The sequence below is a fragment of the Dyadobacter sp. 22481 genome (genome assembly GCF_052044875.1).
Lineage (GTDB): Bacteria > Bacteroidota > Bacteroidia > Cytophagales > Spirosomataceae > Dyadobacter > Dyadobacter endophyticus.
Window position 1 is genome coordinate 346029 of sequence record NZ_JBQENV010000001.1, and the last position, 115343, is coordinate 461371.

The window sequence follows — 115343 nt, forward strand, 5'->3', positions numbered from 1 at the left end:
TCCGTACACAGGCCCCGGATGTATTGGGCGGTGGTTTGCAAAAGCAGATCAGTGGCCGGCAAGCCGAACACCTTGAAGGATTCGTTCGTAACCGATGCCCTGTGCAGGATAAATATGCTTTGCAATGCAATTTCCGGCAGAATGTCGCTGCGGAAAGCGCCCTGCTGTATGCCCCGGTGAATAATAGACAGAAAGTGCTGTTCGAACCGCGGGCCAATGGATGCCTCCACTTTTTTGGCCAGTTCGGGATAGTAATAATGCAGATCCTCGTAAAAAGATTTGTTGACCTGATATTCCATTTCAACGGCAATCTGCCATACCTCGAGAAAATGACACGCCGCATCTTGCTCCTCCGATAAGTTCAATAGCCTATCGTACTGCGTGTTATGGTATAGGTATAGCGCTTCTTCCAGCAAGCCTTCCTTGTTTTGGAAGTATTTGTAAATGGTTTTGGTTGAAATGCCCAGCCAGTCGACCAGCTTCTGATTGGACATTTCCCGGATACCATGCTTCAAAAACAGGCTGAGCGACTTTTGCAGGATTTCTTCTTTCATACCAACTTTTTACTGCGAAGTTAAACGGATTGAATGGTTGCGGGTTACTTCAATCGCTTGGCGGTTGCCTCGAAAGTATAAAGCGTGCCTTTCAGGTTGTCGTTATCCACTTTTGCCAGTTCCAGGCTCATTTCCCCGCCTTGCGACGATTCGAAAACGAGCACCAGTTTGTCGGCGCTATCCTCTGCTTTCAAAATTTTGCGGGTATTATTGGCAGCATCGCCCTTCTCGACGAGGTCGCCGGTGAGTAATCCGTCCTTCCGAACCAGGTCAGTCAGAAAAACAACGTCACCTTTGGGCGAGTTCAGGACGGTGATTTCCCACTTCCCGGCGAAGAAATCAGCGGGAGCGGAAGCTTGTGAAAAACAGGCGGCAGTGGCGCCCAAAAATAGCAGGAACAGAAAAATACCGGCTTTTCTCATGAGATCCGATGATTTGAAGTGAAACAAAGTACAGACTGACTGACAAGCGGAACGGCCTGGCACCCGGCTTGATTGGAAATTTTTTTGTTGAAATTAATTTCCAGCAAAGGAAATGGAAATTATTATAATAAAAAAAATTTCCGATTGAAAATTTACATCTCGGGACTACATCCGGCCAATGCCTTTCGCAAAAGCGAACGAATGTGTTCACTTTTGGACATTAAATTTGCGTAATCAACAATGTAAATTATTGATAATTAATAATTTAAGAAGAGTTTTGTGCCCGGGCGCGACTTTTGCGTAGCATACGCTGTATCCCCGTTATCCAACCTTAAACTTGCGCTGATATGCTCGGTAATTACTTCAAAATTGCGCGGCGGAATTTGTGGAGAAACAAGGCTTTCTCCGCGATCAACATTTTTGGCCTGGCATTGGGGATAGCTGCCTGTTTTTTTGTATTTCAATATGTCTACTTCGAAAACAGCTACGACCGCTTCAATGTGAATGCGGCCAATATTTACCGCGTCCCGATCTCCTATTCGGGTAGTATGGCGGATGTGCCCACCACGGCGACCAACCACCCGGCGCTGGGTCCGGCGATGAAGGCGGATTTTCCCGAGGTGCTAGATTATGTTCGTATCGTGAGTGTTTCGCTGTTTATGAATGCCTCGACTATGTCGTATACAGACGGAGGTGCGGCGCCAAAGACTTTTAACGAGGGCAATATTTTTATCGCCGACCAATCCTTCTTCAAAATCTTCAGCTACCCACTGATTTCCGGCGACCCGGCGACCTGCCTTGCAGGCGAGAGGGCCATCGCGATATCGGAACGCACAGCCGCAAGGTATTTTGGCAAAACCAATCCACTTGGAAAGATACTGAAACTAAACAGCGACCTGCCGCTGAAGGTGACGGCTGTTTACAAGGAAATGCCTGAAAATTCGCATTTCAAGTTCGATATGCTGATCTCCTTTGAAACGGTAGGGCATGAGTGGGGCTTCCAGGAATGGACGTACCCGGAATTTTACAACTATGTGCTCCTCGCGCCGGGCACGGATCCCAAAAGAGTCGAGGCCAAATTTCCGGCATTCATTAATAAGTACCTGGCCGCCAAAATGAAAGAGCTGAACTTCGGATGCAGCTTCGAATTGCAGCCACTGACCGATATTCATCTCACTTCCAACTACCTGCATGAAACAGAGGCAAACGGCAGTCAGAAAGAAGTGTATTTCCTGGGTATTATCGGCGTATTTATTTTGCTGATTGCCTGGATAAACTACATTAATCTTTCGACGGCCAAATCGATGGAACGGGCCAAGGAGGTCGGTTTGAGAAAAGTAGTGGGTGCATTTAAAAAACAGCTGATCGGTCAATTTTTGTTTGAATCACTGATTATCAATCTGCTATCCCTTCTTTTGGCGGTTGTGTTTATCGTTTTGTTCGGTCCGTTTTTCGATGGTTTTGTGGGTAAACAAATTAGTCAGGATTTCTTTTCTACCGGCTTGGGCAGCGAACCACGGTTCTGGGCGACGGCGTTGCTGGTTTTTATGGCAGGGGCTTTGCTTGTGGGTGCTTATCCCGCATTCGTACTCTCGTCGTTTCTTCCGGTAAAAGTACTAAAAGGCCTGATGGTCCAATCGCGGTCGGGCATCTCGATGCGAAGGGTGCTGGTATCGTTTCAGTTCACGCTTTCCATTATATTGATCGCCTGCACGTTCGTGGTGCTGAAACAATTCAACTACATGCGGAATGGCAGCCTGGGTTATGACAAAGACCAGCTATTGATCGTGAAGGCGCCGGTAGTCAACGACACGACTGTTTTCAGAAAGTACCGGTTCTTCAAATCCGAGATGCGCAATGTACCGTCGATCGGCCCCGCTACGGCCACATCCGATATTCCCGGAAATACGATCAGGTACCGCAACGCCGTGCGACGGGCAAGCCAGGGTGTCGACAAGAATTTTACGAGCTACCTCATGGAAATCGATGAGCAGTTTCTCCCATCGTACAAAATCCAGCTGGTGGCGGGCCGGAATTTTGAGAATGCGGATTCGTCGGACATGCAAATGACCACCAATAATAAAGTACTCGTTAATGAGGAGGTCGTTAAAGCGTTGGGATATCCCGACGCCGCAGCCGCCGTGAATCAGGATATCAAATTTAAATTAGGGCAGAATGAGCTACCGTGCAGGGTAATAGGCGTCGTCAAAAACTTTCATCAGCGATCGATGAAAGAAAAATACGACCCGATCCTGTTTTATTATCCCACCCGCACCGAATGGAAATATATTTCGGTGAATGTCCGACGGGGAGATTTCGCCAGAAGCCTTGCCGACATCGGGAATCTCTACAAAAAGACTTTTACCGGAAACCCGTTCGAATACTTTTTCCTGGACGAGTATTTCAACAAGCAATATCAGGCCGACCAGCGGCTGGGCAATGTCTTCGGCCTTTTTGCGGTGCTTGCCATCCTCGTGGCGTGTATGGGGCTGCTGGGCTTGTCGAGCTTTGTAATCAGGCTGCGTACCAAGGAAATCGGGATTAGAAAAGTACTGGGTGCGACGATCGGCGGCTTGCTGGTCCTTATTTCAAAAGACTTCGTGAAACTGGTCATGCTGGCCTCGCTGATCGCCGTGCCCATCGTGTACTTCATAGCCAAAGCCTGGCTAGACAACTATGCCTTCCACATTGGCCTGGGCGCCTCTATTTTCCTGGTTCCGCCATTGCTGCTGCTGGGCCTGACGCTCCTGACAATCAGTTTGCAAAGTATGAAAGCAGCATTGAGTAACCCGGTCAAGAGTTTGAAGAGCGAATAGGGGACAGAGATTTTTCACCGCTCCATCCCGTATTTCGCAGAAATTGTTCCCAGCTTAGCGTGTCCGGGTCGATGCGCCGGCTCCATAGCAGGTCGCGATCCTGACCGAAATAGCCATAATCAACGGCATACGCCACCATTCCCGAAATCTCCCGCACCAGTGTCTCATTGGAGCCGAATTCCGGGAAATGAAGAAGAAGTTCCTCGCGGGTAAATGCGGAGCTGTATTCGGCCTTTTTGCCTGTGACCCGCGTGAAAGTATCGACCATTTCCTGCGGAGAAATGAAGTCGCCGATTACCGGCAACGATTTACCCGCATATTCATCCGGATTCGAGAAAATCTCCAGAACGGCAGGCCCGGTCGCGGTGAGCGAATCAACAAATGGTGCCCGAAAATCCCTCGGTAAATAGATCGGGAACACGAGCGAGTCGCCTTTGATGGTGGGAGTATAAAATTCAATCAGGTTGGTGTAAAAGAAAGCCATGTATATAAACGAGCTTACGACCGGTAAATTCCGGATATATTCTTCGATCCTGGCCTTGTCGGTAAAATGAGGGGCAAACATTTTTCCGCCGCTGATTTTGTCGACATTTTCCAGGCTGCTAAAGATAATGTGTCCTACGCCTGCGTCAACGGCCGCATTCGCCAGTTCTTTACCCAGCTCGAACTCGTGACTTGCCGGCGGGGCGATGTTGGGCGTCAGCAGGAACACGCCATCCGAACCACGGAATGCGTTTTCGAATTCTTTTTTGTGTCCCGGGGCTAGTGGAAGACTCACGAGTTCCATTCCCTGCGCTGCCAGGCCAAGCGCTTCGGGCGAATCAATCCTGCGGGTAATGCCGCGGACACGATAACGCCCGCTTGCCAACAGGGTGTGCGCAACACTGCGCCCCTGCTTGCCCAAAACGCCGACGATAGTAATGAGTGGTTTATCCTGATATTTCATGCTATCTGGTGAAGTTTTTTGACTATAAAAATTATAGTTGCAAAACTATTTATAGTCTAATAGCTTTGCAATAACTATCCATTTGGATAGGTGCTTCAAAACGACATATGATGGGAATAGAATGTGAAGGTGATTTTGTAAAGGTCAATAACAAGCTATACCCTTGCACAGTGAGTGTAGCAATGGATCTGGTGGGTGGAAAGTGGAAAGTGGTTATTCTCTACCATTTGAAGGACGCCTCCAAGCGGTACAGCGCGCTGAGGAAGGAGCTGCCTGGTGTTACGGAAAGGACGTTGAGCCTCCAGTTGAAGCAATTGGAGGAGGATGGCCTGATTTTACGGCAAGTGTTCGGGGAAAAGCCGCCTATTAAAGTTGTTTACAGCCTGACGGACTTCGGGAGGTCTTTCACGCCCGTGCTGGATGCCATTCTTGGATGGGGGAATCAGATCGCCGCGGAAAAAGGTGAATTTGTTACCGCAAAGAATCCAGGTAATTTCTGAGCTCCTTTAAAAACGGGAAATATACTTTCTTGCTGTTTTCGAGCTTCCCGAAGTTGCGTATCCCCCAATATCCTGACATGACAAACATGGTCGCCTGCAAGGGGTCTACATTTGGGCGTACATGTCCGTTCCTCTTCCCGTTTTCAATGGAACCTGCCATTGTCTTTATCCATTGTTGGGTGAGGTCGTTTAATGCATGGTGGAAGTCGGCATTCCACGGCGTCATTTCGTGGGTCAGGTTGGAAGCGGGGCACCCATATTCTACTTTAAGAAACTCGTTGTCGATCAAAAGGTTATGTATCAGATTGTAGATGGCGTCCAGGGGGTCGCTATCATTCTGCAGGGGGTCGATGAAGCTGGTCGTCAATGAAGGCTTCAACAGCTCATTGATAATGGCTACGCCCATTTCATCTTTGTTTTTGAAATGATAATAAAAGGCACCTTTGGTCACTTCGGTAGTGGCAATAATGTCGTCGACACTGGTGGTCTGGTAGCCTTTGACGTAGATCAGCTCAAATGCCTTTTCCAGAATGTTCAGTCGCGTAGCTTCCGCTTTTTTCATAGATCAATGTGCTTAATGGCATTTGTCATCGACATCGGCCGGCTCCTTCAATATAGCCTCCTGCGGTTTCAGAATCGTTCTATCAATGTAAAATGTACCAAAAGGAACGATGCAGGCCAAGAGTACTTTCCACGAGGTTTCCGAAAATTTCCAGCGATAAGCCACGCCTACGCTTAATGTAGTAAAGACAAACAGCGTAAAAAGTAGTCCGTGAACGGGCCCGATCAATTTTACGAGCATTGGCTGGCCGCCGAGGTATTTGAATGGCATGGCCACAAATACCAGCAGGATCAGGGAGATACCCTCTAAGAATCCGATGATTCTCAGACGGCCGATGGGCGTTTTGAACAAATTCAGCATGGGTAATGAATTTAAAATGATCTGAAATAGGGTCTTTGGGCGAGCGGCGAAAAGGGCCAGGGAATGGCGATCAGAATGATCAGCAAGGCAATCGAAAACCACACAAGCATGGTCCTGTATTTCGACTTGTCGGTACCTGTTCGCCTGGCACGCGCAGAGCCGATTGTGATAATGACAATGGCGACCACCATTAGAGCGATGTGTACGAGGCGGAAAAATAGGGGCTCGCCTCCAAGACCCGTGCCTTCCACCGGTGCAAGTTTCACAATCGGACTAATCATGTACAGATACAGGCCAAGTAATAGCTGAATGTGGGCTATCGTCGCTGTAACGTGCCTGGCGGTGTTGTCCGGGCCCGAAAATGCCCGGTTTGTCTGGTATCCCTTCCAACTGATGATAATCGTGTAGACGAGGCTTGCCAGTACCAGCCATCTGGTGAGGGAATGTAAAATAAGAAGTGTTTGATACATTGCTGATGAGGTTATGGGGCAAAGGTAAATCAAAAACATACTAGTTAGTATGTTTTTGTTCAAAAAAAGACCAGCAGGCCGAATACTAAGTATCGGCCACCGTTAATTTGTTTATTCAAAGATTAATTTGTAACATTTGTATGCACTTACCCTAAACTTTGAATCGCTATGACCAGACGTTTATCCGTTTTCGGGATGGTCTTTTTGTCCCTTTTCCTTTTTAGCTACTCCTGTCAGGATCATCAGATTCCAGAAGTACCGCCTTCGCTTGTTACACTTCAGGTGTCCCCGGGCGCAGTAAGATGTGAGGTTGCTTTTAACTTCAATTTGGTCGATACGGGCAACATCCCCATAACAGAGTTCGGCATGGTGGTGGCAGGCACCGGTTTCGGCGGAAATTCTTCGGAAACACCATCCGTAGGAACCCATACCAAATTGGTCTTTGATCCGCCTTTTACTACGGGTGTGAAAAATAAGAACTCCAAAGTTTGCACTAATAACGTATCCTTCCGGGCTTATGCCATTCTGAGTAACGGAACGATCGTTTACGGCGAAAGACTGATTTATCAGGACGTCTGATCTGACTTCGGCAATAAAACTCATCGCCCCGCTATTGTCATAAAGCAACAGCGGGGCGATTTCGTTGGCAGCAACCACGCCGGTCCTGAAACACGCGGATACCGTATTTAGTAATAAACCAGTTTTTATTTAAAATATTTTTGTATTTGTGCTATATGTACATACATTTGTACATATTCAGTTGAATGGCCGGGAACGACCAGTATTGCCCGTAAATGTAGGCCTCCGAGGTGCCACGTTTATAGTCTGGCGTTCAGTACTGCGGGCCGGACTCATTAGACTTGGGGTAGCATTCGTCTTTGACGTTAAACTAACAACGCTTTGCAAACAAAACAGGTAAAACACTTTATCTCCCTTATCACGCTCATCGCCGCATTGGGAGGCTTTCTATTTGGGTTCGATATGGCTGTGGTAAGCGGCATTATCGAGCCTGTCAGGGCGCAATATGGCTTATCAGCCGCTGAGGAAGGGTTGTTTGTTTCGTTTGCGCTGCTGGGGTGCATTGTCGGGGTCGCATTCTCTGGCTACCTGGCCGATAAGATAGGGAGGAAAAAGGTCCTCTTTGTAGCTGCTTCCCTGTTCCTGGTCAGCGCTGTTGGTTTTTCTTTATCCGGCACTTATGCAATTTTGATTGTATTCAGGATACTCGCCGGGGTGGGCGTGGGGGTAGCTTCCAATGTGTCGCCCCTCTATATTTCCGAAATCGCTCCGGCGGACAAGCGGGGTGGATTGGTGACTTTCTATCAGCTGGCCATCACCATTGGCGTACTGGCTGCTTACACGAGTAATATGCTTTTGCAGCGCCACGCAGTAGCACATCAGGAAGTCGGCGACGGTTTGTTCCATTGGCTTTTCGAACAGCAGGTATGGCGTGGGATGTTTTTTGTGAGTGTGATCCCCGCGTCGCTATTTTGTGTGCTGCTCACGATCGTGCCCGAAAGCCCGCGGTGGCTGGCAGGTAACGGCCGAAACCAGGAGGCATTGGAAATCCTGGAAAAGATAAGCGGTGAGGAAACGGCGCGTTCCGAATTGGAGGCAATAAAACAGGTCGCTTCGCAGAAGTCGGGCGGCTTAAAGGAACTGACGCGTTTTCCTTTCAGAGGCTTACTGGTGATGACGATGACTTTGACGGCGCTATCGCAGTTCAGCGGGATTAACGGGGTGATTTTTTACGGGCCAACCATTTTGAAATCTGCGGGAATAGTTACCAGCGATGCATTGCTGTACCAGGTGATCCTGGGAACAGCGAGTATGCTGTTCACCCTCATCGCCATCTGGAAGGTCGATACGTGGGGCAGGCGGTCGCTTTATCTGGTCGGGTCATTCTGGGCCGCAATAGCGTTGGCATTGACCGGCCTCTGTTTTATGTATGGGGTCAATGGTTGGGGAATGCTGTTGTGTATCATATTGTTCCTGCTCTTTTTCGCATTCTCGCTCGGTCCTTTGAAGTTTGTGATCGCTACGGAAGTCTTTCCGATGCACATACGGGGAAGGGCGTTATCGATTTGCATCATGACGATGTGGGTATCCGACTGGATCGTGAACCTGCTTTTTCCAATCATGCGCGACGATTTAGGAATTGCCAACACATTCTTCGTGTTCTCTTTCTTTTGCATCTGCTCGTACCTGTACGCGAGGAAGAATTTGTTTGAAACCAAAGGAAAAAGGTTGGAGGAAATAGAACAACTTTTGACAATCAGTAAAGCCCATAATCATGTCGAGAGCTAGTTGAGCAGCTACCTATACGGAGCGAACCTGTTTTTTGAAAGAATATCCGCTTGAATGTTTATACATATATACATATTGAATATATTTATAAAATAATCGTAAACCGGGATGAAATACTACGCTCTGTTGTTCTTGTTCGCCAGTTTCTCATGCGGCACACGGTCGTCCGACCGTAACGAGCCGACGGGTGGGCTGGATGTGGATGAGCATGAATTTACGGCAGCGCCTGCCCCGGAATGGTCCGACTTATTCGTCAGGAAATCGGGGTGGTTTGGCGGCGACGGAATTTTTGCGATCCCATTTTCCGGCAGTGATTACGAGCAGCAAGACAGCGTGCTCTTTCTGTTCAGCGATACCATGATTGGCCAAATTGAAGGAAACAAACTGAAACCGGGTTTCTCGCTGGTCAACAATTCGGTAGCAGTACTGAAAGGCAAAAAGCCCGATTCCACCGGGCTGACATTCAGAATGGCAGGAGAAGTAGGGCATTACCGGGCGCTATTCACACCCAACGCACACAAGCCGGATAAGGACACATACTTCTGGCTCGGCGACGGTTTTGTGAATCGCGATGCAGGCAAAGACCTGTTTATTTTTAGTTATCAAATCACCAATACACATGATAATTCGGCGCTCCCGTTCAAAGAGACCGGCAATTCGTTGATACGCATTCCCGCGGGAAGCCATTTTCCCTACACGGACCAGCAGCAATTTGACCTGCCTTTCAATGACTATAAAAGCGGAGGAGAGACGATCTCATTCGGTTCGGCGGTGTTCAACAATAGCAGCTCGGCGGAGCAGGCCGGTCCTGACGGCTTCGTATATGTGTATGGGACCAAAGGAGCCGATAAAAAGCTCGTGTCGGCTCGGGTAACGCCGGCTAGGGTGACAGCGTTTAATGAATGGGAGTTCTGGAATGGTACAGGATGGACCAAAGACGTGAAATCGGTAGCTACATTGGCTGATTCTGTCTCCAATGAATTGAGTGTTAGTTTGCTGGCTCCCGGTAAGTATGCATTGGTTTACCAGTTGGGAGGGTTATTCCCGGATATCTGCATGCAGGTAGGGCCTACGCCCGTGGGACCTTTCGGCCCGCGGATCGTTCTTTACAAGACTTCGGCCGACATAAAGGATCCCGACTTGTTTACCTACAATGCCAAAGCGCATCCCGCATTGTCGGCGCCGGGAGAATTGCTGATCTCCTATAACGTAAACACTTTCAAGTTTTTTGAAATATTGGAAAAGCAACCTAATATGTATCGTCCGCGGTTTGTACGTCTGAAATTCAAGTCACGTTCAGACAGCCAGCCAGGAAGGACGGAATAGGAAGAAGCTTGAAGTATTAAAACATTTTCTAATGAAAGAAGTCTTTGTCGGTATAGATTTTGGTGGCACCCGGATTAAGATCGGACTGGTCGGTGATGGCGAAATTCTGGAAGACCTTAATATGGAGGCGGCAGCCGAGCAGGATTTTGAATACAGGCTGAATGAGGTAGGTGCGGAGATCCATCGGTTGCTGGCCCGCCGCGACTACCGGGTTATGGGTATGGGCTTTGCGTTCCCCGGTATTGTCAATTTTTACCAGGGGACCATTTTATCCCGGTATGTGAAATATCCCGGGGCCGAAAACACAGACCTTCGTGCGTGGGCAAACAGGCATTTCGGAGTACCGGCTGTGGTGGAGAACGATGCGAGGGCGGCGCTGATCGGGGAGTGGAAGCATGGCGCGGGTGTGGGTAGCACCGATCTCGTGCTGGTCACGCTCGGTACGGGCGTGGGCACAGGCGCACTCGTGAATGGCGCGCCGCTGCGCGGGAAGAACTTTCTCGGCGGCAACCTCGGGGGGCACATGACGATCAATGTCGATGGAGCGGTTTGCAACTGCGGGAATATCGGCTGTGTGGAAAGCGAGGGCTCGACCTGGGCACTGAAACGGATCGCAGAGGCATCTCCCGATTTTTCGGCAAGCAAGCTGGCAGGGTTGGATCTGATTGATTTTAAAGCCCTTTTTGAATTGGCGGAAGAAGGTGACCCGCTTGCCGCAAAGCTAAGAGACCGCTGCCTGAAAGTATGGTCGTTATGTGTGATCAATCTGATCCACGCCTACGACCCCGCGAAAGTAATAGTGGGAGGCGGGATCATGAAAAGCAGCCATATTATTTTACCATACATCAGGCAAATGATCGATAAACACGCCTGGATCACTCCGGCCGACGTAGCGCTCGTCGCCGCCGTGCGCCCGGAGCATGCGGGAATATTGGGGGTATATGAATTGTTAAAACAAACTAATAGCTGATAATGCGTTCCAATTACGACAAGTTTCCATTTGTTGAAGTCAGCAAATCGTCAGAGCTGTGCATGGCCGGCTGGGAAAATATCTTTACGGAGGTGAAGCGTCTTGTCGTGTCCAAAAACAAAACTAAGACGGTGATTTGCATAGAGCTGTATCATGGCGTTGATACAGCCGAAATACTGGACGCGATCAGAATGAACCTTGAAACCGTAGCCTTGCTGAACACCGGTGACTTCCTGAAAGGCACCGAAGAAATCAGGGAAATGGTGTACCCGTTTGTGACGGACGATCCTGTTTTCGGGAAAATGAATAGCCTGGAAATGAAGGACTTTTTTGAAATGGACTTGGTGGCGCAGGCGCAGGCCGAGCTGCGGGCGATCACAGCGGGTACAGTGGTGGTTTTGGGAGAAGGCGCCGCCCTTTTTGCTGACGCGGATATTCTGATCTATGCCGATCTGGCGCGTTGGGAGATCCAGAAACGTATGAAACGGAAAGAGGTCGGGAATTTTGGACTGAATAACCTCGACGAAGCATTTGCACTGAAATACAAGCAAGGATATTTCGTCGACTGGCGTGTTCTGGATAGGCATAAGGAGGCGCTTTTCGACCTTATTGATTATTTCCTGGACACTCACCTCGCCGGTGAACCTAAAATGGTGGGTGCGGAGATATACAAAAAGGGCCTGGATAAGGCCGTAAACCAGCCTTTTCGCGTCGTTCCCTTTTTTGATCCCGGCCCATGGGGAGGACAATGGCTTAAAGAAGTGGCAGACCTGGATCGCGACGAAGTGAATTATGCCTGGGGCTTTGACTGCGTTCCGGAAGAGAATAGCCTTCTTTTCAAATTGGGGGAGTATATTTTCGAACTCCCCTCGATTAACCTGGTATTAACCCGCCCCAAACAGCTGCTCGGGGAGTCGGTCTACAAGCAATTTGGTGCCGAGTTCCCGATCCGGTTCGACTTCCTGGATACCATGGAGGGCGGGAACCTGAGCTTGCAGGTGCATCCTACCAGGGCTTACATCCAGGAGCAGTTTGGCATGGATTATACCCAGGACGAAAGCTATTATTTTCTTGAAGCTGGCGATGACGCCTGCGTATACCTGGGTACGTGTAAAGATGTGAATGCGGCCCAGATGATCACGGATCTGGAAGATGCCCAGAACGGTTCGACCGACTTTGATGCCGAAAAATACGTCAACAAGCTGGCGGTCAAGAAGCATGACCATATCCTGATACCGGCCGGAACGGTCCATTGTTCGGGAAAGAACGCGGTAGTACTCGAAATTTCGGCCACACCATACATTTTTACCTTCAAATTGTGGGATTGGGGCAGGCTGGGACTGGACGGAAAGCCAAGGCCGATCAATATAGAGCACGGTAAAAAGGTGATCGACTGGAACCGCGATGAAGATTGGGTCAAAGAAAACCTGTTTAACAACATTACCGAAATCTCTGTAAACGGGCATTCGAGAGAGGAATCTACCGGGCTGTATGCGACGCAGTTTATTGAAACCAGAAGGCACTGGTTTGATGCCAGGGTAACGCATTACACCCGCGGTAACCTGAACGTAGTCAACCTGGTGGAAGGTGAGGAGGCCGTTGTGGAGAGCCCCGACGGACTTTTTGAACCCTATGTGATCCATTACGCGGAAACATTCATAGTACCCGCCAATGTGCCGGCTTACACGGTTACGCCGTTCGGGAAATCGGCAGGGAAACAATGTGCGACCCTGAAAGCATACATCAGGATATAGACAACCAGTTATTTTATCACCGGAAAGCATGAGCGTATTGAGATTGTCTTTATTAATGTTCTTCGCCCTGACCACCGCGGCACACGGGCAAGCGCAGCAGGAACCGTCCAAAGTAACCGATGTATGGCTGGTTTTCAAGACGCATTTCGATCTTGGTTTTACCGATCTGCCCGCCAACGTATTTGCCAGGTACAGAGAGGAAATGATGGATAATGCATTGAAAATAATAGACGAGAATGCCAGGCTCCCTAAGGAAAAACGTTTTTCGTGGACCGTCCCCGGATGGCCGCTGAGTGCCCAGATACTGGGCCCGCTGCAAACGCCCGAGCGCAGGCTGCGCGTAGAAAAAGCGGTCCGCGAAGGCGCCATTGTCGCCCATGCATTTCCATTCAGTACCCATACCGAGTCGCTTGATTACGAAGATCTTGTAAGGGGGTTGGGGTTTTCCTCAAAAGTTGCCCGCACGTATGGCCTGCCGCTCCCGATCAGCGCGAAAATGACCGATGTTCCGAGCCATTCGTGGGTGCTACCGGTATTGCTCAACCACGCGGGTGTTAAATTTCTCCAATTGGGTTGCAATCCCGCCAGTCAGTATCCCCGGGTTCCGCCGCTGTTTTGGTGGGAGGGAGCTGATGGTTCCCGAATTTTATGCCAGTACACGGCGCTGTATGGGTCGGAAATAAAGCCGCCGACGGATTGGCCTTGCCGCAACTACCTGGGCATGATTATGACCAACGATAATGAGGGGCCGCCGACCCAAAAGCAGCTGGACGAAATTTTGGCAAGAACCACCAGGGACCTGCCGGGCGTACGCATACATTTGGGAACGCTGGACGATTTCGCCCGGGCGGTACTGGCCGAAAACCCGAAGTTGCCTGTTGTGAAGGGGGATACGCCCGATACCTGGATTCAAGGGTTGCTGTCGAATCCGGAAGAAGCAAAAATTGCCAGAAATATCCGTCCGCTGGAGTCGGCACTGGATGGCTTGCATACGCAAATGAAATTATGGAATATCCCGATAGAACCGGTCTCGGAGAAATTGGCAAAAGCCTACGAGCAGAGCCTGTTGTACGCCGAGCATACCTGGGGAATGAATGCAGAATATGGCCCGCGGTACAGCTATGGCGATGATTGGAAAAAATGGATGAAAGAAGCGGAGGCTGAGCCGGTTGCCGCCGATGGCGACTATTCGAAACTACCGAACAGCTACGCCAAAAATACCGAGAAAGGAAGCAAAAGAAAGTGGCTGAATTCTTACGACGAAAAGCGCCGGTATATTCATAATGCTGGCAATATCGTGAATGAGGAGCTGTCGAATCACCTCAATCTCCTTGCCCGCTCAGTAGGTATCGGTGGGAGGCGCATGGTCGTATATAATGCGCTGCCGTGGCCGCGCTCCGGACTAGTGGAAATCCCCTGGGAAAAAGGCAAGTACTTTTATGCGAAGGATGTGCCGGCTTCGGGATTTGTGGCATTCACCGAAAGCCAGGTACAGGATTATACTCCGACCGTCGACACGCAACCATCGTTTGATACACCTCATTTTAAAATCGTTTTTGATTTGAATAAAGGCGGTATTTCATCGCTCATCGAAAAATCGACAGGCCGGGAATTGGCCGATAAGTCTTCGGGATATGTGCTGGGACAGTTCCTGCATGAGCGGTTCAGCAGTAATGAAGTCGACTCCTGGTTCAACGCATACAGCCGGATCAAAGAAGGCTGGGGATTGAACGACCTGGGTAAACCCGGCATGCCGACGGCTGATAAGGTGCCCTACAAGGCCATCACGCCTGCAAACTGGCATATTAAGGTGTCACATTCGGCCGTTGCCGATATTGCCACGCTCATTTCGGAGGATACCGAAGGCCTGGCAAAAAAATACACCATGGTATTTACATTTCCGCGTAAAGCTGCCTATGTCGACGTGGAATGGTTTGTGGACTCCAAAACCGCGGATAAACATCCCGAAGGAGGCTGGCTTTGCTTTCCTTTTGCGGTGAAGAGTCCCGCGTTTACGATAGGCCGTCTGGGCGGACCCGTTGATCCGGCCAAGGACATCATAACCGGCACAAGCAAGTATCTGATGGCGGTCAATTCGGGCGTATCGGTAACACAGGCAGATCGGTCGGGCGTAGCGTTGTCGCCTGTGGATTCACCCTTGATCAGCCTCGGCGAGCCCGGTTTGTGGAAGTTTTCAATGGACCATGTTCCCAGTAAGCCAGCTGTGTTTGTGAATATTTACAATAATATGTGGAACACCAATTTCCCGTTATGGCAGGCAGGAACTTGGAGTGAAAAAGTGCGTGTATGGGGCGTCGGCACACATTCTGCTACGATGTCCAACCTCGTAGAAGGTGCCTGGGATGCCAGGTTACCGTTGCTGACCGGCTTTGCTGACGGCCAGGGCGGAAAGCTCCCATCTCAAAAAACGGGGGTGACAACATCCCGGAGCGGCGCGTTGGTGACGGCATTCGGAGAGAACCCGGACGGCCCCGGAGTGATTTTCAGATTGTGGGAGCAGGCAGGAGAATCGGGCGAGATTACCGTATCACTTCCGGCGAAGTCAGCATTCAAGTCTGCGACGCCGGTGAACCTTCGTGGCGAACCCACAGGTTCCCGAATCGCCCTTTCAGGCGGGAAGTTCAGTTTTCCTCTCGGGGCTTATGCGCCTGCAAGTTTTGTTCTGGAGTAGCCCGACGGCCGCGAGCCTATTTGTTTGCATTGGCCGCGCAGGTATTTCGCAAGCAGGCTATTTAGCTATTTTTGTGATTGTATACTTTAACTCCGATTATGAAATTTAGCATCGACCATAAAAGCCCGGTTCCATTGCATGTTCAGGCCGAAAACCTGCTTCGCAACATCATTAACGATCCCGAGCACATGAATGGAAAGTTCCTGCCCAATGAAGTCGAACTGGCCAAGCAGCTTGCGATATCGAGATCGACTTTGCGGCAGGCGCTCAACAAATTGGTCTACGAGGGGCTCCTCATACGGAAAAAAGGTATCGGGACGAAGGTTGCTGAGTCGGTAATAAGTTCAAAATCAAAGAACTGGCAGAGTTTTACGCAAGAGATGAATGCGCGTGGAATAGTCGTCAAAAATTTCGAACTACACGTAAGTTGGGTTACGCCCGAGGAAAAGGTTGCCAATTTTTTCGACATTACCCGGGACAAAAAAGTCCTGAAACTGGAACGTCTCAGAGGAAAGGTGGAGGGGCCATTTGTCTATTTCATTTCCTATTTTCATCCCAGGGTAGGCCTCACGGGCGAGGAAGATTTTAAGCGCCCGCTTTACGATATTCTGGAAAGGGACCATCTGGTGGTTGCGACACTCTCCAAAGAGGAAGTAGGGGCGATTGCCGCCGATAAATTCATTGCGGCTAAACTGGAGGTCGAACCGGGAAGTCCTATCCTGTTCAGGAAACGTTTCGTATTCGATCAGGGCGAGCGGCCCATCGAGTATAACTTGGGTTATTACCGGGCCGACAGCTTTGTGTATACAGTAGAAAGCGTAAGAGAATAGCTCCCGGGCGTTGTGGGCGGATACCTTCTGTCTGGGTCTTTGTGCAAACATAGTGTCGGAGTATGTTAATACAAAACAAGATATTGGATTAATTTCTGATATCTTGGTATTTTAATGCAAATAAATGGCCCGAAAACGCATTTTTGCTGTTTATTAAGAATATCCGCGAGAGATGTGAAATACGGTTACTTGCAATATTCATATCCTTTCATCGAATTATTATTTACGATAATTCTTGTTTGTTCGGTTTTATGTCGATATGTTTGTACATATAAATGATTTTTTAGTGCTGATTTTGAATACGGTATTACCCGGGCCTTTTAAGGCGTTTAAGCGCAGCGTATGCTGAGCGACGCTTCCGGTTATTCAAAATCAAACGACGGAACCCCGGCTTAACCGGGTTGGTAGGCAGTAGTAAAAATACAGCGACTTTTCAGGCGGTGCTTTTGAGCACACCGCCGTACTGTGGCAGCTTTCCAGGTGTAGCGTATATTGCTTACCGGTTGGTGGCGTGCGGGTAGCGCTTATGCCGGTATCGGACCGTATTCCCGCCTTAATGGCTTTTGCATTTTTGAATATATTGGTCTGCGGGCTTTCGTATGTGCTTTTTGTGAAAATATGAATTGTAAGAGATTTAAGTTCTTAACCCTGGACTGAACGATAGCGCCATTGCCGATTTTACTAACCAATAATTTTTTATGAAACCTAAACTACTTACAGACAATGCGCACAAGTCGTTGGGCGCTTTCTGGGGGATTGCCCTTGTGAGTCTTCTGGCGCCGACGCCGAGGGCGAGCAGCAGCCCGTTAAGCCGCGGACTGACTGCGGTTGCCCATCATGAACCCGGAACCCGTATTAAGGCCGACCAAGCTGTTTCCGGAAAGGTGACCGACGAAAACAACGCGGGGATACCCGGCGTGAATATCTTGGAGAAAGGCACTAACAACGGCGTCGTTTCGGACCAGGACGGGAATTATTCTATCAGGGTGAAAGACGAGAACAGCATGCTGGTTTTCTCTTATATCGGCTATACGAGTAAGGAAGTGAAGGTCGGTTCGCAGTCGACAATACAGGTTAAGCTCGACGTGTCGCCGCAGGAATTGAACGACGTGGTGGTGGTAGGTTATGGTACGCAGAAAAGGTCGGAGCTGACCAATGCCGTTGTGCAGACAACCGGCGCGGAGATCAAGAAATCCTCGGCTGCGTCGCTTTCCAACTCGCTTGCGGGCCGCATGGCTGGGGTATACGTGACGCAAAGGAGCGCCGCGCCGGGTTTTGACGACGCGCAGATCCTGGTTAGGGGTGCTAGCACTTACCGCAATACCTCTGCGCTGATCGTAATCGACGGGGTGGCCAATGCCGATCCCGATGGATTGAACCGATTGGATCCCAATGATATAGAGTCTATTTCGGTCTTGAAAGATGCCTCCGCAGCCATTTATGGAGCGCAGTCGGCGGGAGGGGTTATTCTGGTGACTACCAAAAGGGGTACTACCGGTAAGCCAACATTCGATTTCTCTACCACGCAGGCATGGCAGTCTCCGACGATGAAAGTAAAATCGGCGGATGCATTCCAGTATATGAAGGTGCTCAACGACAGAAGGGCACTGGAAGGAACGCCTCCCGACTTTCCCGACGCTTTGGTGGATGCCTTCAAAACAGGGAAAAGAAGACCGGAAAACTGGTGGAATGCCCTGATCGGCCCGCCGGTGCATCAAACACGTTATTCGCTGACAATGCGCGGTGGTACCGAAAGGGTCAGATATTTTCTATCGCTTGGTACGGCTTCGCAAGGTGGGATTCTCCGTGGCGACAACAAGTCGAAGCTGAGACAATATAATGTGAGAAGTAATATCGATGTGTCGGTAACCAAGGATTTTGAAGTAGGTCTTGACCTTTCGGTCCGCGAGAAATACACGCAAACACCTCAGGGCGGTCCCGGCGGTGAAGTAGGATCACTTGCGAGCACCAGCCCGTTGCAGGAAGCTTATATCGGCGGCGATTACCGCTACCCAGGCGAAGGTTGGTCGCACCTTAACCCGGCTGCACGCTTGCTCAGCCCCGGTTATCGCAGGTACCGGGCCGATGTTGCCAGCGGAACGCTGCGGGCGAAATACAGCATTCCGTTTGTGAAGGGCCTGGCGCTGGATGGTTACCTGTCGCTGGTGAAAACGATCGACTACAATAAGCAGTTTAACTACGTGTGGCCATACTACGAGCGGGCTCCGGACGGATCGATCGTGAAGAAGCAATCCAGAACAGTGGAAGACATCGGTCTGAGGGAGGATTTCAAACAGAGTTTCCGTACCACTGGAAACGTGAAGCTTTCGTATGCCACGACATTTGCAAGAGACCATAAAGTGAACGCTTTCGTGGCTTACGAGCAGATGAGCTATAACGACAACCTGTTCTGGGCACAACGCCTTGGCTACGATTCACCGCTGATAGACCAGTTATTTGCAGGAAGTACCAACAGATCGAACTGGAATAACGATGGTACTGCGACGGAATCGGGCCGCCAGAACTTTTTCGGACGTGTCAGCTACGACTTTAAGGAAAAATACCTGTTCGGTTTCAGTGCGCGGTACGACGGCTCGCCGATTTTCCCGAAAGAAACCCGTTTCGGCTTTTTCCCGCAGGTTTCGGCCGGCTGGGTGATCAGCAACGAAGCATTCATTCCAAAGAATGTGATCAGCAATTTGAAACTGAGAGCCTCGTGGGGACGCCTGGGGAACGACCGGGTTAACCCATTCCAATACATCGCCGCTTATGGATACGACGCCGGATGGGTGGTGAACGGGGTAGATGCACGCGGTATTGCTGTGAAGTCGACACCGAACCCGAACATCACCTGGGAGGTGAGCGAAAAGACCGATTTGGGACTTGAAGCGGCATTTCTGGATAACAGGCTGACTTTCGAAATGGATCTTTTCAAAAATAAAACCTCCAATATCCTCGGTAGAAGACAGGCGTCGATTCCGAGCTACACGGGATTGATCCTGCCGGATGAGAACATCGGTAAGATGAACAGCCAAGGGATCGAATTCCAGGCAGGTTACCGGCACAACTTCTCGAATCTGACATTGCGCATCAACGGAAACATTTCCTATAACAAAAACGAAATCGTTTATTTCGACGAAACACCTCAGGCTGAGCTCTATCAAAAGCTGGAAGGGCAACCGTTCGGATCCAGGCTGGTGTACAAGGCAACCGGTATTTACCGCACGCAGCAAGACCTCGACAATAGCGTGAAATATCCGGGAGCGATGTTGGGAGGATTGATTTTTGCGGACCTGAACAACGATGGTAAAATCGACAGCAACGACCGTTATATGTTCAATACCACCAATAATACCGATGCAAGTGGTGTCACCACGATTTTCCCAAGTACGCAATACGGTTTAAGCATAGGGTTGAATTACAAAGATTTCGATCTGACGATGTTGCTGCAAGGACAAAGCGGTGCTAAGTTCCGCCTGAGTACAGGATTCAACTCGGGTGCAGGTGGTAACGGGCTGGAATATGTGGCCCTGAACAGCTACTCCAAGGATAATGTAAATTCGGTGCTTCCGATGATCGCACCAACGGGCGTAGCCGGTTCCGACAGCGATTTCTATTACCACACCGCCACATGGATGCGCATGAAAAACATGCAGCTGGGTTATACGCTTCCCAAAAGCCTGCTTTCAAAAGCAAAGGTTACCGCTTTGCGGATTTACGTTTCCGGCGACAATGCATTCATGCTATTTAATTCGCTTAAAAAGTTTGGCAACGGCGACCCGGAATTCCTGAGCGGAAACGGCGGGGCGTATCCCAACATGAAGACGTTGAGCTTCGGAGTCAATCTTACTTTCTAATCAGAAAAACCTATGAAATATTCAGTTATAAAAAATCACGTAATGAAGCGGGCGTTCACGATGTCGGTCATCGGCATCATCGCTACCGCCACTTCATGTAACGTGCTCGACAAAAAGCCGCTGGACGCGATATCGGACGATGCGGTATTCAATGATGCGGTTTTTCTCCAAAACTATGTCTATAACGTCTACAATGGCATCAAACCCCCTTGGGCACCCGGAACCGGCGGTTACGACGCATTGACGGACATCGCGGTGAACCAACCCGAAACGCATGAGCGTTCGGCGGGTATCCGCAACTACATCGAAGGCAACCTGACAGCCGACAACGTTGCAGACCTGGCTGCCATGCAGAATGGCGCGTCGCTCTGGGATTTTGAATATGGTTTTATCAGAAAGGCGAACGTATTTTTCGAGAATATCGAAAAATCGAGCATTGCTGCCGATAAACTGGACCCAATGAGGGGAGAGGTGCATTTCCTGCGGGCGTGGATGTATTTCGAGTTGATGCGCACGTTTGGTGGTGTGCCCATCATTACAAGCAGCTTCCAGCTGAACTCGGAGAGTTTCGATGTACCCAGAAATACTTTTGACGAATGCGCTCAGTTTGTATTGGCCGAGCTGGATAAATCGATCGGGTTTTTAAATGGGGTGCCGGTCAATACGGGCAAGATCAGCAAAGCGGCTGCACAGGCATTGAAGGCGAGGGTATTGCTCTACCTGGCCAGTCCGTTGAATAACCCGTCTAACGACATAGCTAAATGGAAAGCGGCCGAAGCAGCAACCAAGGTGGTGCTCGACGCCGGATTTACGCTGCACCCGCAATACGCTGCATTGTTTAAAAAACCGCTGAAAACTGACGAAACCATTTTCGGAAAGTCGTTCACGCCGGCTACCCGCATACCCGGCTGGGGTTACAATTACGACTATTGGCCGAGCGGTTTCGATGCGCAGCAGCGGATCGTGCCGACGCAGAATTTTGTGAACATGTTCCAGATGACAAACGGAGAATATCCGTACATGCCGGATGGTGTCACGGTGAACCCCGCTTCGGGTTACGATCCTCAGAAACCTGAGAAAAACAGGGACCCGAGGTTCTACGACGCGGTGATCTATCCGGGAGCAGGCCCGATCAACATCATCGATGGTTCGAAAAGTACCGAGCGCCTCTACGAATACTGGGAGGATGCCAATCCGAATCCGGACAATGCGCCGCCTTATACCAATCCTAATAAAGTGGACCCTAAAAACGGCCAGAACCTGTTCGACTTCGGCCGCGATTCGAAAACCTACTGGGTAAAAGGGCTTACGCCTTTCCACTGGCGGGTGCAAACGGGCTATACATTCAAAAAGACCGACGACTTTTCCGGCCCGCGTGCAAGCTTTGACTACGATTATAACCAGGTGGTTGTATTCATGAGATTGACGGAGTTTTACCTGAACTACGCTGAAATACAAATGGCATTGGGCAACGACGCCGTGGCCCGGGAGTATATCAACAAGGTTAGAAAGCGCGGATCGGTGAATATGCCCGACATTAAAAGCAGCGGTGCGGCCCTGGTAAGGGATTATCGCAACGAAAGGGCGATCGAGCTGCATTTGGAAGATACGCGTTTCTTTGACCTCATGCGTTGGAAAGCCGCGCCGGGGAATGTGGATATCGCCGTGAGAGGGCTTACGAAAGTGACCATGGACTGGTCGGCTGCCAAGCCGGGCGATGCTTTGGGCAAACTGAGCTATACTTATGGTGTAATACCTGAGGCAGAGGTGAGAAAGCCGTGGAAAGGTGACCACTACTACCTTTTCCCGATCCCGAACACAGAGATCAGAAAGAGTAATGGTGCTTTGAAACAGAACCCTGGATATTAAAAATAGTGAATTAGAATAGGTTAATAATTAGCAGTATTTTAAACCCGTGGCGGGATTCCCCGTCACAGGTTTTTTTTAATTGGGAGTCCCATCATTAAGCAGCTATTTATGAGGTTTATTTCTACTGCTCTTCTGTCAGGGGCGATCGTTTTAATGTCTTTTTCCTGCAAAAGGAATGGTAAACTGTTTCAGTTGGTATCTCCGGAGCATTCGGGTATCGATTTCAATAATAAAATCGTAGAGAATGATTCGATCAACCCGATCAATCTCATCAATATCTACAATGGGGGTGGCGTCGGGATAGGGGATTTTAACAACGATGGCTTGCAGGATATCTATTTTACAGGGAATATGGTATCCAATAAACTATACCTGAATAAAGGCGAAATGCAGTTTGAGGATGTGACCGACCGTGCCGGTGTAGGCGGAAACGGTAAATGGTGCAGAGGGGTGGCGGTTGTGGATATCAACAACGATGGCTGGCTCGACATGTACGTATGCGCGTCCATTCATGGAGATCCGGAGAAAAGGAAGAATTTACTCTATATTAATCAGGGCAAGGATAGCACCGGAGGGGTGACATTCCGGGAATCCGCGGCGGCCTATGGCCTGGACGATACCACGCATTCCACCATGGCCAGTTTTTTTGACTACGATAATGACGGCGACCTGGATGTATACCTGGTGGTGAACGAGATAGTTCCCAGGGTAGACCCTTCTACTTTCAAGCCTAAAATCATTGATGGCTCGTTCCCGAGTACGGGCCGGCTTTACCGCAACGACCCCGATCCTGCGTTGAAACATCCGGTATTTACCAACGTCACCACGCAAGCAGGGTTGACGATCGAAGGTTACGGCCACGGGGTGACCGTCACCGACATTAACCGTGATGGCTGGAAGGATATATTCGTCACGAACGATTTCATCGCTAACGACCTCTTGTATATCAATAATCACGACGGGACTTTTACTGATAAGGCCTCGTCCTATTTCAAGCATACTTCCGCCAATGGAATGGGGCAGGACGTGATCGATATTAATAATGACGGGCTGTCGGATATTGTGGAGCTGGACATGAACCCGGAGGATAATTATCGTAAAAAAATGATGATGGGGCCGGGCAGCTATCAGACATTTCAGCTGAACGATTTTTATAAATACCAGTACCAATATGTCAGGAATACCATTCAGCTCAATCAGGGACCGAGGGTGAATGCCAACGACTCGATCGGCGATCCGGTTTTCAGCGAGGTGGGTTACATTGCCGGTGTTTCAGCAACCGATTGGAGCTGGACCCCGCTCGTGGCCGATTTCGATAACGATGGTTGGCGCGACCTGGTCGTCACCAACGGTTTTCCGAAGGATGTGAGTGACCGGGATTTTATGACTTACCGCCTCGAAGCGTCGCCGGTTACACCGCAATCCGAAACCTTACGGCAGATTCCGGAGGTGAAGCTCCATAATTATGCCTACAAAAATGGCGGTAACTGCTCCTTCACCGACGTCTCCGAAGACTGGGGACTGACCGACATTTCGTTTTCGAACGGCGCCGCCTATGCCGATCTCGATAATGACGGCGATCTGGATATGGTGGTGAACAATATCAACGATGCAGCTTCTTTATATGAGAACACGAAGGCCGATGCCGGATCTTCCGGGGAACACTACCTGTCTGTTCAGTTACAGGGCGATGCCTTGAATCGTAATGGACTGGGTGCCTGGGTTGAGGTTTACCACGCAGGCACACACCAGGCGTACGAGCAGACGCCCTACCGCGGGTATCTTTCTTCGGTACAACTTAATCCTTATTTTGGCCTCGGAGCTGTTTCCGTGGTGGATTCCCTGGTTGTCCAATGGCCCGATGGCGACAGGCAAACGCTGCTGAATGTGAAGGCCGACCAGACCATCAAGGTCAACAAGGCCGCTTCAAAAGGCAAACACGTTCAATCTCATCCGGTATTTGCCCAAAACACGCTGTTTCGTGATGTTACGGGTATGCTGGGCGTACATTATGTACACGCACAAATGGATCAGATTGATTTCAGTATTCAAAAACTGCTTCCGCACAAACTTTCCGAGTATGGCCCCTCCCTCGCTGCGGGCGACGTGAATGGCGACGGGCTGGATGATATCGTAGTCGGCGGCAGTGCTACATCCGGGACCACGCTGCTCGTGCAGCAAAACAATGGTTTGTTTGCTCAAAAGACGATAGTGCCGCCATCGGCTATTGCCGACGCGCATTATCAGGATATGGGGACCCTGCTCTTCGACGCCGATGGCGACGACGACCCGGACCTTTACATTGCCCGGGGTGGTTATACGGCGAAATCCAATTCCAATGTCTATCAGGATCAATTCTATGTCAACGACGGTAAGGGTAACTTCGCAGCCGATAGTACTGTATTCCCCCGTAATTTCACGAGTAAGTCGTGTGTCAGGGCGGTGGATTACGACCGGGATGGCGACCTTGACCTGTTCGTTGGCGGCCGGGTAGATCCCTGGCATTACCCCAGGCCGGTGTCCAGCGTTATTTACCGGAATGATTCGAAGGGCGGCAAAGTTCGTTTCACGGATGTTACTGCACAGGTGGCAGGTGAGCTCGGTGGGATCGGTCTTGTGTGCGATGCCGTTTTTACTGATTTTGATAACGATGGCTGGCCCGACCTGTTATTGGCCGGTGAATGGATGCCGGTTACTTTTTTCAAAAATAATAACGGGGTTTTCAAAAACGTGTCAGCCGCCACTGGGATTTCCAATCAGAAAGGTTGGTGGAACAGCATTGTGCCAGGCGATTTCGATAACGACGGCGACATGGATTATGTGGTCGGGAACCTGGGACGGAATTCGTTTTTCCAGGCTTCGGAGCAATATCCTGTATCGGTTTATGCCAAAGATTTCGATAACAATGGCAGTTATGATGCCTTTCCGTCGCTGTACCTGCCCACCAGCCAGGCCGACCTCACCCGGAAAGAATATCCTGCACACATGCGGGACGATGCTGTGAAGCAGGTGATCGGAATGCGTGCGAAATTTCAAAACTATAAATCGTATGCCAATGCCGGCATGGACCAGCTATTCACCAGCGAGCAACTCGAAGGCGCATTGGTATTGAAGGCGGGCAATCTCAGTTCGGGCTACTGCCGCAACGATGGCGGCGGTAAGTTTACATTGGCCCCCCTGCCGTTTATGGCGCAGCTGTCTGTATTGAACGGCATGATAGCCGATGACTTCGACGGCGACGGCAATCTCGATCTGGCCATCAATACCAACGATTACGGAACCGACGTGACTGTCGGCCGTTACGATGCGCTGAATGGCCTGATGCTGAAAGGAAATGGCAAAGGGGATTTTGTGCCGATGTCCATCCTCCAAAGCGGGATTTTTATTCCTGGCAATGGAAAAGCGATGGTGAAGCTAAGGGGCGCCGCGGGGAGCTATCTGCTTGCCGCGGGACAGAACCGGGGCCCGCTGAAAATATTCGAACTCAAACAGGCCATCAACGCCATTCCTTTGAAACGCGCCGACGTCAGCGTCGGGATCACCTTCGCCGATGGCAGAAAACAAAAAGCGGAGGTGCATTACGGTTCGTCGTTTCTTTCGCAATCAGCCAGTTTTTTCAGTGCCGGAAAAGGTGTAAAATCGGTAGCTGTCACTGAAAAAACGGGCAGAATAAGGAGAATCGATTTTTGAACCGCCCGTAGTCTACTAACCCGCCACAACAACCGCAAATGAAAATATTATTGAAAGCGATCTGCGCGTCAGTCATTCTTTTGAACGTGATCACGGGCTGCACCAGGGAAAGGGCAGTACGCCGGGATGAAGCCGAAGTACTTCACCAAAACCAGGATATTCTCACCCAAGTCATCATTTACGACGTATTCTCGCCGCCCGTAGCAAGCCGTATTTACGCGTACTCGTCCCTCGCATCCTATGAAGCCATACGATTCGCGAAGGAAGGGAGCCCTTCTATCACAGAAAAACTGAATGGATTCGGGAAAATGCCTGAGCCGGTACCAGGCAAGGAATACAACTATACGCTGGCAGCTACCAAGGCATTTTTTACGGTGGTAAGGATGGTAAAAGTGTTTTCAGTCGATTCGCTGAGCGCTTACGAGGCTTCGGTATACGATAATTTTAAAGAAACGCTGGATGATTCAACCTACCAGCGATCGGTCGCATTGGGCGATACGGTTGCGAAAACCATCCTGGCGAGAGCGAAAGCGGATGGTTACGTGAAATCAAGAGGCAAGCCGAAATACCTCGGTACCAGCGAGCCCGGAAAATGGAGGCCCACACCGCCCGATTACCTGGACGGCGTAGAATGGTGCTGGAACACCATGATGCCCATGGCGCTCGATTCCGCGGCGCAATTTATGCCGCCCAGGCCGCCCAAATACAGTAAAGATACCAACAGTGCTTTCTATAAAGGCGCAAAAGAGGTTTTTGAAACGGGGATACATTTGACCGAAGCGCAAAGGGAAATTGCGCGTTTCTGGGACGACAATCCTTTTACTATCGAACATTCGGGGCATTTGATAATGGGTAAAAAGAAAATTACCCCGGGAGGCCACTGGATGGGTATCGCCGCCATCGCCGCAAAACAAACCCACGCCGATCCGGTAAAAACCGCGAGGGGGTATGCGCTCACCGCCATCGCATTATACGATGCGTTTATCGCTTGCTGGGACGAAAAGTACCGCAGCAGTGTAGTAAGGCCCGTAACGGTCATCAATGAAATGATCGACAGGAACTTTGTCCCCTTTTTGCAAACACCGCCTTTCCCCGAATACCCCAGCGGGCACAGTAGCATCACAGCGTCGGCGTCGACCGTGCTGACCCATTTGTATGGGGCCAATTTTGCGTTTCAGGACACGAGTGATCTCCGGTACATCGGCATGCAGCGGCATTTTAACTCATTTCAGGAAGCTGCCTCCGAGGCATCGGTGAGCCGTTTGTATGGCGGTATCCATTACAGGCTCAGTGTCGACGAGGGCGCCAGGCAGGGCAAGAAAGTAGGGGCTCATATCATCCAAAGATTACGCTAGTCTCTGCCTGTCAGGCGCGGATAATGCACAAGCCACAGGCTACCGCTTCGGGAAGGTCTATTTGCGGGCTTGATTAGTATGTATGTACATTAAATACATACTATCCATGAAAGAGGGTAAGATTGCGTCATCTGCTGTAACTGTCGAAATTTGCATTAAAAAATGACTGATATGTAAAGTACTGAATATTAAAGTATTATGTATTTTAATGCAAATGTAAAATGGATTTTTAGCTTTCTTTTTTGTGTGCTGTTAATATGTTGGTATATTTGAACATATATAAAATAACCAGACATAGCAGCTCTTGTAATCGCGTTTGTCGCCCCGAAAAGGGAGGTGGTAATGAGAAGAACAAGCAGGTTGAGGCAAGAAACGAGGTAAATGCAAACATGGTATTGAAAGGTGTCAATATGAAACTGAACCCTTGGACTAAATTGCTATAAATTTGCAATTTGTCGGTGTGTGGCTGTGGCAGATAAGGTTGTTTCGGTGTCCCCGGGTGGAGAAATAGCAGGAGGTGAGGAGCAGATATCACTGATAGTATATTAGCATTTACCTGGGTGCGGAGTTTGCATGGCTTGGAGCGGATAATCGGATGAGTTTTTTCCAGTTTTAGTGATCGATAAATGAAGAAGCAGTCTTTATTTTTAGTGTTGGCAATTGGCGCCTTTGCCTTGCTGGTGGTTTCCTGCTTTCAAAAGAACGGGACCTTGCAGAAAAAATCAGGCACCGGGCCTGTCAGTTATAATTTTGATATCAGGCCTATCCTTTCTGATAAATGTTTTGCCTGCCATGGTCCCGACGCCAAGAAACGAGAGGCGGGCTTACGGCTCGATGTTGCCGAAAGTGCCTATGCCAAATTGAAAGATGGCAAAGGTTTCGCGATTTTCCCGGGCAAACCTGAACAGTCGGAGGTGTACAAGCGGATCACTTCGGTAGATCCCTCTTATCAGATGCCTACGCCCGAATCGCACCTGGGTTTGTTGAATGAATCGGAAATCGGGCTGGTACGCGATTGGATCAAGCAAGGTGCCAAATATGAAAAGCACTGGGCGTTTGCCGCCCCGGTATTGCCTGCCGTGCCGGAAGTGTCGGATGAAGCCTGGCCTAAAAACGAGATCGATCATTTTGTCCTTCAAAAAATGGAGGGCGCAGGGCTTGCGCCTAACGAGGAGGCCGGGAAGAGTCATCTGCTGAAAAGGGCCGCGCTGGATCTGACCGGCCTGCCACCCACTTTGGAAATGCAGCAAAAATTTGCCGCCGATAAAAGCGACAAAGCTTACGAAAAGATAGTAGATGAGCTGCTCGCTCAAAAGACATTTGGAGAGAAAATGGCTGTTTACTGGCTCGATGTGGCCCGCTATGCCGATTCCTATGGTTACCAGGACGATGAGTACCGGACCCAGTGGCCCTGGCGCGATTGGGTGATCAATGCATTCAACAAAAACATGCCTTATGACCGTTTCCTGTCGTGGCAGATCGCGGGCGATATGCTGCCCAATGCCAATAAGGAGCAAATACTGGCGACCGCCTTTTTCCGGAACCATAAATACACCGAAGAAGGCGGAGTGATCCCGGAGGAATATCGGATCGAGTACAATATCGATAAGACGAAGACTTTCAGTACCGGGATATTGGGATTGACCGTAGAATGTGCGCAATGCCATGACCACAAGTACGACCCCATTTCCCAGGAAGACTACTACCGGCTTTTCGCGTTTTTCAACAACTCGAAAGAGCTCGGTTTCGAGGGCGCGATTGATAATACCAGACCGGCCAAAATACCGGTGATGACGATTTCCGACGCCGAAGCGAAGACGTTGCTATCGTTCATCAACAGGCCCGATACCAGCAGGCTCATGGTGTCCGTATTGGGCGACCTGGACACGCTCCGGCCTACGCACATTCTCAACCGCGGCGTGTACGACGCTCCCGGGCGCGTGGTGACCGCGGTCGCATTGCCGGCAGTAATGAAATTCGACACCACCAAAATGCCACAGAACAGGTTGGGACTGGCCAAATGGACAACCAGCAAAAGCAACCCGCTCACGGCCAGGGTATTCGTGAATCAGATCTGGCAGGAGTTCTTCGGCCGAGGTATTGTCAAAAGTACAGGTGATTTCGGGATGCAGGGCGACCTGCCTACAAACCCGGCGTTGCTGGATTGGCTTGCCGTTGATTTCATGAACCATGGCTGGGACATTAAGAGGTTGGTGAAGCAGATCGTAACATCGGCCACCTACCGGCAATCGGCTAAGATCAGCGAAGAAAAGCTCAAAGCCGATCCCGATAATATTTACCTGTCGCACGGCCCGCGTTACAGGCTGCCTGCGGAGCTGGTAAGGGATATGGTATTGTCGACGAGCGGGCTCCTCAACCCGAAAATCGGCGGGCCTAGCGTAAAGCCTTACCAGCCGAAAGGACTCTGGGAGGCTGCAACTTCGGGGCGCGGCACGCTGCGGACGTATCAGCAGGACAAAGGTGACGCATTGTACCGGCGTGGGATGTATACATTCATTAAGCTGACTGTACCGCCGCCGTCGATGATCATTTTCGATGCCAGTAACCGCGACCATTGCGAGGTCAAACGTTCCAAAACGAACACGCCATTGCAGGCCCTGGTGATGCTCAACGACCCCACGGTCCTGGAAGCGTCACGGGTACTCGCCGAACGGACTGTTGTGAAATCTACCGACGTAGATCACAATATCAGGATGTTGTTTCAGCGGATTGTCTGCCGCCAGCCCACCGACAAGGAGGTGAAGCTGCTGACAGATTACTACAATGGCGAAGCCTCTATGTTCTCCAAAGACAAGAAGCACGCTTTCAAAGTGCTGAATGTGGGTGAATATCCGCACGAAGCCAAAGCGGATGAGGTACGGGCAGCGGCGCTCATGCGGGTGATCAACGCGCTGTACAACATGGAAGAGACGATTACAAAAAGCTAAAACTAGTGACAATGGAAAAGCCAATATTTGATTTCGGGATGAATACCACCCGCAGGCACTTTTTATCCAAACTGAGTCTGGGAATTGGCAGTGCTGCCCTGGGCTCGCTACTCATTCCGGATCTGTTTAAAGGCGGAGGCGGGGAAGCGGACGTGGAAGGACTCATGGCCGGCCTGCCTCACTTTGCGCCCAAAGCGAAACGCGTGATCTACCTTTTTCAAAACGGTGCACCGTCGCAGCTTGACCTGTTCGACTACAAGCCCATGCTGAACAAAATGCATGGGCAGGACCTGCCGGAATCGATCCGCGGTACCCAGCGCCTGACCGGTATGACGGCCAATCAGGCCAAGTTTCCGTTGGCCGGTTCGGTATTTAATTTTAAACAGCACGGGAAAAGCGGCGCGTGGATGAGCGAGTTACTGCCCCATATGGCAAGTATCGCCGACGATCTTTGTATTATCAAAACCCTGAATACCGAGGCAATCAACCATGACCCTGCCCTTACCTTTTTCCAGACCGGTGCGCAGGTAGGTAACCGGCCCAGTTTCGGGTCGTGGCTGAGCTACGGCCTGGGAAGCGAGAACCAGAACCTGCCCGGCTTTTGCGTTTTGTTGTCGCGCGGGAAAGGAAACGGACAGGGCGTTTATTCCAAATTGTGGACCAATGGCTTCCTGGATTCGGTACACCAGGGCGTACAGTTCAGCAGTGGGGAAAATCCGGTTTTATACCTCAATGACCCCGACGGCATGGATAGGGCGCAGCGTCGTAAAATGCTTGATAATCTGACCGAGCTGAACCAGGGAACATATAATGAGTTTGGTGACCCGGAAATTACCGCCAAGGTGCAGCAATACGAAATGGCTTTTCGTATGCAGACTGCCGTTCCGGAAATCACCGACATGACCAAAGAGCCGGAATCCATCGTGAAAATGTATGGGCCGGAGTGCCTTGTGCCCGGTACTTACGCGGCGAACTGCCTTTTGGCACGGAAGCTCTCCGAGCAGGGCGTCCGCTTCGTGCAGCTGTACCATCAGGGCTGGGACAGCCATGGCGGGCTCCCGAACGAGATCAAGGGGCAATGTATGGATGTCGACCAGGCGTCGGCGGCTTTGATCACCGATCTCAAACAGCGTGGATTGCTGGATGAGACGCTGGTGATCTGGGGCGGAGAGTTCGGCCGTACCAACTATTGCCAGGGAACACTCACCAAAGACAACTACGGTCGTGACCATCACCCGAGGGCCTTTACCGTATGGATGGCCGGCGGTGGTGTGAAGCCGGGCATTGTTTACGGGGAGACCGATGAGTTCGGATATAACATCGTGAAGGATCCGGTGCATGTGCATGATTTTCATGCGACCATACTTAATCAGTTGGGCTTGGATCACGAAAAACTGGTTTTCAAACACCAGGGACGCCGTTATCGACTTACCGATGTAGCCGGCAAGCTGGTGAAAGGGATCATTGCATAATCAAACTCAAACCTCGAAACAGTGCGCAGATATTTGTCGGATTGGAAAGGGCTGGTCTATAACCTGGCCTTCTTCCTGAATGGTTTACTCGTATTCCTTATGCTTTTCGAAGGCCGTTTTGTCGTCCCGTTCTGGATGCAGGCCATCGGAAGGATGCACCCATTGGTTTTACACTTTCCTTTGGTGGTGCTGATATTGTACAGTTTATGGGTGATCATCGTCGAAAAGCCGGAGTCGGCCCGATGGAATACCGGATTGGCGGATAGTTTGCTGATCATCGGGACGCTGACGGCCGTAGTGGCGGCATTTTCAGGTTTTATTCTCTCCAAAGAAGAGGGGTATGAATCGGGAACATTGCTATGGCATAAATGGCTGGGTGTCGCGATCTCGCTTGCGAGCATTATCTGGTATGGGTTCCGGAAGTCGCTGATGCCTTGGAAAATACCTTCCAAAATGGTGGCGGGTTCGTTTCTGGTGCTGCTTTTTGTAGGCGGGCACCTGGGGGGGAATCTTACCCACGGCGAGGATTTCCTGATCTCGCCCCTGGGGCCAGCGGTAGAGGAAAGCCCGAAAGTGGCCTTTGAAGAGGCGAAAGTTTATGCCGATCTCGTAAAACCTGTATTGGATCAGAAATGCCTCTCGTGCCATAATGCAGAGAAATCGAAAGGGGATTTGCAGATGCAGACCCAGGCATTGCTTACCAAAGGAGGGAAGGGAGGCATTTTGTGGGATACTACCAAAGCGGACCTCGGCCTGCTCATCGGCCGGCTGCATTTGCCGCTCGACGACAAAAAACACATGCCACCACGCGGCAAGGTCCAGCTCACGGACGACGAAATTATGTTGCTCGCGGCATGGGTGAAGGGTGGTTCGCGGTTCGATCAGTTGGTTAGTTCCCTGTCGCCTCAGAACCCGGTTTATGCTTACGGGCAGAATGTATTGGGTGGCGGCCGGACCGAAGAGGCATATGATTTTAGTGCAGCGGACCCCGACGAAGTGATTAAGCTCAATACAAGCTACCGGTTGATCAAACCACTTTCAGCGGAATCCCCGGCATTGTTTGTTAATTTTTATAGTCGTGCCAATTTTAAAATAACAGAGATTGAAGGATTGCAGCCGTTGAAGGCTCAGATCGTCTCCATGGATTTGAGCAAGATGCCGGTGCGTGATGAGGACCTTAAAGTGATAGCCGGTTTTCCCGAACTCCGCAAGCTGATCCTGAACTTCACCGATGTGACGGGTAATTCGCTCGGGGAGCTGAAAAAACTCGGAAAGCTTCGTGAACTGTCGCTGAGTGGTACTGCCGTGAAAATGGAGCAGGTGAAAGCGCTGGAAGCCATCCCATCCCTGAAAAAGGTTTATTTGTGGAGTACGGGCATGAAGAAAGACGAGCTGGCAAGACTGAAAAAAGGCTCTAAAATCGCATTTGAAACGGGTTTTAGCGGCGATACTGTGGTGCTGGCCCTCAACCCGCCGATTATTGTTACCGAAAATCAGCTCGTGGGCGCGGACGGTACATTATCCCTTAAACATCAGATAGCCGGTACGGTTATCCGGTATACTTTGGACGGCAGCGAGCCCGATAGCACAAAATCGCCAGTGTACGAAAAGCCGATTTCCATTACCAGGAACACGATGCTGAAAGCCCGCGCATTCAGAGCGGGGTGGTATGGCAGCAAGCAGGTTGGAAAGGTGTTTTTCAAAGCCGGCTACCCCGTCGACAGCGCGCAGCTGCTCACGCCGGCAGACCAGGGTTACAAGGGAAAGGGAGCTTTATCACTGTTCGACGGCAAGGTAGGGGATACCGAACGGGTCAGCGGGACCTGGCTGGGTTATAACCAGAGTGATTTCCAGGGCTATCTGTATTTCAAAAAACCGGTAAAAGCGGCTAATGTGACCGTCAGCATGCTTAGAAACCTGGGAAGTTATATTTTCCCGCCAACCCGGATCGAGGTGTGGGGTGGCGCCAATGAAAAATCGCTCAAATTACTGAAAGTGATCACCCCGGAAGTGCCCGCAAAGGACATCCCGGGAGCGGAGAACCTTGTTTACGAAGCGGCGTTCGAACCCCAGTTGCTTAGTTGCGTTAAAGTCGTGGCTAAACCACTCGGGAAATTGCCGGCCTGGCATCAGGGCAAGGGAGGAAAAGGCTGGATGTTTGTGGACGAGATCATAGTGAATTAGAGCAGAATACCCATTAGATAGGTTAATCGGTGGTACGCAAGAGACTGGCTTTTTAAGTCAGTCTTTCTTCATATCCGGCGGTAGGATAGAAGAAAAAAACTATTTTTAGGCATTGTCAAACACTCCCTTGGTCAATGTCTGAATCGCTGCCGACAAGAAATCTCGTAAAGCTCAACATCGTGCTTTCTGTATTGTTGTCGGTCGTGTTTTGCGTATTTCTCCTGGCCATCACCAAGAATCCGGCCGACACCCTTGTACGGTTTGTCCAGATCTCGTTATTTATCGGCCTGGCAGGCTTTCTCAATCTTTGTTTACACATCCTTTTTGCCCGAAGATCTTCGCGGTATCTCACTCACGACCAGTTTCTATTTTATAGTCTGAGCTACTGCGTGGCCATTTTGGTCTGGCTTTTGGTCAGATACTTCCATATGGCTGTAACGGGACGGCCCTGGGAGGGCGAGGGTGAAAACATGCTGGAATCTTACAGCCTGGCGATACTGGCGGTATCTGCATTCAACACACTGATCCTGATGCTGCAAAATCTGGTGATCCTGCAACACCGCAAAGCCAGAAGCGAGATCGAAAACCTCCAATTGAAAGCATATGCCGGAGAAACGAGGAATCTTCTGCTTAGTCAGCAAATCCATCCCCATTTTTTGTTCAATGCTCTGAACACCGTCAAATCGCTTTACAAAAGAGATGTTAACGAAGGCGAACGTTACCTGGTGCATCTGGCCAATTTTCTCCGGGTCGCCGTCTCGAACCATGGTACCACTACCACATTGATAAAAAACGAGCTCGACTTTTGCCTGAACTACCTGCAAATGCAGCAGGTCCGGTTTGGAAGCGCGTTGACCTATTCGGTAGCGCTTTCCGACCACACGGTGAATAGTGGCTTCCTGCCGTTCTTTTCCTTGCAGCCGCTCGTAGAGAATGCGTTGAAGCACAACCTGCTGACCGAAGAAAAACCGATTAAAATCCTGATCGACGAGCACGAAGGCTACATTCGTGTAAGCAACAACCTGCAAGTACGGGCCTACAAGGAGCCGTCGACAGGTCAGGGGCTGTCGAACCTGACCGAGCGGTACCGACTCCTGGGAGCAGGGCAGATCGGGATCGAATCGGGCCCGGAGGTATTCAGGGTGAGCATTAAAATTCTCAACAAATGAACATCGTAATCATCGAAGACGAATGGCTGACGGCGGATGACCTGATGCAGACGATACAGGAAGCGGATCCGTCCCTTGCAATCACTGCAATCATCAAATCGGTGGACGAAGGCGTTCGCTGGTTCGGGAGCAACCCGGCCCCCGACCTGATATTCAGCGACATCCAGCTGGGCGACGGATTGAGCTTTGAAATACTTGCGGGACAGCAGGTTCCGGTGATTTTTTGTACTGCTTACGACGAATATGCGCTCCATGCATTTAATGCGAACGGTATCGACTATATCCTCAAACCTTTTACCAAAGAATCCGTTTCCCGGGCACTGGCTAAATACAAAAACCTGACCCGCGGCAAGGTCGGGGACATTTCAACGCAATACGAATCGGTCAGGCGGCTGTTTTCCGATGTGAGAGCGGCCAGGCCCTCGTCATTGCTGATCCATTTTAAGGATACGATATTCCCGCTTAAAATAGCGGATATCGCGCTGTTCCGTCTGGAGCACGGAATTGTCCACCTGACTACTTTTGAGAAAAAGATCTATTATCCGGGTAAAAGTCTGGATGAATTGGAAGGAGTTGTGGGAGACGATTTTTTTCGTGTAAACCGGCAATATCTGGTCAACCGGAGCGCGATCGTGAATGCGTCGAGTATCTTGTCACGGAAGCTTTCCATCAGTGTGAATGTGCCTGTAAGTGAAACGGTGACAATCAGTAAAGAGAAGGCGCCAGCCTTTCTCAAATGGCTTACCGGAGCGGTATGAGGGAACTCCGGGCGGCTGTCGGCTACCCGGAGTTGTGCAATTGGAGTGCGCGGTAAGCCGCTAGAAAGTATAAAAGATGCTTGCCTGCGCGGTCGACGTCGTAAAGTCCGGTTTGATGATCGGATTACCTGTGTCGCCGATTTTAGTAAAACCATAAATGTAGCGCACCCCCATACCAAGGCCCATTTTGGATTGGAAACCGATACCGCCTACTGCGCCGGCGTCGACTTTTTTTGCAAACTTTTGGTCACCGGCAAGACCCGGCACTTCCTCTTTAATAAGCATAGCCGCTTGCGCACCGCCTTCAAGATAGAATCCCGACCTTGTTTTATAGCGAAGCAGGATCGGGACGGTCATGTAGTGGAGTTTGATATCCTCTTTGCCCAAAATATCGGACTTGGCTCCCTGCAGAGAATACAAAATATCTTCCTGGATAGAAAACCGGTCGTTGAGCTTAAAGCCGATGGTGCCTCCGAAGTGATAGCCAACGAGCGGATCGGTAGCGAAGTTTGCATTAACGAAATCGCTGTAACCCACGCCGGCTTTGATTCCGAATTCCAGTCTTTTCGTCAGGCCGGGCACCAAACCCTGGCTGAATGCACCTGTTGACATTAGCACTAAGGCCGCCAATAATAACTTTTTCATAATTTGAATTGTAAGGATGAACATTACTGTCTGTTGACAAGGATTAATGTCCAAAATTGGCGTGCTGGCGGAAGTTACGTAAGCGGAATCATTGCGAAACGGACACATTGGGCAATAAGGCGGCCCGGTGCGGGGCGGTACCGCTCGCCCGATACACACGTACGGATAAGGTCGCAGCCGATTTTTCAGGGTCGGCAGGATGCTACATTTAAAAGCAGGGAAAAATTCGATTACATTGTAAAGCCGAAAGGCGTCCACCAACATTAGCCAGCATGAACCCGAACATCATTCTCCAATCGGTTTTTCTATTTCTCACTATCGGCGTTTTTACTTCCTATGCCCAAAAACCGACCATTGCCGGATCAATTACCGGGATAGGGAAGTCGCCGATCCAATTCCGGTATGTGAAGGACGGAAAGCGCCAGGTTGATACAGTTTTCGCTGTAAATGATCATTTTAAGTATAGTCCGAAAGGCTCCGACGATAGCACATTGACAATGCTCTTCGCAACGTCGGGATATTTACGGCTATGGGTTGAACCGGGCGAAGTAACTGTCTCCGGCTCTTTTGATCACCCATTCAGGCTACGTTTAAAGGGTGGGAAGGAAAACGCGCTGGTGGATCAGTACAATGCAGCAATCGACTGGAAATATGACGAGCTGGCAAATGGTAAACCCGACTCGGTGAAGAGCAAACTGGAAAAGGAGAAGGAGCTAAAAACACGGGCATTCATCCAATCGCATCCGTCCAGCCACATGGCCGCTGAGCTTCTTTATTGGCAATCCATGTACAACGATGCCGAGCTCGCGACACACGAAACGTTGTGGCAGGCATTCACGCCGGCTGTCCGTGCCTCTAAGCAGGGAATAAAGCTTTCGCAGAGATTAAATGCCGTCCGAAATCAACCTGTTCCCGGCAAATCAGCGCCCGACTTCACAATCCCGGATGTTTCCGGCAACCCTGTTTCGTTGGCAGATTTCAAAGGTAAATACGTCCTTCTCGACTTTTGGGGCCATTGGTGCGGCCCGTGTGTCCGGGCATTTCCGGCGTTGAAAGCCCTTCATGACCGCTTCGCAAACAAAATGACGATTGTCGGGATTGCGGCAGAATCCAAAAATGACCGCGACAAATGGGTGAATATGATTAAGGAAAATAACCTGAACTGGGTCCAGCTCTCCGAGCTTGAAGCAGACAATGGAAAAGTGAACCAGACCTATAATATCGTCGCCTTTCCAACCTATTTTCTGGTTGATAAGGCCGGAAAGGTTGTCAGTAAGTCAAATGCTATCAGGGACATCGAATCGGCTATTGATTCTATTGAAGATTTGAAATGAGGAATAAAATGACAGGTACTGATCATAATTTCTTTTTGAAAACCACGCTGACCTGCCTGGCAGCGTTGTCGTTTTTGACGGGCCAGGCCCAACCGCAGGAGAAACATAACCTCCATTTTGACAAGCTTGCCAAAGTTTGGGACGAGGCTTTGCCGCTGGGTAATGGCACGGTAGGAGCGCTGATCTGGGAACGCGAAGGTAAACTACGCCTCTCGCTGGATCGCGCCGATATCTGGGACATGCGCCCGATGGCTGGCCTGCATCGCGAAGAATTCAGCTACAAATGGGTACAGGACCAGGTTCGAAAAAAGGATTATAAGCCTGTACAGCAGTATTTTGATGCACCGTACGACCGGGAGCCGGCGCCGTCCAAGATTCCGGCCGGCGCACTGGAATTCGCCCTTCCCGCAGGGCTTGAAGTAACGAAGGCGGACGTGCTGCTGGCTTCGGCCACGGCAGTGGTGGAATGGTCTAACGGGATGGTGCTTAAGACCTTTGTACACGCCACTAAACCAGCGGGCTGGTTCCGGTTTGAGCATGTTTCGGAGAATGTGATGCCAGAGCTCATTGCGCCCAAATACAGTGGGGCGGTCAAGGAAGGAGGCGAGGTCAACTCGCTGGTAGGTGATGATCTCGCCCGCCTCGGGTACAAACAGGGCATCATTACGCGGGAAGCCAATAGCATTACTTATCGTCAGGAGGGCTGGGGCGGTTTCAGTTACGAGATCGCCGTGAAGTGGAAGCCGCTTCGTAACGGCGTTATAGAAGGGGTATGGAGCGTTTCTTCGCATTATCCGAAGGCGGCTGCCAATCCAAATGCTACCGCCATTACAGGTGATGCATTAAAAGGGACCTACTCCTCTGCTTATACGTCGCACGTTGCCTGGTGGCAGAAATTCTGGAATATGTCGTCCATTCGTGTGCCGGACGCGCTGATCGAAAAACAATGGTACCTCGAACAATACAAGTTCGGTTCGGCGGCCCGGCGTGGCGCCCCGCCCATTTCATTGCAGGCGGTATGGACGGCGGATAATGGCCGTATCCCGCCATGGAAAGGTGATTACCACCATGACCTCAACACCCAGCTCAGCTACTGGCCTGCTTACAGCGGTAACCACCTGGAAGAAGCATTGGGATACCTCGATCATTTGGACGAAAACAAGGAGAATTACCAACGCTATACCAAACAATATTTCGGTGTAGAAGGTCTCGCTGTTCCGGGCGTAACCACCCTCGATGGTACCGAAATGGGCGGCTGGATCCAGTATTCGCTTTCCCCGACCGTATCGGGCTGGCTTGCGCATCATTACTATCTGCAATGGCGCTACGGTATGGATAGCGATTTTCTGAAAGATCGTGCCTATCCCTGGTTCAAACAGGTTTGTACATTCTTTGAAAATATTACTATTAAAAATGAAAAGGGGATCCGGCAATTGCCCATCAGTTCGAGTCCCGAAATCCGCGACAACAAGCTGGAAGCCTGGTTTCCCCAGACAACGAATTATGACCTGGCGTTGATCAAGTTTGCATTCGGGGCGGGTGCGGAACTCGCGCTCGCGACGGGCGACCGGCTACAGGCGCAAAAGTGGCGTGAGCTTCTGGCCGAATTCCCGCCGTTTGCCTTTACTGAAAACAGCGAGCTGATGTTTGGCCCAACGCTTCCGTACAACGAATCGCACCGGCATTTTTCGCATCTGATGGCCATTCATCCATTGGGCCTCATCAAATGGGAGGATGGCCCGGAGGCGCAGAAAATGATCGGGAACACCATCGCATTGCTGGATAAAATCGGTCCCGATTATTGGTGCGGCTATTCCTATTCCTGGCTGGCAAACCTGAAAGCGCGGGCGAAAGACGGAGCGGGTGCCCAAAAGGCCCTTGAAATTTTCGCGAAGGCATTCTGCCTGCCCAATAGCTTCCACGCCAACGGCGACCAGACGAAATCGGGGCTTTCAAAATTTACCTACCGGCCGTTTACCCTGGAAGGTAATTTCGCATTCGCCTCGGGTTTGCAGGAAATGATGCTACAAAGTTATGCCGGTTTTATTGAGATCATGCCGGCGGTGCCCGAAGTATGGAAAGACGCTGATTTTAAGGATTTACGCGCCGAAGGGGCCGTTCTCGTAAGTGCTGCCAAACGTGGCGGTAAGGTTACGTCGATCGGAATGACCGCCGAAAAGGAGGGTGAAATTGTTTTGAAAAAACCTTTTGAAAAATACCGGATAGCGTCAGCCAAAGGAATTGAGATCGTCAAAGATGAAGGTGGGTTTCTGCGGCTTAAATGCCGTGCGAGCGGCAGCATTGTATTGACAAGGGCTGAGTAGTTGCATGAGGATTGTTTTCATGGCTTTTTCGGTCTGAATCATACCAGTTTTCGATGCCAGTCGACCTGGTAGCCGTACACCCATTCCATTTTTCGGGCTTCCAGCCTGACGAACAACGGCAGGAGCAAGTCCCGGAAAAATTGTTGAAAACGGTTCGGGACGGTTTTGCTATCCCCAACCTTGCGGGCTTGTTGGATAATGGCCTGAACCCGTGCCTGACGTAGGAATTGAAAGTGCGTAAAGGCTGTTGACAGATCGGCAAAATCCCGGATGCATTGGGCCAGAACCAGTGTATCTTCCAGCGCCAGGGAGGCGCCCTGGCCAATGTGCGGGGCCGTAGCATGGGCAGCGTCGCCGATCAGGCAAATGCGTCCCTGATGCCACTCCGGCAAAAACGGGATGTCGTAAATTGCGTAAATTTCAATCGAATGTGCGGCCCGAATGGTAGCTGCAATGGGTTCCGGGTCATTCTGGTGCAATGCGAGCAACCGCTCTCTCATATCGGCCTTCTCCGAGCGGTTCAGCGCTTGCCGGGACGGTTCGGTTGTTTGGGCGATGTTGTTAAACCACCAGACTTCGCCATGATTGGAGACCGCATATGCGAAGAACCCGCGTTCGCCAAATGTCATGTGAATAGCGTCTGTCGGAAGCGACAAATTGGCCAAATTGCTGGTCCCCGCGGTGGACAGCAAGCCGGTGTACTCCGGTTTGGGCGCATTCGGGAAAAGTTTCTGGCGGACGACCGAATGAATGCCGTCGCAGCCAATCAACAAATCGCCTTCGGCCGTGGAACCGTCCGCAAAATGGGCCGTTACGATGCCATTCTCCTCATTTTGAACGACAGATACCAGGTATTTACCAAACTCGACGCGAATATCGGCCCGCTGAGCGGCCTTGCGCAGGGAGCTATTAAGCAAACTACGTTTAACCTGAACCGTCTGACTGCCGTAGCGGGAAATTTGATCCGCATTATCGATCACGCCGATGGCCTTGTTACGGGAATTGAAAAACCGGATCTTTCCGGGCGTGTATTCCGTCAGGACTTCATCTAATGCGACATATTGCTTCAAAATGTTAAGTCCGTTCGGGGAAATACCAAGGAAAGCGCCTTTTTCGTCGTCAGTATCCGGTTTTGCTTCGTAGATCACGGACTGGATGTCAATTTTCTTCAAGGCAAGTGCCATGGCAGGGCCGGCGATCCCGCAGCCAATAATGATTGCTTTCATATAAATGATATGTTCAAGGAATTCAGAACTCTTTCTGCTATTGTCGGAAGTGTTAAATGGAAGTCTCGTTTCCGGCTGCGTGCCGTAAAGATTTTTGTAAAACGCGTATGGTTATTACATCGATTTCGTTTTATAAATACAAAACTAGATCGAAAAAGATACAAAAACAACGAAACCGATTTTTTTATTTATATTTGCAACAAAATCGATTTATTATGAAACCTGTCGTTGAACTGATCAGTGAATGGGATAATTACCAGGAAACCCATCCTGACGCGACCGTGTCGGACTTTTGCAGGCATTACCTGGCCATGGTGGAGATTAACAGCGTGTCCGAAGGCCTCTTTGCAGGGGTGGAGCCACCAGATCAGACATCGACCGTTGCCAAATTGATTGGAAGACTAGGCAGTATGCTAGCCGCTTATTCCAAGTTGGCATTGAAAGAGGGCGACGAAGTGGAGCTGGATGCATTCTATTGTCTGAACACAATTTTCCACCAGGGCGAGGCCCGAAAAATTGACGTGATCAGCTATAACTTTTTCGAGCAAACCACGGGTATCGACTTACTGAACCGCTTAAAAAAAGCGGCTTACATCTCCGAAAGAACTGATCCATCGGACAAACGCGCCAAGCTGGTTCAGCTCACCGGTAGCGGGAAACAGCTGTTGTTTTCGCTTTATCAACGACTTTATTTTCCCGCTTACCTATTGTTTGGCGAAATGTCGAAAGTGGATATTCATTTGATTATAAGCTTGCTGGGGCCTGTTGAGATGAAGCATGGAAGGATACTGGGCGATAACCGCACCCGGAGCTTTGCCGACATGCTGGTCGAAACATTAGGTGCTGAAAAACTGGATGAGGTGATCAAATATCAGCAAAACCAGGTTGCGCGGTTCGCGGCCGGGAAGCAATGAGCTGAATTTAAAAAAGCGTTTCTCCTTCTTTTATCCGACTTTCCGCCGGTTCCAAAAAGGCATTCCCGCCCATCGCTGCTCGGCTGAATACTGTTGGCTATGCATTTGAAGATAAATATCGAATGCCTGGCTGATGATCACATCGTAAGCGAGCAGGGCGTCCGTGTGACCCGCAAGCGTGTCCGCGATCGCGTGGCCCGCATAATAACCCCCTTCCAATGCCGACATGATCCCGTATGAAGAGATAGGGTCGAAAGAATAGGCAGCATCGCCGACGGCCAGCCACCGGTTACCAGTTCGCTCATCGAGCATGGAGGTGGAGGCGGGTCTTAGCGTTATTTCTTCGGCATTACAGGCAATGGGTTTCTTTAATAGGTTGGATATTAACTTGTTGGTGCTTGACTGGGCAAATGCCATAAAATGATTGGTATTCATTAATTCCTTGTCGACCAGGTCGTTGTCGGTCATGTAGGCAATTGACAGCTTGTGATTGGAAAGCGGCGCAGCATACCACCAGCCGTTTGCGACAGCTTCGATAAAAGTATTTTGCCGCAGCATCGTGTCGCCGACGGTCAGTTGCGCGGAGATGCCCACCAGCGCATCCAGCCGCTTTCGCTTCCGGCCCAGAATGCGGGCGATCCGGGCCTGGCGGCCGGTGGCATCCACGACGAAGCTGCATGAAACTGTGGCATTTTGCTCCCCATCCAGGGAAACCTGCCAACGGTCGGGAAGTTGTTCGATGTGTGTCACGCGATGGCCCGCCAGCCATCCAATGCCACGGGAAATGCAGTGCGTCCGCAGCTGTTTTTCAAAAAAAGGCCGGTCCAGATGCCACCCATGCGGATTGATCTGTGTGAAAAAACTCTTTTCGTACGGAACATCGCTGCCCCATACGAAATGGTTGCCATAACACGGCAGGTGAGCCGGATCGACCATCAAATGATCGATCCCGGCCCTTGCCAATATGGAAGCCGCATTGGGTGGAATCGTTTCGCCGATTTTAGCCGTCAATGCAATTTCAGGCTCGACAATCAGGCAACCAACTCCACGGTTAATCAGACTCAATGCAGTAGCCATCCCGGCAATGCCTCCTCCGGCGATTACGACGGGCGTTGTGTGCTCCATCTAGCGTTCGTCGCGTCTGAATGCACGCCGTTCGCGCCGTGGCCGCGCGGGGCTTTCCTCGTCTCCCGCCACGGTTTTCAAAAGCACCGTAGCTTCCCGAAGTATCTGCGGCGTTGCATGTTCCGCTTCCAGGACCTGCTGGTAGGTTGGGTCGCTCTCAGTAAACTGCGCGCGGTCCGACTCTACCCATAGCTGTTCGGGGAGCCACTTGGTTTCACCGGTTTTCGGCAGCGGATGTTGCACGATAATGCCCAGCTCATGCCAGCGGGCCACCATATTATTGATTTTGGATTGATACTGTGTACCCAGGTCGCGCAGCCAGTCCTGGCGGTAATCCAGGTGCTTCAACCGCTGGGCGTCATTCATGCCGCTGTCTGACAGCCTGGTAAAACTGTCGCTCGAAAGCACCTGATTAGGAACGCGCGCGGCCCAAAAGGAGGGAAGCGCCAGGTACAATGAGGCCACATATCCGGAGAGGCAGCTTGCTTCGTCGGTTTGCCAGGGCACGCCAAGCCAGCGGGTGAGCGAGCCCGGCCCGCTGCCATCGAGCGGCCCTCCTGGTTGCAGCGCGATGGCGGGGGACAACAGGGGACCATAATCGTCTTTGGGCGAAACACCTTCCGGAAGTATTTTAATACGGAAAGGCTTTTTCTCCTGCCAGAAAATCAGGTTGCGGAAAGGCCAGGTGATTTCGATGCCGGGGTGGAATGGCCCGCCGAGGCATTCTTCCAGGGGGGCCTTGTTAAGGGCGGCAACCTGTTCTTCCGGATTCAGATGGTCAAACAACGGTGGTGCTTGTAGCGAACCCGTAGTAAAATCTCCATTCGCCCAACGCTCCATGCATTCATACTGGGTTGCGGTGAGAGGCAAATCCACGCTCGGTAGCGCTTCATAATCGCCGAAGGTATCTCCGTAAAACGGCGGGATCTTTTCCGGCTCATATTGGTCGCCATTCGGCTTGCGGTACCAATTGAATACCCGTTCCCTATCTGCCCGGCTGCTTTCGGAAGGGTCGGAGAGTTTGGCAAGAATGTCTTTTTCGGTAAAATCGCTGGGCGAATTCTGGCCAAACAGCATGTAGAAACCGTGGTTTACCCACTGCGTGTCGACGGTCCGTTTGAGGATCGGATAGATGTGTTCATAGAAAACGATCGCTTCCGGTTTTTCCAGCCAGCCGCTGCGTACATACAGGTCATACACGACGTCGTACATGGTCACGACGGCAAACAATCCTTGTCCGAAGTTGGGAGGCGTTACCGCTACCATCGCCGGCGCAGCCTCGAACGTCTGGCCATCCAGCACGACAGTCGCGCGGACCGTGCCGTCGGAGACATCGTCGTGCCAGCCGTCGTTGTTGGCAAAAGTGATGGCTGGCAAACTGTTATGCGAGGCCGACTTTCCTTCCCCGCCCAACACGATCAGACGTCCTGCGTGATCTGTACGGACTTCTCCAAGCGGAACCTCGGTATCGTAAAACTTGCCGCCGTCAAATTGGTAAGCGGGGCCGCTCACGTTTTGGCCGTTGATCGCCCTTGGCCCAGGGTCGATGATTAACTGGGAACGGTCATCACCTTTGACGCCCGCATTACGAAATGCCGCCGGTATTCCGTAACCGGGAATATCCAAGGCATTCATAAACTGGTACCAGCCGGCCTTCCTGTTGGCAACATGCACCCGCCAGCTAATGCTTACATTGTCGGAGGCTGTCAGTTCCCTGATCACCTCGCCGTTTTCGCCGATGCCGTAAATCCGGAAGAGAACGGCCTGTTTCTTTACGCGCCCGAGCGCATCCTTGTACCCGCTCTCGGGCACAGGAGGTTGTCCCGGTATCTCCGAGGCCAGGAAAAATTCATCCGAGTTCCCGACACGCGCAATGCCGAGCGGTGGATAAATCGCAACTGATTTGATGGTAGAGGGCATCTGTTTTCAGTTTAAATGGTTGATGTGATTGAATGGAAATCCGGACTGCCCTTAATTGCAATCGAATGCAACCGGTATTGGCCGATGATCTTAGGACAAAGGAGTATGTAGCTATTTTTACTTTTGGCAGCACTTTTTTCTAATAAAGTATTGAGTTATCGGTAGAATTAGTTTGTAATGTCTGGCTGTAACCCGGCACGTAGTCGTCGTTTCAGCGCTCGTAAAGCAGCCAGATTTCGATCTGTTTTACTTCTTATTTTATTTATAGTTTTTCTATAAATAAATCTGTAAATTAAAGCGAAGATCACCCTCAAATTCAGTATGTTATGGAAACGAAACCCGCTCATCAGGGAGCCCCGGGGCATGCTGCCGCCGGCGCGCTCCTGGTCTGGTTACTACTGTTCGGTGCCGCGGAGGTTTTGGCACAAACGATCGTACCTTACCAGTCCAATTGGAAATACCTGCAAGATGGAGTAGTGCAAAATGGCAGCACCTGGGCCACTGCCGGGTATAATGACGCCAGCTGGCAAAGCGGAAATGCGCCATTCGGGTTCGGAAGCAATGCGGGCTATACCTATGCCACCACACTTCAGCGTGGGCCCAACAATACGACGCCGAACCACCCGGTGTTTTATTTTCGAAAAAGCTTTCAGGTCAGTAATACCTCGACGTATGCTAGTTTACGGTTGCGCGCTACGCTCGACGACGGCATTGTCATCTATATCGGAGGGGTGGAGGTTGCCCGAAAGAATATGACACCCTCCCAGGGAGGCTACGCCGGTACGCCCGTAGGTACCCCACTGCTGACGATCGATACTGTGTTATCGGTAAACCGGATCCAAAACGGGACCAATATCATAGCGGTTGAATTGCACCAGACAGGCCAAACCAGCTCCGATATTTACTTCGACTTGCAACTGGATGGGCAGCCGGCAGGGGCACCGCCGTCGTTGTTCCGCCATCCGTACCTGCAACTGGCTTCGCACAATCAGATGACGGTTTACTGGTACACCAATGTAAAGACCAATGCGAGCGTCCGGTATAGTACCAATCCCGATCTGGAAATATACCAGGAGGTCAGGTCGTCAGTCAGTGATACCTTGCACACCGTTACGCTTAAAAACCTGGCTCCCGATACCCAATATTATTATAGCGTAGGCTATTACAGCGGTTACGACTACGTGCAGCTGCAATACAACCCATCGGTGAATTACTTCCGAACGCTGCATGACCCGGCCGATACTACCAAATCGCTGCGCTTCTGGTTGCTGGGTGACTCCGGAGCAGGGCAAAGCACCAATCCGCGGCCCTACAACGTGCGGGATGCCTACCTGGCCTATTTGGCCTCTAAAAACAACCCGAAGGTCGACGGTATGCTTTTCCTGGGTGACAATTCCAATACATTCCCTTATGAGGGTCTTCAGACCGCATTGGACCTGACGCTGTTCAAATTTTACAACAACCCTTCCGACAAGCAGCTGCTCTCGCGCATACCCTCCTGGACGGTCATGGGAAACCACGATTATGATCCGGATTTGGCCTACAAAACCAAAAGCGGAAAGACGATCAAGCTCAAAAAGGGTTATCAAAACCAGACAGCCGCGAGCTTTTCAGCTTTTGCTTACCCGGATAGCGCGCAGATCGGGGGAGAACCTACATATAATAAAAAGGGGTATTATTCTTTTAACCAGAGTAATGTCCATTTTGTCGTTTTGAACCCACCGATGGTCGAATCTCAGAATGTGAACGAAAACTGGGAACGGGAATCTTCCACCGCAGGTTACTATGACCTGTTTAGTAAAAACTCGATTGCGATGGACGATTCCACCAATTCGCCCATCGATTCCTTGCCGCAGGTTAAATGGCTGGTCAAAGATTTGACCAAGAATAAGCAAAAGTGGACGGTGGTAACCTTTCACCTGCCGCCCTTCTCGACGATAGGCCATTTTCCAACCGAGAAAGATTTGTTGCGGGTGCAGGAGAAGCTGCTGCCGATTCTGGAAAAGCCTGAGTACCATGTCGATGCGCTGGTTGTATCGCACTCGCATGCATATGAGCGTGCGGGGATGATCCGCAAAAAAGGCACACAGGCGCGGACTAGCGATTATACACAAACCGGCGGGCAAGCAGGAAATGGTAACCTGGGAAGATACCCCAACACGCTGCCATATGCCAAGACTAACAGCGAAACAGCTTATACCTATATCCTGTCCGGGTCGGCGGGTCGTGGTTGGTACACAACCAGTCTAAGCGACGGAGGCTATACCCCGGGCTCTTCGAGTATAAAGCACCCGAGCACCTCGGTGCCCCCGCTGGACAATCTGACGGGCGATAATACCACAGACTTTTATCACAAGGAAGGCGGATCGGTGGAACTGGTGTTTCAGGAGAACCGGCTTGATGTGAAATTTATCAAGGAGTCGGATGTGTCTCCAAAATTTGTCGTTGCGGATTCGTTCGTGGTGATGAAGGATGTAAGCAAGAAAAAGACCATGACGATTCAGAACGGTGGAGACGCAGTCAAACTGACTGCCTCCTGGATCGGCAAGTACAATTGGTACACTGCTCAGCAGCCAGGGGTGCTATTGGCATCGGGTGTGCGCGACCTGAGCATCGGACCGGGTAGTTCGAGCACATTCTACGTCAAAGACGATAAGGGTTACCTGGCCGATACCTTTATTGTGAATGTTACCAATCCCAAACCGGTCAGTACGGGCGACACGCTGATTAAGTTTCAGTCGCAATGGCTCCTCCCGCTGATGGCTGGTTTCATGAGCAAGGACATTAAACTTGAAAAGCAATGCATTGCCCCATGGAGTTTCACAGGCCCCCCGTTTGAAATGCCGGTTAAGAGCATTGTTGGCTTCGGGCATGGTGATGAAGGATACCCGATGGCCACCTATTTGATTGAAAAAGTAATGGTTCCTGCGGAAAGGCTGTGGTTTAGACGGAGTTTCGTATTGAACGGCTCGGCCCAGACCTACGCCGGATTCAAACTCACGCTGCTGCGGGATAAGAACCTTTCCAACCGAAAAAGCTTTTACATAAAAGAGCACCTTCTGCTCGTGAACGGACAGCCCATAGAGATCACCGCGTCCAGCACAAAGGATCTTGGGAATGGTCGGGAGGAAGTCACCTACACATTAAGCAACCGCGGCTTTGTTTACGGGATCAACTACATTCTGGTGAGCTATTACATCTATCCGATGTCGTTGACGTCTGTCAATCCTGCCACAGACCCATTTACATTCGACGCACAGCTGATCAGCATGCCGCTAGGCCTGGCACCGCCGCCGGCTTCCAAACAATTCAAGCTGGGAACAGTGGCATTGAGCCAGCAGACGTGTGCCGGGGATACGGTCAGTGTGGAATTTGAGGCGGTTGGCAACGAATCAGGGTTTCCCGTTTTGTACGAAGCCAGGCTGGTAACCGCTACCGGTGATATTCCGTTCGGTGAAGGGACGCGGTCGCCCATTTTGGGACGGCTGCCCAGGGGGTTGGCTGAGGGAAAATACAAGGTGAGAATAGCCACTAAAAATGCATTTATGGATGACCTCGAAGGGCCGGAGACGTTTGTGAAGGCATTGCCGACGGCGGCAATCCTGCCTGCCCCGGCGGTCACGGTCTGGAAGGGCGAGTTCGTTACCTTGTCCGTGAAGTTTGCGGGACCGGGGCCCTGGCATTATGTGGCGTCCGACGGAACGGAAGGTACCGCTGCCGCGGCCGACACGTCCATTCGGGTGAAGGCGGGCAGTACCGGGCCGTACATGCTGCGCTCGGTGAGCAATGGGTGCGGGGCAGGGGATGTGAGCGGCGCAGTGGAAGTGGCGGTCAAAGAGCCATTCCTGACCGTATCCGATGTTTCGCAACTGACCTCGGCACCATTTAAAACGGCGCTCTGTGACGGAGACTCTGTTGCCGTGAGCTTTACCGTGACAGGACCCGATCGCGCACGGACCTACGCAGCCCAGCTTTCCGATGCTAATGGAGGGTTTGGCTCAGCCGCATTGCTTGGCAATAGTGCGGGTAGTCCGGTTCGAATGCGCCTGCCTGCCGCGCTCGCCGAAGGAAATGATTACCGGATCCGGGTTGTGGCAGTCAATCCTGATGTCGATTTTACCTCCAATCAATCCGATGCGCAGCCGATCCGCAGCCGTGCGGAAGGGAACTTCACGCTCAGCAAGGTGGCCGTTTTTGAAGGAGAAGAGGTGCAGTTGAACCTGCTTATCAAGGGTACTTTACCCGCCCATTACTACCTGCATTACGGGGCCGACATACTATCCGGAACGACTAGTCAGCCCACAGTCGGCAAGGTGCTCACCTTGCGCCAGACCACGGTCTTTTCACTCGATTCGGTGCGGAATGTGTGCGGCTATGGCCTGGTTGCCGGGAACGGCACGGTCACTGTCAGCTTGCTCGTCGGCGTTGACCCGCTGTCCGGCAACGGAATTACGGCGTATCCTAACCCGGCGGCCGACCGGCTCATGCTTCGAGGAAAGCCCTATTCGAGGGACCCTTTTCAGTGGCAAATCTATGGTGCAGACGGAAAGCTCTTTCAAAAAGGGATAGGTGTACCTTCCCCCGGAGCTTCTTACGAGATCGATACCCGGATGCTGCCATCAGGGCTTTACATTTTGAAACTGAACCGGGGCAAACAGGAGAACTCGTGGAAAATCATCAAGAAGTGATGTTCAGCGCGTCAAAAACACGGGCATATATGTAATTTAAATCCTCTTCGGAGATACAATAGGGCGGGACGAAATACAGGACATTCCCCAGCGGCCTCACTAATATGTGATGTTCGAGGAAAAAGCTATTGAGGAATGCCTGAATGGAATTGAAATAGGAGGTGGCCTCTTCTGTTTTCCATTCGATGGCGAGTATGGTTCCGCATTGTCTTGCAGTCAGCCGGTTGGCATAAAGTTCTGTTTGCTGAACGAATGCTTTATGCTGCATGCAAATGCGTTGAATATTGCCTTGGGTGGCATCGCTGAGCAACAGGTCGAGACTGGCTAATGCGGCACTGCAGGCTATTGGATTGGCAGTGAACGAATGACCGTGAAACAGCGCTTTTGACTTGTCGTCGGAATAAAAGGCATCGTATATTTTCTGGGAACAGGTCGTCAAACCGAGGGGCATTGTACCGCCGGTCAGGCCTTTGGAGAAACACATGACATCGGGGGCGACGGTCAGATGGTTGGCTGCAAAAAGCTTCCCTGTGCGCCCGAAGCCAACGAAAATCTCATCTTGTACCAATAAAACTTCCTTCGCTCGGCAGTATTCAAGCAATTCCGACAATTCTTCCGCGCCGTGCATCCGCATGCCCGCGGCACCTTGCACGAGCGGCTCATACACGAAGCAGGCCAGCTCGGCCGCGTGTCGGTCAATGACCTGTTTTAGCTCAGAAAGATTGTCCTTCGCAGGCGCGTCAATAAACAGCACTTCGAACATAAAGTCCATATAGGGCGCCGTCCAGGCACTCCGGCCGCTGACCGACATCGCCCCGAAAGTATCGCCATGGTACCCGTTATGAAAGGCAAGGATTTTGGTCTTTGGAATGCCCAGGTTCGCATGGTACTGGATGCACATTTTCAGGGCAACCTCTACGGCTGTCGATCCATTGTCGGTGTAGAAGACCTTCTGCTGGTTATCGGGTAACAATGCTAACAGCCTCTCGGACAGTTCAATGGCGGGAGGATGGGTGAATCCCGCAAAAATTACCTGTTCCAGCGTCGACAGCTGCTCAGCTACTTTCCGGGCAATATAGGGGTGTGCATGGCCGTGCAAGGTGACCCACCAGGAAGAAATGGCATCGATGTATCGCGTGCCGTCGGCATCGAAGAGGTAGGTTCCTTCCCCTTTGACGATCGGCAGCAGCGTTCCCGATTTCATCTGGGTGTAGGGGTGCCAGTTAACTTGCCGGTCCCGCCTGATTAGTTCTTGTTGGGTCATAATGAGGGTATTTCTTTAAAGCAATGGCTGCTTTGTAAATTTCATTTCTGTTTAAATACTCAAATTCAGGCAATTCGATGATCGTCGCCTCGGCGGGGCAGTGCCTGATCAGAACAGCCCGGGTGGCCGGGTTGAAAATGCCGTTAAAAACGACAAATGCAACGGGAATGCTGGCCGCTTTTAATGCTTGTACCGACAGCAGAGTATGGTTGATACAGCCTAAATAATCACGCACGACCAAAACCGCGGGTAGTTGCAGTTGCTCTATCAGTTCGATCATAAAATGCCGGTCATTGACCGGCACGAACAGACCGCCGGCACCTTCTACGATAAGCGGGCCGTCGGTGCGGGGTAACTGGAAATCAGACAATTCGATGCGAACGTCCTCTGCCTCCGCTGCCTGGTGCGGCGAGACGGCAAGCTGCAAACGAAACCGCTCCGGGTAGATCTTCAAATAGGGATTGATCAGGCCCCCGACTTCAATGCTGTCGGATTGCGCAAGGTCTCCCGATTGAATGGGTTTCCAGTAACCGGCCTGAAAATGTTGTGCGAGCACAGCCGAAACCACCGTTTTCCCGACGCCGGTTCCGATGCCGGTGATAAAGAACCTATTTCCTGTATTCATATTGTTGGATGATTCCGCACAGTTGGTCTATTTCATCATGGGAGTTGAAAGCGTGAATACTCACCCGCAAACGAGCCTGCCCGACTGTGGGCGGGAAAAGTGCATACGCGCCAATGCCTGCCTCGGCCAAAGCCTGTGTTACTGCCCGCAACTCGCGGTCGTGTTGAAATTGGACGGACTGGATCGGGCTCGATTCCTGGGAGGTATTGGATAATTGATACTTTCTGAAATGCCGGATCCGGTCTTGCAGTGTGATCGCTAATGTTGGATGCCTTTCCAGGTGGTCGTATGCGGCCGTGATGCTTACGATCTGCACGCCGGGCATTCCGGTAGAGTAGATGAATGGCGCCGCAAAGTTCACCAGGTATTCTTTCAGCAAATGGGTCCCCAGCACTGCGGCTCCCTGCACGCCCATCGCTTTTCCGTAGGTCACTACCGTTGCAAGCATTTCCTGTTGCAGCCCGGCACGATGTACCAGGCCCTTGCCGAAAACACCGATGGCATGGGCCTCATCGACAACGATGCCCGCCTGATACTTTTTCGCCAGCGCTACAATTGCGCCCAGCGGAGCGAAATCGCCTTCCATGGAATAAAGGCTTTCTACCGCGATGACCACATTCCCGCTGGCTTTTTTCAACAGGGCTTCCAGGTGGGTCAAATCATTATGTCGGAACTTCCATTTTCGGGCCGTCGACATCAGGCAGCCATCGTGAACCGAACGATGAATGAGCTCGTCGACAATAATGGTATCGTGCCTGCCCGCAATGCAAGAAAACAATGCAAGATTGGCCTTGTAGCCCGATGGAAATAGCAATGCGGCTTCGACCTGATGTGCCGTCGTTATCCGTTTTTCAGCCCCGGTCGCTGCATCCGAATTGCCGCTGATCAATCGTGAGCCCGTTGACCCGGTTAGGAGCCTCGTATCGCGGCCGATCGCTTCGTAAATAGTCTGTTGAAACGCGGCATCCGCGGACAATCCCAGGTAATCATTGGAATAAAAATCACAACCTTCGTTCGGTGGCCTTAATCGGCGCAAATGACCGTTTTCCTTCCGTGTTGAAAGGGCATTATGCCAGTTCAGCTCTAAGTGGTTCACTCCTAAGAACGTTTTTCGCTATTTCCTCAAACCAATTGTTAAATAGTGTCTCTTCTATCCTCTGAAGATGGGATGCATGCATTTGCCAGTCCTGATGGAGGATTTCCAGCATGGAAGTCATCTCTTTCAAGTGACCTTCTTCTTCCAGTATGATGGACTTGACGGTTACTTTGGATTGTTGGCCGGTCAGCACGTCCTGGTAGGCCGGGTACAGCTCATCCGCCCGCACCTCGATGAGGTAAGTGACGTACAAATAGGCTGCATACTTTAACTTGCGCCCCTCGAAACCAAATTGGGTTTTAAGGTAACGTGCGCATTGGATGTCGAGTTTGTGGAGATACTGCCGGGTATGAATAGGCGCCAGCAATTCGGAAAGCCCGTAATGCCGGGGGGCCGGCCCGTCGAGCTTCTGAATCTGCTTTTTAAGGTAATAGGCATGCCGATGCTCCTCTGCCGCATGTTTGAGCTGTGTGATGTCAACGAGTTCCGGCTCTTCGCAGGCCGAGATTTTGCGCGCACCGGCATTTTCCAAAAAAGAAAGCGTGTTAAGCCATTTTTTGTGCAGTTCGCTTCGTTGAACTATTTTGGTCAGTATTTCTCTCATGATCTTTTCTGAATTCTGACCAAAGAAACGGTGTTCTGATCCGAGGCGAGGTACCAGCTTGTAAGATTAGGCGTAGTCCGGCCATGTAGCCGCCCGGTTAAAACGCCGGTAGTTTGGTACGCAAGGCGGTATTAGGTTCACTTAAACAAATATTATGCGCGTTTGACCCATGGTATACTACTCTCAAAATTACAACTCGCTGGATCGCGTTCGAAGGATGGTAATAGCCATGTTGCTTGTAATTAGCGCTCTGGGCAGGCATTCTCCCAACAGGCTGTAACCATAGCCGATTCGCAGGACCAGCACAGGTTGGTATCAGTTATATTAAACGAAAATTCGGTTACATGACCTCATAAGTGCTCAGCTCAGACCGCTCATAAACTCTAAACTCTAAACCAATTTCACATGCAACGAAGGAAATTTATCCAATCTTCACTTGCGGCAACGACCGTCGCCGTCAACCCCGCATTAGCCCATGAAAAATATCAGGCACAAAAAGAAGTGTATGAATGGCGTGAATACGAAATGCGTTAAGGTTGGCCCGCTTTGACGTTACCATCGGGCGCATCCCGGGTATTTGAATTACGGACGTATGAGGCGGCCAATGAAGACGCTCTGAGAAGAAAAATCAAGATGTTCCATGACGGAGAGTTTCCCATATTTACCAGGGCGAAATTGAATCCTGTATTCTTTGGAGAAGTAATTGCAGGCGACAGGATGCCCCGGCTCACCTATATGCTCACATGCAGCAGCATGGAAGAGCGCGACAAAGGGTGGTCTGCCTTCGTAGCCGACGCGGCATGGAAGAAATTGGTAGGGGATCCCCAATACGCCAACACTATTTCGAAAATCAGTAACACTTTTTTGGCCCCAACAGCCTATTCACAGGTGTAGACCGACACTCCCGATTTCTTCCGGCTTGCAATCGAACCGGAAGTTTCTCTATATTTGCTATTATTTATAATAAGTCCAAATTAAATATAAGCAAATGTCGAGATTTATATTGCTATTTTTGTTGCTTTCGGTAGAGGCCTATGCGCAAACCGGGACGATCAGGGGCACGGTGACTACTTCGGACGGTAAGCCTGCCGAATTTGTGAATATTGTGCTGGAAAAAACGGCCAGGGGAGCCGTCGTGAATGAGGAGGGGCAGTACGTGATCCACAAAGTTTCTGCCGGAACCTACACGATCACAGCGAGTTTTACAGGGCTTATCGCACAGAAAAGTACTGTAACCGTCACCGCCGGGGAAACCAGTTCGGTGGATTTTACGCTTGCCGAAGATAACCGGCAATTGCAGGAGGTGGTCGTTCGGGACGATAGCCGGCTTATGAACAAGGAAACCGAATATGTGGCGCGGATGCCTTTGAAGAACCTGGAAAACCCGCAGGTTTACAACGTGGTGGGGAAGGACCTGATTAAGGAACAGCAGATGACCGACATTAAGGACGTCTTTCGTGCTGCGGCCGGTGTTGCTCCTACCGAATACGTGACCGGCAGTTTTGCCGTCGTGTTCAGGGGATTCACGAACTTCGATTATGCCCGGAACGGGATGGCGACGTCGGTTTACAGGACGGGAACCGAAATCGCGAATCTCGAACGGGTCGAATTGATCAAGGGCCCGTCCGGTACGCTTTTCGGTTCGCAGGTATCCACTTTCGGCGGAGCGATGAACCTGGTTACCAAGAAACCATATGCCGGTTTCGGGGGCGAAGTATCTTACAGTATGGGCAGTTTTAACCTGAGCAGGGGTACTGTCGATCTCAATACACCGCTGAATAAGGAGAAGACGGTGCTGTTGCGGTTCAACGCTGTGAACCACCAGCAGAACAGTTCGAATGAATATGGTAAAAACAGAAGGTATGTCATTACCCCGAGCCTTTATTACCAGGCCAGCGAACGCCTTTCGTTTCTTTTTGATTTTGAGTATTTCAAGAGTAATGCCACGCGCCTGTCCTACACGATTCTTTTTGCTGATCAGGTGCCATTCAAATCCACAAAGGATATTCGGCTGGGTTTCAAAAAATCGTTCTTCGAAAATGATTTGCTCAGCGATGCGCAAGCGACCAAATATTTTGGACAGGCCAAATATCAGATGGGTAAAAACTGGACTTCCACAACGGGCGTTTCTTATGTGAACGAATTTCTGAATAACAGCTTTCAGCCTTATGTTAACTGGATCAGCGCCGATACGGCTGTAACGAGCATCAGGCTTTTCGGGCCAAGGGAAAGGACTTACGCCAATGTCCAGCAGAATTTCAACGGAAGTTTCAATACGGGCAGGTTTCACCATAACCTGTTGATTGGGGCCAGTTACGAGTACAATGACGAAACACTGACTTACCGGGCATTACCGCTTGATAAAATCAATATCAACGACCCCTTCCAAAAAGTGAGCCTGAGCAGGGTGAACAGCATTCTAGCCAATCCTTCAACCGTTGCGTCGCACGACGCTTACGGAGGAAATGCTTTCGGCGTATATGTTTCTGACGTTATCAATTGGACGGATCGTCTATCGACGATGCTGAGCTTGCGCTATGACAGGTTCGAACAAACTTATGAAGGCGGTTTTGTTCAACCGTCGCTTTCTCCAAAGTTGGGCGTTGTATATCAGGTGGTAAAAGACCAGGTATCCCTGTTCGGTAATTTTATGAATGGCTTTCGGAACCAGGGGCCAGTTGAACAACCCAACGGCAGCCTGTTTAAACCTAAACCGGTATTTGCCAATCAATTGGAAGGAGGCATAAAAGCCGAATTGCCAGGAAATAAACTGGGCGGAAGCGTAAGCTATTATTATATTGGTATTGATAATGCATTGCGTACCGACGATGCGCAATATAGTTTTCAGGATGGCCAGCAGGTAAGCAAGGGCTTGGAAGTCGAACTTACTGCCAATCCGGTAGCCGGGCTTAATATCGTAGCCGGATATGGCTTCAATGAAAACAAATTCGTGAAAGCCGATGTGTATGAAGGCAAGTTCGAAACACAGGCGCCACAGCATATCGCCAATTACTGGCTTAGCTACCGTTTGCCCTTCCCGACTCTTAAGGGTATTGGCTTAGGTTTTGGCGGCAATTATGTAGGTGAATCATATTTTAATTCCAGCAATACCTACGCAATTCCGGCCTACCACACGATAAATGCTACCGCTTTTTATCAAAAGGAAAAATGGAAGTTCGGGCTGAAACTTAACAATATTACCGATGTGGAATATTGGGACTCGGTCGGAAATCCGCAGTTTACCAGAAACTTTGTGGCCAGTTTTTCTTTCAGATTCTAAGTATTAAACGCATCATCCTGGTTATCATACAAAGGCCGGCAGTGGTCCCCGTCGCGGAGGACTCTGCCGGCTTTTTCAGTATCGTACGCTCCCATCCGGCTCCCAGTGTCACCCCGCGGCGCATTCGGCTCGTTCCCATCGACTGAATTTTTTCTACAATTTTTCCGTACGAATTGTGTAGATTTTTGCTGACTTTTCAATCTTGATATATCCACAGAAGACTGGCCTCCGTGGATGAATTGTACAAAACGCATTATTGTTTTGTATCTCCTGGTATCGTTATAGAGGTAAATCGATCTGAAAACGATGAGTAATCCATCTTCCCTATTGTTGCCCTCCTTTCAATGTAGGATTATTCTGATTTTCCTGGTTTTGGCCGGATGCCTTGCAGGATGCCGGAAATCGGAAAAAAGCGAGCGTCACGTACAACTGAAAGTGTGGATCGACAGCCTCGACAGGCACTCGCGGGAGATGGGTATCCCGAAAGCAATAGCCAGGCTCGATTCGTTCATGGCTACCCAGGAGGATAAAAACGTTCATGACAGTATCCTCTATTATAAGTTCATGAAGGTATTAAGTCACCGCGATTCTACCCTGGAACACAACGCGTTGATCTATACCGATAGCCTGCTTCATCTGTTCGCCCCCGAACACGTCCGTCTGGAAAATCCCAACGATTATTCGAAAGCATTGCTTTTAAAGGGAGATGATTTATTGAAACAAAAAGAATATTATCTGGCATACCGCAACTATTATAAAGGCAAGTCATTTTTGACATCGATTGGTGAAATTTGCGAATGTGCGCGTTACAGCAGCAGAATCGCAACCATTTCTTTTAAGGAAGAAAACTATTACCAGGCTATTGAATACTGGAAGCAGGAATTAAAGGAATTGTCGGAGTGTAGGGAAGCGGATAATTTTCAATTGGAATTTATTGAGAAGCAGGGAAGCATGCGAAATATCGGAACTGCTTACCTGCACCTGAACGACCCGGCCATGGCGCTTGATTACTTTAATCAGGCAAGTAAATTCGTCAGGCAGAACGCGGCCCGGTTTCCCCGTGAGAAAAATTTTATCCGGTTTGCCCGGATTGTCATTTTAAGAAACCAGGCGGAAGCTTATGCTTTGAAGGGTGATAACCGGACCGCCGAAAAATTAATCAAAAAATGCCTCGAACACGACCCGAATATCGATTGGTCTGTGGAAGTAGAGCAGGAATCCCGTCAGATATTGACGCAGATTTACATTGATACGCAACAGTACGACAAAGCGCAGGCCGAGCTGGACACGCTTCGGCGCCTGCCTGGTGCTGTAAACAATGCATTCAAATACAACTCATTTCAGCGAATGCAAGCCTCTATTTTGTATGGCCGCGGGGATTATAAAGAGGCTGGCAAATTGTTACTGGCCGAACTCGAAAACGAGCGCATTGCTAAACTGAAAAGAAATATAGCAACTAAAAGTAATGTCGGGCGGCTTTTGCAACAGGTTCAGCGCGAGCATGAAATAGAACTGGCTGCCGGGAAAGACGCGCGGGAAGATTTGATCCTCCGGTTTTCGATACTGATTTCCTTCGCTATGGCCGTGATCGTTTACCTGATCTGGCGAAATGCCCGAAAAAAAGCAATGAACCTGCGTGCCGTAACCAAATTGAATGGAGAGATCACGCAAAGTAATATCGCGCTGCTGGATACGGTCAATGCATTGGAACAATCCGAAATCGATAAGGAAAATATGTTACGGATCGTGGCGCATGATTTGAGGAACCCGATCGCCGCGATGATCTCGGGTTCAGATGTGCTTTTCTGGGACCAGCCTCCGTCCGAAGAGCAGGCCATGATCATCGAGGCCATTCAGCAGTCCGGCCAGCTGGCGTTTGGGCTGATCGGCCAGATATTGCAATCGGAAACGGACAGGAAAAAGATCGTTAAGAATGAGGAGGACCTGGCGGAAATAGTTCAGTCTTGCATTGATATGCTGAGTTACAAGGGCAAGGAAAAGCGCCAGACGATCTATTACGATTACGAAAAAGCGATGGTAGCCGTTGACAGGGAAAAAATCTGGCGCGTGTTTTCCAATTTGCTTAGTAATGCGGTCAAATTTTCCCCGTCGGAAAGTGCCATAAAGGTGAACCTGAAAAAGCGTTCGAACCAGGCGCTGCTTAGTGTGCAGGATCACGGCATTGGGATTCCCGAAGATCTTCAGGGGCACATCTTTCATTCTACCAACGATGCCCGGAGAGTAGGCACCGCCGGAGAACAATCCTTCGGGATCGGGCTTTCGATTTGCAAGCAGATCGTAGAAGCACACGGAGGGAAAATCTGGTTTGAATCGGCGAGCGGCGCCGGAACGACATTTTTTGTGGAATTGCCTGGCTAAATGAAAATTTTGCCGATACCTCCCTCTTTTTTTCAGTGAGCTGTCCCCATTGACGAACGCCGGTCGTCATCTGCCCAAAATCATCAATAACAATATGAAAAGGGCATTACACATTACATCAAGTGCGCGGGGCGGACAGTCGTACAGCCGGGGCCTCAGCACGGCAATTATCAATAAGCTGGTTTCCCGGAACGAAGTAAGTACCGTCGTAGAGCGCGACCTGACCCAGTCACCGCCGCCGTTTTTGGATGAAACGCTGATTTGGGAGTTCTACAAACAGGCCGGCGCGACAAATGGGGAAGAGCGGCAACTGCTGGCCTATGCCGATGGGGTATTCAACGAGATAAACCAGGCCGATATTATCGTTCTCAGTACACCCATGTATAACCTCGGGATGTCGGCCCTGTTGAAAGGCTGGCTCGATCAGCTGGTACGGGTAGGGCTTACCTATAAATTCAACGACGACGGCTCAAAATCGGGGTGCTTGACAAACAAGAAGGTATATTTGGCCATCGCATCGGGCGGAAAACTGGCGTTCTGGCCGGAAGGTTACGAGTTTATAGAATCACATATAAAGGCCGTGTTCAGTACCTATGCGGGCATTACCGATGTCTCGACATACAGGGTTGAAGGCACAGCCATGCCGGGTGTCGCGATCGACTACGAAGAAATTATTCAAAGCCTTTAACCGACAGAATATGAAAGAGTTTATGTTGATTTTCAGGATAAAAGATATAGCCGACTTTAAGCCAACGCCGGAGCAAATACAGGAACGACTGAACTGGCTCGCGGGTATTGCGGCACAAAACAAGCTGGTCGACCAGGGTAACTCTCTCTCACCTTTTCCCGGAAGTGCTAAAACTGTGCGCCCCGACAACGAGGTGACAGACGGCCCTTACACGGAGATCAAGGAGTTTATCGTAGGCTATATCATCGTCAGGGCTGAAACCATTGATGAAGCGGTGGAAATGGCGAAGGAAAATACGATCTTCAAACTTGGGGGAAATATCGAGGTGAGGGAAGTTATAAAGCATAAGTTGCATTGACCGGACAGCAATTCAGGAATAATGGCCTGCTGGGAGACCTTTTCAGGCAAGAATACCCGAAGATGACGGCTGTACTATGCCGTCGGTTCGGATTGGAGCATATTGAAATTGCGGAAGACATTATCAGCGATGCGTTCCTTAAAGCATCCGAATACTGGGCCGTCCACGGCGTGCCGGAAAACCCGGCCGCCTGGCTTTATACTGTCGCCAAAAACAAGGCCAAAGACCACCTCAAGCGCATTTCGCTTTTCGAAACCCGTATCGCCAGTCAGATTAAACCCGACGAGGAAGAGGCGGAATCCGATTTTGGGTTCGGGAGCGGCTATATCGGGGACAGTCAGCTGGCGATGATCTTCGCCGTCGGCGATCCGGGTAATTCGGCGCAGAGCCAGATTTGCCTTGCGCTTCAGATCCTTTGCGGTTTTAGTGTGGAAGAGATTGCCAATGCTTTCCTGACCAACCTCGAAACCGTCAAAAAGCGCTTGTACCGGGCTAAAACCCAGCTTCGTGACAGCCGATTTCAGATCCGGACACTGAGCGCGGCCAGTATCCAGTCGCGGCTGGACACGGTATTGAAAACGCTGTACCTGTTGTTTAATGAAGGTTATTTTTCCAAAACCAATGACCAGTTGATCCGGAATGAACTTTGTGCCGAGGCAATGAAACTGGCTTTGATGCTGACGGACAATCCGTTGACAGACAACGCACAAACAAAAGCGCTGCTGGCCCTGATGTGCTATCAGGGATCACGGCTCGAAGCGCGTGCCGCCGACACAGGCGAAATGGTCCTTTTTGAAGAGCAGGACCAAAGCCTGTGGAATCAGGAACTCATCGAAAAGGGGAACTACTACCTTGTAAATGCCTGCCAGGGCAACGAGGTATCCAAATATCACCTCGAAGCGGCGATCGCCTATTGGCATGCGCATCCCGCCTCCCCCGATCGATGGAGGCGTATCCTGCAACTGTATAATCAGCTCATTCTCATTGAATACTCGCCGATTGCTGCATTGAACAGGGCTTTCGCGCTGGCCCGGGTGTATGGGCACGGGAAAGCCATACTGGAAACCGAAAAGCTGGGGCTGACCGGTAACGACCAGTATCACAAGTTATTAGGTTACCTGTACGAAGTGACGGATGTCGGCAAAGCCATAGATCATTACCGCCTGGCTCTACAACTTACCAGGGCCAGCCCGGCGAAACAGGTTCTGGAAAGAAAAATTGAAGCGCTGAATAAGTAGCATCGCTTCGATGCGGGACACCAATTGTGTTTTTGCCGAAATATCGTCAATTGACGAATCAATTGACGATATTTCGGGAGCGCATGCAATGTCGGCAGCACACCGGCGACGATAGGCGTGTGATAAATGGCTTAGGATCAGTAGGAGATGAAATAATTTGTGTTTCTACTGGCAGCGGGCACGGTTTTGCATGACTGTTTGCTTCAAAAAACCGCTTGATTCTCTTCCTTACAAACATAGCTGCATGAAACGAAAGATACTGATCGTTGAGGACCTGTTCGTTGAAGCAAACCACCTCCGGATTATGCTGAAACGTGCCGGCTACGAGGTAACCGGTATCGCCAGGACGTTTGAAGAGGCCGTTAGCCTGATCCGCCAGCACCCGCCCGGGATCGTTTTGCTCGACATTTTCCTGGCCGGCAAAAAGACCGGGATTGATCTTGCCGGCGTCTTGAACCAGCAGCATATCCCATTCCTGTATCTATCCGCAAATTCCAGCGAGGAAGTGCTTAAACAGGCCAAAGCAACCAGGCCGAGCGGCTTTATCGTGAAGCCGTTCCGGGAAAAGGATTTACTGGTTTCGCTTGAAATCGCGGAATACCTGCATGAAAACAGCAGTGAATCACAGCTGAGGCAGGAGGCCAACTTTCAGCTTGAAGTAAAGCAGCTCCTCCAAAGTGAAAATGAATGGGCAGGGCAGATGTTGGGGATTGTTAAGGCGTTGCAAAAGCTGATTTCTTTTGACTATGCCGCGGTAGGTTTTATGGGAACCCGGCATTTGCCCTTCAACGCCCTGCATTTTCTGCGGACCGGTTTCGACGAATATCAGGTAATGGATTCGGAGGGCATTCAGACCGTGTGGAACATACGGAAAGATGAGATGGATGCATTATTGAAAGCTACTCCTGTGGACCCGCGCACGCAATTTTATAACGATGAGCGATTTAGGGAAATGGCATCGGGCAACTCCATCAGAAAACTGGTAGCCGCAAAATTCGGAATGCGATCTAACCTGACCATACCATATCCGGACATCTCGATGGACGGTCAGTTTTTCTTCATTTCCCTGTACAGCCGGCGACCGGACGCGTTCAGTGGGAATGACCTAGAACTTTGCGACCGGATCCAGGCACCGCTCGAACACATCGTAAAGGAAATGGCCGGCAGGACGTCGGCGGCTTTTCCTCAGGTACGATTGGGTAAATCCGTAGGGATTGTCGCGGGGAACCGGGATGCAGAGAATTCGTTCAAAGGCATGATCGGCCAGAGCCACTTGCTCCTGAACGTATTCAATCTGATCAACCAGGTGGCAGAGACCGACACCTCGGTTCTGGTAACGGGCGAAAGCGGCACGGGAAAGGAGCGGGTCGCTGATAATATTCATTCGCTGTCGTCGAGGAAAAATAAGCCGTTTGTAAAGGTAAACTGCGCAGCCCTGCCGATCAGCCTGATCGAATCCGAGCTGTTTGGCCATGAAAAAGGAGCTTTTACAGGTGCAACAGCAAAGCGCATCGGGCGGTTTGAGCAAGCGAATGGCGGCACGATATTCCTGGACGAAATTGGCGACATGCCTGCCGAAATCCAGATGAAGTTGCTGCGCGTCCTGCAACAGCGCGAAATCGAAAGGCTGGGTGGGACGGAAACGATCAAAATCGATATCAGGGTGATCGCTGCAACCAACCGTAACCTCGAAAGGGCCATCGCCGAAGGGAAATTCAGGCTCGATCTCTATTACCGGCTGAACGTTTTTCCCATCGTCATGCCGTCGCTACGTGAGCGACGCGACGATATAGAGCTGCTCGTAAACCACTTCATCGGCTATTTCAGCCGTAAAATCGGGAAGGCCGTCGGCGGTGTATCCGAAAAAGTACTAAAAGCCTTAACAGATTACGACTGGCCGGGTAACATCCGCGAATTGGAAAATGTGATCGAAAGAAGCGTTTTGTTGGCCAGGAGTAATATCATCGACCAAATATCTTTACCGGCCAACAGTACGCCCACGAATGAACCCAGTACGCCGGAGCCGACATTTAAAAACATTTTCGAAAATGAACGGGACCATATCATAGCGGTGCTAAAAGCCTGTGAAGGAAGAATAAGCGGAGAAAACGGGGCGGCAAAAGTGCTGGCAATTCCCGCCACTACATTGGGTTCGAAAATGAAGAAACTGGGGATCAAAAGGCACATCGGAGTCACCTAAAGTTTGACAACGATTAAATAAAACTTTTCATGAAATACATTTATGCGCTGGCAATCGCATTAACTATTGTGGCCCAAAGCGCATGCGCCGAGGGGTACGATCAGGTTGCGCGCTTGCGGGAGCTGAAAACGAAATTGGCAGAGGCGAAAACACCCGTTGAGGAAGCAAAGTGGCTGGTCGAATTGGGTTATTTTTATTTGCTGAAACCTGGTGAAACCAAAGAGGACCTGCAACTTGCCCGCTATTATTGCCATGCAGTTGCCAAATTGAATTACAAATTGCATTCCGATTTGGTGAGCGGTGATATTTTCCTTTTAGATTCTCAGATAGAAAAAGAATCCGGCAATAAAACGGCGGCTATTCAAAAAGTAAATGAGGCTATTAAGCTATTCAGGAAAACCAATAATCCCGATCGCGAAGGCGCGGCGCTGATGGAGCTGCGCCATTATTATCACTGGGATGGCCCGGGAATGGACCAGCGGATCGATATTGTAAAACTGGCGGTAAACCGGTTTGCAGCTGCCGGCGATAAAATTCACGAAGCAAATGCCTACCTGGAACTCGGGGACCTTTACCAGTTGAAGGGCAAACCGGCAGAAGCAATTTCCTGCCTCAGGAAAGCAATTACGCTCTATAAGGAGTCGAAATATGAGGCATTACAGTCGGTATATAACCTGATCGGCCACATCTATACTGTCTCTGGCGATTTAAATAACGGGCTTACTTACGGGCATATGGCCGTGAAGGTGCTGGAAGAAAGGCAGGACACTTCCATTGTGGCAGCAACAACGTACAATCGGCTCGGCGTTACTTATGCCAAGCTGGGACGTTTCGAGACTGCGTTGGAATTTCTGCAAAAGGGGTTGTCATTTGCTATCAAAAATGCATGGGACGATGGCACGGTCGAAATACTGGGGAATATCATTGATACCAGTATTAAAATGGGCGATAAAATGAATGCCCAGATATCCTACCTGGAAAGATTGCTGCAAAAGCATTCGAAAAACATGACTTTGTTTGTTAAATACGAGATCGAAGAAGATCTACGCCTTTTTTTTCTAAAATCCCGTAATGCTCCCAAAGCTTATTATTATTTAAATAAATGCCTCGCCTACGAATCGGAGGGGAAAATTTCGTTCAATGCAAACCTCTATCGTGACGCGGTAGAGTATTACCTGCTGGTCGGAAATATAAAAATGGCCAGAGTATATCTGGATAAATATTCCCTGTTAAAGGAAAAAACTACTGACCTGTCCATCTTGCAGGATTATTATTATGTAAGCTACCGTAGCGATTCAGTTTCAGGGAAATTTAAAAGTGCATTCTTTAATCACCTCAATTATAAAGCGTATAGCGACTCCCTGAACCTTCTCCGGTCGGAGGATGAGTTAAAAGTGCTTGCTGCCCGGTATGATCTCGAAAAAAAGGATGCGGAAATTAAACTGAAATCGGAGAATATTAAACTGCTTGAAAAAGATATCGCAACGCAGGTTGAGTTACTTAGCCGAAGTAACACGACGAGAAATGTGACGATCGTCGCCTTTTTGATTTCATTCCTTTTATTGTTCTCGCTTTTCAGCAGGTGGAAAATCGTTAAGAAATATAGCAACAGCATTGCTCAGAAAAACGCCTATTTGGAGCAACTGGTGCAGGAAAAGGAGTGGTTGATACGCGAAGTTCACCATCGTGTGAAAAACAACCTTCAGATGATCGTCAGCCTGATCGATTCACAGGCTTCTTACCTGAACAACGGCGAATTTGATGCGGTGATGGATAGTAAGCACCGGATTGAAGCAATGTCTTTAATCCATCAAAAACTATATCTGACCGAGAATATTACGACTGTTAACATGCAGGCGTATATGAAAGAACTGGTCATGTATTTGCGCGACAGTTTTGGTTCGATGCATCATATTGCATTTTTAACGGACGTAGATGAGATCAGCCTCGATGTTTCACACGCCATACCGATAGGGTTGCTGCTCAACGAAGCAATAACCAATTCCATTAAATATGCTTTTCCTGAAAGCCGGCCGGGCAAAATAGCGGTTAGCTTTAAATATAAGGTAGGAACTCAGGTAACCCTGATGATCAAAGATAACGGCATGGGGCTGCCGCCCGATTTCGATGCAAGCCAGGTGCAATCTTTGGGAATGAGCCTTATGCATGGATTAGCCACGGAGGTGAGCGGGATACTTCATATCGACGGAAGTGAAGGAACTACCGTCACATTGGCATTTGATTTGCCCAATGTAAACTGGACCAGTGGCCATTCGCCGAAGATCGAATACACTACGATTTGATGACGCTTTCGCCCGGCAAGGCAGGCATTACTTATTTATTTTCTTAAAAAAATAATAGTTTCGTGACGGGTAGGTTACGAAACTATTTGCTTTTTGCTTATAGAATTACTTCGAAGTAGCTTTTTTTAAGCGCCCCACTAAATTCCTTCATATTGCTTTTTCAGTGACCAGTGCACCTTCATTTGGTTTAGGAAATGTATTGCCTACCTGTTACACAAAAATTATCATCATGGACGAAAAACAGTTAAGAAAATCTTTTATTGATCCGGTTCTGGAATGGGCCAGGGCCAATCAGAAACACAAAGAAGTTCGCCTGAAAGGTCTGGCCGATGTGTCGGCAACGGATGCCGGGGCGGATGCTGAAATGCCGTTTGTTGTTCCCATGCAGTTTACCGGAAAAGACTACATCACCATGCTCCTGCATGTCGATGCGGAAATAGAACACGGACTGATGCTGCAATACCTGTATGCGGCTTACAGCATTGGCGGGCCCCAAATTCAGGAGAAGTACAAGGAACGGGTGCATAACTGGAAAAATATCATCCTCGGGATCGCCAAGGAGGAAATGGGGCATTTTATCTCCGTTCAAAATGTGTTGAAAATCATCGGCGCCCCGCTCAATTTCGGCCGTGAAAGCTATCCCTGGGACGTGCCGTTTTATCCGTTCCCTTTCACATTGGAGAAATTTACCCTCGGGTCGCTGGCAAAGTACGTATATGCCGAAGCGCCAGCGGAGTGGCTCAGCAGTGACAACCCGACCGCCAAGGAAATTAATAAAAGCGTGCATGCGCAAGCTTCGGACCCGCATACTGTGGGCGCGCTTTTCAAAGTGCTGCTGCAACTGATCCAGGACCCGGATGTGATCTCCGACGACGCGTTTCAGCCGGGAACCTATCCCTATCAGGCCAAATTTGACGAATGGGGCCGGGGTTATACCGGGGGAGACAGAGGAAGCGCCAATGGCGGCAAATTCACCAAAAGTCCCGACGTGCTGGTAGCGCCGCTGCTGTCCCGCGATGATGCCTACAATGCCCTCGAACAAATCGCCGAGCAGGGCGAAGGCGACGAGCTGGCCTCGGACACGCCATCGCATTTCGAGCGCTTCTTGTTTATATATGAGGAGTTTAAGTCTATATTGAAAGAGTCGGGAGGGGATTTTGATCCTTCATACAATGTCGCCACCAATCCGTATGCGGGCGACCCTGACCATGCGGGCACGGCATCGAACGAACCGGCAGATGAAATGGAGCAGAACGAGATTACCAGCGAGGAAGGCATTTTGTGGGCCGAACTCTTTGATACACGTTATCGCTTACTGCTTAACTTTCTCAATCACAGTTTTCTGCTGGACAATGGCAACAACAACGTCGGCTCGTTTACGCCGCGGGGCCTGATCATCAACTCTACTTTTGGCGAGATGTACAACCTCAGGAGCCTGGCTACCATTCTCGTGCAAACGCCGCTGGCGAAAGGAGGCAAGCTGATGGCCGGTCCGCCGTTTACATCGCCGTACAGTTTCGATCTGCCATTCGGCGAGCACAACCGCTGGCGCCTGCACCGCGATTTGCTCGAAGCGTCGGCCAAGCTCATCGCCAGCCTGAAGGCATTGAAAACGCAGCCGCATAGCCAGTACCTCAATGCATTGCAGGAGATTGACCGGAAGCTGCTTGATGCCATTTCCCAACTTATGCAGGCCGAGCTGGCCTGAGTTCTCAACACATCAAAGCCAAAAACCATTGCCGGATATGAAAATTCTAGCATTAAGAATACTTCCGCCCATCGCGATAGGGCGTTTGGGTGAATCGGACGAGCGAATGGCCGCTTATGGTCTCGAACTATCCAAAGAAAAGCCCCTGGATTTCCGGAAAATCGTACCGGAGCAAACGTTTAATGTGCATCCGTCGACCGGCGAAATAACGGCCTACCAACCGAAAAAAGTACAGTTCAAAGATGCCGAAAGCCTGGACGACAAAACCGGAAAAGCGCACCCGGTCGCCCCGTTTCTTGAAGTGTTTGCCATTACCGACCAGGCACCGGATGCGCTGGTGCCGCTCACGGTCGACTTGCTTCAAAAGGCGGGCCACGAACTGGGAGACATTAGCTGGGACGTTCGTGTGGGCAATATCAAGATATTCAGAAGGACGAACGACGAAAACGACAAGATGTATGCCGACATGGACGACATCCGGTCCCACGAGCTGAAACCGCTGCTTGGAGAATGCCCTAATTTCATCGACGGCAAAACGCTGCCGCTCGGGTATGTGCAATTCATCAAACCAACACCTGATTTTCCTGAAATTCGGTTCCGGTTTACACCCGCCGCCGGGAAGGTATACGGTTCCAGCCTGACCAGGTTCAATAACGGAAAGGAAGAGATCGACCCGGTATTTGCTGGCCGGCGCGAGGACCCTATTTTATATGATATTAAAAAGGGAAAATGGCATGGCTATTCCGAAACGAGTACGCCTAACCCGCTTTATACCAATCCGGCACAGATATTTGCCGGGTATGCGGATAAAAACGGCAACCAGGTAAGCTGGGGTTACCTGGACGATGAATGCGACGGGTTCGTAACGGTGAAGCTCTCCGGGCCGGTGGGCACGGTATTGTCGGCCAATGCGCATATCAGCGCGGGCCCGCCCGCTTACGCGCCCGACACATTGCCGATACGCGTCGTGTCCGACGAGCTGGAACAAATTCTGCTGGGTACGGACATTAAGGAAGAAGTAACGATTGAGGAAGCGGAGGAGATCATACGCCGCGCATTCGAAACGATCCGGTTGATGAACACCGCCATTATGAACGGAAACGCCTACGAAGGCAAACTGAACGTGGCGAGCACGATGGTAAGGCAGAATACCAACGACTTCGGACGCCTCTACGAGCCTATTATGGCCACTTCCCTTGTCGATAATATGGCATTGCAGGTTTTGCACGAACGCGTTTTTGCAGGCCTGAGCACCGGAGCCTCGCCCTGGTTTGCGGACCTGCTCCGCAAGCCCGAGGAAATTGGCGATCTTTCGGCCAAGGCCCTTCGCAAAATGCCCGCGTTGATGCGCGGTGCAGATGGCCGGTCGCTTACGTTTACCTCCCGGCAGATCAACATGGTGATCAAAGCCGCCGCCAGATCGCTTATGCCCGGGGGCGACCTCGCACACATTGCAGACGATGTGCCGCTGGCTCCTGCCAACCTTACCGCCCAGCTGCATTACCGGGGGAAAGGGAATCCCGTCAGCGTCTTGCCCCGGACCGCCATATCCAACTGCTTCCCCGGCCTTGAATTCGATTTCCGGAACCTGTGGCGGAGGGCATTTCAGGGAATTGTATTAATTGAAAACAACAATTACGTGATAGATGCCGATGATGCTTTTAAGCATTTGATCCATCATCGCCTGGTGGCTATCGATGGGAAGCCTACGATGGTCGCTACTTCCGGGCCCGTGTTTCCGGATGGGGATAGCGTAGCCCTGCGCACGGAAGCCAACCCGAACGGCGTATCGTTTATGGAATGGTCCAATTCGATGGTGAATGTCCTGCAAAAACAGGGGCAGCAGGTTGCTTGCTATTTTACGGCTGAAACCAGCACGCATGAAGTAGTTGTGGACCTCAAAAAACTCGATGACCCTGCCCGGTATACCAAGGTAATGCTGACGGTCAATCAGGTTTTCGAAGGCGACAGCGCCGCACTTTCCCACCAGATCATTAAACCCGGTGAACTTACGCAGGGACTTTGCGCCCCGTGGCAGAACGACTACCGCGAATGCGCCTGCTATTACTGGGCAGCCAGCAGGCCCGACTACGTCAATGTCGTTGCCGACGAAAAGGGACTGAGTACCGGCGACAGCTGGATGGCTAAAAAACGCACCGGCAAATACATCCCCGACGACCGGGTCAATACCCGATTGCTTTCCTATGACGACCTGTTCATCAACTGGCAGGGCGAGCTCAACTTTATCGTGGAAGGAAAAGATGCACTTAACAGCTGAAATCGAACCGGCGGTTTCACGACTGGCCGGGACTATTGCCACGCAGTCCCGGCCCAAATCGCCGTCGGCCCACCTGATCAAAGGCGGAAGGCAGTCACAACTTTTCATTCCGAACGGCAGCAGGCTTTACGCCGTGGCGGGCGACATCGAGCAAAGGATTTCCCGCGCACTGGACGCAGGCGATGAAGCAGAATTGCAGGATTTGCTGGTCAGATGTGGCCTGTCCGCGCCCGACTACGTCGATAATACGCCACTGGAAAGCCCCAGGCTGTATGCACTCTCGCTGGCCATCGCGCAGAAATGCAATATGGGTTGTACCTATTGCTACGCCGATCAGGGCAGCTTTGGCGGGCAAGCCAAAAGCATGTCGCTTGATACTGCGCTCCGGGCGATAGACCTGCTGATGGATGAATGCCCCGAGGGAGAAAAAGTACAGCTGACGTTTTTGGGCGGCGAGCCGCTCGCGAACCGGAAAGCGCTGACCGAAGCCACCGCCTATGCCGTTTCCAAAGCCGAAAAAAAGAAAATTAAAGTCGGTTTTTCAATTACCACCAATGGTACGATGGTTACCGAAGCTGACGCCCGGTTTTTTGAAGAATATAGCTTCGCAGTTACCGTGAGCCTGGATGGCATTGGTAAAAGCCACGATTTGCAAAGGCCGATGAAAGGGGGGAAGGGAAGTTTTGATTTGATTATGAAAAACCTGGGGCCATTGCTGGCTATGCAGGGCAAAATGCAGGTTTCTGCCCGCGTTACCGTCACGCCGCGCAACCTTGATTTGCCGGTTATGCTCGATGAATTCATCAGAATGGGTTTTCACAGCGTCGGATTTTCGCCGTTATTAAGGTCGATGAACGGCCGGGACGAAATGGGGAAGGAAGAACTTTCTGTTTTGCTGGAAAACATGATTGCCTGCGGGCTGAATTTTGAGAAAAGCGTCCTGGCAGGCAAGCGATACCCGTTCCTGAATATGGTGAATGCGTTGAAGGAGATTTCAAAAGGCACGCACAGGCCGTATCCCTGCGGGGCCGGTGCCGGTTACATGGGTGTTTCCGCCGACGAGGAGCTCTTTGCCTGCCACCGGTTCGTGAATGAGGACGAAGGCAAAATGGGTAACCTCAGCGACGGCATCGACGCAACTTTACAGAATAACTGGCTGTCGTCGCGCCACGTGGGCAATCAAAGCCCGTGCACGCAATGCTGGGCCCGTTACCTGTGCGGGGGCGGGTGCCATCACGAGGTGATCGCCAAAGGAAGGCTCTCGTGCGACTACATACGCGCGTGGCTGCATTATACGATACAGGCCCACGAGAGGCTATCGCGTCTGGCGCCCGGATGGAACATGTAATGGCTTATGGTTCAGGAATTTGAAATCGTAGTTATCGGTGCCGGCCCGGCCGGGCTTACCGCAGCTATCCGTTTAATGGAAATGGGGCATTCGGTAGCGCTCGTTGAGCAAGAAGCGTTTCCCCGCCCGCAGATCGGGGAATCGCTTTCGCCCGGGGTACGGCATATTTTTGCTTACCTCGGGGCCGGAGAGTTATTGGAAGATGCTCATTACCTGCGCGATATACCGGCAAGGGTCGCGTGGGGCGAGGGCGAGCCTGCCCTGCTGGAAGCGGGACAACGGGGCGCTGGATTGATGGTCGACAGGGCGCGGATGGACGCGCACCTACTGGCATTGGCAGTAGGTAAGGGACTACATGTTTTCCAGCCTGCGAAAGTAGTCGCCTCGTCGTTTCGCAATGATCAGTATGAATTGAAAATACAGTCGGCGGCCGGTAACGAACAGATTACCAGCCGCGTGATTTTAGACGGTCGTGGCCGGAAGGGCGCGCATTCCCGCGAGCGGGTTGAACTGGCCCTGGCGTCGGTCGGTATCTGGACGAACGTTCCTTCCAATGCAATGCCGGCCCGACCCCACGAAACCCGTATTGAAACGGTTGACGAAGGATGGATATGGGGCGCGCCGGTCCCGGGGAACCAGTATCGCATCATGGCGTTCGCGGACCCGGAGTCGGTTAAAGAAAAAGGTCCGGCAAGGGTATTACAGCAAATGCGCTCCAACTCGCGGTTATTTGCACCTTTGGCTAACGATACTTTGAATACGGGCATCAAAAGCTGCGTCGTGAACGCCTACGTGCATACGCGCCCGTGGGACGAGCGATTCATAAAGATCGGCGAAGCTGCATTTGCACTCGATCCCCTATCCTCAACAGGGGTGGAGGCAGCGATGCGCTTTTCGTTGCAAACGGCCATCGCGGTCCATACGATGCTTTCGGACGGAAACCCGGCTGTGGCCAGGACATTCTATGAAAGTAAGCTCGCCGACGCCGTGGCCAGTCATTGCCGCTGGACTTCCGACTATTATGCACAGTCGGGCAAGTTGGAAACGCCGTCCTCTTTTTGGGTAAAAAGAAGAAACTTTCGCCTGGACGACATAACTGTTTCCAATGACTTTACTGCATTGGTAAAACAGCGGTCGACCCGGGAGGACGCGGCACGGGAAGTCAAAGAACCGCCAGCCATCCCCATCGATCCGCTTATCCGTTTTCTTTGGGACAAGCCCGTTCGCTTGTCGGACCAGCTGGCATTCAGCTCCGAATTCGCTGTCACGGGCGACCGGGTCGAAATCCGGCGTGCATTGGTGCATCCTAATCTTTTAAGGCCAATGGTTTACCTCAACCAGATTGAAATACCCCCGCTTCTGAACGCTTTGCACGAAGGTGCAACCTACGGCACCGTTATCGAAACCTGGTGCCGTTATGTCCCGTATACGGAAGTCAAAAAGGTATTAGGCTTCCTTTGGGGGGCGGAAGTTCTTCAATAATGGTTTATTTTAATGCTATCGCTGGATTACAAGCTTCTGCGTTTCCGCCCCGATTTTGACAAAAAATAGTCCGGGAGGAAGCGCATGAATATCAATGGGTGCCGCTGCATTGAATTCTTTTTTCAGTAACAATTTTCCTTCAATATTGGAAATGGATACTTCATTGTTCGTTCCCACATTCTTCACAAATAGTTGGTTTTGAGCCGGATTAGGGTAAATTCCAAACATCGCCGCATGACTTTTGACCGAGATAATACTGGAATACTCGAACGTATGGTCAAAATCGATCTGTTTCAGGCGGTAGTAACTGGTCGGGAATGGGTTTGAGTCCGTAAAATCATATTTCCTCACTTCACTGGCATCCCCGCTGCCGTCGACAAAACCGATTTTTTCAAACTTCCGGGCATCAGCACTCCTTTCGATTTCAAAGCCTGCATTGTTTTCTTCACCGGCTGTTTTCCAGTTTAGTAAAACGGCGTTGCCCTGCTGTTGGCCAGTGAAACTGATCAGCCTCACGGGTAAAGCACAATTCGTCCCGGAAGCCTCATCGTTGTTGATTATCCAGCCCTTGTTGGTGATCAGGTTGGTACGCGCGGCCACCGCATTGGTGCCATATGGTCGTTGGAATGCGCCAAGTTCGAGATCGTTGGGCGTGAGGGCGTTGTTGCTCCATCCGATTAGCGAGGCGCTGTAATTAATGCAGTCCAGTCCACTGTTATTCAGCATACTGCCCAGGTTGACGGCCGCACTGAAAGTCCAGTCGCCGATCTGGTGATTAAAGGCCTTGGCACTGAAAAACATGCTACTCATATCCACCACGCTAGCTACATTCCACCCGCCGATGGCCTGGTTAAATTGAGTTGCACCCTGAAACATGCTCTCCATAGCCATCACGTTGGCGGTGTTCCAGGTCCCGATGGGTTGGTTGAAGGCCGGAGCGCTCAAAAACATCGACGTCATATCCCTGACGCCGGCGGTGTTCCAGGTGCCGATGGGCTGATTAAATACGGAGGCGTCTTGAAACATCCTGTTCATGTTGATAACATTGGCAGTATTCCAGTTCCCGATCGGCTGGTTAAATGCCTTAGCGCCAGCGAACATCGAGCTCATATCCGTCACATTAACGGTGTTCCATATGCCTATGGACTGATTGAAGAGCGTGTCGTTCGCAAACATGCCCCTCATCGTTGTGACTTTTCCGATGTTCCAGCCATTGATCGGCTGGTTGAACTGGCAATGCTGAAACATGAAACTCATATCGGTAACATTGCCGGTATTCCATGTGCCGATCGGCTGATTGAAGGCCGTGGCGCTGTTAAACATAAAGGTCATGCCGGTAACCTTGGCTGTGTTCCAACTGCCGATCGGCTGGTTAAATGCGGAGGCATTCAGAAACATCAGGCTCATATCGGTCACATTAGCGGTGTTCCAGCTGCCGATGGGCTGGTTAAATGCATAGGCGTCCAGAAACATGCCCCTCATATCGGTAACCTTGTCGGTGTTCCAGTTGCCGATGGGTTGGTTAAAGGCCTTGGCGCCAAAAAGCATGCTGTTCATGTTCAATACGTTGGCTGTGTTCCAGCTGCCGATCGGCTGGTTAAATGCGGCGGCATTGGAAAACATACCATACATGTTGGTTACATTCGCTGTATTCCAGGTACCGATGGGTTGGTTGAACACGGAAGCATTTTCAAAGATCGCGCTCATGTTCGTGACGCTGGCGGTATTCCAGGCACCTATATTAGTCGGTCCGGTCAATACCTTGCAGCTGGAGAACATCCGTGCCATGCTGATAACCAGGCTCAGATTGGGCATATCGGTTGCGCTGATTTGCAAATTGGAGCAACCAAGGAACGCTGTCGCCATAGTTGTCCATACGGTCGTTCCCCACTGCCGGACATCAATCAGCCGTTCCGCGTCGCCGCCTACACCGACAATGATGTTACTGAAATTGGTGGGGCTAATACTGACGTCGATCGTAGCACCCGCAGGCAGCCCGGTGATAATGCTTATCGGTCCGGTAAATGTCCCCGAGCCCGAGGCGCTACCCGGCGATACTTCCGCCCAGGAGTAACTGACGGGCCCGGTGGAATTGATTACAAAGTAGAGCTGCGTCAGTCCTGATCCGACATTGGCCAGGTTCCATCGGGTAATAAATTCATTTTGGGCAAATGCCTGGGTGGTTAGCGATAATGCCAGCAGTAAGTAGAACAGTTTTTTCATAATAGCATGGGTGAAGTTTTGAGCGACACCGCAATGCTACCTCAGATCCACCGGAATGAGGTGGAGATTTGTGCCAAATAGGTATAAGCCTGTCCCAGGCAACGGAACAGCACGGATGTAATACCTTCACTCAACGATTTTGGAAGCCATGCACGGCGAACTTGTGCTTTTCAGAGCCATGCCGGACGAACAACGTACCCTTGTACTCCGTCGTCCCGTCGTCAATTCGTTTCGCCTCTTTTACAGCCAGGGTAATGTTATAGTCGGTTGCTGAAAAGTACATCTCGAATCCTTTGGCACTCTTCACGGTCATGGTGTGGCTCAGGAAGATGTTCTTGTCCCCGTCGACAAAAACAGCTTTCTTCAGAAGATCTGCTGAAAAAATGTAATGCTTGTCGGCAAGAGGCACTTGCCGCAGGGCAAAGAAATAGCCGACATTTTCATTCAGGGGACTTTTAACAACCGTTGCGACCAGACGGCCCCCGGCGGTTTGCCAGGCGTCGGCCGCCGGCATCAGAAGGCCCGTAAATGCGAGCCAGAGTGGTAGTGTGTTCATAAGTGGCTGATCGAAAAGTGGTTAAACTGAAAGTGAAGAACAGGTGAGACCATTTTCCTTACAAAAATCGTACCGCGACCAGAAAATGGGGGTGTTTCCCCAAACCGTGAAATTTTTTTGTATTTAAGGTTTTTTATCTTTCACTTTACCGGTGAAAAATATCCAGGCAATGGCCGGCGAACCCACAGATGAAACAAAATGCTGGAAGGAGCTCCTTTCTGGCAGCAAAGAGGCTTATGCGGCAATCTACGGATTGCACGTGAAGGCAATGTACCGTTACGGGATGAGCCTGGTGTCTATTTCCGAGGAGTTCGTCCTAGACTGCATTCATGATGTTTTTGCCGAGATCTGGATCAGACGCGAGCGGCTGACTGTTCCCGACAACATTCGTTCGTACCTGTTTGTTGCGTTGAAAAACAGGATATTGCATTTGCTGAAACGGCAGGAGCGCCCGCATATGTTTGTGCCCCAGGAGAATTTCGAGGACCTGTGGTTCGAATCCTCCGCAGAAGATATCCTCACACAAAAGGAGGAATCGGCAAGCAGGGAGGAACTGCTTACACGCATGGTTGCCCGGCTCCCACCGCGCCAGCAGGAAGCCATCCGACTCCGGTTCGTCGAAAACATGGATTACAACGAAATAGGGCAGGTGCTGGAAGTCAATACCCAGTCGGCGCATAATCTGGTATTTCGCGCCATGGAAAAACTACGTGGCTGGCTTTTAGCGGCATTCTTCATTTTTCAATCCGGCTCCTTTTGAAAATAATATTTTGTAACTCCCGGTACTTTTAAAATTTTTTTAAAATTTATTCAACCTGCCGAGTATGAAAATGAAGTATCTGTTATCTAACTGTAAAACAATCTTGCAGTGGACAACACATACGAGCATTTTGGACCGGTAGACTTCGTAACGGACGATCAGTTTCTGAGGCATCGCCTGGCTCCCTCGGCGAACTCAGAGGCGTTTTGGGCGGAGTACCTCGGCATCTATCCCCACAAAAAAACAGAATGGCTACAAGCGGGGGAACTGCTCAATGCGGTGCTGCTGGGACTGACGAGCTATTCGAGAACGTATCTTTCCGAAGAAGAGGAAGCAAAGCTACTCGACAGGATCCTGCGTACCACGGAAGCGTACGACGCAGATATCCGCACACAAGAAGCCGCGCCGGTAAAGCCGCTCCGGGAAAGTTCGGGCTGGTACCGGAGAGCCGCTGTCGCTGCCGCCGTCGCATTGGCAGTCATAGCGACGGGTTACCTGGCGTGGCGGCCGAAAAATTCCCCCCAAGGCCGTTATGCCGAAACCATCACCGCATTGGAAAGTACTTCCACAGTAACCCGGCACACCAACAAATCGGCGCAGCCAGAGCTCTATTATCTGCCCGACAGTTCGTCGGTAATGCTCTCCCCGAAGAGCGAGGTCAGTTTTACTTCCGCATATAACCAGCAGAATCGCAGCGTATACCTCTCGGGAAAAGCGACGCTGGATGTGGTTCCGAATGCCGGAAAGCCGTTCTATGTGTATGCCAACGAGGTCGTCACCAAAGTATTGGGTACCAAATTCGAGGTAGTCGCGTTCGACGACGGCTCGGATGTTACGGTAAAGGTGTTGAATGGTAAAGTGACTGTCTATCAGAACAATGTGAGGAATAATGGGGCAATTGGTGCCCCGAAACAGTCAGCTATTCTGCTGCTGCCGAACCAGCTTGTGGTGTTCGACCGGAAAGCGGAGTTGTTCGACAAGCGCTTAGTGGAAAACCCCGTATCGCTGCCCGACATAAAATCCCTGCCCAGATTCGAATACGAGGACGCCTACGCGGTGAGGTTTTTTGAAGATATTAAAAAAGCATATGGGGTAAATGTAGTCTATAACCCCGAATTACTGGAAAATTGCCAGTTTTCAGCCGCATTTTCAGATGAAAGCCTGCCGGAGAAACTGAATGTGGTTTGCAAAACGATCGGCGCGTCGTACGAGATCATCGACGCGCAGGTAGTGATCACCACCACCGGATGTAAACCATAACGCTATATTTTTTTGACTTACCTAACCCTTTAACCTTTTCAACCAAATCCCTCTTCCCATGAGAACATAACTACTATCCCATACTTCTTAAGCAACATGGCCAATGATGCTTGCTCCATCATTGGCCTGTGTTAATCCTTAGCATCCCGGAGAGGTTGGAAGGATCGCTTGTGTCCGAATTTTTCAAACGAACAACTGATTCAAAAGTATGAAACAAGCAAGACATTTACTATTCCAATGTATGAAAATATCGTTGGTTCAGGCGTTACTGGCGTTTGTGTGTATGGGGGTTTCCTGGGCTAACGATCTGTCAGCACAGGAACTGTTGAGTCGTCGGGTCAGCCTGAACCTGACAGAGGTAAAACTCAGACCTGCACTGAAAGAGCTGGAAAGGATCGCTGACGTGCGGTTCTCCTACACGCCCCAGATTGGCCAGTCGCAGCATGTGGTTACGCTCAAAGTGACCAACGCGCCGCTGGGTTATCTGCTCGACAAACTTTTTCAGCCGATGAACATCCGGTACGAGCTGAGCGGGAAGCACATTATTCTCTCGCGCATTCCCGCAGCGCCCACGCCAGTGAAAGTGGAAGTGAACGAGGCGCAGATGATCAACATGGCGCCGGTGAAGGGAAAGGTAGTCGACGAGATCGGCGTGCCGCTTGCGGGCGTCAGCATCCTGCTCAAAGGCACCACCACCGGCACGCTCACCAATGCGGAAGGCGAGTTTTCCTTTGACGTGCCCGGCGGCGACGGCATTCTGGTGTTCAGTTTTGTGGGATTTGTATCCAAAGAAGTGCCCATCGGAGGCAGGACTTATCTGGATATTAAACTGGAACCGTTGGCCAGCGCGCTGAACGAGGTGGTCGTCGTGGGATATGGTACCCAGAAGAAGATTTCCATGACAGGAGCAGTAAGCACGGTGTCTGCCGACGCCATCAAAAACGTACCCACCGCGAACATTACCAATGCGTTGGCGGGTCGCATAGCAGGCTTGTTCGCAACGCAGAAAAGCGGCGCGCCGGGATCTGGGAGTACGCTGATCATCAGGGGTAAAAGCACGTTCAATTCAACAGATCCTATTTATGTAATCGACGGGATAGTCCGCACCGCCGGCGATTTCGAGGCGCTCAGTACGACTGAAATAGACAATATTTCGGTATTGAAGGATGCGACCTCGGCCGCCGTTTACGGGGCCCGCTCGGCCAACGGGGTGATCCTCGTGACCACCAAACGGGGCACCGCGGACGCGCCTACCTTCACGTACAGCGCATACGTGGGCAAGGAGTCTCCCAGCAAAGTCCCCGAGCGTATGAATGCGTATGAACATGCATTGTACCGCAACAATGTGGCCCGGTTCAACAACAGGCCCATTACCGACCCTTCGTATTATACGCAGGACGAAATCGATTATTTCCGGAACAACAACGTCAACTACGACTGGTTTAAAGGCGCCTGGCAGAACCCGGTTTTCACTCAGCACAACCTGAGCGTGTCGGGCGGGAGCGAAAAGGTGAAGTACTTTTCCAGTCTGGGCTATAACTATCAGGATGGCGGGTTCAAAAACCTGAAATACGACCGTTTTAACCTACGGTCCAATGTGGATGCCAAAATAGCGAAAGGCCTCAATATGGCATTGATGGTAGACGCCAGCCTCCAAAAACGCGACAGGCCGTACTGGCCGTACGACGGCGGCGACGACGACCGGATGTACGATCTTTACCGCGGTCTGCTGAACAAACCATCGTTCATGCCCTGGAAAATAGGGGATAAGTACGTCCGCGCATTCCAGCAGTGGAACCCCATCGGTCTCATCGACAACGCCGGTTTCAGAAGCATTAGGAAGAATACATTCAATGGGATACTGAAACTGGATTATGCCATTCCGCACGTCGACGGTCTGAAAGCGAACGTCTCTTTCAACTACCGCAAATACTACGATTACGACAAGACCGTCCGTAAAAAATACCCGGTTTCCGAGTTCAAAACCACAGGCGGGCACAACCACCTGTTGACGGACGAAGTAACCAACAGCCTGCTGCTGGGCGACTGGGAGAACAGCGCATACGCGTCTTTCAGCGAGGCTAATTCCTATCAGCTCAACGCGGGATTGCAATACGAAAAGACATTCAACGAAAAGCACTTCCTGACGATCATGGGAATGTACGAGCAGGCGGAAGGCACCGGGAATTACCTCTACGGGATGCGCAACAAGCTGCTGACACCCACCATCGAGCAGCTATTTATCGGCAATGCCGCCAGCGAAAACCAGAGCGCCACCGGCAGCGCTTCCGAAACCGGCAGGTTGGGCTACATTGGGCGTGTGACTTACTCTTACAATGAGAAATACCTCTTCGAAGCAAACTTTCGTTCGGATGCTTCCCTGAAATTTGCGCCGGAAGGCCGCTGGGGCTTCTTTCCTTCGGTGTCGGCAGGCTGGCGCTTGTCGGAGGAATCGTTTGTTAAAAACAATTTCAAAAACATCGACAACCTGAAACTGCGCGCCTCGTACGGTTTGCTGGGGAATGATGGTGGGGCAAATGTGGCCGAGTATGGTTACCAGAGCGTCTTTTCCGTTGCGAGCGGTGCGGTGTTCGGTTCGGCCACTTCCGGTATTGCGCCGGGTGCATTGCCCAACTACAACATTACCTGGGAAAAAACGCGAATTACCGACATCGGTCTCGAAGGGTCGCTGTGGAGAGGATTGCTGAGTTTTGAACTGGATTATTTCAGAAAGTATACCTACGATATTCTTGGTTCGAGGGTGATTTCAATACCCAATACTTTCGGTGCTACGCTCCCCAAAGAAAATTATGGCATCGTGAGCAACCAGGGCATCGAAATTGTTGCGCGACATGACCACACCCTGAAAAACGGTTTACAGTATTTCCTGGGCGGTAATTTCAGTTTTGCAAGAAACAAAGTAAAGCAGCAGGATTACGCAGCCGGCGCGTTCGATTATCAAATCCCGACAGGACGTCCGATGGGTTATTTGTCCGGTTATGAAGCAGCCGGCATAGCCCGCACCCAGGCCGACCTCGAAAACCTGCCCAAATGGGGTACCTACGAATGGTCGCTTGGGGACGTGATCCTGAAAGACCAGAATGGTGACGGTACAATCGATTCGAAAGATATGGTCGTGCTATCGAAACAGGGCACGGCGCCTGAAATCATGTACGGCATCACTACCGGCGGGCGCTGGAAAGGCTTTGACCTGAATGTGCTGTTGCAGGGCGTTGCCAACCGTAAGCTCGTATTTCCGAACCGCAGCGACCTTTGGGACGAGCAGGCGATATTGAAAATATGGACGGATTCCTGGTCACCGGAAAATCCCGACGCCAAATACCCGCGTGTAGGAGGTATCGGTGCGAGCAGTTACGGAGCGAGCCGGGTTTCTTCCTCATTCTGGCTTATGAACGGTAACTACATTCGTTTGAAAAACGTCGAGCTCGGCTACTCATTGCCGAAGGCTTTGACCAACAAGCTGGGTATCGGGGCGTTACGTATATATGTATCCGGTGCTAACTTACTGACCTTCGATAAAATCAAGGTCTCCGATCCGGAAGCCATCGAAGGTCCGTTCGGCGTATACCAGTACCCGATCATGAAAAGCTACAATGCGGGATTGTCCCTCAGGTTTTGAGCGGGACGGGTAACAATGTTTCAGTTGATCAAAGAATTAGACAAAAATGAGAAAGAGAACATATCAATACCTGTGCGCTGTTATGCTGGCGAGCTCCCTCGGACTGATTTCCTGTGAAGATGTGCTGGACAAAAAGAACCTGTCGGCTATTACCGAACGGGACGTGTGGACGGACCCCGCGCTGGCGACGGCATTTGTGAACAATGTTTACCTGTCGGTGCCCTCCTGGGATGTGGCCGTTGCCGATGCGACGGACGAAGCCTCCCGGGGCAGTATCTGGATTTCGGGTACCACCACCATCGATAACGGAGGGCCGGCTTACTGGCCTTATGCCGATATTCGCAAAATGAACCTGTTCCTGCGGGAGATCGACAAACCGTCCAGCACCATTGACCAGGCCGTCAAAACGACGCTGAAAGGGCAGGTACGGTTTATCCGGGCATTCGTTTATTTCGAAATGATCAAGCGCTACGGCGGCGTTCCGCTGGTAATTACCGCACAGGAGCGCGAAGACGACCTGCTCGTGCCGCGTAGCTCGACGAAGCAATGTTTCGATTTTGTGATTTCCGAACTGAATACTGCGGCAGGCGAATTGCCGGAATCGTATCCGGCCGCAGACCTGGGGCGCGTTACCAAAGGCGCAGCGCTGGCGATGAAAGGCCGCGTGCTGCTTTTCCGTGCCAGTCCGCAGTTCAACCCTACCAATAACGCGGCGCACTGGCAGGCGGCTTACGACGCTAATAAGGAGGCCATCACCTACCTTTCTTCCAAAGGAGTCGGGCTGGTGGATACTTACAGCAATGCGGCATTGTTCCTGGCTGAGATGAATAAGGAAGTAATCTTCGCGATCCGCTTCCTGAACCCCGCCGGGCGCACGCAGAGCCGCGACGCGGCCGTGCGGCCGATAGACTTTACGGCGAATGCAACCGGTGGCTGCCACCCGACGCAGGAAATGGTGGACGCGTTCCCATTGAAGAGCGGTAAAAAGACCGCCTGGAACGATCCTCAATATGCAGGCGATGTGACCAAAAGCTGGCAGAACAGGGATAACCGGTTCTACACCACAGTCGTGTACAATGGCGCTTCTTATCTTGGCAAAACCATGGAGCTGAATGCCGACGCTTCCGGCAACGGTTATTCCTACGGCAAGCAGAATGGCAGCCTCACCGGCTATTATTCAAGAAAGACGGTGGACGAGTCGTTGGACATTACCAATTCGCAAATCTCCGGAACGGATTACATCGATATGCGCTACGCCGAAGTGCTGATGAATTATGCCGAAGCGGCGATGGAACTCAACAAGCTGCCGGAGGCATTTGACGTGCTCAAACAGATCCGCAAGCGCGCGGGCATCAATGAAACGACGCCTGGGGATGCATCTTTGGCAGGCAAGCTGTACGGGCTGAGCCCTTCCATGGGGCAGTCGGAAATGCGGCAGGCTATCCAGGACGAACGGTACATCGAGTTTGCATTCGAGCAGAAAAGGTTGTGGGATTTGCGCAGATGGCGGCTGATGCATCTGAAAATGACGGGCAAAGACAAACGTCATGCGATGATCCTGAACACCGATGCCTCGAAGCCAGGCGGTTTTACCTATACGCTTTATGACCGCGACAATGCGCCGATGGTTTACAATGAAAACATGTATTTCCTGCCGCTAAGCACGGCTACCATTCAGGGAAATGCTAATCTGAAACAAACCAAAGGCTGGGGCGACGGCACTTTCGACCCGCTGGAAGGGATGTAAGATGAAACCGGTGTCCCGGAATGCAAGCTGCGTAACGGGACACCTTATTTCTTTTACCAAATTTTCCTAAACCCATGAAGAGAGGCATTCTCGCAGGAATACTCGTTTGCTTTACCACAACATCGTTCGCGCAGGAGCTGGTTATCCGAAATGACCAGATCCAGCGTGTGTTGTCTTATGACGGGCAGGTATGGCGAACGGTCCGGTTTGCGGACGCTTCCGGCAAAACTGCATTGACTACCCGGAGCGACGAGTTTCACATCCTGCCCATGCAAGCAGAGAAGGGCTTCACAGTAGGCGATTTCGTTGCCGACGGCCTGCCGGTCAGTTCGCATTCGGCTGATACCAGTTTTGTCAGGATCGCTTACCGGCCCAAACCGGCGATAGCGGGCAAGTCGGGCGTGCCCGAAAAGCTGCTCATTACCTATTTTACAGTTGAAGGCCAGCGGCATATCCGTAAAGCCCTCGCACTGGATTATGCGGGTACCGCGGCCGGCGATCCGGTCGCAGTTGACCGCTTGGAAGTGGAGCGCTTTGAGGTGGAAAAATCAGCCACCGGCGGCGGACGGGGAGAACCTGTTTTTATCGACAACAAATGGTTTGCCGGTCTCGAATATCCGGCCGGGTACAGCCGCCATACCAACGGCAACACGCCTGCCGATTATGCAAGGCATTATGAGAAAGTAGGCAATTACAGCTTCATCGACCTTGAAGGAAGGGATATCGAGCCCGCCGGAAAGGCAGGTTTGATCAGGCTGATGCATTTTCCGGGTTACGCCGCTACCGCCGACTCGGTCCGTTTCAGTATCAAAAGCAAGACAGCGGTGTTCGGATTTGCGCAGGCAGGTTCGTCGATCCATCAAGCATTCATACAATACCTGGCTACGGTGTGGAAAGCACCGCGGTCGTTTTTGCATTATAACAACTGGTTCGAACCACGGGCGAAAGACCTGAGCGGGAATGCGTTGGTCGATATTTATAAAGAATTCCGCACCGCTACGGAACCCTACGGCGTGAAACTCGACGCCATGGTGATCGACGATGGCTGGCAAGACAGAAAATCGGTTTGGCAGCCTTTGCCAAAATTTTTCCCCAATGGCTGGGCGGACGTCAAAAAGCTCGCCGGCAACCTCAAAAAGGAAGGTGTTGACTTTGGATTCTGGCTTTCGTTGAACGGCTATACCAATGACATCGACTGGGGAGTGAAAAACGGTTATCGCGAGGCTATTCCTAACCCGTACTTTAAACAATTCAGGCGATATTACAGCCTGTCGGCGCCGGCCTACAAACGCGAACTGCTGCGGCAGGTGCAACATATCGTGAGAGAAACAGGGGCGGTTTACTATAAACACGATTTCAACGAGCTCAGCGACACGGGCGAAGGGAACGGGCACCCGGCTACGGACAGGCACGGGCACGAAGCGAACCTGGATGCGGCCATCGAAGTACTGCTGGCAACACGGAAAGTAAAACCGGATATTTTACAAAACCTCACCAACTGGGTCTGGTTTTCGCCCTGGTGGCTGATGTACGGTGACTACCTGTGGATGCTCGCCGGCGACGACGGTACCAATGGGAACTGGCCGGAAATCTCAACGCGTGCCATGGCCTCCACCGACCGCGATACGTACATCTGGCGCATGTGGGGCAATGCCGCTGACCGCCCGCTGGTACCCATCTCGCGCCTCATGACCCACGGGATCATCAAAAGTTCCGACGGCAGAATGGAAAGCAAGGAGGATGATTTGCAGGACTGGCTGGAACACGTGCTGATGCATTACGGCCGGGGTACGCTGCTGAAAGAATGGTACATTACGCCCTCCGCCCTAAAACCCGACGAATGGAAAGCGCTTTGTACCGTAGATAGCTGGGCAAAGGAAAACCGGGAAACGCTCAACAATACGGTGTACGTGGGAGGCAGGCCCGACGAAGGCCAGGCCTATGGCTATATAGGCTGGCATGACCAAAACGGCATTCTTGTGGCCCGTAACCCCAGCGCGGAAACACAGAAACTGATTATTCCTTTCGATGAAAGCACGGGTTTTTACAAGAAAAAGGGAGAAAACTATGCTGCAACCGTGCTGTTCCCGTATCAGGATGCTTACCCTGCTGCGTTCCAATCAGGTGGCAAGATAGTGATCGAGCTGCCGGGCTATGCGACCATGGCTTTTTCATTCGGGAAAGGGAAACCAATGCGATCTGTCAAGCCTGCGGGTAAGATCGTTTGGAACAATATAAGCAAAGCAAACGGTAAGAGGGAAACCACGCTGACCGTACCTACCGACACGGGTAACCGCTGTGACCTGCTGCTGATCGGCTATCCGGAGCTTCCGGTGATTCAAATAAACGGAGCGACGGTAGCCCCGCGAAGGAGCTCGAAATCCAGCATCAACCAATTTGCCGGTTATGCCAGAGCGGGCATGCTCAGCGAAAAGGCGCGGGCCTGGAATATGCAGGCATTCGATCTGCGACCGTATAAAGGCCAGCGTATCACCATTTCCTATGACGGGAAGGGAGGATTTGAAAGCCATTTGCTCGCCGAGCGGCTGGTGTCGTCATCTGTTTTAAAATCGACCGGAAAAAATTTGTTATGGCCCATTACCAATAGTACCCGGCGTGAAACGGTGCGACTTTGCGAGGGGAAGTAGTATTTTTGAAAAACCTTGGAAGAACCTATGGCAGGAAAACGCCACAACCAGTAACCTTTTAAATCGCCCTTAATCAATTCCCAATTACCTTTTATGAAATACTTTCTTTTAGCACTTGGCCTCCTCAGTTTTTCCTCCCGCGCACAAACGGCCGGCGGGGACAGCGACTGGCTTGTCAAACCCACCATCGCCAAAGCGCGTATCGATCAATCGGCCGGCGATATCGTCATGTCCAATGGCCTGGTGAAAAGGGCATTCCGGCTCAAACCCGACCTGGCTTGCATTGAATACAAAAACCTGACCAACGGCCAGCAACTGCTCCGCGCGGTGAAACCCGAAGCGAGGGTGGTAGTGAATGGCGTCGCCTATAATGTAGGCGGATTGTACGGGCAGAAAGAAAATGCGTACCTGCTGCCGCAGTGGATCGATCAGCTGAAAGTGTCGGACAGTGCGTTTCATTACATCGACCTGAAAATTTCGAAAATAGAGCCTTACCTGAAATGGAAGACCGCCATGTGGGCAGGAAGCAAGAAAAATGCCACCGGAAGTGAGGTAACATTCCGTTTCGGCTCGTCGCTTCCCGCGCTCGCGGGCGTGGATGTATACGTGCATTACGCGATCTTCGACGGCATTCCGCTGGTATCCAAATGGGTGACGATCGAAAACAGAAGCAAGAACGATATGACGGTCGATCAGGTTGTGAACGAGATCCTGGCCGTGACGGAAGAGGAAAGCGCGGTAGTAGGCAAGCCGGAAGAAATGGCTAAGCCCAATGGTTTGTACATTGAAAACAATTTCGCATTCAACAATGCCATGCGTTACCCGCTCAGCGACCAGGCGACGCATTGGAAGGTAGATAAAAGCTATACCTCGCAGGTTAATTACGATTACCAGACGCCCTGTTTGCTCGAAGTTCATCCGAAGGTAGCTATGGGAACGCGCCTTAAAGCGGGCGAAAAGCTGGAATCAATCCGTACGTACGAATTGCTGATGGATAGCTACGACCGCGAACGCAAAGGGATGGCCATCCGTAAAATGTACCGGACCATCGCGCCCTGGACGACGGTCAACCCGATTTTCATGCACCTGGTAAGCAAAAACGACGAGCAGGTGCGGACGGCGATCGACCAATGCGCGGCTACGGGCTATGAAGCGCTGATCCTTAGCTTCGGAAGCCATTGTAATATGGAGGATGTTTCACCCGAAAACCTCAAAAAATGGAAGGACCTGACCGACTATGCACACAGTAAAAAGATCATGATCGGCAGCTATTCGCTTTTTAGCTCGCGGAAGATCAGCGAAGAGGACGACGTCATTAACCCAAAAACGGGTAAAACCGGCGGCGCATTCTTCGGTAATGCGCCCTGCATGGGTAGCAAATGGGGCCTGGCTTACCTGGATAAGCTAAAAAAATTCATGAGCTACACGGGTTTCGATATTTTTGAAAACGACGGGCCTTATCCGGGCGACGTTTGTGCGTCCACGTCACATCCGGGCCACGAGGGCCTGGCCGACTCGCAATGGAAGCAAATGGCGCTGCAAAAAGGCCTCTATCACTGGTGTGCCGAAAATGGTATTTACGTGAATGCGCCAGATTGGTATTTCCTCGATGGCACCAACAAAGTGGCCCTCGGTTACCGGGAGGTGAACTTTTCCCTCCCGCGCGAACAACAGAAAATCCTGAACCGCCAAAACATCTACGACGCGACCTGGAATGAAACGCCGTCGATGGTATGGGGTTTTGTGCCGCTCACCAAATACCAGGGCGGCGGGCCGGAGGCGGTGCTCGAACCGCTGTCGGAGCACCTGGATGCCTACGAGCAACTGATGATGCAGTACTATGGAGCCGGTGTGCAGGCATGCTACCGCGGCCCAAGACTGTACGATACCGACGAGACGAAAAAGACCGTGAGCAATGTAATCAGCTGGTATAAAAAGTACCGCGACATCCTCAATTCCGACGTCATCCACCTCCGCCGCGCCGACGGCCGCGATTGGGACGGCATTATGCACGTCAACCCCGAGTTGCCCGCGAAAGGATTGGTGATGCTGTACAATCCAACGGGCGAGAAAATGGTCAGAAATATCAAATTGCCATTATACTACACCGGCAAAGATCAATCGGTGAAGATCCGGGTAAAAGAAGGCGTAGCGCAATCCTACAAGGTGGGTCGTAACTACGAGGTAGATTACAAAGTGGAGATACCTGCGGAGAGCTACACCTGGCTGGTAGTGGAATAGGGTACGTCTGCCGGTAACGGCGCGTAAAATGAAAGAGACAAGTCTGCGTCGTGAGCTGGCTTGTCTCTTTTTATTTTGTGAAAGTATAGAATAGTACAGATTCTAAATTCTTGCAATGAAATCCTCTAAAAGTGTCATAATGATACTTATTGATAGCTATTTAGCCATAAAATGATGTGTTGGCAGTTGGCGGGTCATTCAAAAAATATTTTTGTTGAAAATAGTATAGAATAGTATAGGTTAATAAAAAAATTGTGTTCTTTTGATAAAAAATTAGACGTATGGTTGTGTTCGGCCGCATCCGGAGGCTGGTCGGAACACGACTCGCGTTTCACCTATAACTCTCTTTAACATGGTTTTTTCTACCCGCTTTTCTCCACTGCTTCTGGCCGTGTTGCTGCTGTTGATCGGCGCCCGGGCGGTCAAGTCCCAGGTTCCGGTTTCGGGCCGGGTAACGGACGCATCCGGCCCGCTCGTAGGCGTAAGTGTGATCATCAAGGGTGCCAATGGCGGCACATCGACCAATACCGACGGAAATTTTACGATCAATGTGCCTTCTGCCGATGCGGTCCTCGTCTTTTCCTACATTGGCTACATTCCCCGCGAAATACAGGTGGGCAAACAAAGCAAGCTCGATGTCCTGCTCGAAGCCGACACCAAAGCCCTCGATGAAGTCGTGGTAGTTGGCTATGGGACCAAAACCCGTGCGGACCTTACCGGTTCGGTTTCGACGATCAAAGGCGCCGATCTGGAAAAATCGCCCGCCAGTAACCTCACCAACTCCATTGCCGGCCGCGTACCCGGTCTGATCGCCAACACACGGAGCGGCGAGCCGGGTAACGACAATGCCGAGTTATTTGTCCGCGGGAAAGCTACTCTCGGCAGTACCGGCGCACTGGTGGTGATCGACGGCATTCCCGATCGCTCGGGCGGTTTTGCCCGGCTCAATCCGGCGGATATCGAGTCGTTTACGGTGATCAAGGACGCCACAGCGGCGATTTACGGCGCACGGTCGGCCAATGGCGTGATTCTGATCACCACCAAGCGCGGGCAGGCCGGCAAGCCGGTGCTGTCCATCGGTACCAACTGGTCGCTCACGCAGGCGACGCGCGTACCGCAAATGCTGAATTCCTACGAATACGCATTGGCTACCAACGAATACGACCAGATGATTGGCCAGAAACCTACCTGGCCCGACGCGACATTGCAAAAGTTCCGCGACGGCTCCGACCCGCTCTCGTTCCCGAGTACCAACTGGTGGGATGCGACGATGAAAAAACAGGCATTGCAGCACAACCAGGTCATTTCCCTGCGCGGGGGTACGGACAAGGTTACCTATTTCCTTTCGGGCCAGTACCAGAAGCAGGACGGCATTTATAAGCGGGACGCGGCTTTTTACAAGCAGGCCCAGGCGCGCGCCAACGTGGATATTGCCGTGACGGACAACCTGAAAATCGGGGTAGATGTGTTGTACCGCAACGAATTCCGCAACTCGGCCGTGGGCAATTACAATGCCGGGGCGATATTTCGGGAGCTGTGGCTCGCGTATCCGTACCTCGTTCCCATTTATCCGAACGGTCTCGTGGGACCGGGCATCGGCGGCGGGCCTAACAACAGCATGGTGTACATCACCGGCGGCGAGGCTGGCTATAACCGTGCGACCAACGATTTTTTGCAAACCAAGACCTATTTCAAATGGGACCTGTCCAAATTGGCCAACGGCGTGTTCGTGGACGGGTATTATGCCTATGATGTTACTTTTTCGAAGACGAAAGCATTTACCAAAACACCTCCGCCCGCTTTCCGTTATGACGGCGCGGCGGGTAATTATGTGCAAATCAATTCGGCCATTAAACCGAGCTTGTCGGAACTGCGTGGTACGCTGAAACAAAACCTGCTGAACATCCGGCTGGGCTATAACAACCGGTTCGGCGACCATTCTGTCGAAGGTTTCGCGGCATATGAGCGTTTCGAAGGCAATGCCGACGAGATCAGCGCATACAGGTTGAATTTTCTCAGCAACTCGCTCGATCAGCTTTCGGCGGGCAGCCTGATCGGCCAGCAGAACAATGCGACTGCCGCCCAGACGGGCCGCAACAACTTCATCGGCCGTGCTTCCTACGGTTTCAAGAACAAATACCTTTTTGATTACAACATGCGCTACGACGGCTCGCAGAACTTCCCGGAAGGCAAGCGTTACGGCTTTTTCCCGGCAGTTTCGGCGGCATGGCGCATTTCGCAGGAAGATTTTTTTAATTCCAAAAGCATTACCGAGCTGAAACTGCGCGGATCGTGGGGAAAGACTGGTAACGACGCTGTTTCGGCATTTAACTACATCCAGACCTACCTCCTTGGAACAGGCTTCGGATATTCGCTCGGGCCGAATGCCTCGCAGGTAAGCTCGCTGGTACCCGGCCCAACCCCCAACAAGGACATTACCTGGGAAGTGGCCACTACCACCGACGTGGCGCTCGACGCACAGTTCCTCAAAGGCAAACTGGGTCTGACCGTCGACTATTTCCGTTCCATGCGCTCGGGTATCCTCATCACGCGCAGCGAGTCCGTACCCGCGTACACGGGCCTGACATTGCCCAACCAGAACCTCGGAAAAGTATTGAATCGGGGCATAGAGCTCGAAGCCTATTACAATGGCACCATCGGGACGAGCTTCGGATACAATATCAGAGGCAACCTAACTTTCGTCCGCAACAAGGTGATTTTCATGGACGAGGCGGCCAGCGTGCCTTCCTATCAACGCAAAACAGACATTCCTATCGATTCGTGGCTCGTGTACGAATCCGACGGCATTTACCAGAACCAGGCGGAGATCGACGGCAGTCCACACCCGGCCAACACGGCTCCCGGCGACATCCGCTATAAGGACATCAATGGCGACGGGACCATCAGTGGTCTGGATCAGGTGAGGAAATCGTCGGTCCGGACGCCCGAACTCATCTATGGTACTTCACTGGGCTTTTCATGGCGTAACCTGGACCTCTCGCTGTTTGTTCAGGGCCAGGCCAGGGCGCAGTCGTACCTGGCACCTGCCGGGCTGAATATGGCGAGGGAGTTTTTCGACGGGCGCTGGCAAAAAGAGGGTGATAATCAGTTTCCGCGCAATTTCAATGGCCCTACCGGCGCATCGAGAGGGGTGAATACGCTGACCTCGGATTTCTGGCTTCGCAATGCGGCATTTGTTCGGCTGAAAAACGTAGAGCTGGGCTTCACGGTGCCTTCCGGCTTGCTGAAAAAGGCCAAAATGCATAGCGCGCGGATCTACATCAATGGCAGTAACCTGTTCTCGATCGATCAATTCGGGCCATCTTTTGATCCTGAGATCCCTAACAACTCGGGCTACTACTATCCACAGCAGCGCGTCGTGAACCTGGGCGCCAACATCAGCTTCTAATCCTTACTCTTTATCCGATGAAACCACAAATCAATCATAAAACGCTGTTCGCAGGCATTGCCCTTGCGACTGGCATGTTGTTGATCAGCTCCTGCAAGGATGTGCTCGACCTGAAACCGCTGAATGCCTATTCCGAATCCGACGTATGGACAGATCCGAACCTGGTCCAGGTATATGTAAACGGGATTTATGATCAGACAGTAATGGCTTACAAAGACGGCGGCTTCGGCTGGGGCGCGCAGACCGACGAATTGTACGGTAACTTCAACTGGACCAACGAAAACAGTTACGTGCAGGGCGAAGCCACAGCCGATAACCAAACTGCTTCTTCGCTCAACCGCTGGGGAGATCTGTATGCTTCTGTCCGGAAATGTAATGTATTTCTGAGTAACGCCGGCAAGCTGGACACCGTCGCCAATGGGCAGGTAGTGCGTACCATGCGGGGTGAAGTTCATTTTTTGAGAGCATTGGCTTACTTTGAACTGTTGAAACGATTTGGCGGCGTGCCGCTGATCACCAAAGTTTACGACGTCAACGACAAGGATTTCAACGAAAAGCGCGCGACCTGGACCGAGACGCAGAACTTCATCCTGGCCGACATCGAGCAGGCGACGAAGTTGCTTCCTGCCGCTTATGCCAACGACCTCGACAAAGGCCGGGCCACGATAGGGGCGGCGCTTGCCCTCAAATCCCGTTTGCTGCTGTACGCGGCCAGCCCTTATTTCAATACATCAGGAGATAAAAAGCTGTGGCAGCAGGCCAAGGAAGCCGCCAAAGCGGTGATCGATTTTAAAGGAGCTTCGTATGCGCTGTACGGCAATGCCGGTAATGGAACCTACAATAAGACCTATCTGGATTTTTTCAACCCGGAAGTGATTTTTGCCAGGGTTTACAGCGGTCTGGCCCGTGCCGACCGGTACAATACCGTAAGCCGCGACCTCAGCCCGAATGGTTATGAAGGGTATAGCGCCTATAATGTAGTGCAGCAAATGGTGGACGCATTTGAAATGTCCGACGGGACGCCTTTCAGCTGGACTAACCCGGTGCATGCCAAAAGTCCCTATGCCAACCGTGATCCAAGGTTCTATGCGACGATCCTGGCTAATAATCAGCAGTTCAAAGGCCGCACGACGCAGTTTTTTGAAGGCGGGGACGATTCGCCGCAAAGCCCGTATTCGCCATGGAACGCTTCCAAGACCCGCTATGTGATCCGCAAAATGGTGGATGAGTCCGTCGACTGGCAAAAGCAGGACTACGCGGCATCGCAATGGGTCGGTTTCAGGCTATCGGAAATATACCTGAACTATATGGAAGCCTGTGCCGCACTAGGCGAGGATGGCGAGGCGCTCACTTATCTGAACAAATTGCGTGCTCAAAAGGCAGGTATGCCGGCCGTGATTGCTTCCGGGCAGGCATTGATGGACAAAATCCGGCAGGAGCGCCGCATCGAACTTTGCTTTGAAGGCCACCGGTATTTCGATATCCGGCGGTGGGGTATTGCTGAGACGGGCTCAAAGGATGCATTGGGCGTGATCATCACCAAACAGGCCGACGGTACATTTACTTATCAATCGTCTACGGTCCAGAAACGTACCTGGATTCCCGCGCTGTATTTTTACCCGATACCGCGGACAGAGTTACAGCGCAACCCGGCTTTGACGCAGAATCCGAATTATAATTGAGAGAGGTTGTATTAAATGTCAGCCTGAGCGCAGTCGAAGGCCGGTATCGTGCGGCGCTTCGACCGCCCGGCTACCCCGTAAGCTCAGGCTGACAACCTAGGCACATTTGATACAACTTCATTTTAAGAGGATATTTTTCACAAGATTGTATTTTAATTCAAAAACAAGAATAATGATCAGATTCATCGCAGCTGCTTCCATATGGTTTGCATTTCAGCAGGGCTTCCAGCAGGATTGTATGGCGCAAAGCGAAAGGTTGAGGTTCCGATCGACGGACGCTGCATTGCAAACCGCATTCGACCGGGCCACGGAAATGGCCCTGAGCCACCGCGGAAACCCGGCAGACCCGGTGGGCGACTGGTACGAAGCCGCATTGCCCTCGCGCTTCGCATTCTGCATGCGCGACGTCGCACATCAGAGCATGGCGGCCGAAATGCTTGGTCTCGGCAAGGCCAACAGCAATATGTTTTCTCAATTTGCCAAAAACATCTCCGACAGCAAGGATTGGTGCTCGTATTGGGAAATCAATAAGGAAGGAAAGCCCGCGCCGGCAGATTACCGGAACGACGAAGAATTCTGGTACAACCTCAATGCGAATTTCGATGTGCTGAACGCTGCATGGAAGCTCTATTTGTGGACAGGCGACAAGCGGTACGTCAATGGTCCCGAGTTTGCCAATTTCCACCGGAAATCAGTCCGCGAATATGTGGAGCGCTGGGTATTGCAGCCGGATTCGCTGCTGTCGAGACCGCTTCATCCGAATGCGCTTGCGGGTTATGATGATAAAGATTCCTTTCACCGTTGCCGCGGTCTAGCGTCCTATTCCGAAGGCGTGCACGACCTGAAAATGGGCGTCGACCTGATTGCGGCGCTGTCGCGCGGTATGCAAACCTATGCGGATATGCTTCGCTTGGAGGGTAAAAACACAGAGGCCGCCGCATTTGACAAAAAGGCGGAACAGTACCGGCAGGATATCGAAAACAAATGGTGGAGCGAAAAAGAGGACAAATACTTTACCTATTATTCATCCAAAGGTGCATTTGGCTATACCGAAGGTGAAACTTTCCTGCTCTGGTTCGATGTGCTGAAAGATACCACCCGCACCCGCAAGACGATTGATCAGATCCTTGCGCGCGACTGGAACATCGAAAATCAGTCGTATTTCCCTTATGTACTGGGCCAATATGGCTACCCTGAGCAGATCCGCAGCCAGGTACTCCACCTGACCGACCCGGCCACAAAGCGCCGCGAATACCCCGAGGTGTCCTATGGAGCTGTTCAGGGTGTTGTGCAGGGCATTATGGGTATCGACGCCGATGCACGCGTGAACCGGGTCACTACATTGTTCAACGGACGGGCAGCGGACACGCATACCATTGAGAATCTGCCTGTTTTGCAGCGGAACATATCTGTTACCGAAAGCGTAAAAACCACTTCGTTGCGTAATGCCGGTTCCAGTGCAGTGCAATGGCGGGTGATGTTTGCTGGAAAACATCCGTTTATCATGGTGAACGGGGCCAGAAGGAAAGCAAGCCAGACGGTCGTGAAAGGGTCGCGGACAGCATCGTTCCTGGAAGTGACGGTGCCGGCGGGCCGCGAGGTTACAGCCAGGATTGAGTAATTTTTGGGGTTGTATTAAATGTGAGTATGCTGTCACGCTGAGCGAACCGGGCCTCCTAGCGGGCCCGTACGCTCAGCGTGACAACGAGGTGATACAACCTCTTTATTGAAAAAATAAGTTTTTAGCTTTACGCAGTAAATACCGCCGAATGGAGAGCATATTTGATAAAATAAGGGAATTACGGGAAGTGACATCCTATTCCAAGCATGATCAGATCGTTACAGGGATCATCAATGCCATCGACCAGAAAATCGTTTCACCCAATGATTTGCTGCCGTCGGTCAACCAGATGATCCAGGAACTGAGCTTCTCCCGCGAGACCATACGCAAGGGATACGGAGAGCTGGTAGACAGGGGGGTGGTCGAATCCAAAAACAGGATCGGGTACTACGTTACCAATGCGCAGACGAGCCAGTTCATGAAAGTCGCTCTGATCATGTACAATCTCGATACATTCGAAGAACTTTTTTACCGGAATTTCCGGAAGGAGCTAGGGAGCAAAGTGCATCTGGATGTATTCTTCCATCATGGCAGCGTCGACGTACTCGAAAGCACCTTGTTTCAAATTAAGGGGAAATACGGCATGTACGTGGTGGCGCCTATCCCGCACCGCAAAACGAAGGAGATCCTGGAAACCATTCCCCGTAATAACCTGCTCACTTTCGACCGCTTCGAGCCGCTGGACGGAGACGTAAGCTACATTGCCCAGGAATTCGAACGGTCGACCTACGCGGTACTCGAAACACTTGCGGACAAGATCCGGGAGTTCGACGAGATCATTTTCTATCATTCCCCCAAATCCCTCGACCCGAAAGAGATCGTTTCTTCTTTCAAGCGGTTCCTGCACGACTATTCCATCCGGGGGCAGATCGTGAGCGAGTTCGTACCGGGCTCGGTCGAAAAAGGGAAGGCCTATTTCACGCTCGACAACTACACCATGTGGTCGATACTGAAAGAATGCAAGGGCAAAAACCTTACAATGGGTGTGGACGTGGGGCTGCTGTCGGTCAACGACGAACCTGCCAAGGAGTTTGTAGACATTACCACTTACTCCACCGACTTCGCGCTGATGGGCAAGCTCGCGGGTCAGGCGATCATGCAAAAACAGAAGATCCAGGTGATCCTGCCCAATGTGCTGATCCGGAGAAAAACATTGTGACGGCCCATGCGCGAAAAAGTGGCACTCAGCGGCATCGACGCCGGCATTATCGTGCTCTACCTGGCCATTTTGGTCGGGGTAGGGCTTTATTTTTCGCGGAAGCGCAAGATCGAAACGGCCAACGACCTCTTCCTCGGCGGCCGGTCGTTGAAATGGTATAATGTAGGTTTTTCGATTTTCAGCAGTAATGTGAGCCCGGTCATGCTGGTCGGTTACGGCGGCATGGCCTACACGACCGGCATGGTCGCCGCCAACTTCGATTGGCTCGCATGGTGGTTTCTGCTGCTTCTGGCGATGGTGTTTGTGCCCCATTATTTTGCCACGAAAGTCAGTACCATGCCCGAATTCCTCCTGCGGCGCTACGGGCAGCGGTCATTTACCTTCCTTACCTACTATTCCATGATTTCGACGCTCATCGTATCGGTGAGCTTCGTGCTGCTAACGGGCGGGCTCGTGATCGCGCAAATGCTCGACGTGCCGTTTTGGGTAGCGGCGGTCGGCGCTACCGTGCTGGCAACCAGTTTTACCGCCACGGGCGGCCTCGGAGCTATTGCCAGGACCGGCGTGCTGCAATCGGTGGTCGTGACCGTCGCGGCTGTGATCGTGGGCGTCATCGCCATTGACCGCATAGGCGGAGTGGGCGAGGTAATCAGCCGGTCGCCGAAAGAATTCTGGACGATATTCCGCCCGTCGGACGACCCGGTGTATCCCTGGCATGCGGTACTGCTCGGTTATCCTGTGGTAGGGATCTGGTACTGGTGTACCGATCAGACGATCGTCCAGCAAACCCTCGCCGCCAAAAACATCCAGCACGGGCAATATGGCACCATGCTTATGGCAGCCCTTAAAGCCCTCGTACCCTTCATTTTCCTGCTTCCAGGCATTTACTGCTACATCCTGTTCCCCAACCTCACCAATCCCGACCACGCATACCTGGTTATGACGGCCAACCTGCTGCCCGCCGGGCTGGTAGGCATTACCCTCGCGGCGCTTATTGCGGCGCTTATTTATGACGTCGCCGTAGGCATCAATGCATTCAGCATGGTATTTTCTTTGAATGTTTATTCCAAATTCATCGATCCGAATGCCTCGCAGCGAAAGCTCAGGACTGTCGGGCGGCTGGTGATCATCGGCTCGTCGTTCATTGCTATGCTGATGTCGATTTTGCTGTCGACCGTCGACAAAGGGTTGTTCGACCTCTCCCAAGCCGTAGGAACCTACCTCGCCCCGCCGCTTACCACCGTATTTTTAATGGGTGTGATTTGGAAAAAAGCCACCAGCCGCTCGGCTAACCTCGCGTTGTACCTAGGCTCGCCCCTCTGCCTCAGCGTGGGCATTATGCAGCTGTCCGAATTTCCCCACAAAGCATTCTGGCCGCATTTCATGCTGCTCACATTTCTGCTGACTGCCTTTCTGATGGTTTTCATGACCGTCGTTTCCCTGCTATTCCCTGAAAAAGAAACCGTTTCGTCATTACCGACCCTGGCCGAAACATACGCCTCCCAGCCGCATTACGACCGCAGCAAAGTTTGGCTGGGCTGGGCGTGCATTGGCGTGGTGATGGGATGTTTGTATTTTTTGTTCGGGTAAAATATGTTTTAAATTGATTGGTATTAGGTAGGATGCCCCTTTCGGTGGAACAATGAAGCCGTTATTGATCTGGTCTTTTCAAAATATAGACATGGAAATAAAACTTACCCTTCTTCTGTCTTTCTTGCTGCTCTCGTTCAAGCTGGCAGCGCAGCCCTTCACTGGTAGGCCTTCCGATAAAGTTGAGGTTTATGGTAAATTATCGAACTCGGAAGGCAAGATGATTTATTTCACAAAGGAACCCTATTTTGACAATCATATTAGCGTCGATAGTACTCAGTCCAATGCTTCGGGAAGGTTTGTATTTCGAGGCATTATGACTGAACCCACCCCTTATTTGTTACAAGTAGGGGAACAAGGGGTCCGGTTACTTTTAGAGCCCGGTACGATCCTTATTACTGGGAATGCCGATTCACTGGAACAGATTAGTGTAGCAGGTGCCAGGGAAGAGATAATTCGGCGGATATACCTCGATTCGATGGCGCGGTTCGATGAAGGAATCATGCGTGACCAAATCCTATCGGCAAAATACGGGGGTGACACTGCTAAACTAAAAGTACTGGAAAGAAAACTTTCCGCTATGCGTGCCAGGCAGCGGCAAGTGATACTGGCGCTTATGAAAACCTACCCGTTAGCGGCGAGTTCCATTTATTACACGAGTTATTTCCTGACAACTCATGAAAGCCGTGACCTTGCCATTGCCGACTCTTTGTTGGAGCTGTACGAGAATTCAAAAACGGCACATTACGAGCAGGTAAAACGTCTTCGCAGCTCTTGGGGCACGACGAAAAAGTTAGTACTGGGCGAACCGGTCCATGATTTTGTACAATACGATACGACGGGGCGCGAGGTATTGCTAACCTCGTTAAAGGGCCGTTATCTGCTGGTCGACTTTTGGGCGAGCTGGTGTGGCCCGTGTCGCCAGGAAAATCCTATGCTCGTCGCCATTAGAAAGGAGTTTTCCGGGAGGAATTTTGACATTATTTCCGTTTCACTGGATAGCGATTCCAAGGCTTGGCTAAACGCAATTAAAGCCGATCAAATGAATTGGATGCATGCGAGCGATCTGAAAGGCTGGAAAAATGACGCCGCCCAACTTTACGGCATCCAGAGTGTACCTTTCAATTTTTTACTAGACCCTGAGGGAAAGGTCCTGGCTGTAAACATAAGGGGAGTCGACCTTCAACCTTTCCTTCAACGCCACTTACCATAACACGGTTCGCCATTACCATTTGAAAATCCCCCTGACTAGCCTATTTTAGCCCTAAAAGGTTGGAAGAAAAACAGCGGTTGTTCAAGAATTGCACAAAAGCATAAAATATTTAGAGTTTTCCTTGCTTCGTCGTATTTTCCATCTATATTTGCATTCAACCTTGTTGAATGATATGAAACAAAGCGCCAAATAAGTAAACAGGGTTGAAAATTATGTTGATAGCCGAAGGGAATACGCTTAATATCGGAGACCGGATCAGGATATTGAGAACGAGCCAGAAAAGAACTTTGCAGGAGGTAGCCGATGGAAGCGATTTGTCCAAAAGCATGATCTCCAAAATCGAGAACAACAAGACCGTCCCGTCGGTGGCTGCATTGGTGAAAATCGCGCAGGTGCTGGGGACCAACATTTCCAGTTTGCTGGAAACTGAGGAGTGGCTCAACGCTATTTTCACAGCAAGGCTTACGGCGGAGCAGAACCTGACGAAAACGGAAAAGGGATATTTCATTTACCCGTTCGGTACCGAGTACCATCAGAAGAAAATGCAGCCAATGCTTTTCGTAGCCAAAAAAGGCGAAGTGAAGCAGCACGAGCTTTCCCACGAGGGTGAGGAATTCATTTATGTGATCGAAGGCGAAATGAAAATGACGCTGGGTGATACCGAATACCTTTTGAAGGCGGGTGACAGCATGTATTTCAATTGCCTTCAAAAACACGGAATTATGCCGGTTTCCGATGAAGTAAAGTACCTTGATATTTTCGTATAGTCGTTATCGTTTACGCTTAATTGCCTGATACGCACACCGCATTGACGCGCTTTCAGTGAAAGCGCGAGAGAATCTAATTGCCTGTTTTTTAGTCCGCTGACCCCGTCAGCAACGTTGCCTGCCCTATGCCATAGGGTTATCAGGAATGTATTGTTTTTCAAAAACTTAGTCCGAACAGTGTTTAAAAACTGGCGGAGCATGCTTTGTCCCGACTTTCCGGTAGTCGCTGGGCCTGGTATGATACTGCCTGCACCTTAGCTTTAACAAAATCATGAGAAATGCTATACGATACCCCCGAGGGGGTAACTGGCTGCGCTTTCCCCTGTGGGTCGCAGTCACCCTCCTGATCAGTACAGTGGCTGTCGGTAAGAACAGGTACCGGCCTGAATTACGTCACACAAGGCCCGTCGACAAGGCGGTAAAAGGTAGAATTACCGACGAAAAAGACCAGCCGCTCGTAGGCGTCAACATCGTTGTGAAAGGGACTTCCATTGGGACCACTTCCGACGGGAATGGTAAATATGAGTTGAATAATGTTGTTGAAAATCAGTCGCTTGTGTTTTCCTTTATTGGGTATGTGCAGCAGGAAATCGCCGTGCGTAACCAGACGACGATCGACGTGCAACTCTCGCCCAATGCGGAGCAGCTCAGCGAGGTGGTAGTAGTAGGTTATGGTACGGTTCAGAAGAAGGACCTTACAGGCGCCATCGCTACGATTGCAGGCAAGGACATCGAACAAGGCTCGATCAACACGCCCGACAAGGCATTGCAGGGCAAAATCGCCGGTGTGCAGGTAAACACCAACTCACACGCACCCGGCGGCGGCATTTCGGTGCAGGTACGGGGCACGGCTTCGCTTTCCGCGAGCGGTTCACCGCTGTACGTGATCGACGGCGTGCCGATCAGCAACGGTTTCCAGACGGGCGCCAGCAGCGATGCCGGCTCGTTTGGCGGTAACGCCAATCCGATGAACTCCATCGATCCGTCGGATATCGAATCCATTCAAATCCTGAAAGACGCTTCGGCATCTGCCATTTACGGCTCGCGTGCGGCGAATGGCGTGGTATTGATTACCACCAGAAGGGGCAAAGCAGGCCAGCAGCGGGTCGATTTCGAATATGCTTTCGGCTTGCAGACAATCCGTAAGAAGCTCGATTTCATGAACGCGACCCAATGGGCCACACAGGCGAGCGAGCGAGCGAGCCTGCTCGGGCAATCGCAGGTGTACACGCCTGCCCAGGTGGCCGGTTTTGGCAAGGGTACCGACTGGCAGAGCGAAATTTACAACTCCGCGCCGAGACAGAACTTCAAGCTGTCGTTCTCCGGCGGCGGCCCCAGCGTGCGTTACATGCTCGCCGAAAACGTCACTTTGCAGGACGGGATCATTCCGGGCTCGAATTTCAAGCGATACGGGACGTCCATTAACATCGATGCGGATATCAGCAAAAAGCTGCGCGTAGGGCAGAGCCTGCTCTTTACAATGACCAACGAAAACGTTGTGCCGACCGATACCAAGGGTTACGAGGGCATTTCCAATGTCGTGGACGCCGTGTACGAAGCCCCGCCGACCATTCCGGCCCGCGACGAGCTCGGCCAGGCCACTAACCTGCGGAATTTCCCGATGGGCGGCGGCCTCGAAAACCCGCTGACGATGACGGAAAAATACCGGCAGCTCAGCAATACCATGCGCATTCTCGGCAACATTTACGCCGATTACAGCATTATCCCGGGCCTGGATCTGAATGTTCGCTTCGGCGCCGACATTCGCGACTGGAAATTCCACCAATACTTTCCGATCGGCTCCGAGGCCGCGGCTGGGGCGAACGGAAAAGCCCGGCAAATCGGTGTGCGCAACCTCAATATTACCAATGCGAATACACTGACCTATTCCAAGACTTTCGCAGCCATTCATAACCTGAAAGTCCTGGCCGGGTTTACCTACCAGAAAGAAACTAATGAAACCGTCGACGCCTCGTCGTTTGGTTTTCCGAGTGATATTTTTGAGTACTACAATCTCGGCCTCGGCAGTAGTCCGCAGGCGCCGGGCAGCAATATGAATGAATGGACGCTCATTTCGTACCTGGGCCGCTTGAACTACTCATTGAAGGACAAATACCTGTTCACTGCCTCAGTACGGGCCGATGGTTCTTCCAAATTTGGGGTCAACAACAAATATGGCGTGTTCCCGGCCGTGGCATTTGGCTGGCAGCTGGGCGAGGAGAAGTTCATCCGCGACCTGGATGTGTTCGATCAGTTGAAATTCCGGGCGAGCTATGGCAAAACAGGTAATGAGGCCATTGGCGTTTACCGGTCGCTTTCGCTGCTGGGTACTTCGTTCGGGACGCGCAGCTCCTACATTTTCGGCGGTGCCCGCGTGCCTATCGCATTTCCTTCCAACATCGCCAATCCCGATCTGAGCTGGGAAAAGACAGGCGAGTTTAACGTGGGACTGGACGCCGCGGTGCTGAATGGCCGCCTCAGTTTTACAGTGGATTATTATCACAAAAAAACCACCGACCTGCTCCTCGATGTGCCGATCCCATCGCAAACCGGCTACGGAAGTGTGCTGAAAAACACGGGGGCAATGCTGAACAAAGGTTGGGAATTCGGTATCAATACCGTGAATACCAACGGCAAGCTCAATTGGACGACGAACTTCAATATTTCATTTAATAAAAACGAAATCCTGTCGCTGGGCGGTGCCGAATACCTATATTCCGGCTGGGTAGGCGGTGCCAACGTGAACCCGCACGCCAAAAACACGGTACGGCTTCAACCGGGCCATACCGTAGGCGAGTTTTACGGTTCGGTGTATGAAGGCATCTGGCGTTCGAAAGAAGAAATCAAGGAGGTGGGCACCATGCCGGCCGCCAAGCCGGGCGATATCCGGTATAAGGATGTGAATGGCGACGGCACTTACGATACCGAAAAGGACGATGTTTTCCTGGGTAGCCCGCTTCCCAAGTTCAGCTACGGCCTTACCAACGACCTGTCGTTCGGTCCGTTGAGCCTGCACGTGTTCATGTACGGCATGCAGGGCAACAAGGTGCTGAACCTGGCGGCGCAGCAATACGTGCTGGATGGGATCGGCGTATCGGCCAAGCGCCTCGACCGCTGGGCACCTGAAAATCCCAACGGCAATATCCCCGCCGCGAGCGCCTCGCACCCGCAGCGCGTGAGTTCTTTTCTGGTGGAGGACGGCTCGTTCCTGCGTGTGCAGAATGTGTCGCTGAGCTACAAGATCCCTGGTTTTGTGAGTTTTGTCAAGAATGCGAGGATCGGCATCGGCGTCGATAACCTGGCACTGATCACGAAGTATTCGGGGTATGATCCGGAAGTAAACGCTTTCGGCAGCAGCAATACCACCAAAGGCATGGACCGGTTCGGGTACCCGTCGTCGCGGACCTACCGGGTGGAAATCAAGCTAGGGTTTTAATGCAAAAACATTGAATTGACATGATCCGATTTAAACAAAAACCAACATACCGCGCCGTTGCCCTTGCCGCATTGGCGCTGCTGGGCGGAAGCGGTTGCGAAAATTCCCTGCAAGAGAAAGTATACAGCCAGGTGGCGACCGATGATTTTTACAAAACCCTCGACCAGGCGCAGCTGGGACTGAACGGGGTTTATAACTATCTCTGGAATGATAACTACCGAGACGGACAATGGGTTACCCTCGGCGACGTCACCGCATTTACGCTCATCGGCGGCGGCTCTGCCAATGGTTCGGGCGACCGCTCGGGCATTCAGAACGAATGGAATACCTATTCGTGGACACCCGATGCCGTGGAACTCGTGACAGCCTGGGACTATTTTTACCAGGTGATCAACCGGGCCAACACGCTGATCGATAAGATGGAAGTGGCTGAATTTCAAGGGAAAGAAAAGGTGCTAGGCGAAGCGAAGTTCCTGCGTGCATTCTTTTACTTCAACCTCGTGAGAATGTTCGGCGGCGTGCCGCTGCACGTGAAAGCGACCACCGATCTGAGCGAAGTGGATAAGCCGAGAAGTTCCGAAGAGGAGGTGTATGCACAAATCGTGAGCGATCTCAATGCGTCCGTAACGTTGCTCAGCCCGCTCAACAAGGCCGATATCACCGCCGGCAGGGCTACGGCCATTTCGGCTACTGCATTGCTTTCCAAGGTTTATTTACAGCAACGCAAATGGAAAGAAGCGGCCACCGAGGCCAAAAAAGTACTGGATGCAGGCGTTTTTAGCCTTTTTGAGGATTATGAAAACATCAATAATCCTGATTTTCAGAACGGTAAGGAGCATATTTTCTCCATTCAGCACGGGGGGAATGGCAACAATACCTCGCAGATGTACCAGACGCGGATGATTTACCTGTTCGGCCCGCCCGCGCAGACGGTCAACGGTGTGAATGTACAGTTCCATGTGCTTAAAGACCTGGTCATTTTTCAGGCGCGGAAATCATTTTTTGCTGAAAGCCCTGACACTTACCGCAAGTGGCAGTCGGTGCGCCAGAAAATGCCCTATTATTACAAAAATGGTACAAAGGAGCTCGTCCGCGACACGGTTACGATGTACGCGCCATTTTTGACCAAGTTTCACCGGATAGATTTTGCCACCGGCTACCTTAAAGAAGGCGTAAACTATCCACTGATCCGCTACGCTGACATGCTGCTCACCTACGCCGAAGCGACCAATGAAACCGATGGGCCGACGCCCCAGGCATTCGAGGCGCTCAACCAGGTACGGCGACGGGCAAGGGCAGTGGGTACGGCTTCCGAACAACCCGCGACGGTTTATCCCGATTTGAAAGGGTTATCGAAAGAAGAATTCCGGAATGCGGTGCTCAAAGAGCGCGCGCAGGAGTTTGTGGGCGAGGGGCATTACCGTTGGGACCTGATCCGGCACAACCGCCTGATCGCTACTGCACAGGCGAATGGCGTTACCGCCGCAGCCGAGAAGCATAATCTTTTCCCGATACCCACCCAGCAGATCAGCCGGAACAGCCAGATTAAACAGAATCCCGGATATTAATTTTTACGCTTAACCAGAGTCTCATGTTTTTCAAAAAAACCAAACTTGCCCTGTTCCACGCAGCCACCCTGGGCGCGGCATTGTCCACTCCTGTTTTCAGCCAGCAGCAACCCGTCACTATCGACGTCAACCTGGCGAAGGTAAAAGCCCCTATGCAGCCGATCTGGGCGTTTTTTGGCTACGATGAGCCCAATTACACCTACATGAAGGACGGGAAAAAGCTGCTCACGGAAATCTCCCAGTTCAGCAAAGTTCCCGTGTACGTACGGGCGCATAGCCTGCTCGTGACGGGCGACGGCGAGGCGGCGCTCAAATGGGGCTCCACCAATGCCTACACCGAAGATGCGCAGGGCAAACCGGTGTACGACTGGAAGATCGTCGACAAAATTTTCGATACCTATATCGAAAGAGGCATGAAACCCATTGCCCAGATCGGTTTTATGCCGCAGGCACTGTCCTCCAAACCGGAGCCCTACCGTCACCACTGGAAGCCGGGCGATAATTACAACGACATTTACCTCGGCTGGGCCTATCCTCCCAATGACTACAACAAATGGGCGGAGCTTGTGTTTCAATGGGTGAAGCACTCGGTAGCCCGCTATAGCAAGAAGGAGGTGGAAAGCTGGTACTGGGAGCTTTGGAATGAACCGAACATCAGCTATTGGAAGGGGACTGTCGATGAATACATTAAACTATACGACTACACGGCCGACGCGGTGAAGCGCGCATTGCCTACCGCTAAAATAGGCGGGCCCGAAGTGACGGGACCGTCGTGGGATAAGTCGCAGGTTTTTATGACAAAATTCCTCGACCACGTGACCGCCGGCAAAAACTACGTGACCGGCAAAACGGGCACGCCGATCGATTTCATTACCTACCATGCGAAAGGTGCACCGAAAATTGTAGACGGGCACGTGCAGATGAACATGGGCACGCAGCTGCGCGATTTGGACAAGGGTTTCGAGATCGTGGCTTCTTACCCGGCACTGAAAAAGCTGCCGATCATCATCGGTGAATCGGATCCGGAGGGCTGCGCGGCCTGCTCGGAGGATGTGAGCCCGCAGAATGCCTACCGCAATGGTACCATGTATTCGAGCTACACGGCGGCGTCGTTTGCACGTAAATACGAGCTGGCCGAGGCGCGTGGAGTGAATTTGCTGGGCGCGGTGAGCTGGTCGTTCGAATTTGAGGATCAGGCCTGGTTCCGCGGCTTCCGCGATTTGGCTACCAATGGCGTCGACAAGCCGGTACTAAACGTTTTCCGGATGTTTGGCATGATGGAAGGCAACCGCGTGGAAGTGAAGCAGGACCTGGCCTACGACTTCAAAAGGGTTAGGGACGAAAGCGTTCGCAAAGAGGCGGACATCAATGGTATTGCCTCAAAAAGCGCCAATTCGGCGGCGGTAATGGTGTGGAATTATCACGACGATAATGTGCCCGTGCCCGATGCGACTGTGAAAGTGTCTGTGAAGGGCTTGCCGCAGCAGAAAATGATGCTCTACCACTACCGCATCGACAAGGAAAACAGCAACTCCTACGAAGTGTGGAAAGCGATGGGCTCGCCGAAGCAACCGACGGCGGAGCAGATCAGGCAACTCGAAAAGGCCGGGCAACTAGAATTGCTGACTTCGCCGCAGTGGATCGAACCGAAAGATGGCAGTACGACCGTGGAAATGCAGCTCCCGCGCCAGGGCGTTTCATTCCTGCATTTCAAGTGGTAAGTGAGATCATTCCGATAGTAAAATGATTTTGTTTTAACATGCATTTCAATGAAAATCAAGAGAGTAACAGCGAAATTATATAAATGGACAGGCCCGGTGCTGACGACCAATACCGTGTTTGCGACGCCGCTCAGTCCCATTCATTCCCAAACCGATTCGCAGGCCGCCTTCCGGTTTTTCAGCTGGCTGGTGGTGGAAATAGAGACCGACGAGGGGCATCTTGGCTACGGTAACGCAGGGCTGAGCCCGGATGTGACCAAGGCTGTGATCGACAGCAAGCTGACGCCGATCCTGCTGGGCGAAAATCCTTTAAATACCGAATATCTTTTCGAGAAAATGTACCGCTCGACGGTCGCATTCGGCCGGAAAGGCACCGTAATCGCGGCCATCAGCGCCATCGACATTGCCCTTTGGGATATCAAAGGCAAAGTAATGAACCAGCCCGTGTTCATGCTCATGGGCGGGCGCACGACGCCGGATATCGAAACCTATTACAGCCGCCTCTACACCCGCGACCTCGACAGCCTCCAGGCCGAGGCCGTACATTACAAGGAGCAGGGCTTTTCGGGCATGAAACTGCGCTGCGGCTACCCGCTCACCGAAGGCGTGGCGGGAATGCGGAAGAACGTGGAGATGGTGAAAGTGGTGCGCGAAGCCGTGGGCGACGACATCAATGTGATGCTGGAAGGTTATATGGGCTTCAACCTGGCCTATGCGAAGCAATTCCTGAAAGCGCTGGAACCGTATAACCTTCGCTGGGCCGAAGAGCTGCTTTTGCCCGACGAGATCCACAATTTTGCCAAACTCCGCAACTATACCGACATTCCGCTTTCGGGTGGGGAGCACGAATACACCCGCTACGGCTTCCACGACCTGCTGCAAACCGGTGCGCTGGACATTTTTCAGTTCGATACCAACCGGGTGGGAGGATTTACCGAGGCGCAGAAGATCTGTAATATGGCCCTCGCACATGGCATTGAAGTAATCCCACACGGGGGGCAAATGCATAATCTGCATGTGGTAATGAGCTCCTTCGCGAGCCCGATGGCCGAGTATTTCCCGCAAACGGAGATCGAAGTAGGCAACGAAATGTTCTGGTACATTTTCGACGGCGAGGCGATCGCCGAAAACGGAAGGGTACAGCTCAGCGATACATTGCCGGGTGTGGGTCTCACACTCAAAACAGAAGGTCTCGAACATTTCATTATTTCCGAATAAGCACCATGGAAACGCTAAGCATGCAACAAAGCATTCTCGACCAGTTTAAACTGCACGGGCAAACCGCGCTCGTTGTGGGCGGTAACCGCGGGCTGGGGCTGGCCATGGCCAAAGCCCTCGCCGAAGCCGGTGCCAATATCGTGATCGCGGCGCGAGACGAGGCGGTGAACAGGGAGTCGGAGCAGCTGCTCAAAGAAACGTACGACATCAACTGCATCAGCGTGGGCTGCGACGTTACTTCCGAGCAGCATATCAAAGCGGCCGTCAGAACGGCGGTTGATACTTTTGGAAAAATCGATATTCTGGTAAATTCTGCCGGTATCAATATCCGCGGGCCTATCGAGGCACTTTCGCTGGATGATTTCAATAAAGTACAGAGTGTGAATGTGACCGGCACCTGGCTCGCCTGCCGGGAAGTTGTGCCGGTCATGAAGGAAAACGGTTACGGCCGGATCATCAACATCGGCTCCATGCTTGCGCTCACGGCCATTCCCGAGCGCACGCCTTACGCGACGAGCAAAGGCGCCATTTTGCAGCTCACCCGATCGCTGGCCATGGAATTAGCGCTCGACGGCATTACCGTGAACGCCATTCTGCCCGGCCCGTTCGCCACCGACCTCAACCTGCCTCTCATTAACGATCCCGAAAAATATAAAGCATTCATTTCCAAGATCCCAATGGGCCGCTGGGGCGAATTACACGAGATTGGCGGCATTGCATTGTACCTGGCCAGCAAGGCTTCGAGCTATTCCACCGGCGGCTGCTTTTCGATCGACGGCGGGTGGGTGACGCAGTAATATGTATGATTTTTTAAATGATATTAATGCAAAACATGACAAGAATCGTGCAGATCTCGCACCCGCAGCACGGGCGCGCCCTGGCCACGGTGGAAGAACCTTCGTTGGTGCTTTTAAATGGCGCCAAATCGGTTTACGAAGCCGCAATGGAGGCCATCGATACTAAAAAGACGCTCGTGGAGTTGCTGCTGGCCGCGCGCTCGGAAACGAAACTGCATTACGACGACGTGTATGCGGGAACCAGTGAATGGAAGCTGCTCCCGGCATTCGATTGCCCGGGCGACCCGTTCCGCTGCCTGGTAGCCGGAACCGGCCTTACACACAAAAACAGCGCCCTCAACCGCCAGGCGATGCACGCCGCGACCGAGGGTACCAAGCCCACCGACAGCATCATCATGTACGAATGGGGCGTGGAAAACGGCTTTCCGGACCCCGGTGAGATCGGCGTTCAGCCGGAGTGGTTTTACAAAGGCAACGGCTCAGTACTGAGGGCACACGGCGAAACGCTCGAAGTGCCCGACTTTGGCGACGATGGGGGCGAAGAGCCGGAAATTGCCGGCATTTACATCGTCGACCGGGAAGGCACGCCGCACCGGATCGGCTTCGCGACCGGGAACGAGTTTTCTGATCACGTGATGGAGAAAAAGAACTACCTCTACCTGGCACCCTCCAAGCTGAGGCAATGTGCAATCGGCCCGGAGCTCGTAGTAGGAGGTGATTTTGGGTATATTAAAGGTCATGTACAGGTGTCGGCCAACGAGCAGGTAAAATGGAGTGCCGATATCCAAACCGGCGAGCAAAATATGGCCCACAGTCTTGAAAACCTCGAATACCACCATTTCAAATACCCTGGCCACAGGCTTCCTTTACAGGCCCACGTGCATTTCTTCGGTGCCGACGCGTTCAGTTTCGGAAGCAAGCTGCTGCTCGAAAACAACGACCTCATGACCGTGCATTGGGAAGGGCGGGGGAGGCCGCTTCAAAACAGACTGTCGGTTTCGTCCGATACACCGCGACTTAGCCCGCTATTCCAGCTCTGACGTTCCGTTTACATTCTAAAACCTGCATTTGAATGGTAGAAAATCAAATACCCGTGTCCCCGGCGATCAAAATGTCGGGGATGCGATGGGTCATGGTCGGAATGGCCTTCCTGGCGACGGTCCTGAACTACGTGCACAGACTGTCGTTCAACTACCTGAGCGCGGAGGGGGAGCTGCGCAAACTCATCCCGGACGATGCATTCGGCTACATCGGTACCGCATTTTTCGCGGCCTACATGATCTCGAATGCATTCTCCGGCTTTGTAATCGACCGCCTTGGTACTAGGGTAGGGTATTCCCTTTGCATGGCATTCTGGACAACGGCCGGGCTCGTCCACGCGTTTGCTTCGACACCCTTTCAGTTTGGCGTTTGCAGGTTTATGCTCGGGATCGGCGAGGCGGGAAACTGGCCCGCCGCCATCCGGCTCACCACCGAATGGTTCCCGCCGCACGAAAGGTCCACGGCCTCGGGGATCTTCAACAGCGGCTCTGCATTGGGTGCAGTGATTGTCCCGCCATTGGTGGCATTACTGGGCGTAAACTACGGCTGGCAGGCGACATTCGTTATTCTGGCGGTCTGCGGGTATTTGTGGCTGGTAGCGTTTTGGTTTATTTATTACACTCCCAAAGAAAATAAAGAGGAAAAGAAGGAGGCCTTTCGAGTACCGGTAAAGGCGCTCCTGAAAACGCGGTTCGTACGGATGTTTACCTTATCCAAAACCTTCATGGACCCTGTCTGGTACTTCGTAACGTTCTGGATCGGCCGCTACCTGGTGGATGTGCATCACCTCGAAATGAAGCAAATCGGCTGGCTGGCCATGATTCCCTTCGTCATCGCCGACGTCGGTAACATTGCGGGCGGCTATTTCACCCAATACATTATCAAAAGAGGCATGCCTATCCCGCGCGCAAGGAAAGTGGCGGTCACCATCGCGAGTCTCATTATGATATTGCCGCTGCTTGCCGGGCCATTCGTGATTTCGACGCCTATTTCGGCACTGATTGTCTTCGGACTGGCGGGTTTCGGCTACACGGCCTACACGGCCAACACGCTTACATTTCCGGCTGATGTGGTGCCAAAGAACTCGGCTGCCTCGGTATGGGGCATGGCTTGCGTCGGTACCGGACTTGGTGGCGCCGTTTTTCAGTCCGTATCGGGGATTATCCTTAAAAACAATGCTGCGGAAATGGGCTACCATTACGCTTACAACATCCTTTTCCTGGGTTTCGGGCTGGTGGCGCTCGTCGGGCTGCTGATCATGCTCTTCCTCATAGGCCCGCTCGTGCCCGACAAGAGCCTGTTAAGGTATGGTGAAGGTGTTCGTCCCTGAATGCAAGTTGGAAGTAGTAGTTAACGCCAGTATGATTTGACCATCGAATACTTTTGTCACCAATATTGACATTTAAATAAACATCAGTATGAGGCTGGCAATCATTATTGTATCGATAGCATTCATCGGCCGTGCGCCCGTCTTTGCACAGGCGGTCGATAACGCCGAAATTCTCAGGATGTATAATGAAGACCAGTCGGCCAGAAAAGCCCAGAACATCAACTGGACCCAACTGAACAAGGATGACGCACAGAGGCGTACCCGCGTGAATGAGCTTCTCGATTCGAACAAGGTGCGAACAGGAAAGGACTATTATCACAGTGCAATGATCTTTCAGCACGGCATAGATACCCTCGCTTCCAGTAAGGCCATAACGTTAATGAAAAAGGCTATCGAACTGGATAGCAATACCAATAAATGGCTGCTCGCTGCGGCTATCGACAGGCACCTGATGCGGAAAGGCCAGCCGCAGATTTACGGGACCCAATATGTAAAAATGGGTCCCAACGCAAAATTTGAACGGTACCGCATCGACTCGACCAAAGTCAGCGACGAGGAGCGTAAAGCCCACAATGTCGAAACCCTGGCCGAACAGCGGATAAAAGAGCGGCAAATGAACGAGTCCCGTCCGGGAAACTGAACGTTCCTGGTCAAACATCACCTCATCAAATACACATCAACACGCTTCTTAACTTCTTCCAATGTCTTTTCCGGTTTAGGATAAATGGCGGGAATGGGCTTTTTAGAGAATGTCTGCAAATACAATACCCACGCATCCCGCCACCAGATCGCCTCATTATATTGTTTCGCGAGCCTGCCGGTAACGTCGGAGTGGATCGCCGAGTCAATGGAGGACGCAACGCCGGCCCATTGTTTTTGCATCCACAATACTGAGTCGGCGCCAGTGTAGAACCGGTGGCAAAGTTCATCCCAGAGGTTTCGGCCGGAGCTGAGTTTTTGCGACCAGGGAATGTGATGGAACCAAAGCAAATAGGGAAGCGGGCAAGTTTCCGCATTGAGCCAGGTGCGGCCTACTTCGGGCCGGTATTGCAGTAATGCATTGCTGCCGGTGGCGGTGCGGTCGAATCCCAATCCCAACGAGTCGGCGCGGTGGTAGTAAATGGCCGTCCAGTCGGGGCGCGAGCTGCGGTTTTGCCACGGTTCGGGCGCGTAATGGCTGCCCGTCCACGGGCGCGAGAGACCGAGCGGCGTATTGTAATCCACATAAATATCCCTCGACCGCAGCATGATGTCGCTGATCGCCGAGACGTGCCTTGGCTCGGTGGTTAATGTGAGCTGTGTCCATTCGCGCGCGATGGCTTCCGGGCTCAGGGTGTGATCCCAGGCCAGCCGCCCGAATGCGTACCAGTTGGCCTGGGCCATGGGATTGCCGGTCCAGTTACGGTCGGAGCCGGTATTGGCCACGCCAGCCATGCAGGTTAATCGGTAATTGTGCAGCGAACCGTCCACAATCGTGGCGACGGTGGAGCCTTTGCCTTTAACATAAGTATCGGCGTCGAGGCATTCCTTGAAAATCGGGGCCTCGTAAACCCAATGCGTCGCGAAGCCAAGGTATTCCTGGGTGAGCTGGAACTCCATGCCCAACGGCGTGCGGGGCATATTGCCGAACAGCGGTGAAAATGGCTCGCGCGGCTGGAAATCGATCGGGCCGTTTTTGACCTGGACAATCACATTTTTCGCAAACTTTCCGTCGAGCGTCGCGAATTCGTCGTAGGCTGCTTTGAAACGATCTGCATTTGGATCGGCCTTGTAAACGAAAGCCCGCCAGATCACCACGCCATTGAATGGTGCCAGTGCTTCGGCCAGCATATTGGCGCCGTCGGCATGGGTGCGTCCGTAATCCTGCGGGCCGGGTTCGCCCTCGGAATTGGCTTTTACCAAAAACCCTCCGAAATCGGGGATAATGCTGTAAATTTCCTTCGTCTTTTCAATCCACCATTTCCGCACTTCCGGATCGAGCGGGTCGGAAGTCTTCAACCCGCCGAGCGTTTTTGGGGCGGCAAAATGAATAGACAGATAGGTTTTAATCCCAAACTTCCTGAAAACGCCGGCCAATGCAGCCACTTTGTGCACGTATTCAGCCGTAAGAAACCGGGCACTCGCATTCACATTGTTCACCACGGTACCATTAATCCCGATCGACGCATTGGCTCTCGCATAATCAGTGTACCGCGGATCGACGGTCTCGGGCAGCTCGTACCATTTCCATAACGACGACCCCGCGTACCCGCGCTCGATGGGTCCTTCGGGGTTATCCCAATGGTTCAGCATCCGCAGCTGGATCTTCGGACTGCTCTGAACTACCACTTTTTCGACGGGTAAATGCTGCCGCAAATGCCGGAGCAGGGCAAAACTGCCATAAAGTACGCCAGCGTCTTTCGAAGCGGTAATCACGGTATTTCCTGACTGCATTTGAATCGAATACCCGTCACCGGATGCTCCGTTGGCCGAAATGGTCAGGATAATGCCGCTTTGGTTAATGACCGGTGTCTTCACGATCGGAATTGGCTTGCCGAGCATCGCGGTAAGGCCGGTTTGAAGTTCTTTGACAGCATTGTTCAGAATGTCGCTGTTGCCGGATAAGGCTATGAAATTGAATGACTTGCTATAAGTAGCGCTTATAGTGGTATTTTGAATGCGGTCATATTTGAGCCAGAGCCGGTAGCCGTCGTCAGCCGAGGCATTGTTTGAGATAGCTACAAAAAGGAGGAGCAGCAGGGCCAGGTTTTGAATCTTACTGTGAAAAAGGGTTTTTGTAAATACCATCATAAATAAGGTTGGTTCCGGTTGAAGCGTGATTTAATGTGTTGAATGGCTTTGAATAGCCTCTGCCCCCTGGCCGTCCGTCCGAAAAGGTGAGGCTGGCAGCCCGGCTGAATTATAAAAATTGACGCCTTCCGGGTTATCCTGCCAGGCATAGCGAACGTATTTAGGCGATGTAACCTGCCCGCTGCGCAATGCGACCCGGTCTTTTCCGAGTATTTCAGCCTCCGCCCAATAGAATTTCCGGTCGTCACCTGCGACGGCAAACCAGCGTAATGTTTCACTGTCGGACGAAAAAATGCCATCGCCCACATGGTCGAATGTTAATATAATCTTTTCGTTTTCAGTGCTGTACGATTTCAGCACCGGGCCGGAGTAAATCACGTCTTTCTCTCCGTATGCGAGGTTTCGGGCGGCGAGCGCCAGCCGTTTACCAATATCTTTTTTATTAAGCGGGTGAATATCGTTCCATTCGCCCAGGTCGATCGTGACGGCCACGGCGGTATTAGGCAGCGTGAGGGCCTTATTCTGCGCCTCCCGCAGCAACGCAATGTTGCTTTCCGCCGGAGTGTAATCGATGTCCTGGAAATTGGGCAGCTGCGCAACCAGGAAAGGCAGATGGTCGTCGTGCCAATGCGCCCGCCAGTCCTTGATCAGCGCTGGGAGCAATGCGTTGTATGGCTCCGGGTTTCCGGTGTTGGACTCGCCCTGGTACCATAAAAATCCCTTGATTTTCAGTGGTAAAACCGGCGCAATCATCGCATTGTACAACGCCGTCGGCTGGTTCTGGTGCACGAGGCGCGGGGTAGGGCGGCCTGGCAAGGCTGGGAACACAGCGCCGACTTTGTACTGCCAGGTGCCCTTCAAATCGATCGTGTCGCTCCCGGTGGTCATGAAATAGGGCTTATCGGGCACAAATCCGCCCTTATCCGACGAATTGGTAACCCTTACGACAAAGGTATTCCGCCCCGCTTTGAGCAAACCGCTCGGGATTTCGTACCGCCGGGGCGGGTATTGGTAGGTGATATTGCCGATTTTCTTGCCATTGACATACATTTCGTCGGCATCCACAATGCGCCCCATGTACAGTTTGACAGGCTTCCCTGCCCAGTTTTGGGGCACTTCAATTGTTTTTCGAAACCACACCACACCATCGAGCTCCTTCAATCCCTGATCTTCCCAATAACCGGGAATATTGAAATTCCTCCAACCTTTGGGCTGGTATGCATCGCTTTCCCAGTGCTCCGCCCGCCCCGCGTCCGCCACTGTGCGCTCTTGCGGGACCGCGGTCACGATGCGGGCAAATGCATTGACATAGCTCGTATCCTTGTTCTGTGCGATGGTTTGCCTGATATTTTCAAAATCCTTAAAACCACCCTCACCGATCCACGCCTCAATGGGCGTTCCTCCCACGGAGCTATTAATAATACCGATCGGCACCTTGTGTTTTTCGTAAATTTCCCGAGCAAAAAAGTAGGCGACGGCCCCAAATATCAGCACGTTTTCCGGACTGGCGGTTTTCCATTCGCCTTTTGGGAAGTCTTCCGCGGGCCCGCTCAGGCTCGTGAGCGTGGGGACGAAGAAATTACGGATTTCGGGGTAGCTGGCCGACGTAATGTCTGCCGGAAACCGCTCCTTCACACGCTCCATGTTGATCACCATATTGCTTTGCCCGCTGCAAAGCCACACGTCGCCGAATGCAATGTCGGTAATGCGGATTTCACTCCTGCCCTTCAAAACCATCGAATAACCGGTACCCGCGGAATGTGCGGGAAGCGCTATTTCCCACTTTCCGGCTACGGTGGCCGTCGTTTTAAAGGTTTTGCGATCAAATTGAAGCATAATCTTTTCTTTCGGCGAGGCCCAGCCCCATATTTTCAGCGGCTGGTCACGCTGCAAAACCATATGGTCTGAAATCAGTTTCGGCAAGCGTATCTGCGCGTGCAGCGGTATGGCCGCGCAGAAGAGGAACAAGGTCAGGAGTTTTGAAATCTTCATCCGGAACAATCCGATTTTATTTAAAATAATGTAATTCAATGTGATGCGTGTAAAAATGGCTTGCGCTTCATTGCCATGTATTCGGAAGGGAGCATG

The 115343-nt window shown here is 51.4% G+C and carries 75 protein-coding genes (2 of these 75 cut by a window edge); 56 read left to right on the forward strand and 19 right to left on the reverse strand.

Annotated elements, in window-relative coordinates; genetic code table 11:
- Window positions 1–554, reverse strand: the 5' portion of a protein-coding gene (locus tag ACTJJJ_RS01320; RefSeq protein ID WP_440701203.1) for a TetR/AcrR family transcriptional regulator. 82 nt of this gene lie to the left of the window's left edge; the window shows 554 of its 636 coding nt (coding positions 1–554); the start codon lies at window positions 552–554; its stop codon lies off the left edge, out of view.
- A 44-nt stretch (window positions 555–598) separates the two neighbouring features.
- The gene (locus ACTJJJ_RS01325; RefSeq protein ID WP_440701204.1) at window positions 599–976 is read right to left on the reverse strand and encodes a hypothetical protein; all 378 of its coding nucleotides are present in this window, start codon (window positions 974–976) and stop codon (window positions 599–601) included.
- A gap of 347 nt (window positions 977–1323) precedes the next feature.
- Here ACTJJJ_RS01325 and ACTJJJ_RS01330 point away from each other — a divergent pair, with 347 nt between their 5' ends.
- Window positions 1324–3792, forward strand: coding sequence for an ABC transporter permease (locus ACTJJJ_RS01330; RefSeq protein ID WP_440701205.1), 2469 nt, complete (start codon window positions 1324–1326; stop codon window positions 3790–3792).
- Here ACTJJJ_RS01330 and ACTJJJ_RS01335 read toward each other — a convergent pair.
- Window positions 3770–4738 (reverse strand): NmrA/HSCARG family protein, encoded by a 969-nt coding sequence (locus tag ACTJJJ_RS01335; protein WP_440701206.1) that lies wholly within the window; start codon window positions 4736–4738, stop codon window positions 3770–3772. The genes ACTJJJ_RS01330 and ACTJJJ_RS01335 overlap by 23 nt on opposite strands.
- A gap of 107 nt (window positions 4739–4845) precedes the next feature.
- Here ACTJJJ_RS01335 and ACTJJJ_RS01340 point away from each other — a divergent pair, with 107 nt between their 5' ends.
- Window positions 4846–5238: a winged helix-turn-helix transcriptional regulator gene (locus ACTJJJ_RS01340; protein ID WP_440701207.1), complete on the forward strand. Its 393-nt coding sequence runs from the start codon at window positions 4846–4848 to the stop codon at window positions 5236–5238.
- Here ACTJJJ_RS01340 and ACTJJJ_RS01345 read toward each other — a convergent pair.
- The 3 genes from ACTJJJ_RS01345 to ACTJJJ_RS01355 are packed head-to-tail and all read right to left on the reverse strand — an operon-like array spanning window position 5210 to window position 6630.
- On the reverse strand, window positions 5210–5800 hold the full coding sequence (locus ACTJJJ_RS01345; protein WP_440701208.1) for a TetR/AcrR family transcriptional regulator: 591 nt from the start codon (window positions 5798–5800) through the stop codon (window positions 5210–5212). The two genes, ACTJJJ_RS01340 and ACTJJJ_RS01345, sit on opposite strands and share 29 nt — an antisense overlap.
- A 12-nt stretch (window positions 5801–5812) precedes the next feature.
- Window positions 5813–6160, reverse strand: a complete 348-nt coding sequence (locus ACTJJJ_RS01350) for a DUF3817 domain-containing protein (protein WP_440701209.1) — start codon at window positions 6158–6160, stop codon at window positions 5813–5815.
- Window positions 6161–6171: 11 nt separating this feature from the next.
- Window positions 6172–6630, reverse strand: a complete 459-nt coding sequence (locus ACTJJJ_RS01355) for a hypothetical protein (protein WP_440701210.1) — start codon at window positions 6628–6630, stop codon at window positions 6172–6174.
- Window positions 6631–6798: 168 nt separating this feature from the next.
- On the opposite strand from ACTJJJ_RS01355, the gene ACTJJJ_RS01360 reads away from it, so the two are divergent.
- The 16 genes from ACTJJJ_RS01360 (at window position 6799) to ACTJJJ_RS01435 (ending at window position 35811) form a co-directional block, all read left to right on the forward strand.
- A complete protein-coding gene (locus tag ACTJJJ_RS01360; RefSeq protein WP_440701211.1) occupies window positions 6799–7209 on the forward strand; it encodes a hypothetical protein in 411 nt (136 codons plus the stop codon).
- A 321-nt stretch (window positions 7210–7530) separates the two neighbouring features.
- Complete coding sequence (locus tag ACTJJJ_RS01365) at window positions 7531–8937, forward strand: sugar porter family MFS transporter (protein WP_440701212.1); 1407 nt, start codon at window positions 7531–7533, stop codon at window positions 8935–8937.
- 108 nt (window positions 8938–9045) lie between these two features.
- On the forward strand, window positions 9046–10263 hold the full coding sequence (locus ACTJJJ_RS01370; RefSeq protein WP_440701213.1) for a DUF4185 domain-containing protein: 1218 nt from the start codon (window positions 9046–9048) through the stop codon (window positions 10261–10263).
- A 31-nt stretch (window positions 10264–10294) separates the two neighbouring features.
- Entirely contained in the window at window positions 10295–11233 is a 939-nt protein-coding gene (locus tag ACTJJJ_RS01375; protein ID WP_440701214.1) for an ROK family protein, read from the forward strand.
- A 2-nt stretch (window positions 11234–11235) separates the two neighbouring features.
- The gene (locus tag ACTJJJ_RS01380) at window positions 11236–12987 is read left to right on the forward strand and encodes a class I mannose-6-phosphate isomerase (protein WP_440701215.1); all 1752 of its coding nucleotides are present in this window, start codon (window positions 11236–11238) and stop codon (window positions 12985–12987) included.
- A gap of 28 nt (window positions 12988–13015) precedes the next feature.
- Window positions 13016–15679: a hypothetical protein gene (locus ACTJJJ_RS01385; protein WP_440701216.1), complete on the forward strand. Its 2664-nt coding sequence runs from the start codon at window positions 13016–13018 to the stop codon at window positions 15677–15679.
- Window positions 15680–15777: 98 nt separating this feature from the next.
- Window positions 15778–16509 (forward strand): GntR family transcriptional regulator, encoded by a 732-nt coding sequence (locus ACTJJJ_RS01390; protein WP_426295120.1) that lies wholly within the window; start codon window positions 15778–15780, stop codon window positions 16507–16509.
- 698 nt (window positions 16510–17207) lie between these two features.
- A complete protein-coding gene (locus ACTJJJ_RS01395; RefSeq protein WP_426295119.1) occupies window positions 17208–20366 on the forward strand; it encodes a SusC/RagA family TonB-linked outer membrane protein in 3159 nt (1052 codons plus the stop codon).
- A 12-nt stretch (window positions 20367–20378) separates the two neighbouring features.
- Window positions 20379–22235, forward strand: coding sequence for a RagB/SusD family nutrient uptake outer membrane protein (locus tag ACTJJJ_RS01400; protein ID WP_188931464.1), 1857 nt, complete (start codon window positions 20379–20381; stop codon window positions 22233–22235).
- Between the two features lie 108 nt (window positions 22236–22343).
- The gene (locus ACTJJJ_RS01405) at window positions 22344–25925 is read left to right on the forward strand and encodes an FG-GAP-like repeat-containing protein (RefSeq protein ID WP_440701217.1); all 3582 of its coding nucleotides are present in this window, start codon (window positions 22344–22346) and stop codon (window positions 25923–25925) included.
- Window positions 25926–25963: 38 nt separating this feature from the next.
- Window positions 25964–27280 carry a vanadium-dependent haloperoxidase gene (locus ACTJJJ_RS01410; protein WP_440701218.1) on the forward strand — a complete coding sequence of 439 codons (1317 nt, stop codon included), beginning with the start codon at window positions 25964–25966 and terminating at the stop codon, window positions 27278–27280.
- Window positions 27281–27906: 626 nt separating this feature from the next.
- Window positions 27907–30228 carry a PSD1 and planctomycete cytochrome C domain-containing protein gene (locus ACTJJJ_RS01415; RefSeq protein ID WP_440701219.1) on the forward strand — a complete coding sequence of 774 codons (2322 nt, stop codon included), beginning with the start codon at window positions 27907–27909 and terminating at the stop codon, window positions 30226–30228.
- An 11-nt stretch (window positions 30229–30239) separates the two neighbouring features.
- On the forward strand, window positions 30240–31700 hold the full coding sequence (locus ACTJJJ_RS01420) for a DUF1501 domain-containing protein (RefSeq protein ID WP_440701220.1): 1461 nt from the start codon (window positions 30240–30242) through the stop codon (window positions 31698–31700).
- A gap of 21 nt (window positions 31701–31721) precedes the next feature.
- Window positions 31722–33884, forward strand: a complete 2163-nt coding sequence (locus ACTJJJ_RS01425; protein WP_440701221.1) for an FN3 associated domain-containing protein — start codon at window positions 31722–31724, stop codon at window positions 33882–33884.
- 134 nt (window positions 33885–34018) lie between these two features.
- On the forward strand, window positions 34019–35053 hold the full coding sequence (locus ACTJJJ_RS01430) for a sensor histidine kinase (RefSeq protein WP_188931454.1): 1035 nt from the start codon (window positions 34019–34021) through the stop codon (window positions 35051–35053).
- On the forward strand, window positions 35050–35811 hold the full coding sequence (locus tag ACTJJJ_RS01435; RefSeq protein WP_440701222.1) for a LytR/AlgR family response regulator transcription factor: 762 nt from the start codon (window positions 35050–35052) through the stop codon (window positions 35809–35811). Before ACTJJJ_RS01430 ends, ACTJJJ_RS01435 begins: the two co-directional genes overlap by 4 nt.
- A gap of 60 nt (window positions 35812–35871) precedes the next feature.
- On the opposite strand, the gene ACTJJJ_RS01440 is transcribed toward ACTJJJ_RS01435, so the two are convergent.
- Window positions 35872–36456, reverse strand: a complete 585-nt coding sequence (locus ACTJJJ_RS01440) for a porin family protein (protein ID WP_440701223.1) — start codon at window positions 36454–36456, stop codon at window positions 35872–35874.
- 272 nt (window positions 36457–36728) lie between these two features.
- On the opposite strand from ACTJJJ_RS01440, the gene ACTJJJ_RS01445 reads away from it, so the two are divergent.
- The gene (locus tag ACTJJJ_RS01445; protein ID WP_440701224.1) at window positions 36729–37790 is read left to right on the forward strand and encodes a redoxin domain-containing protein; all 1062 of its coding nucleotides are present in this window, start codon (window positions 36729–36731) and stop codon (window positions 37788–37790) included.
- A gap of 8 nt (window positions 37791–37798) precedes the next feature.
- Window positions 37799–40114 (forward strand): glycosyl hydrolase family 95 catalytic domain-containing protein, encoded by a 2316-nt coding sequence (locus ACTJJJ_RS01450; RefSeq protein ID WP_440701225.1) that lies wholly within the window; start codon window positions 37799–37801, stop codon window positions 40112–40114.
- A 38-nt stretch (window positions 40115–40152) separates the two neighbouring features.
- On the opposite strand, the gene ACTJJJ_RS01455 is transcribed toward ACTJJJ_RS01450, so the two are convergent.
- Window positions 40153–41340, reverse strand: coding sequence for an FAD-dependent oxidoreductase (locus ACTJJJ_RS01455; RefSeq protein WP_440701226.1), 1188 nt, complete (start codon window positions 41338–41340; stop codon window positions 40153–40155).
- Window positions 41341–41555: 215 nt separating this feature from the next.
- Here ACTJJJ_RS01455 and ACTJJJ_RS01460 point away from each other — a divergent pair, with 215 nt between their 5' ends.
- Entirely contained in the window at window positions 41556–42254 is a 699-nt protein-coding gene (locus ACTJJJ_RS01460) for a winged helix DNA-binding protein (protein ID WP_440701227.1), read from the forward strand.
- 30 nt (window positions 42255–42284) lie between these two features.
- Here ACTJJJ_RS01460 and ACTJJJ_RS01465 read toward each other — a convergent pair whose 3' ends face one another.
- Window positions 42285–43379 (reverse strand): FAD-dependent monooxygenase, encoded by a 1095-nt coding sequence (locus ACTJJJ_RS01465; protein WP_440701228.1) that lies wholly within the window; start codon window positions 43377–43379, stop codon window positions 42285–42287.
- Complete coding sequence (locus ACTJJJ_RS01470) at window positions 43380–45299, reverse strand: LodA/GoxA family CTQ-dependent oxidase (RefSeq protein WP_188931440.1); 1920 nt, start codon at window positions 45297–45299, stop codon at window positions 43380–43382.
- Between the two features lie 326 nt (window positions 45300–45625).
- On the opposite strand from ACTJJJ_RS01470, the gene ACTJJJ_RS01475 reads away from it, so the two are divergent.
- A complete protein-coding gene (locus ACTJJJ_RS01475; RefSeq protein WP_440701229.1) occupies window positions 45626–49987 on the forward strand; it encodes a metallophosphoesterase in 4362 nt (1453 codons plus the stop codon).
- Here ACTJJJ_RS01475 and bioA read toward each other — a convergent pair.
- From bioA to ACTJJJ_RS01495, 4 genes are read right to left on the reverse strand one after another with little or no spacing between them, the layout of a single operon-like run.
- Complete coding sequence (gene bioA / locus ACTJJJ_RS01480; RefSeq protein ID WP_440701230.1) at window positions 49977–51251, reverse strand: adenosylmethionine--8-amino-7-oxononanoate transaminase; 1275 nt, start codon at window positions 51249–51251, stop codon at window positions 49977–49979. The genes ACTJJJ_RS01475 and bioA overlap by 11 nt on opposite strands.
- Window positions 51211–51876, reverse strand: coding sequence for a dethiobiotin synthase (gene bioD / locus ACTJJJ_RS01485; protein ID WP_440701231.1), 666 nt, complete (start codon window positions 51874–51876; stop codon window positions 51211–51213). Before bioD ends, bioA begins: the two co-directional genes overlap by 41 nt.
- Entirely contained in the window at window positions 51860–52972 is a 1113-nt protein-coding gene (locus ACTJJJ_RS01490; protein ID WP_440701232.1) for an aminotransferase class I/II-fold pyridoxal phosphate-dependent enzyme, read from the reverse strand. The genes bioD and ACTJJJ_RS01490 overlap by 17 nt, the downstream gene beginning before the upstream one ends.
- Entirely contained in the window at window positions 52944–53576 is a 633-nt protein-coding gene (locus ACTJJJ_RS01495) for a hypothetical protein (protein ID WP_440701233.1), read from the reverse strand. The genes ACTJJJ_RS01490 and ACTJJJ_RS01495 overlap by 29 nt, the downstream gene beginning before the upstream one ends.
- A gap of 405 nt (window positions 53577–53981) precedes the next feature.
- Here ACTJJJ_RS01495 and ACTJJJ_RS01500 point away from each other — a divergent pair, with 405 nt between their 5' ends.
- From ACTJJJ_RS01500 to qhpG, 13 genes are all read left to right on the forward strand, one after another.
- Window positions 53982–54110, forward strand: a complete 129-nt coding sequence (locus ACTJJJ_RS01500; RefSeq protein WP_440701234.1) for a hypothetical protein — start codon at window positions 53982–53984, stop codon at window positions 54108–54110.
- Between the two features lie 12 nt (window positions 54111–54122).
- Complete coding sequence (locus ACTJJJ_RS01505; protein WP_440701235.1) at window positions 54123–54470, forward strand: NIPSNAP family protein; 348 nt, start codon at window positions 54123–54125, stop codon at window positions 54468–54470.
- Between the two features lie 94 nt (window positions 54471–54564).
- Window positions 54565–56856, forward strand: a complete 2292-nt coding sequence (locus ACTJJJ_RS01510; RefSeq protein ID WP_440701236.1) for a TonB-dependent siderophore receptor — start codon at window positions 54565–54567, stop codon at window positions 56854–56856.
- 306 nt (window positions 56857–57162) lie between these two features.
- A complete protein-coding gene (locus ACTJJJ_RS01515; protein ID WP_440701237.1) occupies window positions 57163–59235 on the forward strand; it encodes an ATP-binding protein in 2073 nt (690 codons plus the stop codon).
- A 94-nt stretch (window positions 59236–59329) separates the two neighbouring features.
- Window positions 59330–59923, forward strand: a complete 594-nt coding sequence (locus tag ACTJJJ_RS01520; protein WP_188931411.1) for an FMN-dependent NADH-azoreductase — start codon at window positions 59330–59332, stop codon at window positions 59921–59923.
- Window positions 59924–59933: 10 nt separating this feature from the next.
- The gene (locus ACTJJJ_RS01525) at window positions 59934–60281 is read left to right on the forward strand and encodes a YciI family protein (protein WP_426295097.1); all 348 of its coding nucleotides are present in this window, start codon (window positions 59934–59936) and stop codon (window positions 60279–60281) included.
- Window positions 60278–61519 (forward strand): RNA polymerase sigma factor, encoded by a 1242-nt coding sequence (locus tag ACTJJJ_RS01530; RefSeq protein WP_440701238.1) that lies wholly within the window; start codon window positions 60278–60280, stop codon window positions 61517–61519. Before ACTJJJ_RS01525 ends, ACTJJJ_RS01530 begins: the two co-directional genes overlap by 4 nt.
- A 244-nt stretch (window positions 61520–61763) precedes the next feature.
- Window positions 61764–63719 (forward strand): sigma 54-interacting transcriptional regulator, encoded by a 1956-nt coding sequence (locus ACTJJJ_RS01535; RefSeq protein ID WP_440701239.1) that lies wholly within the window; start codon window positions 61764–61766, stop codon window positions 63717–63719.
- Between the two features lie 29 nt (window positions 63720–63748).
- On the forward strand, window positions 63749–66022 hold the full coding sequence (locus ACTJJJ_RS01540; protein WP_440701240.1) for a histidine kinase dimerization/phosphoacceptor domain -containing protein: 2274 nt from the start codon (window positions 63749–63751) through the stop codon (window positions 66020–66022).
- A 229-nt stretch (window positions 66023–66251) separates the two neighbouring features.
- A complete protein-coding gene (locus ACTJJJ_RS01545; RefSeq protein WP_440701241.1) occupies window positions 66252–67730 on the forward strand; it encodes a ferritin-like domain-containing protein in 1479 nt (492 codons plus the stop codon).
- 37 nt (window positions 67731–67767) lie between these two features.
- Window positions 67768–70008 (forward strand): hypothetical protein, encoded by a 2241-nt coding sequence (locus ACTJJJ_RS01550; RefSeq protein WP_440701242.1) that lies wholly within the window; start codon window positions 67768–67770, stop codon window positions 70006–70008.
- Window positions 69992–71356: a radical SAM protein gene (locus ACTJJJ_RS01555; RefSeq protein ID WP_440701243.1), complete on the forward strand. Its 1365-nt coding sequence runs from the start codon at window positions 69992–69994 to the stop codon at window positions 71354–71356. Before ACTJJJ_RS01550 ends, ACTJJJ_RS01555 begins: the two co-directional genes overlap by 17 nt.
- Window positions 71357–71362: 6 nt before the next feature.
- On the forward strand, window positions 71363–72838 hold the full coding sequence (qhpG, locus tag ACTJJJ_RS01560; RefSeq protein WP_440701244.1) for a flavin-dependent monooxygenase QhpG: 1476 nt from the start codon (window positions 71363–71365) through the stop codon (window positions 72836–72838).
- A gap of 15 nt (window positions 72839–72853) precedes the next feature.
- Here qhpG and ACTJJJ_RS01565 read toward each other — a convergent pair whose 3' ends face one another.
- Window positions 72854–75061, reverse strand: a complete 2208-nt coding sequence (locus tag ACTJJJ_RS01565) for a BspA family leucine-rich repeat surface protein (RefSeq protein WP_440701245.1) — start codon at window positions 75059–75061, stop codon at window positions 72854–72856.
- 130 nt (window positions 75062–75191) lie between these two features.
- Window positions 75192–75617 (reverse strand): hypothetical protein, encoded by a 426-nt coding sequence (locus tag ACTJJJ_RS01570; RefSeq protein ID WP_188931400.1) that lies wholly within the window; start codon window positions 75615–75617, stop codon window positions 75192–75194.
- A gap of 151 nt (window positions 75618–75768) precedes the next feature.
- Between ACTJJJ_RS01570 and ACTJJJ_RS01575 the strand changes: the two genes are divergently transcribed.
- The 21 genes from ACTJJJ_RS01575 (at window position 75769) to ACTJJJ_RS01675 (ending at window position 111105) form a co-directional block, all read left to right on the forward strand.
- The gene (locus tag ACTJJJ_RS01575; RefSeq protein WP_229221813.1) at window positions 75769–76377 is read left to right on the forward strand and encodes an RNA polymerase sigma factor; all 609 of its coding nucleotides are present in this window, start codon (window positions 75769–75771) and stop codon (window positions 76375–76377) included.
- A gap of 108 nt (window positions 76378–76485) precedes the next feature.
- Complete coding sequence (locus ACTJJJ_RS01580; protein WP_440701246.1) at window positions 76486–77637, forward strand: FecR family protein; 1152 nt, start codon at window positions 76486–76488, stop codon at window positions 77635–77637.
- Between the two features lie 241 nt (window positions 77638–77878).
- Window positions 77879–81277, forward strand: coding sequence for a TonB-dependent receptor (locus ACTJJJ_RS01585; RefSeq protein ID WP_440701247.1), 3399 nt, complete (start codon window positions 77879–77881; stop codon window positions 81275–81277).
- Between the two features lie 46 nt (window positions 81278–81323).
- Window positions 81324–83024: a RagB/SusD family nutrient uptake outer membrane protein gene (locus ACTJJJ_RS01590; protein ID WP_440701248.1), complete on the forward strand. Its 1701-nt coding sequence runs from the start codon at window positions 81324–81326 to the stop codon at window positions 83022–83024.
- A gap of 74 nt (window positions 83025–83098) precedes the next feature.
- Window positions 83099–85672, forward strand: coding sequence for a hypothetical protein (locus ACTJJJ_RS01595; RefSeq protein ID WP_440701249.1), 2574 nt, complete (start codon window positions 83099–83101; stop codon window positions 85670–85672).
- Window positions 85673–85765: 93 nt separating this feature from the next.
- Complete coding sequence (locus ACTJJJ_RS01600; protein WP_440701250.1) at window positions 85766–87913, forward strand: alpha-galactosidase; 2148 nt, start codon at window positions 85766–85768, stop codon at window positions 87911–87913.
- Between the two features lie 352 nt (window positions 87914–88265).
- Window positions 88266–91322, forward strand: coding sequence for a SusC/RagA family TonB-linked outer membrane protein (locus ACTJJJ_RS01605; RefSeq protein ID WP_440701251.1), 3057 nt, complete (start codon window positions 88266–88268; stop codon window positions 91320–91322).
- A gap of 17 nt (window positions 91323–91339) precedes the next feature.
- Window positions 91340–93004 carry a RagB/SusD family nutrient uptake outer membrane protein gene (locus ACTJJJ_RS01610; RefSeq protein WP_440701252.1) on the forward strand — a complete coding sequence of 555 codons (1665 nt, stop codon included), beginning with the start codon at window positions 91340–91342 and terminating at the stop codon, window positions 93002–93004.
- Window positions 93005–93176: 172 nt separating this feature from the next.
- Window positions 93177–94625, forward strand: a complete 1449-nt coding sequence (locus ACTJJJ_RS01615) for a trehalase family glycosidase (protein ID WP_440701253.1) — start codon at window positions 93177–93179, stop codon at window positions 94623–94625.
- A gap of 148 nt (window positions 94626–94773) precedes the next feature.
- Window positions 94774–95784: a GntR family transcriptional regulator gene (locus ACTJJJ_RS01620; RefSeq protein ID WP_188931385.1), complete on the forward strand. Its 1011-nt coding sequence runs from the start codon at window positions 94774–94776 to the stop codon at window positions 95782–95784.
- 6 nt (window positions 95785–95790) lie between these two features.
- Window positions 95791–97374 carry an SLC5 family protein gene (locus ACTJJJ_RS01625; protein WP_426295079.1) on the forward strand — a complete coding sequence of 528 codons (1584 nt, stop codon included), beginning with the start codon at window positions 95791–95793 and terminating at the stop codon, window positions 97372–97374.
- Window positions 97375–97465: 91 nt separating this feature from the next.
- Window positions 97466–98587 (forward strand): thioredoxin-like domain-containing protein, encoded by a 1122-nt coding sequence (locus tag ACTJJJ_RS01630; RefSeq protein WP_440701254.1) that lies wholly within the window; start codon window positions 97466–97468, stop codon window positions 98585–98587.
- 212 nt (window positions 98588–98799) lie between these two features.
- The gene (locus ACTJJJ_RS01635) at window positions 98800–99354 is read left to right on the forward strand and encodes a helix-turn-helix domain-containing protein (protein WP_188931381.1); all 555 of its coding nucleotides are present in this window, start codon (window positions 98800–98802) and stop codon (window positions 99352–99354) included.
- Between the two features lie 271 nt (window positions 99355–99625).
- Window positions 99626–102790 (forward strand): SusC/RagA family TonB-linked outer membrane protein, encoded by a 3165-nt coding sequence (locus ACTJJJ_RS01640; protein WP_440701255.1) that lies wholly within the window; start codon window positions 99626–99628, stop codon window positions 102788–102790.
- 20 nt (window positions 102791–102810) lie between these two features.
- Entirely contained in the window at window positions 102811–104358 is a 1548-nt protein-coding gene (locus tag ACTJJJ_RS01645; RefSeq protein WP_440701256.1) for a RagB/SusD family nutrient uptake outer membrane protein, read from the forward strand.
- 23 nt (window positions 104359–104381) lie between these two features.
- Window positions 104382–106079, forward strand: coding sequence for a GH39 family glycosyl hydrolase (locus ACTJJJ_RS01650; protein ID WP_440701257.1), 1698 nt, complete (start codon window positions 104382–104384; stop codon window positions 106077–106079).
- Window positions 106080–106127: 48 nt separating this feature from the next.
- Window positions 106128–107297 carry an enolase C-terminal domain-like protein gene (locus tag ACTJJJ_RS01655; RefSeq protein ID WP_440701258.1) on the forward strand — a complete coding sequence of 390 codons (1170 nt, stop codon included), beginning with the start codon at window positions 106128–106130 and terminating at the stop codon, window positions 107295–107297.
- 5 nt (window positions 107298–107302) lie between these two features.
- Window positions 107303–108094 carry an SDR family NAD(P)-dependent oxidoreductase gene (locus ACTJJJ_RS01660; protein WP_440701259.1) on the forward strand — a complete coding sequence of 264 codons (792 nt, stop codon included), beginning with the start codon at window positions 107303–107305 and terminating at the stop codon, window positions 108092–108094.
- Between the two features lie 35 nt (window positions 108095–108129).
- Entirely contained in the window at window positions 108130–109134 is a 1005-nt protein-coding gene (araD1, locus tag ACTJJJ_RS01665) for an AraD1 family protein (protein ID WP_440701260.1), read from the forward strand.
- 32 nt (window positions 109135–109166) lie between these two features.
- A complete protein-coding gene (locus tag ACTJJJ_RS01670) occupies window positions 109167–110465 on the forward strand; it encodes an MFS transporter (RefSeq protein ID WP_440701261.1) in 1299 nt (432 codons plus the stop codon).
- An 88-nt stretch (window positions 110466–110553) separates the two neighbouring features.
- Window positions 110554–111105, forward strand: a complete 552-nt coding sequence (locus ACTJJJ_RS01675) for a hypothetical protein (RefSeq protein WP_188931367.1) — start codon at window positions 110554–110556, stop codon at window positions 111103–111105.
- 17 nt (window positions 111106–111122) lie between these two features.
- On the opposite strand, the gene ACTJJJ_RS01680 is transcribed toward ACTJJJ_RS01675, so the two are convergent.
- The 3 genes in view from ACTJJJ_RS01680 to ACTJJJ_RS01690 are tightly spaced (at most 35 nt apart) and all read right to left on the reverse strand, a layout consistent with a single transcriptional unit that may run on beyond the window.
- The gene (locus ACTJJJ_RS01680) at window positions 111123–113255 is read right to left on the reverse strand and encodes an alpha-glucuronidase family glycosyl hydrolase (protein ID WP_440701262.1); all 2133 of its coding nucleotides are present in this window, start codon (window positions 113253–113255) and stop codon (window positions 111123–111125) included.
- 30 nt (window positions 113256–113285) lie between these two features.
- Window positions 113286–115247: a sialate O-acetylesterase gene (locus tag ACTJJJ_RS01685; protein ID WP_440701263.1), complete on the reverse strand. Its 1962-nt coding sequence runs from the start codon at window positions 115245–115247 to the stop codon at window positions 113286–113288.
- A 35-nt stretch (window positions 115248–115282) separates the two neighbouring features.
- Window positions 115283–115343: the end of a hybrid sensor histidine kinase/response regulator transcription factor gene (locus ACTJJJ_RS01690; protein ID WP_440701264.1), read on the reverse strand. Its footprint extends 4121 nt past the window's final position; the window shows 61 of its 4182 coding nt (coding positions 4122–4182); the start codon falls outside the window, past its right edge — the gene reads right to left on this strand; its stop codon occupies window positions 115283–115285.

Excerpts from the sequence above, each read along its gene's own strand:
- ACTJJJ_RS01525 (WP_426295097.1), top strand. The coding sequence starts at position 59,934 with ATGAAAGAGTTTATGTTGATTTTCAGGATAAAAGATATAGCCGACTTT.
- ACTJJJ_RS01610 (WP_440701252.1), top strand. The coding sequence starts at position 91,340 with ATGAAACCACAAATCAATCATAAAACGCTGTTCGCAGGCATTGCCCTT.
- ACTJJJ_RS01430 (WP_188931454.1), top strand. The coding sequence starts at position 34,019 with ATGTCTGAATCGCTGCCGACAAGAAATCTCGTAAAGCTCAACATCGTG.
- bioA (WP_440701230.1), bottom strand. The coding sequence starts at position 51,251 with ATGACCCAACAAGAACTAATCAGGCGGGACCGGCAAGTTAACTGGCAC.
- ACTJJJ_RS01635 (WP_188931381.1), top strand. The coding sequence starts at position 98,800 with ATGTTGATAGCCGAAGGGAATACGCTTAATATCGGAGACCGGATCAGG.
- ACTJJJ_RS01435 (WP_440701222.1), top strand. The coding sequence starts at position 35,050 with ATGAACATCGTAATCATCGAAGACGAATGGCTGACGGCGGATGACCTG.
- ACTJJJ_RS01410 (WP_440701218.1), top strand. The coding sequence starts at position 25,964 with ATGAAAATATTATTGAAAGCGATCTGCGCGTCAGTCATTCTTTTGAAC.
- ACTJJJ_RS01510 (WP_440701236.1), top strand. The coding sequence starts at position 54,565 with ATGTCGAGATTTATATTGCTATTTTTGTTGCTTTCGGTAGAGGCCTAT.
- araD1 (WP_440701260.1), top strand. The coding sequence starts at position 108,130 with ATGACAAGAATCGTGCAGATCTCGCACCCGCAGCACGGGCGCGCCCTG.
- ACTJJJ_RS01535 (WP_440701239.1), top strand. The coding sequence starts at position 61,764 with ATGAAACGAAAGATACTGATCGTTGAGGACCTGTTCGTTGAAGCAAAC.
- ACTJJJ_RS01515 (WP_440701237.1), top strand. The coding sequence starts at position 57,163 with ATGAGTAATCCATCTTCCCTATTGTTGCCCTCCTTTCAATGTAGGATT.
- ACTJJJ_RS01595 (WP_440701249.1), top strand. The coding sequence starts at position 83,099 with ATGAAGAGAGGCATTCTCGCAGGAATACTCGTTTGCTTTACCACAACA.
- ACTJJJ_RS01350 (WP_440701209.1), bottom strand. The coding sequence starts at position 6,160 with ATGCTGAATTTGTTCAAAACGCCCATCGGCCGTCTGAGAATCATCGGA.
- ACTJJJ_RS01335 (WP_440701206.1), bottom strand. The coding sequence starts at position 4,738 with ATGAAATATCAGGATAAACCACTCATTACTATCGTCGGCGTTTTGGGC.
- ACTJJJ_RS01600 (WP_440701250.1), top strand. The coding sequence starts at position 85,766 with ATGAAATACTTTCTTTTAGCACTTGGCCTCCTCAGTTTTTCCTCCCGC.
- ACTJJJ_RS01355 (WP_440701210.1), bottom strand. The coding sequence starts at position 6,630 with ATGTATCAAACACTTCTTATTTTACATTCCCTCACCAGATGGCTGGTA.
- ACTJJJ_RS01565 (WP_440701245.1), bottom strand. The coding sequence starts at position 75,061 with ATGAAAAAACTGTTCTACTTACTGCTGGCATTATCGCTAACCACCCAG.
- ACTJJJ_RS01680 (WP_440701262.1), bottom strand. The coding sequence starts at position 113,255 with ATGATGGTATTTACAAAAACCCTTTTTCACAGTAAGATTCAAAACCTG.
- ACTJJJ_RS01685 (WP_440701263.1), bottom strand. The coding sequence starts at position 115,247 with ATGAAGATTTCAAAACTCCTGACCTTGTTCCTCTTCTGCGCGGCCATA.
- ACTJJJ_RS01650 (WP_440701257.1), top strand. The coding sequence starts at position 104,382 with ATGTTTTTCAAAAAAACCAAACTTGCCCTGTTCCACGCAGCCACCCTG.
- ACTJJJ_RS01670 (WP_440701261.1), top strand. The coding sequence starts at position 109,167 with ATGGTAGAAAATCAAATACCCGTGTCCCCGGCGATCAAAATGTCGGGG.
- ACTJJJ_RS01375 (WP_440701214.1), top strand. The coding sequence starts at position 10,295 with ATGAAAGAAGTCTTTGTCGGTATAGATTTTGGTGGCACCCGGATTAAG.
- ACTJJJ_RS01555 (WP_440701243.1), top strand. The coding sequence starts at position 69,992 with ATGCACTTAACAGCTGAAATCGAACCGGCGGTTTCACGACTGGCCGGG.
- ACTJJJ_RS01445 (WP_440701224.1), top strand. The coding sequence starts at position 36,729 with ATGAACCCGAACATCATTCTCCAATCGGTTTTTCTATTTCTCACTATC.
- ACTJJJ_RS01360 (WP_440701211.1), top strand. The coding sequence starts at position 6,799 with ATGACCAGACGTTTATCCGTTTTCGGGATGGTCTTTTTGTCCCTTTTC.
- ACTJJJ_RS01655 (WP_440701258.1), top strand. The coding sequence starts at position 106,128 with ATGAAAATCAAGAGAGTAACAGCGAAATTATATAAATGGACAGGCCCG.
- ACTJJJ_RS01500 (WP_440701234.1), top strand. The coding sequence starts at position 53,982 with ATGCAACGAAGGAAATTTATCCAATCTTCACTTGCGGCAACGACCGTC.
- ACTJJJ_RS01585 (WP_440701247.1), top strand. The coding sequence starts at position 77,879 with ATGAAAATATCGTTGGTTCAGGCGTTACTGGCGTTTGTGTGTATGGGG.
- ACTJJJ_RS01475 (WP_440701229.1), top strand. The coding sequence starts at position 45,626 with ATGGAAACGAAACCCGCTCATCAGGGAGCCCCGGGGCATGCTGCCGCC.
- ACTJJJ_RS01495 (WP_440701233.1), bottom strand. The coding sequence starts at position 53,576 with ATGAGAGAAATACTGACCAAAATAGTTCAACGAAGCGAACTGCACAAA.
- ACTJJJ_RS01545 (WP_440701241.1), top strand. The coding sequence starts at position 66,252 with ATGGACGAAAAACAGTTAAGAAAATCTTTTATTGATCCGGTTCTGGAA.
- ACTJJJ_RS01370 (WP_440701213.1), top strand. The coding sequence starts at position 9,046 with ATGAAATACTACGCTCTGTTGTTCTTGTTCGCCAGTTTCTCATGCGGC.
- ACTJJJ_RS01645 (WP_440701256.1), top strand. The coding sequence starts at position 102,811 with ATGATCCGATTTAAACAAAAACCAACATACCGCGCCGTTGCCCTTGCC.
- ACTJJJ_RS01625 (WP_426295079.1), top strand. The coding sequence starts at position 95,791 with ATGCGCGAAAAAGTGGCACTCAGCGGCATCGACGCCGGCATTATCGTG.
- ACTJJJ_RS01345 (WP_440701208.1), bottom strand. The coding sequence starts at position 5,800 with ATGAAAAAAGCGGAAGCTACGCGACTGAACATTCTGGAAAAGGCATTT.
- ACTJJJ_RS01470 (WP_188931440.1), bottom strand. The coding sequence starts at position 45,299 with ATGCCCTCTACCATCAAATCAGTTGCGATTTATCCACCGCTCGGCATT.
- ACTJJJ_RS01540 (WP_440701240.1), top strand. The coding sequence starts at position 63,749 with ATGAAATACATTTATGCGCTGGCAATCGCATTAACTATTGTGGCCCAA.
- ACTJJJ_RS01590 (WP_440701248.1), top strand. The coding sequence starts at position 81,324 with ATGAGAAAGAGAACATATCAATACCTGTGCGCTGTTATGCTGGCGAGC.
- ACTJJJ_RS01460 (WP_440701227.1), top strand. The coding sequence starts at position 41,556 with ATGAAACCTGTCGTTGAACTGATCAGTGAATGGGATAATTACCAGGAA.
- ACTJJJ_RS01415 (WP_440701219.1), top strand. The coding sequence starts at position 27,907 with ATGAAGAAGCAGTCTTTATTTTTAGTGTTGGCAATTGGCGCCTTTGCC.
- ACTJJJ_RS01400 (WP_188931464.1), top strand. The coding sequence starts at position 20,379 with ATGAAATATTCAGTTATAAAAAATCACGTAATGAAGCGGGCGTTCACG.
- ACTJJJ_RS01440 (WP_440701223.1), bottom strand. The coding sequence starts at position 36,456 with ATGAAAAAGTTATTATTGGCGGCCTTAGTGCTAATGTCAACAGGTGCA.
- ACTJJJ_RS01520 (WP_188931411.1), top strand. The coding sequence starts at position 59,330 with ATGAAAAGGGCATTACACATTACATCAAGTGCGCGGGGCGGACAGTCG.
- bioD (WP_440701231.1), bottom strand. The coding sequence starts at position 51,876 with ATGAATACAGGAAATAGGTTCTTTATCACCGGCATCGGAACCGGCGTC.
- ACTJJJ_RS01340 (WP_440701207.1), top strand. The coding sequence starts at position 4,846 with ATGATGGGAATAGAATGTGAAGGTGATTTTGTAAAGGTCAATAACAAG.
- ACTJJJ_RS01640 (WP_440701255.1), top strand. The coding sequence starts at position 99,626 with ATGAGAAATGCTATACGATACCCCCGAGGGGGTAACTGGCTGCGCTTT.
- ACTJJJ_RS01390 (WP_426295120.1), top strand. The coding sequence starts at position 15,778 with ATGAAATTTAGCATCGACCATAAAAGCCCGGTTCCATTGCATGTTCAG.
- ACTJJJ_RS01630 (WP_440701254.1), top strand. The coding sequence starts at position 97,466 with ATGGAAATAAAACTTACCCTTCTTCTGTCTTTCTTGCTGCTCTCGTTC.
- ACTJJJ_RS01395 (WP_426295119.1), top strand. The coding sequence starts at position 17,208 with ATGAAACCTAAACTACTTACAGACAATGCGCACAAGTCGTTGGGCGCT.
- ACTJJJ_RS01450 (WP_440701225.1), top strand. The coding sequence starts at position 37,799 with ATGACAGGTACTGATCATAATTTCTTTTTGAAAACCACGCTGACCTGC.
- ACTJJJ_RS01455 (WP_440701226.1), bottom strand. The coding sequence starts at position 41,340 with ATGAAAGCAATCATTATTGGCTGCGGGATCGCCGGCCCTGCCATGGCA.
- ACTJJJ_RS01550 (WP_440701242.1), top strand. The coding sequence starts at position 67,768 with ATGAAAATTCTAGCATTAAGAATACTTCCGCCCATCGCGATAGGGCGT.
- ACTJJJ_RS01660 (WP_440701259.1), top strand. The coding sequence starts at position 107,303 with ATGGAAACGCTAAGCATGCAACAAAGCATTCTCGACCAGTTTAAACTG.
- ACTJJJ_RS01380 (WP_440701215.1), top strand. The coding sequence starts at position 11,236 with ATGCGTTCCAATTACGACAAGTTTCCATTTGTTGAAGTCAGCAAATCG.
- ACTJJJ_RS01570 (WP_188931400.1), bottom strand. The coding sequence starts at position 75,617 with ATGAACACACTACCACTCTGGCTCGCATTTACGGGCCTTCTGATGCCG.
- ACTJJJ_RS01615 (WP_440701253.1), top strand. The coding sequence starts at position 93,177 with ATGATCAGATTCATCGCAGCTGCTTCCATATGGTTTGCATTTCAGCAG.
- ACTJJJ_RS01465 (WP_440701228.1), bottom strand. The coding sequence starts at position 43,379 with ATGGAGCACACAACGCCCGTCGTAATCGCCGGAGGAGGCATTGCCGGG.
- ACTJJJ_RS01605 (WP_440701251.1), top strand. The coding sequence starts at position 88,266 with ATGGTTTTTTCTACCCGCTTTTCTCCACTGCTTCTGGCCGTGTTGCTG.
- ACTJJJ_RS01325 (WP_440701204.1), bottom strand. The coding sequence starts at position 976 with ATGAGAAAAGCCGGTATTTTTCTGTTCCTGCTATTTTTGGGCGCCACT.
- ACTJJJ_RS01385 (WP_440701216.1), top strand. The coding sequence starts at position 13,016 with ATGAGCGTATTGAGATTGTCTTTATTAATGTTCTTCGCCCTGACCACC.
- ACTJJJ_RS01405 (WP_440701217.1), top strand. The coding sequence starts at position 22,344 with ATGAGGTTTATTTCTACTGCTCTTCTGTCAGGGGCGATCGTTTTAATG.
- ACTJJJ_RS01420 (WP_440701220.1), top strand. The coding sequence starts at position 30,240 with ATGGAAAAGCCAATATTTGATTTCGGGATGAATACCACCCGCAGGCAC.
- ACTJJJ_RS01675 (WP_188931367.1), top strand. The coding sequence starts at position 110,554 with ATGAGGCTGGCAATCATTATTGTATCGATAGCATTCATCGGCCGTGCG.
- ACTJJJ_RS01330 (WP_440701205.1), top strand. The coding sequence starts at position 1,324 with ATGCTCGGTAATTACTTCAAAATTGCGCGGCGGAATTTGTGGAGAAAC.
- qhpG (WP_440701244.1), top strand. The coding sequence starts at position 71,363 with ATGGTTCAGGAATTTGAAATCGTAGTTATCGGTGCCGGCCCGGCCGGG.
- ACTJJJ_RS01620 (WP_188931385.1), top strand. The coding sequence starts at position 94,774 with ATGGAGAGCATATTTGATAAAATAAGGGAATTACGGGAAGTGACATCC.